The organism is Micromonospora sp. DT178 (genome assembly GCF_049841695.1).
GTDB lineage: Bacteria > Actinomycetota > Actinomycetes > Mycobacteriales > Micromonosporaceae > Micromonospora.
On sequence record NZ_JBNCKV010000012.1, the window covers coordinates 57,172 to 172,514 of the forward strand.

18 protein-coding genes and 1 pseudogene (2 of these 19 only partly in view) are annotated in these 115,343 nt (G+C 75.9%); 4 read left to right on the forward strand and 15 right to left on the reverse strand.

Features of this window, described 5'->3' with window-relative positions; translation table 11 throughout:
* Window positions 1–381, forward strand: the 3' portion of a protein-coding gene (locus ACLQ22_RS22185) for an AAA family ATPase (protein ID WP_425694022.1). Its footprint begins 2,466 nt before the window's first position; 381 of the gene's 2,847 nt are visible here — the last part of the coding sequence; its start codon lies beyond the left edge, outside the window; the stop codon is at window positions 379–381.
* Window positions 382–1,104: 723 nt separating this feature from the next.
* Window positions 1,105–3,921, forward strand: coding sequence for an AAA family ATPase (locus tag ACLQ22_RS22190; protein WP_425694003.1), 2,817 nt, complete (start codon window positions 1,105–1,107; stop codon window positions 3,919–3,921).
* A 67-nt stretch (window positions 3,922–3,988) separates the two neighbouring features.
* Here the strand turns inward: ACLQ22_RS22190 and ACLQ22_RS22195 are convergent, their stop codons facing one another.
* The 14 genes and pseudogenes from ACLQ22_RS22195 to ACLQ22_RS22260 form a co-directional block, all read right to left on the reverse strand.
* Window positions 3,989–5,395, reverse strand: a complete 1,407-nt coding sequence (locus ACLQ22_RS22195; protein WP_425694004.1) for a glycosyltransferase — start codon at window positions 5,393–5,395, stop codon at window positions 3,989–3,991.
* Between the two features lie 480 nt (window positions 5,396–5,875).
* Window positions 5,876–6,715 carry an ABC transporter permease gene (locus ACLQ22_RS22200; RefSeq protein WP_425694005.1) on the reverse strand — a complete coding sequence of 280 codons (840 nt, stop codon included), beginning with the start codon at window positions 6,713–6,715 and terminating at the stop codon, window positions 5,876–5,878.
* Window positions 6,712–7,764, reverse strand: coding sequence for an ABC transporter ATP-binding protein (locus ACLQ22_RS22205; RefSeq protein WP_121397807.1), 1,053 nt, complete (start codon window positions 7,762–7,764; stop codon window positions 6,712–6,714). The genes ACLQ22_RS22200 and ACLQ22_RS22205 overlap by 4 nt, the downstream gene beginning before the upstream one ends.
* A gap of 87 nt (window positions 7,765–7,851) precedes the next feature.
* Window positions 7,852–13,341, reverse strand: a pseudogene (locus ACLQ22_RS22210) (type I polyketide synthase); the annotation flags it as partial.
* Window positions 13,342–13,366: 25 nt separating this feature from the next.
* The gene (locus ACLQ22_RS22215; RefSeq protein WP_425694006.1) at window positions 13,367–23,011 is read right to left on the reverse strand and encodes a type I polyketide synthase; all 9,645 of its coding nucleotides are present in this window, start codon (window positions 23,009–23,011) and stop codon (window positions 13,367–13,369) included.
* Window positions 22,926–27,905 (reverse strand): type I polyketide synthase, encoded by a 4,980-nt coding sequence (locus ACLQ22_RS22220; protein ID WP_425694023.1) that lies wholly within the window; start codon window positions 27,903–27,905, stop codon window positions 22,926–22,928. The genes ACLQ22_RS22215 and ACLQ22_RS22220 overlap by 86 nt, the downstream gene beginning before the upstream one ends.
* Window positions 27,906–27,956: 51 nt before the next feature.
* Window positions 27,957–38,915 (reverse strand): SDR family NAD(P)-dependent oxidoreductase, encoded by a 10,959-nt coding sequence (locus ACLQ22_RS22225; protein ID WP_425694007.1) that lies wholly within the window; start codon window positions 38,913–38,915, stop codon window positions 27,957–27,959.
* A gap of 47 nt (window positions 38,916–38,962) precedes the next feature.
* Entirely contained in the window at window positions 38,963–53,098 is a 14,136-nt protein-coding gene (locus ACLQ22_RS22230; RefSeq protein WP_425694008.1) for a type I polyketide synthase, read from the reverse strand.
* A gap of 46 nt (window positions 53,099–53,144) precedes the next feature.
* Window positions 53,145–64,337 (reverse strand): type I polyketide synthase, encoded by an 11,193-nt coding sequence (locus ACLQ22_RS22235; RefSeq protein ID WP_425694009.1) that lies wholly within the window; start codon window positions 64,335–64,337, stop codon window positions 53,145–53,147.
* 41 nt (window positions 64,338–64,378) lie between these two features.
* A complete protein-coding gene (locus ACLQ22_RS22240; protein WP_425694010.1) occupies window positions 64,379–78,946 on the reverse strand; it encodes a type I polyketide synthase in 14,568 nt (4,855 codons plus the stop codon).
* A gap of 43 nt (window positions 78,947–78,989) precedes the next feature.
* Window positions 78,990–89,120: a type I polyketide synthase gene (locus tag ACLQ22_RS22245; RefSeq protein WP_425694011.1), complete on the reverse strand. Its 10,131-nt coding sequence runs from the start codon at window positions 89,118–89,120 to the stop codon at window positions 78,990–78,992.
* Window positions 89,121–90,097: 977 nt separating this feature from the next.
* Window positions 90,098–90,841 carry a hypothetical protein gene (locus ACLQ22_RS22250; protein WP_425694012.1) on the reverse strand — a complete coding sequence of 248 codons (744 nt, stop codon included), beginning with the start codon at window positions 90,839–90,841 and terminating at the stop codon, window positions 90,098–90,100.
* A 57-nt stretch (window positions 90,842–90,898) separates the two neighbouring features.
* Window positions 90,899–92,278, reverse strand: a complete 1,380-nt coding sequence (locus tag ACLQ22_RS22255) for a PrsW family intramembrane metalloprotease (protein ID WP_425694013.1) — start codon at window positions 92,276–92,278, stop codon at window positions 90,899–90,901.
* 74 nt (window positions 92,279–92,352) lie between these two features.
* Entirely contained in the window at window positions 92,353–92,796 is a 444-nt protein-coding gene (locus ACLQ22_RS22260; RefSeq protein ID WP_425694014.1) for a hypothetical protein, read from the reverse strand.
* A gap of 174 nt (window positions 92,797–92,970) precedes the next feature.
* Between ACLQ22_RS22260 and ACLQ22_RS22265 the strand changes: the two genes are divergently transcribed.
* Entirely contained in the window at window positions 92,971–93,729 is a 759-nt protein-coding gene (locus ACLQ22_RS22265; RefSeq protein ID WP_425694015.1) for a hypothetical protein, read from the forward strand.
* Window positions 93,722–94,123: a hypothetical protein gene (locus ACLQ22_RS22270; RefSeq protein WP_425694016.1), complete on the forward strand. Its 402-nt coding sequence runs from the start codon at window positions 93,722–93,724 to the stop codon at window positions 94,121–94,123. Before ACLQ22_RS22265 ends, ACLQ22_RS22270 begins: the two co-directional genes overlap by 8 nt.
* Window positions 94,124–94,276: 153 nt before the next feature.
* Here ACLQ22_RS22270 and ACLQ22_RS22275 read toward each other — a convergent pair whose 3' ends face one another.
* Window positions 94,277–115,343, reverse strand: partial view of a type I polyketide synthase gene (locus tag ACLQ22_RS22275; RefSeq protein WP_425694017.1) — the 3' portion only. Its footprint extends 8,717 nt past the window's final position; the window shows 21,067 of its 29,784 coding nt (coding positions 8,718–29,784); the start codon falls outside the window, past its right edge — the gene reads right to left on this strand; its stop codon occupies window positions 94,277–94,279.

Here is a 115,343-nt window from a genome sequence, read left to right on the forward strand (position 1 = left end):
GTCGCGGCGCGGTCGGCCCGGATGCTCGCCGAGGAGTGCGGGATCCCGATGCTGCGGCCCGGCCTCTCCACCGCCAGGAGCGGCGCCGCCGGGGGTGCCGGCGCGACGGTCGTCGTCCAGGGGCTGACCGACGCGGAGTGCAGTGTGGCCACCCTCGCCGCCCAGGGTCACACCAACCGCGAGATCGCCGAGAAGCTCTTCCTGACGGTCAGTGCGATCGAGCAGCGGCTGACCCGGATCTACCGGAAGCTGGACGTCAACTCGCGCAGCGAACTGGCCGCCCGACTGCGCATGAACCGACCCGGCGCGACGGTCCTGGACCCACCGCCGCGTGCTCTGGACGACCCGGGCCGCCGGCCTCCCAGGCCCCGGCAGCGCTGACCGCCGGACCCCGGCGGCGCTGACCGCCGCCGCTCGACCACCGCCCCCGGCCGGCACGGCCGCGGGTCACGCCGCGGTGCTCTGCGCTGTCCACCCTCGGCTCACGCCACCGCCGATCGTTGGCCGGCCGTTCATCCCGGCTTCCGCGGATCGTCGCCGGCAGTCGACTGCGGACTCCGCCGTCACCTCCGCCGACCGGCGCCGGCAGTTCACCCCGCCTTCCGCCGATCGTCGCCGGCCGTTCACTGGGGACTCCGCCCGCGCCGACCGTCGCCTGGTGTCCGCGCCCCGCCACGGTCCGTGCAAGCAGGCGTGCGTCGCGACGCCCGATGTGACACCATCAAGCCGCACACCCGACACCAGCCACTCATCGTGTGGCCATCTCCCCCGCCGGGTCGGGTTCGACACCCCTCACTGCGTTCCGCGCAACCCCTAAATGCGTTTCAGGGCCGCAGGTTTGTGCGCGAAACGATGGGGTCCCGCGCCCGTTGTCGCACGCCCGCACCGGTGCCAGACTCCCCTCAGCACGCGGACCGTACGGCGAGAACCCCCGGTCCGGCGAAAGATTTCCAGGTCCACCCGGCACGGCGGCCCGGTGCGCTCCACCCCTACCCGGAAGACGCGGGTGGAGGGGCGGCTGTCCGGCAAGGGGGAGGCGGCGTCGGCCACACCGGGGTTCCCGGTCCCGCGCCGCGTACGAGAGGGGCTGACACGCTGGTGTTGGTGCAGCAAGAGGAACAGACCACCCGTCTCCGGCGCGCATTCCGAGCTTGTGAGGACCAGCAGCGCGGCCACGTCGCGCTGGTCACCGGCGCCGTGGGCAGCGGCAAGACGAGCCTGCTGGAGTCGTTCAGCGAGTGGGCGGCCGGCGCCGGCGGGCAGGTGATGAGCGCCGCGGGCTCCCGGGCCGAGCGCGGGCTCCACCTGGGAGTGATCGGGCAGCTCTTCCACAGTGCACGGCTCACGCCGGAGGCGGCGGCCCGGGTCGAGAAGCTGATGCGGGACGGCACCTTCGCCGTACCGCTGCCCGAGCCCGGCGGTGAGGCGGCCGAGGGCGACCGCGCCTGGGCGCCGCTGCTGCACGGTCTCTTCGCCGCCCTGCTCGACCTGACCGCCGCAGGGCCCCTGGTCCTCGCCGTCGACGACGTGCACCACGCGGACCCGGCGTCGCTGCACTGCCTTCTCTACGTGACCCGCCGGCTGCGCCACGCCCGGATCATGGTCGTGCTCGCGGAGGCCTCGACGCTGCGTCCGCCGCACCCCCTGTTCCGGGCCGAGCTGCTCAGCCAGCCGCACTTCTCCCGGATCGGCCTGCCACCGCTGACCGTCGACGCCGTCGCCCGGCTGGTCGGCGGCGAGGCCGACAACGCCGACGCCCGCAGGACGGCGGAACGCTGCGTACGCATGACCGGTGGCAACCCGCTGCTCACCCGGGCGCTGCTCGAGGAGCGGGCCAGCGGGGAGACGAGCGACGAGTACGGCCCGTCGGTCGGCGACGCGTTCGACCAGGCCGTGCTCGGTTGCCTCTACCGGCACGAGCCGGGGGTGCGCCGGGTGGCCCAGGCGCTGGCGGTGCTCAACCGGCCCGCGACGACCGAACTGCTCGGCCACCTCCTCGACGTGGTGCCCGAGTCGACGGCCCCGGCGGTACGGGTGCTGCGTACCTCGGGTCTGATGGAGGCCGACCAGCTGCGCCACCCGCGCATCCTGCGTTCGATCCTGGGCGACATGTCGGCCGACGAACGGCGCAGCCTGCACCAGCGGGCCGCCGAGGTGCTGCACGACCACGGCGCCGAGCCGAGCGTGGTCGCCGAGCACCTGGTGGCCGCCGGCGCGGCGAGCGCACCCTGGATGGTGCCGGTGCTCCAGGACGCCGCCGGCCACGCGCTGGCGTCGGGCCGGCCCGACGTGGCCGCCGCCTGCCTGCGCCTGGTCTCCCGCGCCCCGGTGGACGCGCAGCAGCGGACCGCCACCACCGAGATGCTGGTGAACGCCCGCTGGCAGATCAACCCGCTGACCGTGAACGGGCAGCTGACCGAGCTGGTGGAGACGGCGCGGGCCGCCGGTTGGTCCACCGACGCGGGCCTGTCCGCCGTGCCCTACCTGCTCTGGCAGGGCCGGGTGGACGAGGCCACCGAGGCGGTCAGCGCCTTCGCGTCGGACGAGGAGCACGGCCCGGCCGGCGCGGCCGGTCGCCTGCGGATGATGCAGCTGCTGGTCTCCCTCTCCCACCCGGACCACCTGGCCACCGTGCGGGAGACCCCGAGCACCTGGAGCCGGGCGGCGAACGCGCCGACCACGATCAGCCCGCTGCTCCAGGCGGTGACGGTGCTCGGCACCGCGCTGACGCCGGCCGCGGACAACGACACCGTGGCCACCGCCGAGCAGCTTCTCCAGCGCCACCACACCGACGACGGCGCGCTGGGTCTGCTGACCGCTCCCCTGCTGGCGCTGCTCTGGGCGGGTCGGTCCGACCGGGCCGCGGTCTGGGGCGACGTGCTGCTCGGCCGGCCGGCCGCCCAGCACGCCCCGGTGTGGCGGGCCGTCATCCGGGCGGTCCGGGCGGAGGCGGCGTTGCGCGTCGGCGACCTGCCCGGCGCGGAGCACCACGCGCGGGCGGCCCTGGAGGACATGCCCGCCCCGGCCTGGGGGGTGGCGGTCGCCGGCCCGCTGGCCACGCTGGTCGCCTGCGCGACCGAGTCGGGCCGGTTCTCGGAGGCCGAACGGTGGCTCGCCCACCCCGTCCCGCCCGGCATGTTCCGCACGCCGCTGGGCCTGCACTACCTGGCCGCCCGGGCCCGGCACCACCTGGCCGTGCGCCGGCCGCACGCCGCCACCACCGACCTGCGACGCTGCGGCGAGCTGATGCGCACCTGGGGCATCGACGCGGCCGGGCTGGTGCCGTGGCGGTTGGAGCTGGCCCGGGTGCAGCTCAGCGTCGGCAACAAGACGCAGGCCACCCAGCTGCTCCAGGAGCAGCTGCGGGTGCCGCACGGGGTCGACGACCGCACCCGGGGTCGCACGCTCCGGCTGCTCGCCACCACCGCCGCCCAGGACCACCGGCGCAAGCTGCTCTCCGAGGCGGTCAACCTGCTGCAGTCCAGCGGCGACCGGCTGGAACTCGTCCGGGCCCTCGGCGACACCGGTCAGACGCTCCAACGCGCCGGGGACTCCGCCCGCGCCCGACTGCTCGTCCGCCGGGCCTACCAGCTCGCCCAGGACTGCGGGGCGTCGGTGCTGGCCCAGCGGCTGATCCGTCGGGAACCGGGCAGTGGGCTGCCGGCGTACCCGGCCGCCGCCGAGTTGCAGGAGCCGGACGACGGGCTGAGCGACGCCGAACGGCGGGTCGCCGCGCTGGCCGCCCAGGGGCACACCAACCGGCAGATCTCCAGCAAGCTCTTCATCACGGTGAGCACGGTGGAGCAGCACCTGACCCGGGTCTACCGCAAGCTGGACGTCAAGCGGCGCACGGACCTGCCGTCCCGGCTCGTCGCGTACGCGGAGGCGCTGGCCGACGAGACCCAGGGCGCCGCGTCCTGACGGACGCCGGAGGGGCGCGGTGGGTGAGGCCCACCGCGCCCCTTCGACGCGTACGACGACCGGAAGCTCAGCCGACGGCCAGCCCGACGCCACGACGGGCCGCCGCCTCGTCACGGTGCCGCAGCACGAGGTCGGCGGCGGCGGTGACCCCGCCGGCCTGCCGCATCCGCCGGCTCCACAGCTGCGCCCGCGCCCGGAACGTCTCCTCGCCCAGCAGCCGCTCCAGCTTGCCGAGGACGTCCTCGACGTCCAGCGAGTCAGCGCGCTCGACGGACAGCGCCACCCCGCTGTCGACCGCGCGCACCGCCCCGTCGGGGCAGTCCAGCCAGAAGGGCATCACCAGCTGCGGTACGGCGAAGTGGACGGCCTCGTGGATGGCGTTGGCGGCACCGTGGTTGAAGAAGACCCGCACGTGCGGGTGGGCCAGCACCCGGTGCTGCGACGGCACCCACGCCTCCACCCGCAGGTTGCCCGGCAGCCGCTCCGCCGGCGGCAGGAGATGCTGCTGGCGCGCGGGCACCTTCCACAGCACGGCGTGCTCGGGCCCGAGCCGGTCGGCGATCTCGACGATCGCGTCCACCTGCCGCCGCGTCAGTCGCATGATGGTGCCGAACCCGACGTAGACCACCGAGGGGTGCTCGTCGAGCCATCGTGTCAGCTCGTCGTCACCGTCTGCCGGCGGCAGCTCCCGGGGCACGACGGAACCCAGCATCCGCAGCTTCTCCGGGGCGGTCGCGAACGGGTACTCGAAGCCGAAGACCGTGTAGGCCATGAGCGCCTCGGCGGCCTCCACGTAGCCCGCCGGGCGCATCTCCGGGTTGCGGATGCCGGCCGCCTTCCGGGTGGCCACGGCGGCGAGGCTGCGCCGCAGCCGGTCCGGCTCCATCAGCGCCCGCACCAGCCGGTTCCGGAAGCCGACGTTGGCCGCCTGCTGCCGGGGCGTCATCCGCTCCGGCAGCCCCGAGAACGGGGCGGGATAGCGCGACGGCAGCTGCTCCTGGAGGAAGTTGGACGGCGGCAGCGAGATGCTGACCACGAAGGGCAGCTGCCGGGTCTGCGCCGCGTCCATCGCCCAGCTGGCCAGGCTGTCCACCACGGCCGCCACCGGCCGGATCTCGTCGATGACCTCGAGGCAGCGCCGGTAGAGCTGCTGCACGTGGTCGTAGTCGGTGCTGGCGTCGAGGTACCGGGCGAAGCTGATCGCCCGGTCGCCGGTGGTCAGCAGCCGGTACGTCGCGTCGTCCCAGGTGTCCGGTGACGACTGCGGCCGGGCCGGGCCGAGCGAGACGAACGAGACCTCGCCCGGCCCGCGCAGCCCCTCGACGTCCCCCCGGCGATCCTCGGTCGACGCGAACCAGACGTTCCCGACGCCCCGGGCCTTCAGCTCGCCGACGATGCTGAGCAGCGGGTTGAACATCCCCGCGCTGTTGTAGGCGACGACGAGTACCGCCCGGTCACCGTCGTTTCCGGTCATGTCCACCGTCCGTCACTCCTTCCCGCCTGTGCGGCGACCCGCGCCGTCCGACCCTGGAGTACGCCGCACCGGTGGCTGTTCGCGGAGCCGTTCGGTCTGCGGCCGGGCTGGCACCGACGTTCGTCGGTGCGGCGACGTTCGGCGGAGCCCGGATGGGATGGTTGCCACTCCAAGACAGCCGAAAGGGTGAACTACCGCCGTCCGTACAGCCTGCCACGGCTGACCTGGCGACGCCCAGCGGAGAGGTGAATTGTTTTCTCTATCCTCCCGGATGGAGTGACCCGATCTGCATTTGCGCTGGTAAATGACGTGTATTCGAGTGACTACGGGATGGGCGACCGGGACGCCCGTCCCGGCCGGCTGGGTTCGACTCGCGCGATCCGGCAGGCCGGACGGGCCGAGGTGTCACCGGCGACACCGACGCCGATGGCCCGGGCCGCAGGAGCGGCTCGGGCCATCGGCGGATCGGATCCTGTCGAGCTAGTCCATGGCGCGGCGCATGAAGCCACGCATGCCGATCATCGAGAACACCACGAAGACCCCGGCGAGGACGCACATGCACAGCCAGAGCGGCAGCGACTCGACCCCCGGCGGACCGACGAGCGACCGGGTCCCCTCGCTGATGTAGGTCAGCGGGTTCAGCGAGCAGATCACCTGGTACCAGCGCAGCGAGTCCAGGCCGAGCAGCGGGAACTGGGTCGCGCCGGTGAACATGATCGGGGTCATCACCACGGTGAACATGATCTGGATGTGCTGCGTCGGCACCAGCGTGCCGAAGGCGAGGCCGACGGCCGCGCCGACCAGCGCGCCGATCGCCAACACCCCGACCACCTTGAGCACGACCGCCCAGGGCCAGGTCACACCGAGCATGAGCATGCCGACCGGGATCAGCACCACGCCGGCGATCAGGCCGCGGATGCCGCCGAAGACGATCTTCTCCAGGGCCACCAGCGGGATCGCCATGGGCGACAGGAGGCGGTCCTCGATCTCCCGGGTGAAGGAGAAGTCCATCATCATCGGCAGCGCGGTGTTCTCCAGCCCGATCAGGAAGGCGTTCAGCGCGATGACGCCGGGCAGCAGCACGTTGGAGAAGTCGTCGCTGGCATAGCCCAGGTCGCTGAGCACCTTGCCGAAGATCAGCAGCATGAACAGCGGCTGGATGAAGACCTGGAGCAGGAAACCGACCAGCTCCCGGCCGGTGACGAACAGGTCCCGCGAGAGCACCGCGCGGAACGTGGCGAACTGGTCCAGCGCGCTCACCGGCGGCGGCGCCGCGGCCGTCGAGGGCGCGGACGGGGGGGCGGGGGCGGCGACGCTCACCGAAGTTCCCTTCCGGTCAGGTGGATGAAGACATCTTCCAGGCTGGGCTGGCCGATGTTGAGGTCACGAACCTCGCAGCCCAGGTCGGCGAGGATCTTCATCGCCATCGGGATGGCGTTGGCCGGCTGACCGCTGGTGTAGACCCGGAAGGAGAGCGGGGCGTCCGGATCGGCGGGCGCGTCGGGGGCCGGCGCGGGCATCGGCATCGCCGGCATGCCGGGGAACGCCGGCGCGGCGACGGGCGCCGGGGCGGCCACCTTGAAGTGTTCCACCTGCTCCACGTCCGGGATCGCGTCGAGCGCGGCCCGCACCTCCTCGGCGGGGGCGCCGGGGGTCACCACGAGGGTCAGGGTGCTGCTGCCCGGCAGCGTACGGGTCAGCGCGGACGGGGTGTCCATGGTGAGCAGCTTGCCGTGGTCGACGATGCCGACGCGGTCGCAGAGCTTCTCCGCCTCGTCCATGTCGTGCGTGGTCACCACCACGGTCACCCCGGCCCGCTTCAGCTCGGCGATCCGGTCGTGCACGAAGAGCCGGGACTGCGGGTCGAGGCCCGCGGACGGCTCGTCGAGGAAGAGCACCCGGGGCGAGTGCATCAGCGCGCGGGCGATCATCGTGCGCTGGGCGAGGCCGCCGGACAGGAAGTCGGTACGGTGGTTCGCGAAGTCCTTGAGCCCCATCTGATCCAGCAGCTCGTCCGCCCGCCGGATGCGCTCCGCCCGGGGCACCCGGTGGTACGCCGCGTGGAACAGCAGGTTCTGCCGGACGGTCAGCGCCCGGTCCAGGTTCACCCGCTGCGGTACGACCGCCAGCAGCTGTCGCGCGACGGCGGGCGCGCCGATCACGTCGGCGCCGCACACCCGGGCCCGGCCCGAGGTGGCCCGCACCCGAGTGGTCAGCACCCCGATCGTCGTCGTCTTGCCCGCGCCGTTCGGCCCGAGCAGGCCGAAGACCTCACCGGCGGCGACGGAGAAACTCAGTCCGTCCACCGCCGGTGGCATGTTGGGCTGGTACCGCTTGACCAGCTCCGTGACCACCACTGCCTCGTCCACGTCGTCATGCTCCGTCCTGAAACGTCGGTCCGATAGATGTGTGTGCGCCGATAGGGGGCGCTAGGGGCACACCAGGGGCGGGAACGGTCACAGGCCCCGCGCGGTCAGCCACCGCTGTAGCGTGCCGGCGAGTTCCGGCCCCCGGTCGGCGACCATGCTGAAGTGGTCACCGGCGGCGTCGGCCACCTCGTGCGGGTAGGGCCAGCGGGACCGCCAGCCGTCCTGTTCGCCGTCCCACTCCCCCAGCGGCTCGCTGGCCCGGACCAGCAGGGTCGGCGCCGCCATCTCGGTCGGCTGCCAGTCCAGGAACAGGGGCAGGTAGCCGGCCCACGCGGTCGTCCGCCAGTCGTCCATCGGCGTGTACGCGCTGTCCCGGTCGATCATCCCGTCGAGCAGCTGCGGCACCCATCCGCCGAGCACCTCGCTGTTCGCCGGGTAGGTGTCCATCAGCACCACCGCGTCCGGCGACCGGCCCTGGCGTTCCAGCTCGCCGGCGAGCAGGTTGGCCACCATCGCGCCACCCGAGTGACCGGCCAGCACGAACGGGCCGGCGCCGACGGCGCGCAGCACCGTGTCGGCGTGCACCCGCAGCAGGGCGTCGAGGCCGGCGGGCAGTTCCTCGCCCACGCCGAACCCTGGGTTGGGCAGGGCCCAGACGTTGCGCACCCCCCGGAATCCGGAGGCGAGCCGGGCGTACTCGTGGGCGCCGGAGAGCAGGGACATGGTGCAGCAGCACACCAGATGCGCCCCCGCATTCCCCTCGGCCAGCCGCAGGATGCCGGCCGGGCGGGTGAGCTGCGCCGGTTCGCTGAAGCTGGGCCGGAACTGGGCGAGCTTGACCAGGAGTTCGGCGTACCCGGCGGGGTCCTCGCGTGCCTTCGGCTGGTTGAACAGCCCACCGAGCAGTCCACCGCCGGCGCTCTGCGGGGCGGCGGCTCCCCCGGCGGCGTCCGGGGTGGCCCCGGCCGCGTCGGCGCCGACGAGCTGGCCGAGCAGGTGGTGGGCCAGCGCCGTAGGGGTGGGGTGGTCGAAGAGCAGGGTGGCCGACAGCTCCGCCCCGGTCTCCTGGCGCAGCGCGTCGCGCAGTTCCAACGCGGTCAGCGAGTCGAAGCCGAGTTCCAGGAAGTCCCGGTCGGCCTCGACCGCCCCGGGCGAGGCGTGCCCGAGCACCGTGGCCACGCGCGCCCGGACCAGGTCCAGCAGGATCCCGTGCCGATCGCCGGCCGGGGTGCCGGCCAGCCGGTCCCGCAGCACGCGGGCCGGGTCGGTCGCCTCGCCACCGGGGCCGGCGTCCCGGTCCGCAGCGACCGCCGCCTCGGGCACGCCGCGCAGCAGCGGTGCGGGCCGTACGGCGGTGAAGGCCGGCACGAACGCCGGCCAGTCGAGGTCGGCGACCGCGAGCTGGTCGTCGCCGCGGCCCATGGCCTGCTGAAGCGCGGACACAGCCAGTTCGGCGGGGAGCGGGCGGACCCCCCGGCGGCGCAGCTGCGCCGGGTCGGTGACCTCGTCCGCCCAGGGCACCCACGCGACGACGGTGGCCGGGTGGCCGGCGGCGCGCCGGCCGGCGGCCAGCGCCTCCAGCCCGGCGCCGGCGGCGGCGGCGACCGCCGCTCCCCCGCTGCCCCAGACGGCGGCGGTGGAGGTGAAGACGACGAACTCGTCGATCGGCCGGCCGGCGCAGGCCCGGTCGAGCAGTTCCACGGCGGCGGTGCGGGCGGCCACGGCGTGGGCCAGGTCGCGCGGGTCCAGCGCCGCGACCGGGTCGCCGGCCCCGTCGGAGTCGGCGACGTGCAGGACGGTGCGGACGACGGTGCCGGCGGCGGCCAGCCGGTCCAGCGTCGCGGGCAGCCCGTCGAGGTCGTCGACGACGGTGACGGCGACGTCCCGGCCGATCGTGGCGGCGGGCGCCCCGGCGCCGGCGAGGACGAGGTGGGTCGCGCCGCGGTCGGCGAGCCACCGCAGCAGGTGCGGGGTGCGCACCGCCGCGGTCCCGTGCACCAGGACCGCGCCCCGGGGCCGCCAGTCCGCGTCGGCGGCGGCGCCGGCCGGGGCGCGCGACAGCCGCCGCGCGTACACCCCGCCGGAGCGCACCGCCAGCTGGTCCTCGTCGCCGCCGGCCGCGACGAGCCGGGCGAGCGCGGCGAGCGCGGCGTCGTCCGGCTCCGCCGGCAGGTCGACCAGCCCGCCCCACAGGCGCGGCTGTTCCAACGCCAGCACCCGACCCAGACCCCAGAGGTACGCGCCGGCGACGCCGGGCGCGGGATCGTCCGCGTCGACGGTCACGGCGCCCCGGGTCACGGTCCACACCGGCGCGTTGCTCCCGGCGCCGCCGAGGGCCCGCACGAGCGCGGCCGTCCCCGCCAGCGCGACCGTCCCGGTGGCCCCGGCCGGCTCCCCCGCCGCCAGCAGCGAGACCACGACCGACGGGGTGCCCCCGACGGGCAGGGCGCGGGCGACCTCGTCCGGGTCGTCGCCCACGCGCACGAGCACCGGGTCCAGGCCCTCGGCACGCAGGGCGGCCAGCACGGCCGTGGCGTTGGTCCGCGCCCCGGCCACCACCAGGCATTCGCCGGTCGCCGCGGCGGCGGCGGGCACGGCGACGCGCACCCAGTCGGCGCGGTACCGCAGCCCGTCCAGCGCGGAGCCGCGACGTCGCCGGTCCCGGTAGGACGCCAGGGCGGGCAACAGTTCGGCGAGCGCCTCCTGCCGGTCGGCGTCCAGGCCGAGCGCGGCGGCCAACGCGGCCGGCCGGTCCTCCGCCACGGCGGCCCAGAACTCCTCGTCGTCGCTCGGCGCGACCGGCTGACGCAGGTCGACGGCGGGCGGATCCGGCCAGTAGCGCTCGTGGTGGAAGGCGTAGGTGGGCAGCTCGACGCGCGCGGCGTCGCTGCCGGCGAAGAGGGCCGGCCAGTCCACCCCGGCCCCGCGCAGGTCGACGGCGGCGAGCGCGGCGAGCAGGGTGGCCGGCTCGGGCTGGTCCCGGCGGCCGAGCGGCACGAAGGCCGCCGGCTCGACGTCGGGCAGGCACTCGCGGGCCAGCGCGGTCAGGGCGCCGTCGGGGCCGAGCTCAAGGAAGGTCGCCACGCCGGCGGCGGCCAGGGTGGCGACGCCCTCGTGGAAGCGGACGGTGTCCCGGACGTGGTCGACCCAGTAGCCCGGGTCGGTGGCCTGGGCGGCGGTGAGCGCCTCGCCGGTGCGGTCGGAGACGACCGGCACGGTCGGCGGATGCCAGGTGACCTTCTCCGCGACGACCCGGAAGTCGGCCAGCATGCCGTCCATCCGGGCGGAGTGGAAGGCGTGGCTGACCCGCAGACGGCGGGACCGCCGCCCCTCGGCGGCGAGCCGCGCACCGGCCGCGAGCACGGCTTCCTCGTCGCCGGAGAGCACCACCGACCGGGGACCGTTCACGGCGGCCAGCGACACCCGCTCGTCGAGCAGCGGGGTCACCTCGGCCTCGGAGGCCCGCACCGCCAGCATCGCCCCGCCGGCCGGCAGTTGCTGCATCAGCCGGCCCCGGGCGGCCACCAGCGCCGCCGCGTCGGCCAGCGACAGCACGCCGGCGACGTGCGCCGCGGCCAGCTCGCCGACCGAGTGGCCGAGCAGGTGCTGCGGGCGCAGCCCCCACGCCGTGACCAGCCGGTAGGCGGCGACCTCGTAGGCGAACAGCGCCGGCTGGGTGAACTCGGTGCGGTCCAGCAGCGCCGCCTCGGGCGAGTCGGGTTCGGCGAAGACCACCTCCCGCAGCGGCCGGCTCAGGTGCCGGTCCAGCTCCCCGGCCACCTCGTCGAAGGCGGCCGCGAACACCGGGAAGCGGCGGCACAGCTCGGCGCCCATGCCGAGGCGCTGGGCGCCCTGGCCGGTGAAGAGGAACGCGACCCTGCCGGCCGGGCGGGCCACCCCGCGCACCACGCCGGGGGCGTTGCGCTCCTCGGCGACCGCGCGCAGGCCGGCCAGCAGCCCGTCGGGGTCGTCGCCGATCACGGCGGCGCGGTGCGGCAACGCCGCCCGGGTGGTGACCAGCGAGTACGCCACGTCGGCGGGGGCCAGCTCGGGGTGGGCCCCGAGGTGGTCCAGCAGTCGCCGGGCCTGCCCGGCCAGGGCCGGCGCCGACCGGGCGGAGACGATCCAGGGGGTCGGCGGGGCGGGCGTACCGGCCGGTCGGGCGCGGTGGGTGTCCGCCTCGTCGGCCTGCTCGACGATGACGTGCGCGTTGGTGCCGCTGATGCCGAACGCGGAGACCCCGGCCCGGCGCGGCTGCCCGGTCTCCGGCCAGGGCTGCGCCCCGGTCAGCAGGGACACCGCCCCGGCCGACCAGTCGACGTGCGGGGTGGGCTCATCCACGTGCAGGGTGGGCGGCAGCACCCCGTGCCGCATCGCCAGGACCATCTTCATCACCCCGGCCACACCGGCGGCGGCCTGGGTGTGCCCGATGTTCGACTTCACCGACCCCAGCCACAACGGCCGGTCGGCGCGGCGGTCCTTGCCGTACGTGGCCAGCAACGCCTGCGCCTCGATCGGGTCGCCGAGCGTGGTGCCCGTGCCGTGCGCCTCGACGACGTCCACCTGGTCGGCGGTCAGCCCCGCGTTGGTGAGCGCCTGCCGGATCACCCGGCGCTGGGACGGGCCGTTCGGGGCGGTCAGCCCGCTGCTCGCCCCGTCCTGGTTGACCGCGCTGCCGCGCACGACGGCGAGGATCGGGTGGCCGTTGCGGCGGGCGTCGGACAGCCGCTCGACCAGCAGCATGCCGGCCCCCTCGGACCAGCCGGTGCCGTCGGCGGCGGCGGCGAACGACTTGCACCGGCCGTCGGTGGACAGGCCGCGCTGCCGGGAGAACTCCACGAAGACGGTCGGGGTGGCCATCACCGACACCCCGCCGACCAGCGCCATGGTGCACTCCCCCAGCCGCAGCGCCTGGCAGGCGAGGTGCAACGCGACCAGGGACGAACTGCAGGCGGTGTCCACGGTGACCGCGGGCCCCTCCAGCCCCAGGGCGTACGAGATCCGGCCGCTGGCCACGGCGGCGGCGCTACCGGTGCCGAGGTAGCCCTCGACGCCGCCGCTGACCCCGGTGAGCAGCGCGGCGTAGTCGCCCTGGCTGCTGGTCGACGCGTACACGCCGGTGGGCGTGCCGCGCAGCGTGGCCGGGTCGATGCCGGCCCGCTCGAACGCCTCCCAGGCGGTCTCCAGCAGCAGCCGCTGCTGCGGGTCCATGGCGAGGGCCTCGCGGGGGCTGATGCCGAAGAAGGCGGGGTCGAAGTCCCCGGCGGAGTAGAGGAACCCGCCCTCGCGCACGTACGACGTGCCCCGGCTGTCCGGGTCGGGGTCGGGGTCGTAGAGCGCCCCCAGGTCCCAGCCCCGGTCGTCGGGGAACGCCGACATCGCGTCGGTGCCGGCGGCCACCAGGTCCCACAACTGCTCCGGCGACCCGACGCCGCCGGGGAACCGGCAACTCATTCCGATGATCGCCACCGGCTCGCTGAGCGCGGCGGTGAGCTGCTGGTTCTGCTGCTTGAGCTTCTGGTTGTCGAGCAGGGACGCGCGCAGCGCGCCGACGACCTCGTCCAGGGAAACACTCATTGGGGGCTCCTCAGGGCCGGCCGGGTCACGAGTCGGAGCCTTCCAGGGCCATCCGGACCAGGCCGGCGACGTCGAGTTCGTGGATCTGGGCCTCGGGCGCGGCCGGGGCGGCGGGCGCCACGGCCGGCGTACCGGCGCTCGTGCGGGCCAGCTGGAGCAGCTGGTCGAGCAGGCCCGTCCGCCGCAGTTCGTCCAGCGGGATCGCGGCGAGGGCCCGGCGGACCGACTCCTCGTCGCCGTCGTCACCGAACTCCCCGTCGCCGTCCTCGAAGAGCTCCTCGTACAGGTGGTCGGCCAGGCCGGCCGGGGTCGGGTAGTCGAAGACGACCGTGGTGGGCAGGTCGTGCCCGGTCGCCGCGGTGAGCAGGTTGCGCAGCTCCACGGCGGTGAGCGAGTCGAAGCCGAGGTCCAGGAAGCCCCGGTCCGTCTCGATCACGTCGCCGGAGGAGTGGCCGAGCACCTTCGCCGCGTCGACGCGCACCATCTCCAGCAGCGCGGCCCGACGCTCGTCACCGGGCAGCGCCCGCAACCCGGCGAGCAGGTCCCGGGCGACGGGCGCGGACGCGTCCGGCGCGTCGGCGGGGGCGACGGCCAGCTCGCGTACGGCCGGCAGGTCGGCCAGCAGCGGGCTGGGCCGCAGCGAGGTGAACAGCGGCGCGAAGGTGGCCCAGTCGACGTCGGCGACGGTGACGCAGGTGTCCCCGGCGGCCAGGGCGTGCCGCAGCCCGGCCATCGCCACGCCCGGCGGCATCACCCGCAGGCCACGGCGGCGCAGCTGCTCCGGCGCGCCCTCGGTGAACATGCCCGACTCGGTCCACGGCCCCCACGCCACGGACGTGGCCGGCAGTCCCCGGCCGCGCCGCCGCTCGGCGAGCGCGTCCAGGTAGGCGTTGCCGGCCGCGTACGCGCCCTGCCCACCGCTGCCCCACACCGCCGAGATCGACGAGAAGAGCACGAACGCGTCCAGCTCGGTGCCGTCGAGCAGCTCGTCGAGGTGCTCGGCGCCGGACAGCTTCGGGGCGATGACGTACGCCAGGTCCTCCAGGGTGGTGTCGGCCAGCGGCACCACCTCGCTGACCCCTGCGGCGTGCACCACCGCGCGCAGCGGCGGTCCCTCCCGCTCGAGGTCGGCCAGGAGTTCGGCCACCGCGCTCCGGTCGGCGGCGTCGCAGCGGGCGACCCGGCAGTCCACCCCGAGGCCGGTCAGCTCGGCGAGCAGCTCGGCGGCGCCGGGGGTGTCGGTGCCCCGCCGGCTGGTCAGCACCACCCGTTCCGCGCCGGCGCCGGCCACCCAGCGGGCCACGTGCCCGCCGAGCGCGCCGGTGCCGCCGGTGATCAGCACGGTGCCCCGGGGCTGCCACGGCGCGGGGTCCCCCGCGGTGACGGCCGGGACGAGCCGCCGCACCAGCACCCCGGACTCGCGGACGGCGAGTTGGTCCTCCAGGCCGCCGCCGGTGAGGATGCCGCCGAGCCGCATCGCCGTCCAGGGCTCGAGGTCGGTGGGCAGGTCCACCAGGCCGGCCCAGCGGGCGGGCTGTTCCAGCGCGGCCACCCGGCCCAGGCCCCACAGCATCGCCTGCCGCGGGTTGGCCGGGACGTCGTCGTCGCCGACGCCGACGGCGCCCTGGGTGACGCACCAGAGCCGGGCCGGGGCGTCGAGGTCGACGAGCTGCTGGAGCAGGTGCACGGTCGCGGCCAGGCCACGCGGCAGCGCCGGGTGCTCGGCGTGCGGGGCGTCGTCCAGGCCCAGGAAGGAGAGGATCGACAGCGGCCCCCCGCCCTCGCCGAGGGCCTCGGTGAGCACGTCGGCGAACCCTCCGCACAGCTCGTCGGAATCCGCGGCGGTGTCCACGGGCACGATGGTCACCTCGGTGCCCAGGGCCCAGGTGCAGGAGTTCAGGTCGGGGTCGTCGGCCCGGTCGGCGGGCAGCAGCACCAGCCAGCGGCCGGGATCCTGCTCCTCCGGGGCCTCCTCGATGGGCTCCCAGACGACCCGGTACCGGCTGCCGTCGACCAGGGCCCGCTCCCGGCCGCGCCGCCGCCACGCGGACAGGGCGGGCAGCACGGTCCCGAACGGCTGGTCGCGGTGCACGTCCAGGTCGCGGGCCAGCGACTCGAGGTCCTCGGCCTCGACGGCCGCCCAGAAGCGGCGCTCGACGTCGGTGCGGTCGTCCTCGGCCGCCAGGGCGGCCCAGGGCGGCGGCTCCGGCCAGTAGCGCTGCCGGTCGAACGTGTAGGTGGGCAGGTCGACCCGCTGCGCGCCGGTGCCGTCGTAGAGGGCGGACCAGTCCGGGGAGACGCCGTGGGTGTGCAGCGCGGCGACCGCCCGCAGCAGGGTGGTCGGCTCGGAGCGGTCGCGGCGCAGGGCGGGCACGACCAGCGGGGTCCGGCCGCCGGTCGGGGCGTCCTCGGCCAGGACGGCCTGGGCGAGGGCGGTGAGCACCCCGTCCGGGCCGATCTCGACGTAGCCGGTGACGTTGCGCTCCCGCAGCGCCGTGACGGCGTCGGCGAAGCGCACGGCGTCGCGGGCGTGCCGCGCCCAGTACTCCGGCGTGCCGATCTCCGCCGCGTCGACCGGCGTGCCGGTGACGGTGGAGATCATCGGGATGGTCGGCTCCTGGTACCGCAGCCGTCCGGCGACGGCGGCCAGGTCGTCGAGCACCGGTTCCATCAGCGGGCTGTGGAACGCGTGGCTGACCGTCAGCCGCCGGATCCGGACGCCCCGGGCGGTCCACTCCGCGGCCAGTTCCTCGACGGCGTCGCCGGCCCCGGACACCACGACGGCGGCGGGACCGTTGACGGCGGCGACGGAGACCCGGTCGGCGCGGTCGCCGAGCGCGGCGGTCACCTCGGCCTCGGTGGCGGCGATGGCGAGCATCGCCCCGCCGGCCGGCAGCGCCTGCATCAGCCGGCCCCGGGCGGCGACCAGCTCGGCGGCGTCGGCCAGGGAGAGCACCCCGGCGGCGTGGGCGGCGGCGAACTCGCCGATGGAGTGCCCGGCGACCGCGTCGGGGCGGACGCCCCACGCCTCGAACAGCCGGAACAGCGCCACCTCCACGGCGAAGAGCGCCGGCTGGGTGAACTCGGTCCGGTCCAGCGACTCGGCCTCGGGGGTGTCGGGCTCGGCGAAGAGCAGCGGCTTCAGCGGGCGGGGCAGGTGCGGGTCGAGGGCGGCGCAGGCCTCGTCGAGCGCGGCGGCGAAGACCGGGAACGCCTCGGCCAGCTCGCGCCCCATCCCGGCCCGCTGCGCCCCCTGCCCGGAGAACAGGTACGCCACCTTCGGCCGGGACGCGGCCACGCCGGTGACCACCAGCGGCGAGTCCTCGCCGGCGCCGAGGGCGCGCAGCCCGGCGCCCAGCGCGATCCGGTCGGTGGCGAGGACGACGGCCCGGTGCTCCAGGGTGGCCCGGGAGACCGCCGACGACCAGCCGACGTCGACCGTCCGGGGGGCCTCCAGGCCGGTGAGCTGCTCGGCCCAGCGGTCCGCCTGGGCGGCCAGCGCGACCGCCGTACGTCCCGACAGCAGCACCGGCACCACCGGCAGCCGGGCCGGGTCCCCCGTCGGCGGCTCCACGAAGGACGGCTCCGGGGCCTGCTCCAGGATGGTGTGCGCGTTGGTGCCGCTGATGCCGAACGAGGAGACGGCGGCCCGGCGCGGGTGGCCGGTGGCCGGCCACGGGCGGCCCTCGCCGAGCAGCTCGACCGCGCCGACGGTCCAGTCCACCTGGTCGGTCGGCTCGTCGACGTGCAGGGTCTGCGGGAGGTAGCCGTGCCGCAGCGCCAGCACCATCTTGATAATCCCGGCGACGCCGGCGGCGGCCTGGGTGTGCCCGATGTTGGACTTGATCGAGCCGAGCCAGAGCGGCTGGTCGGCGGGCCGTTCCCGGCCGTACGTGGCGAGCAGGGCCTGCGCCTCGATGGGGTCGCCGAGCTTGGTGCCGGTGCCGTGCGCCTCGACGGCGTCCACGTCGGCCGGGGTGAGGCCGGCGTTGGCGAGCGCCTGCCGGATCACCCGCTGCTGCGACGGCCCGTTCGGGGCGGTCAGGCCGTTCGAGGCGCCGTCCTGGTTGACGGCGCTGCCCCGGATCACCGCGAGCACCGGGTGGCCGTTGCGGCGGGCGTCGGAGAGCCGCTCGACGAGCAGCAGGCCGAGGCCCTCGCCCCAGCTGGTGCCGTCGGCGGCGGAGGCGAATGCCTTGACCCGGCTGTCCGGGGCGAGCCCCCGCTGCCGGCTGAAGCCGACGAACACGCCGGGGGTGGACATGACGGTGACGCCGCCGACGAGGGCGAGGGAGCACTCCGAGCGGCGCAGCGCCTGGCAGGCCCAGTGCAGCGCGACCAGCGACGACGAGCAGGCGGTGTCCACCGAGACGGCGGGCCCCTCCAGCCCGAGGGTGTACGACACCCGGCCGGAGAGCACGCTGCCGGCGTTGCCGGTCATCAGGTGCCCCTCGGCGCCCTCGGCGCTGAACATCAGGTTCCGGTAGTCCTGGTAGTTGGTGCCGACGAAGACGCCGGTGGGGCTGCCGCGCAGCGCGTGCGGGTCGATCCCGGCCCGCTCGATCGCCTCCCAGGACGCCTCCAGCAGGAGCCGCTGCTGCGGGTCCATCGCCAGGGCCTCGCGGGGGCTGATGCCGAAGAACCCGGCGTCGAAGTCGGCGGCCCCGGTGACGAAGCCGCCCTCGCGGGCGTAGCTGGTGCCCTCCTTCTCCGGGTCGGAGTCGAAGAGCCGGTCGAGGTCCCAGCCCCGGTCGGTGGGGAACTCGCCGATCGCGTCGCCGCCGGCGGCGAGGAGCTGCCAGAGCTGCTCCGGGGTGTCCGCCCCGCCGGGCAGGCGGCAGCTCATCGCCACGATGGCGATCGGGTCGTCGTCGTCCTCGGCCAGCGCGGCCGGGGCGGGGGTGGCCTCCGGGGCGGTCCCGGTGAGCAGCTCGTCGAGGTGCGCGGCGAGCACGGTCGGGTTCGGGTAGTCGAAGGCGAGCGTCGCGGGCAGCCGCAGGTCGGTGGCGGTGGCCAGGAAGTTGCGCATGTCCACGGCGGTCAGCGAGTCCAGGCCGAGGTCGCGGAAGGGCAGGGTGGCCGGGATGTCGTCGGCCGCGCCGTAGCCGAGCGCGGTCGCCGCGCACTGGCGGACCAGCTCCAGCAGCGTCGCGGCGCGCTCCGCCGCAGCGAGCCCGGCGAGCCGCCGCGCCAGGGCCGACGGTACGTCCGGCTCCTCCTCGGCGGCCTCCTGCGGGTCCGGCCGCGTCGCCTCGCGCACCTCGGCGAGGTCGCCGATCAGCGGGCTGGGCCGGACCAGGGTGAACGCGGGGGCGAACCGGGTCCAGTCGATGTCGGCGATCAGGGTCGTGGTCTCGCCGCGCCGCAGCGCCCGGGCGAGGGCCTCGACGGCCAGGTCCGGGTCCATGCCGACCATGCCGCCCCGGCGCAGCCGCTGCTGGGCGCGTTCGTTGTCGGCGGGCAGGCCGGCCCCGCTCCACGCGCCCCAGGCCACCGAGAGGGCGGGCAGGCCCTCGGCCCGGCGCCGCTCGGCGAGGGCGTCGAGGAACGCGTTCGCCGCCCCGTACGCGCCCTGCCCGGCGTTGCCGGTGGTGCCGGCGACCGAGGAGAACAGCACGAAGGCGTCCAGGTCGAGGTCCCGGGTCAGCTCGTCCAGGTGGACGGCGGCGGCGCACTTGGGCGCGGCGACGGTGTGCAGGCGCTGCGGGGTGACGGTGTCCACGATCCCGTCGTCGAGGACGGCGGCGGTGTGCAGCACGGCGGTCACCGGGGCCTCGGCGGGGACGGCGGCCAGCAGGTCGGCCACCTGCGCCCGGTCGGCGACGTCGCAGCGGGCCACGGTGACCCGTACGCCGAGGTCGGTCAGCTCCGCCTCCAGCTCGGCGGCGCCCGGGGCGTCCGGGCCGCGCCGGCTGGCCAGCAGGACGTGCGCCGCGCCGGAGCGGGCCGCCCAGCGGGCCAGGTGCCCGCCCAGCCCGCCGGTGCCGCCGGTGATCAGCACGGTGCCGCGCATCCGCCAGGTGTCGTCCGCGGCGTCGCCGGACGCGGTCGGCTCGGGTTCGGTGATCCGGGCGAGCCGGCGGACGAAGACGCCGGACTCGCGCACGGCGAGCTGGTCCTCGCCGGCGCCGAACTGCTCCGCGCCGTCGCCGTCGCCGAACTGGTCCGCGCCACCGCCGAACTGGTCCTCGCCGCCGGCGCCGAGCGCCGCGCAGAGCAGGGCGCCCGCCTGTGGGCCGAGGGTGTCCGGCAGGTCGAGCAGGCCGCCCCAGCGGGCGGGGTGTTCGAGGGCGACCGCGCGGCCGAGCCCCCAGACGGCGGCGGCGACGGGGCTCGGCGCCGGGTCGTCGGCGCAGGCCGCGACGGCTCCTCGGGTCGCGCACCACAGCGGCGCCTCGACGCCGAGCGCCCCGAGCGCCTGCACCAGCAGGGCGGTGCCCGAGACGGCCAGCGAGGTCGCCGGGTGCTCTGGGTGCGCCCGCTCGTCCAGGCCCAGCAGCGAGAGCACGGCGACGGGTCCGTCCGGGCCGGCGAGCGCGGCGCCCAGCAGTTCGACCAGCGCCGCCGGGTCGTCGGTGGCGTCCAGCTCCACGGGTACGACGTCCGCGCCGAAGTTGCCGAGCGCCGACAGCACGTCGGCGACCAGGGGGTCCCCGCCCAGCGCCGCGGGTACCGGGACGAGCCAGGTGCCGGCGAGCCAGGTCAGCGGCAGGTCAGGCACGGCCTGCCAGGTGACCCGGTAGCGCCACCCGTCGATGTCCGGCGCGCCGTCGGGCGCGGCGAGGAAGGCCGGCGGCGCGGGCCAGTACCGATGGTGGTCGAAGGCGTACGTGGGCAGGTCGACGGTGGGCGTGGTGGGCAGGATCCTCGTCAGGTCGACGGGCAGGCCGATGGCGTGCGCGGTGGCGAGGTTGGTCAGCAGGCGGGTCGCGTCGTCGTCGTCCCGCCGCAGGCTGCCCAGGGTGTGGCCGGCGACGCCGGTGTCGTCGAGGATGGCCGTCACCGGCATCGTCAGCACGGGGTGCGGGCTGATCTCCACGAACGTGGTGTGCCCGGCGGCGACGGCCACCCGCACCGCCGCGTCGAAGAGCACCGTCCGGCGCAGGTTGTCGTACCAGTAGTCGGCGCCCATGGAGATCGGGTCGGCCCAGTCCCCGGTCAGGGTGGAGACCAGCCGGGTGTGGCCGACCTGCGGCGTCACGTCGGCCAGGTCGGCGCGCAGCTGCTCGGCGACCTCCTGCACGGCGGGCGAGTGCGACGCGTAGTCCACGGGGATCAACCGGGCCCGGATCCCCTCGGCCTGGCACGCCGCCACGAGGTCGGCGACGTGCTGCGGCGGGCCGGAGACCACGACGGTGGACGGTCCGTTGACCGCCGCCACCCCGACGCCCGGGAAGGCCGGCAGCCGCTCGGCGACCGCGTCGGCGGACAGGTCCACCGACGCCATCGTGCCGGTGCCCCGCAGCACCGCCAGGGCGCGGGAGCGCAGCGCGACGGTACGGGCGGCGTCCTCCAGGCTGAGGATGCCGGCCACGCACGCGGCGCCGATCTCGCCCTGCGAGTGGCCGATCACCGCCTGCGGGGTCACCCCCGCGTGCTGCCACACCGCCGCGAGGGCGATGCCGACGGCCCACAGCACCGGCTGCACGACCTCGACCCGCTCCAGCCACGACTCGTCGTCGCCGGTCAGCACCGACACCAGGTCCGCGCCCAGGTATGGGTCGAGCGCCCGCTGGCACTCGGCCAGCTTCGCGTCGAACACCGGCGTACGACCGACAAGACCGGCGGCCATCCGCGCCGACTGCGCGCCCTGACCCGGGAACACGAAGACCGGGCCCGCGCCGGGGCCCGACGCCACACCGCCGACCACGTTTCCGGCCGGCAGGCCGGCCGCGACCGCGTCCAGCCCCGCGAGCAGCTCGTCGGCGGTCGACCCGACCACGGCGGCCCGGTGGTCGAACGTCGACCGGGTGGCCGCCAGGGACCAGCCCACCGCGGCCGGGTCCAGCCCGTCCCGCTGGCGCAGGTACGACGCGAGCCGCGCGGCCTGCCCGGCCAGGGCGGCCTTCGACCGGGCCGACACCGACCAGAGGAGCGCGTCGGCGGCGACCAGGCCGGGGGTCGAGCCGGACGGGCGTTCCTCGGCCGGCTCGTCCGGCTGCTCGATGATCACGTGGGCGTTGGTGCCGGAGATGCCGAACGAGGAGACGGCGCCCCGCCGCACCCGGCCCGTCTCGGGCCACGGCCGGGCCTCGGTGGCCAGTTCCACCGCGCCGGCCGTCCAGTCGATGTGCGGGGACGGCGCGTCGACGTGCAGCGTCGCCGGGACGACGCCGTGCCGGATGGCGAGCACCAACTTGATCACCCCGGCCACGCCTGCGGCGGCCTGGGCGTGGCCGATGTTCGACTTCACCGAGCCGAGCAGCAGCGGCGGGGCCTCCCCCCGGTCCTGCCCGTAGGTGGCGATGAGCGCCTGTGCCTCGATCGGGTCGCCCAGCTTGGTGCCGGTGCCGTGCGCCTCCACGACGTCGACGTCCGCGGTGGACAGTCGGGCGGAGGCGAGGGCCTGGCTGATCACCCGCTGCTGGGCCGGCCCGTTCGGGGCGGTCAGCCCGTTCGACGCGCCGTCCTGGTTGACGGCGGAGCCGCGTACCACCGCGAGGACGCGGTGGCCGTTGCGGCGGGCGTCCGACAGCCGCTCGACCAGCAGCCAGCCGACGCCCTCGGAGAACCCGGCGCCGTCGGCGGCGGCGGCGAACGACCTGCACCGCCCGTCCGGGGAGAGGGCGCGCTGCCGGCTGGATCCGATGTAGAGGCCCGGGGTGGCCATCACGGTCACCCCGCCGGCCAGCGCCAGGTCGCACTCCCCCGCCCGCAGCGCCTGCACCGCGAGGTGCAGCGCCACCAGCGACGACGAGCAGGCCGTGTCGATGGAGACGGCCGGCCCCTCCAGGCCGAGGGTGTACGACACCCGGCCCGACGCGACGGCCGCCGCGCCCCCGGTCATCGAGTGCCCCTCGTCGCCGTCCGGCGACATCATCAGCAGGGTGCCGTAGTCCTGCCCGTTGGTGCCGACGAACACCCCGGTCCGGCTGCCCCGCAGCGAGGCCGGGTCGATGCCGGCGGCCTCGACCGCCTCCCAGGACGTCTCCAGCAGCAACCGCTGCTGGGGGTCCATGGTCAACGCCTCGCGCGGCGAGATGCCGAAGAAGGCGGAGTCGAAGTCCCCGGCCCCGTCGACGAACCCGCCCTCCCGGGCGTACGAGGTGCCCGGGTGGTCGGGGTCGGGGTGGTAGAGGCGCTCCAGGTCCCAGCCCCGGTCATCGGGGAAGGGGGTGACCGCGTCCCGGCCGTCCCGCACCAGCTCCCACAGGTCGTCGGGGTTGCGCACCCCGCCCGGCAACCGGCAGCTCATCGCCACGATCGCCACCGGCTCCAGTTCCTGGGACTGTGCCTCACTGAGCCGGCGACGGGTGTCGTGGAGATCAGCCATGACCCGCTTGAGGTAGTCGCGGAGCTTGTCTTCGTTGGCCATCGGAGTGCCGCTTCCTCGAAAGGGACGGGAGAGAGCTGGAGCTGGAAGGTCAGGAGATGCCGAGGTCCTTGTCGACCATCGCGAACAACTCGTCGTCGGTGGCGTCGTCGAGGTGCCGGCCGATGTCGGCGCCACCGCTGTCCTGGGCGAGCCGGGAGAGCATCGCCTGGAGACGTACGGTGGCCCGCACCCGGGCCGCCTCGTCCCGCGCCACCACGTCGAGGCTGTCGGCGATCCGGTCCAGATCGTCGAGGAGGGCGGTCGGGGTGACCACGTCGTCGTGGGCGACCTCGGCGAAGAGGTACTCCGCCAGGGTCGTCGGGGTCGGGTAGTCGAAGACCAGGGTGACCGGCAGGGCCACGCCGGTGGCCGAGCCGAGCCGGTTGCGCAGCTCGACGGCGGTGACGGAGTCGAAGCCCAGCTCCCGGAACGCCCGGTGCTCGTCCACCGACTCGGCGGACGGGTAGTTGAGCACGGCGGCGACCTGGCTGCGGACCAGGCCGAGCAGCACGGCCTGCCGGTCGGCGGCGGGCAGCCCGGCGAGGCGGTCCTGCAACGACTCCGGGCCGTCGCCGGCCTCCACGCTGGCCACCTTCTCGGCCGTCGCGAGGCGGCGCACGTCCGGCAGGTCGCTGATCAGCGGGCCGGGCCGGGTGGCGGTGAAGGCCACGGAGAACCGTTCCCAGGCGATGTCGGCGATGGTGAGGAACGCCTCGCCGTGGTCCACGGCCTGGTGCAGCGCGGCGATCGCCGCCTCAGGGGTCATCTCCGGTACGCCGTGGCGGTGCAGCAGCTCGCCGAGCGGCCCGTCGGCCATGCCGCCGCCGGCCCACGCCCCCCAGGCGATGGAGGTGGCGGTCAGGCCGAGGCCCCGCCGGTGCTGGGCGAGCGCGTCGAGGAACGCGTTGCTCGGGGCGTAGTTGCCGACGCCGGAGCTGGCCACGCTGCCCGCGAAGGACGAGAACATGATGAACGCCGACAGGTCGAGGTCGAGGGTCAGCTCGTGCAGGTTGTACGCGACGTCGACCTTGGCCTGGAGCACCCGCTCGATCTGCTCCGGCCGGATGTCGTTGATCATGGCGTCGTCGAGCACGGCGGAGGCGTGCACGACCGTGGTGAGCGGGTACTCGGCGGGGATCGCGTCGATCAGGTCGGCCAGCGCGTCGCGGTCGGAGGCGTCGCACTCGACCACGGTGGCCTGGGCGCCCAGCGCGGTGAGGTCGTCGACGAGCTGCTGCGCGCCCGGCGCAGCCATCCCCCGCCGGCTGACGACGACGACGTTCTCCACACCGCTGCGGGCCAGCCAGCGGGCGGCATGCCCACCGAGCGCGCCGGTGCCGCCGGTGACCAGCGCCGTGCCGTACGGCTGCCACGGGTTCGCGGGCTGGCTGTCGCCGAGCGGGACCCGGGTGAGCCGGCGGGCGAGCAGGCCGCTGGGGCGTACCGCGATCTGGTCCTCCTCCCCGGCGGTGGTGAGGGCCGCGACCAGCAGGTCGGCGCAGCGCTCCTCGACGGCCTCGGGCAGGTCCACGAGACCGCCCCAGCGCTGCGGGTGCTCCAGCGCGGCGACCCGGCCGAAGCCCCAGACCAGCGACTGCACCGGGGAGCGCAGCAGGTCGGCCATGCCGACGGAGGCGGCACCGGAGGTGACGCTCCACATCGGGGCGCGCAGGCCGATGTCGCCGAGGGCCTGGAAGAGCGCGACGGTGGCGGCGAAGCCGCCGGGCACGGACGGGTGCAGCGGGTGGGCCAGCTCGTCGAAGGCGAGCAGCGAGACCACGCCGGTCACCTCGGCGGCGGCGTCGCCGCCCGGTGCGGCGGCGAGCGCCTCCTGCAGCAGCTTGCCGAACTGGTCACGGTCGACGTCGGGGGTGGAGACGGGAACCTCGACGAGGGTCGCGCCGGCCGCCGTGAACGCCTCCACGCAGGCGTCCTGCCAGGGCTCGATGATGTCGCCGGTCGGCATGACGACGACCCAGGTGCCGCTCATGCCCCGGTTGGCGACGCCGGTCAGCGGCTTCCAGGTGTCCTGGTAGCGCCAGCTGTCGATGTCGGACTGCCGGCGCCGCTGCCGGCGCCAGGAGGTGAGCATCGGCAGGGCCGGCAGCAGCGCGTCGAGGACCTCGTGGGCCGGGGTGTCCTCGGTGGCGATGGTCTCGGCGAGGGCGGTGACGTCCCCGCGTTCCACGGCGGCCCAGAAGCTCGCGTCGCTCGGGTCGGCCGCCGCGCCCTGGAGCAGGCTCTCCAGGTCGGGGCCACCGCTGCCGTCGAGCCAGAACCGCTGGTGGTCGAAGGCGTACGTGGGCAGCGGCGCGACCTCGGTCTCGGCGAGGACGTTCGCCAGGTCGACGGGCAGGCCGATGGCGTGCGCGGTGGCGAGGTTGGTCAGCAGGCGGGTCGCGTCGTCGTCGCCGCGGCGCAGGCTGCCCAGGGTGTGGCCGGTGACGCCGGTGTCGTCGAGGATGGCCGTCACCGGCATCGTCAGCACGGGGTGCGGGCTGATCTCCACGAACGTGGTGTGCCCGGCGGCGACGGCGACGCGGACGGCGGCGTCGAACCGGACGGTGCGGCGCAGGTTGTCGTACCAGTAGTCCGCGGTCATCGAGGCCGGGTCGACCCAGTCCCCGGTCAGCGTCGAGACCAGGCGGGTGTGGCCGGCCTGCGGGGTGACGTCGGCCAGGTCCGCGCGGAGCTGCTCGGCGACCTGCTGCACGGCCTCGGAGTGGGAGGCGTAGTCGACCGGGATGAGCCGGGCGCGCAGGCCCTCGGCCTCGCACGCCGCCACCAGGTCGGCGACGGGCTGCGGCGGGCCGGAGACCACGACGGTGGACGGGCCGTTGACCGCCGCCACCCCGACGCCCGGGAAGGCCGGCAGCCGCTCGGCGACCGCGTCGGCGGACAGATCCACCGACGCCATCGTGCCGGTGCCCCGCAGCACCGCCAGGGCGCGGGAGCGCAGCGCCACGGTCCGGGCGGCGTCCTCCAGGGTGAGGATGCCGGCCACGCAGGCGGCGCCGATCTCGCCCTGCGAGTGGCCGACGACCGCGTCCGGGACGACGCCCGCCGCGCGCCACACGGCCGCGAGGGCGATGCCGACGGCCCACAGCACGGGCTGCACGACCTCGACCCGCTCCAGCCACGACTCGTCGTCGCCGGTCAGCACCGAGACGAGGTCCACGTCCAGGTACGGCGCCAGGGCCCGCTGGCACTCGGCCAGCTTCGCGTCGAACACCGGCGTACGACCGACAAGACCGGCGGCCATCCGCGCCGACTGCGCGCCCTGACCCGGGAAGACGAAGACCGGGCCCGCGCCGGCGCTGGTGACCGTACCGGTGACGAGGTTGCCGGCCGGGTGGCCGGCGGCGAGGGCGTCCAGCCCGGCGAGCAGCTCGTCGGCGGTCGACCCGACGACGGCGGCGCGGTGGTCGAACGTCGAGCGGGTGGTGGCCAGCGACCAGCCGATCGCCGCCGGGGCGAGGTCGCCGTGCTCGCGCACGTGCTGGGCGAGCCGGGCGGCCTGGCCGGCGAGGGCGGACCTCGACCGGGCCGACACCGGCCAGACGGTGACGTCCGAGGCGACCAGGCCGGGCCGTCGCGCGGGCTCGACGGCGGTGGCCTCGACGGCCTCCTCGCCGTCGACGGCGACCGGGTCGGCGACGCGCGGCCGGTACTCCTCCAGGATCACGTGGGCGTTGGTGCCGCTCACGCCGAACGAGGAGACGCCGCCGCGGCGGGGGCGGTCCAGCTCCGGCCACGGCTTGGACTCGGTGAGCAGGGAGACCGCCCCGGCGGTCCAGTCCACGTGCGGGGAGGGCTCGTCGACGTGCAGGGTCTCCGGCATGACGCCGTTGCGCAGCGCCATCACCATCTTGACCAGCCCGGCGACGCCGGCGGCGCTCTGGGTGTGGCCGATGTTCGACTTGACCGAGCCCAGCCACAGCGGCCGGTCGGCGGGCCGGTCCTGCCCGTACGTGGCGATGAGCGCCTGCGCCTCGATGGGGTCGCCGAGGGTGGTGCCGGTGCCGTGCGCCTCGACCATGTCGACGTCGGCGGTGCCGAGCCGGGCGTTGGCGAGGGCCTGCCGGATGACCCGCTGCTGGGAGGGGCCGTTCGGGGCGGTGAGCCCGTTGGACGCGCCGTCCTGGTTGAGGGCGCTGCCCCGGATCACGGCGAGGATCGGGTGGCCGTTGCGCTCGGCGTCGGCCAGCCGCTCCACGACGAGCACGCCGCCGCCCTCGCCCCAGCCGGTGCCGTCCGCGCCGGCGGCGAACGCCCTGCACCGGCCGTCGACGGACATGCCGCGCTGCCGGGAGAAGACGACGAACACGCCGGGGGTGACCATCACGGTGACGCCACCGGCGATGGCCAGGTCGCACTCGCCGCGGCGCAGCGCGTTCACGGCGAGGTGCAGGGCCACCAGCGAGGAGGAGCAGGCGGTGTCCACGGTCACGGCCGGGCCGTTGAGGCCGAGCGTGAACGAGATCCGGCCGGACGCGACACTGGTGGTGTTCCCGGTGCCGATGTACATGTCGACGCCCTCGGGCACGTTGGGCAGACCCATGCCGTAGTTCGAGGTGCTCAGCCCGACGAAGACGCCGGTGGAACTGCCGCGCAGCGACAGCGGGTCGATGCCGGCCCGCTCGACGGCCTCCCAGGACGTCTCCAGCAGCAGCCGCTGCTGCGGGTCCATGGCGAGGGCCTCACGCGGCGAGATGCCGAACAGGGACGGGTCGAAGTCACCGGCGCCGTCGAGGAACCCGCCGATGCGGGTGTAGCTCTTGCCCGGCTTGTTGGGGTCGGGGTCGTAGAGCGCCTCCAGGTCCCAACCCCGGTCGTCGGGGAACTCGGTGAGGGCGTCCCGGCCGTCGGCGACAAGCTCCCACAGGTCCTCCGGCGTCCGGACGCCACCGGGGAAGCGGCAGCTCATCGAGACGATGGCCAGCGGCTCCTGGTCGCGTGCCTCGACGGTCTGCAGCTTGCGCTTGGTCTCGTGCAGGTCGGCGGTGACCCGCTTGAGGAAGTACCGCAGCTTGTCATCGCTCATCGGGGGGCACCTGCCTCGATTGGAAGGTTGGTCATCTCAGGAGATTCCAAACTCTTTGCTGATAAAGTCGAAGATCTCGTCGTCGCTGGCCGAGTCGAGGTCGGGCCGGTCCGGCTCGGCGGCGGGCCCCGCCGCCAGGTCGGACGCCTTGGCGAGCAGGTCCTGCATCCGGGCGGTGAACCGGGCCCGGGCCGCCGGGTCGAGCGGGATGGCGTTGAGCAGGCTCTCGACCGTGTCGATGCCCTGGAAGAGGGGTTGCGTGGAGGGCGCCGCGTCGGCGGCGATCTCGCTGGTCAGCTTCTCGGCGAGCGCGGTCGGCGTCGGGTAGTCGAAGACCAGCGTCGCCGGCAGCCGCAGCCCGGACAGGCCGTTGAGCCGGTTGCGCAGGTCGACGGCGGTGAGCGAGTCGAAGCCCAGGTCGGTGAAGAGCCGGTTCGGGTCGACGGCGTCGGCGCCGGCGTGGCCGAGGACGGCGGCGATGTTCGCCCGTACCACGTCGAGCACCACCTTGTGCCGCTCCGGACCGGCCAGGCCGGCGAGTCGCTGGCTGAGCTGCACCCCGCCGGAGCGGGCCCCGGCGGCGTCGGCCGAGCGCCGCAGCGGCACCCGGACCAGGGCCCGGAGCATCGGCGCGAGGGTGCCGGCCTCCGCCTGCCCTCGCAGCGTCCCGACGTCCAGGCGCATCGGCACGACGGCCGCCGCGTCGAGCCGCCACGCGGCGTCGAAGAGGTTCAACGCCTGCTCGGTGGCCAGCCCGGCGGCGCCCTGCTCGGCCATCCGCCGCACGTCGTCGTCGCCGAGGTGCCCGGTCATGCCGCTGGCCTGCTCCCAGAGGCCCCACGCGAGCGAGACGCCGGCGAGCCCGCGGGCCCGGCGGTGCGCTGCGAGAGCGTCGAGGAAGGCGTTCGACGCCGCGTAGTTGGACTGGCCGGCGCTGCCCAGCGTGGCCGCCGCCGAGGAGAAGAGGACGAAGGCCGCGAGGTTCGCCCCGGCCGTGAGGCGGTGCAGGTGCCACGCCGCGTCGATCTTCGGCACGGCGACCGCGTCCACCCGGTCGGGGGTCATCGACTCCAGCACGCCGTCGTCGAGGACGCCGGCGGCGTGCACCACGGCGGTGAGCGGGTGCGCGGCGGGCACCCCCGCCAGCAGCGCCGACAGGGCGTCGGGGTCGGCGGCGTCGCAGGCCGCGACGGTCACCTCCGTGCCGGCGCCGGCGAGTTCGGTGACGAGGTCGTCGATCCCCTCGGCCGCCGCGCCGCGCCGCCCGGCCAGCAGCAGGTGCCGCACGCCGTGGGTGGTGGCGAGGTGGCGGGCCAGGATGCGGCCCAGCACGCCCGTCCCGCCGGTGATCAGCACGGTGCCGTCCGGGTCGATCCCGCCGGGCAGCGGCTCCACGCCGGCCGGGACCCGCCCGAGCCGCGGCGTGCGCACCTGACCGGCCCGCACGGCGAGCTGCGGCTCGCCGGAGGCGATCGCGGCGGCCAGCGCGGTGGCGCTGTCCGGGGTGTCGTCGAGGTCGACGAGCTGGCACCGGCCCGGGTGTTCGAGCTGCGCGGTGCGCAGCAGGCCCCAGACCGGGGCCTGGCGCAGGTTGACGACCTGCTGCTCGCCTGCCGCGACCGCGTCGCGGGTGACCAGCACCAGCCGGGACTCGGCGAACCGGTCGTCGGCGAGCCAGGTCCGCAACGCAGCGAGGGTACGGTGCGTGGTGGCCCGCGCCTGCCCGGCCAGCGCCGGGTCCGTCGGGTCCCCGGCGTCGCCGATCGGCACGATCACCGCCTCGGGCGCCGGCTCACCCCCGGCGAGCAGGTCGCCCAGCGAGTCGAGGTCGACGTCGGTACGCACCCGGGCACCGGCCGCCTCGCAGGCGGCGCTGAGGGCCAGGTCGTCGCCGAGCGCCACCCAGCGGGTGGCCGCCGGCACGGGGCCGGTGGGCACCGGCAGCACCGGCCAGTCCACCTGGAACAGCGACTCGTGCCGGCCGGAGCGGGCCGCGCCGAGCGAGTCGCCGGAGACCCGCCGCATGATCAGCGAGTCGACGTGCAGCACCGGGGCGCCGGTGGCGTCGGCCACCTGGAAGGAGACGCCGACCTCGCCGGCGGCGGCGACGCGTACGCGCAGGGCGGTGGCCCCGGCGGCGAGCAGGGAGACCCCGGTCCAGGCGAACGGGAGGCGGGGCACGGTGGCGTCGGCGCCGTCGCCCATCCGGCCGAGGAAGCCGCCGATCGACATGGCCTGCAACGCGCCGTCCAGCAGCGCCGGGTGCACGCCGAAGCGGCCGGCCTCGGCGTGGTGGTCGGCGGGCAGTTCGACCTCGGCGAAGACCTCGTCGTCGCGGGTCCACGCGGCGCGCAGGCCACGGAAGGCCGGGCCGTACCCGAAGACGGTCGCCTCGATGCCGGAGTAGAAGTCGTCGGCCTCGACGCGCGTCGCGCCGGGCGGCGGCCACACTCCCAGGTCGAAGGCGGGCGCCGCGTCGGCCGGCTGCGGGGCGAGCAGACCGGTGGCGTGGCAGGTCCAGGCGACGTCGGCCAGGATCTCGTCGGAGCCGTCCCGGTAGGGCCGGGAGTAGAGCTGGACGGTACGCCGCCCGTCGTCGTCCCGGTCGCCGACCATCAGCTGCACCTGGAGCGCGCCGAGCTCGGGCAGGACGAGCGGGGCGAGCAGGGTCAGCTCCTCCACCGTCGGGCAGCCGGCCTGCTCACCGGCGTACGTGGCGAGCTCCACGAAGGCGGTGCCGGGCAGCAGGATGTTGTCCATCACCCGGTGCTCGCCGAGCCACGGGTGGGTACGCACCGACAGCCGCCCGGTGAAGACCATCCGCTCGCTGTCGGGGAAGGTCAGCGTGGCGCTGAGCAGCGGGTGCCCGGCGTCCTGGAGGCCGGCGGAGCTGACGTCCTGCGCCCGGTGGACCGGAGGCTCGACCCAGTACCGCTGGTGGTCGAAGGCGTACGTGGGCAGCGCGACGAGGTCGGTCTCGGCGAGGACCGTGCTCAGGTCGACGGGCAGGCCGATCGCGTGCGCGGTGGCGAGGTTGGTCAGCAGCCGCGTCGCGTCGTCGTCACCACGGCGCAGGCTGCCCAGGGTGTGCCCCGTGGCGCCGGCGTCGTCGAGGATCGCCGTCACCGGCATCGTCAGCACCGGGTGCGGGCTGATCTCCACGAACGTGGTGTGCCCGGCGGCCACGGCAACCCGCACGGCGGCGTCGAACTGCACCGTCTGCCGCAGGTTGTCGTACCAGTACCCCGCGTCCATCGAGGACGGGTCGACCCAGTCCCCGGTCAACGTCGAGACGAGCCGGGTGTGCCCCGGCTGCGGGGTCACGTCGGCCAGGTCGGCGCGGAGCTGCTCGGCGACCTCCTGCACGGCGGCGGAATGGGACGCGTAGTCCACCGGGATCAGCCGCGCCCGCACACCCTCGGCCTGGCAGGACTCGACGAGGTCCGCGACCGGCTGCGGCGGCCCGGACACCACGACGGTCGACGGGCCGTTGACGGCCGCCACCCCGACGCCCGGGAACGCGGACAGCCGCGCGGCCACCGCGTCGGCCGACAGGTCGATCGACGCCATCGTGCCAGTGCCCCGCAGGACCGTCAGCGCCCGCGAGCGCAGGGCCACGGCCTTCGCCGCGTCCTCGATGCTGAGGATGCCGGCGACGCAGGCCGCGCCGATCTCACCCTGCGAGTGACCGATGACCGCACCCGGGGTGACCCCGGCGTGCTGCCACACCGCGGCGAGGGCCATGCCCACGGCCCACAGCACCGGCTGCACGACCTCGACCCGCGCCAGCCACGACTCGTCCTCGCCCGTCAACACCGAGACCAGGTCCACGTCCAGGTACGGCGCCAGCGCCCGCTGGCACTCCGCAAGGCGTGCGTCGAACACCGGCGTACGACCCACCAGGCCGGCGGCCATCCGCGCCGACTGCGCACCCTGACCCGGGAAGACGAACACCGGGCCCGCGCCGTGGGGCGAGGCCGTGCCGGCGACCACGTTGCCGGCCGGCGACCCCGACGCCAGGGCGTCGAGCCCTGCCAGCAGGTCCTCGACGGTCGACCCGACCACGGCGGCCCGCTGGTCGAACGTCGACCGGGTGGCGGCGAGGGACCAGCCCACCGCCGCCGGATCGACCTCGCCGCGCCCGCGCACGAACTCCGCCAGGCGGGCCGCCTGGCCGGTCAGGGCGCCCTTCGACCGCCCCGACAGCGGCCACAGCACCGCGTCGGAGGTCACGAGCCCGGGGCCGGGCTCGGCCGGAGCCGCGACCTCGAACGGCTCGTCGGCCTGCTCGATGATCACGTGGGCGTTGGTGCCGGAGATGCCGAACGACGACACGGCCGCCCGACGCGGCCGGTCCACCGCCGGCCACGGCCGCGACTCCGTCGCCAGCTCCACGGCGCCGGAGGTCCAGTCGATGTGCGGGGACGGCTCGTCCACGTGCAGCGTCGCCGGCACCATGCCGTGCCGGATGGCCTGCACCATCTTGATCACACCGGCGACACCGGCGGCGGCCTGCGCGTGGCCGATGTTCGACTTGATCGAGCCGAGCAGCAGCGGCCGGTCGGCGGGCCGCTCCCGCCCGTACGTGGCGAGCAGGGCCTGCGCCTCGATCGGGTCGCCGAGGGTGGTGCCCGTGCCGTGCGCCTCGACCACGTCCACGTCGGCGGCGGTCAGGCGCGCGGACGCGAGGGCCTGCCGGATCACCCGCTGCTGCGACGGGCCGTTCGGCGCCGTCAGGCCGTTGGAGGCGCCGTCCTGGTTGATCGCCGAGCCGCGCACCACCGCGTACACCGTGCGGCCCTGCCGGCGGGCGTCGGAGAGCCGCTGCACGAGCAGCATGCCGACGCCCTCGGACCAGCCGGTGCCGTCGGCGGACGCGGCGAACGACTTGCACCGCCCGTCGGCGGCGAGGCCGCGCTGCCGGGAGAACTCGACGAACGCGGTCGGGGTGGCCATCACCATGACGCCGCCGGCGAGGGCCATGTCGCACTCGCCGCGCCGCAGCGCCTGGCCGGCCCAGTGCAGGGCGACGAGGGACGACGAGCAGGCCGTGTCCAGCGACACCGCCGGCCCCTCCAGCCCGAACGTGTACGCCACCCGTCCTGAGATGACGCTGCTGGTCATCCCGGTCAGCATGTATCCCTCGGCGGCCTCCGGCGAGTACGCGAGCAGCGAGCCGTAGTCCTGGCCGCTGGTGCCGACGAAGACGCCGGTGCTGCTGCCCCGTACGTCGGCCGGGTCGATGCCGGCGGACTCGAAGGACTCCCAGGTGGTCTCCAGCAGCAGCCGCTGCTGCGGGTCCATGGCCAGGGCCTCGCGGGGCGAGATGCCGAAGAAGCCGGGGTCGAACTTGTCCACGCCGCTGAGGAAGCCGCCGCCGCGGGCGTAGAAGGTGCCGGGGGCGTCCGGGTCGGGGCTGTAGAGGCTGTCGAGGTCCCAGCCGCGGTCGGTCGGCAGGTCGCTGATCGCGTCGACGCCGTCGACCACCAGCCGCCACAGGTCGTCGGGCGACCACACCCCGCCGGGCAGCCGGCAGGCCATGCCGATGATGGCGAGGGGCTCGTCGTCGCCGACCGACACGGCGGTGGTGGCGGGTCGCACGGGGACGGGGGTGCCGGCGATCTCCGTACCCAGGAAGACCGCCAGGTCGTGCGGGGTCGGGTAGTCGAAGACGAGGGTGGCCGGCAGCCGCATCCCGAAGGCGTTGTTGAGCCGGTTGCGCATCTCGACGGCGGTGAGCGAGTCGAAGCCGAACTCGCTGAACGCGCGGCGCGGCTCGATGGCCGCCGGGTCGGGGTAGCCGAGCACGGCGGCGGCCTGGCCCCGGACGATCTCGACGAGCGCGGCGGCCCGTTCGGTGTCGCCGAGCCCGGCGAGCTGCTGCACGAGCGAGGCGCCGGTGGCAGCCGCGGCGGCGCGGGCGGGCGTGCGGATCAGCGCCCGGTACAGCGGCGGGATGCTCCCGCCAGCGAACTGCACCTTCATCGCGGCGAGGTCCAGCCGGGCCGGGACGAGCGCGGCGTCGGTGGTGCGGCAGGCCGCGTCGAAGAGGGCGAGCCCCTCCTCGGCCTCCATGGCGGCGACGCCGGAGCGGGAGATCCGGTTGAGGTGGACGTCGTCCAGCTCGGTGGTCATGCCGCTGCGGTCGGCCCAGAGGCCCCAGGCGAGGGTGAGGGCGGCGAGGCCGCGCGCCTTGCGGTGCTGGGCCAGCCCGTCGAGGAACGCGTTGGCGGCGGCGTAGTTGCCCTGGCCCGGGCCGCCGGCGGTGGCGGCGAGCGAGGAGTACGAGACGAACGCCTTCAGGTCGAGGTCGGCGGTCAGCTCGTGCAGGTGCCAGGCGGCGTCGACCTTGGGCCGCAGCACGCCGTCCATCCGCTCGGGGGTGAGCGAGGAGATGACCCCGTCGTCGCGGACGCCGGCGGCGTGGATGACGGCGGTGAGCGGGTGCTCCGCCGGGATGCCGGCGAGCAGCTCGGCCACGGCGTCACGGTCGGCGACGTCGCAGGCGGCGACGGTGACGCTCACGCCGAGCGCCTCCAGTTCGGTGCAGAGCTCCGCGACGCCCCCGGCGGCGCGGCCGCGCCGGCTGGTGAGGATCAGGTGCCGGACGCCGTACGTGTCCACCAGGTGCCGGCTCATCAGCTGGCCGAGGGTGCCGGTGGCGCCGGTGATCAGGACGGTGCCGTCCCCGTCGAACGGGGCGGCCGGCGGCTCGCTCGGGGCGGGGACCCGGGTGAGCCGGGCGCCGGCGGCGACGCCCGCGCGGATCACGACCTGCGGCTCGTCGGTCGCGACGGCCGGGACGAGCGCGGCGGCGCAGCCGGCCACGTCGTCGACGTCGACCAGCACGAACCGCTCGGGGTTCTCCGACTGGGCGGAGCGGAGCAGGCCGATGACGGCGGCGCCGGCCAGGTCGGTCAGGTCGGTGTCCCACTCGGTGGCGACCGCGCCCGAGGTCAGCACCACCAGCCGGGAGGCGGTGTAGCGGTCGTCGGCGAGGAACTGCTGGAGCACGGCGAGCGCCCGGTGGGTCACCTCGGCGACGGCCCGGGGCACGTCCGCCGACGCGGGCGGGTCGAGGAACGGCACGACCAGCACGCCCGGTGCGTCCGCCCCCTCGTCCATCGCCGTGGCCAGGGCGGTCAGGTCGGGGTACGCCGCCACGGCCGTACCGGTGGCGGCGACCGCGTCGGTGAGCGCCGCCGCGTCGCCGACCACCGCCCAGTCGACGGTGGACGGGCCGGCGGGCAGCGCGAGCGGGGCCCACTCGACCCGGAACAGCGAGTCGGTGCCGCCGCCCCCGGCGGTGCGGAGCTGGTCGGCGGAGACCGGCCGCAGGACGAGGGAGCCGACGGAGATGACGGGCGCGCCGGTGACGTCGGTGAGCAGCAGCGAGATGCTGTCGGGGCCGGTGTGCGAGACCCGGACCCGGGCCGCCGCGGCCCCGGCGCCGTGCAGGGCGACGTCGTTCCAGGAGAACGGCAGCCGACCGTACCCGGGGGGCATGTCCGCCCCCGACGGCTCGCCGGCCGGCGTGGTCAGGCCGAGGGTGTGCAGCGCCGCGTCGAGCAGCGCCGGGTGCAGGCCGTACCCGCCGGCCTCGGCGGCGGGGGCCTCCGGCAGCGCCAGCTCGGCGAAGAGGTCGTCGCCGCGCCGCCAGGCGGAGCGCAGGGCGATGAACGACGGGCCGTAGTCGTAGCCCTGGGCGGCGAGGTTCAGGTAGAGGTCGTCGGTGCCGACCTCGGTCGCGCCCGGCGGGGGCCAGGTGGTCAGGTCGGACCAGCCGACGGGGCCGCTCGGCGCGGCCGGGCCGCTGGCCAGCACGCCGCTGGCGTTGCGGGTCCAGGCCCGCTCGCCCGCGCCCTCGGCCGGCTCGCCGTCCTGGGCGGAGTGCAGCGACACGGACCGGCAGCCGGTCTCGTCCGCCGGGCCGATCCAGAGCTGGATATCCACGCCCCCGGTCTCCGGCAGGATCAGCGGCGACTCCAGGGTGAGTTCGCGGACGTGGTCCGCGCCGACGTGCGCGCCCGCCTGGAGGGCGAGTTCGACGAAGCCCGTGCCGGGCAGCAGCACGGTGTCGAAGACGACGTGGTCGGAGATCCACGGGTGGGTACGCCGGGCCAGCCGGCCGGTGAACAGGAAGCCCTCGGCGTGCGCGACGCCGACGGCGGCCCCGAGCAGGGGGTGTTGCGCGGGCCGCAGGCCGACCGCGGTGACGTCGCCGGTCCACCCGGCCCCCGCCTCGGGCCAGTAACGCTGGTGCTGGAAGGCGTACGTGGGCAGGTCCACCCGTCGGGCGCCGGTGTCGGCGAACCACGGCCGCCAGTCGACGGCCACCCCGTGCACGTGCAGCTCGGCCAGCCCGGCCAGCAGCCCGTGCGCCTCGGGCCGGTCCTTGCGCTGCACGGCGACGGCCAGCACACCGTCGTCGCCGGGCAGGATGTCCGCCGCCATCGCGGTCAGTACGCTCTGCGGGCCGATCTCCAGGAACGTGTCCGCCCCTGCGTTCCGCAGCGCGGTGACCCCGTCGGCGTACCGGACGGCCTGCCGGACGTGGCGCACCCAGTAGTCGGCGGTGCGGATCTCGTCGGCGTCGGCGAGCGCGCCGGTCAGGTTCGACACGAGCGGCAGGGTCGGCGCGGCGAAGGTCAGCCCGGCCAGGACGGCCCGGAACTCGTCGAGCATCGGCTCCATCAGCGGGCTGTGGAACGCGTGGCTGACGGTGAGCCGGCGCGTGCGCGCGCCCCGCTCCCGCCAGGTCCGCTCGACCTCGTCGAGGGCCGCCACGTCGCCGGAGACGACCACCGAGGTGGGCCCGTTGACGGCCGCGACGCCCACCCGGCCGGCGAGCCCGTCCAGGGTGGCGAGGACGTCGGCCTCGGCCGCCGCGACGGCGAGCATCCCGCCGCCGGCCGGCAGGGCCTGCATCAGCCGACCCCGCGCCGCGACCAGCGCCGCCGCGTCGGCCAGCGACAGCACCCCCGCCACGTGCGCGGCGGCGACCTCGCCGATCGAGTGCCCGCCCACGAACTCCGGCGTGATCCCGAACGACTCCACCAGGCGGAACAGCGCCACCTCGACGGCGAACAGCCCCGCCTGGGTGAACGCGGTCTGGTCCAACAGCCCCGCCTCGGCGGAACCCTCGGCAGCGAACAGCACCTCCCGCAGCGGACGCGGCAGCAGCGGGTCGAGCCGCGCGCACACCTCGTCCAACGCGGCGGCGAAGACCGGGAACTCCGCGTACAGCTGCCGGCCCATGCCGGCGCGCTGCGCGCCCTGGCCCGAGAAGAGCACCGCCAGCGTTCCCCGGCCGCCGGCCTGGCCCGTGACGACCGCGCCCGACGGCTCCCCGGCGGCGAGGGCGCGCAGCCCGGCCAGCAGGTCGTCGCGGCCGGTCGCGGCGACCACGGCCCGGTGGTCCAGGGTGGACCGGGAGGTGACCGACGAGAACGCCACGTCCAGGGGCCGCAGGGTCTCGTCGGCGGCCAGCCGGGCCGCCCAGCGGCCCGCCTGCGCGGCGAGACCGGCCGCGTCCCGGGCCGACACCGACACCGGTACGACCGGCCGCTCGACCACCGGCGCGGCGGCGTCCGACGGGGGCTGCTGGGGCACCGGGGCCTGCTCCAGGATGGTGTGCGCGTTGGTGCCGGACACCCCGAACGAGGAGACCGCCGAGCGGCGCGGCCGGCCCACCGCCGGCCACGGCGTCGCCTCGGTCACCAGCGACACCTCGCCGGCCGACCAGTCGACCTCGGGGGTCGGCTCGTCCACGTGCAGGGTGGGCGGCACGACGCCGTGCCGCATCGCCATCACCATCTTGATCACACCGGCGACACCCGCGGCGGCCTGGGCGTGACCGATGTTCGACTTGACCGATCCGAGCAGCAGCGGCCCCGAGTCCCCCCGGTCCTGCCCGTACGTGGCGAGCAGGGCCTGCGCCTCGATCGGGTCGCCGAGCCGGGTGCCGGTGCCGTGCGCCTCCACCACATCCACGCCGCCGGCGGCGAGACCGGCGTTGGCCAGGGCCTGCTGGATCACCCGCTGCTGCGACGGCCCGTTCGGGGCGCTCAGGCCGTTGGAGGCGCCGTCCTGGTTCACCGCACTGCCCCGCACCACGGCGAGGATCGGGTGGCCGTTGCGCTGCGCGTCCGAGAGCCGCTCCAGCAGCAGGACGCCGACGCCCTCGGACCAGCCGGTCCCGTCGGCGGCGGCGGCGAACGCCTTGCACCGGCCGTCGGCGGCGAGGCCGCGCTGCCGGGAGAACTCGACGAAGGCGGCCGGGGTGCACATGGCGGTGACCCCGGCGACGATGGCCAGGGTGCACTCCCGCTGCCGCAGCGCCTGCCCCGCGAGGTGCAGGGCGACCAGGGACGACGAGCAGGCGGTGTCGATGGTGACCGCCGGTCCCTCCAGCCCGAAGGTGTAGGCGATCCGGCCGGAGACCACGCTGCCGGCGTTGCCGGTCATCAGGTGCCCTTCCAGGCCCTGCGCGGCACCCATGAGCACGGTGCCGTAGTCCTGGCCGGTGCTGCCGGCGAAGACGCCGGTGCGGCTGCCGCGCAGCGAGTGCGGGTCGATGCCGGCCCGCTCCAGGGCCTCCCACGAGGCCTCCAGCAGCCAGCGCTGCTGCGGGTCCATCGCCAGCGCCTCGCGGGGGGAGATCGCGAAGAAGCCCGGGTCGAAGTCGGCCAGGTCGTGGACGAAGCCACCCTGCCGCGTGTACGACGTGCCGGCCTGCTCGGGGTCGCTGTCGTAGAGCGACCCGAGGTCCCAGCCGCGGTCCTCCGGGAAGTCGGAGACCACGTCCCGGCCGGACGCGACGACCTCCCACAGGTCCTCGGGCGACCGCACCCCGCCGGGGAAGCGGCAGCTCATGGAGACGATGGCGACCGGTTCCTGTTCGCCGGCCTCCACCTCGCGCAGGCGCTGACGCACCTGGTGCAGGTCAGCGGTGACCCGCTTGAGGTAGTCGAGAAGCTTCGCCTCGTCAGCCATGGACCGCGCACTCCTTGTGTTGACCCGTCGTCGCAGCAGCGATCACGTCAGGACATCCCCAGCTCGCGGTCGATGAAGTCGAAGACCTCGTCCGGCGTCGCGTCCTGGAGCTTCTCGGCGACGGTGTCGCCGTCCGCCGGCGCGTCGGCCTCGTTGAGGGAGGCCAGCAGCGCCCGCAGCCGCTCGGTGATCCGAATCCGGGCGCTCCGGTCCGGCGCCGAGCCGGAGAGCGCCGCTTCCAACCTGTCCAGCTCGCCGAAGACCGGTGCGACCCCGACCACGCCGCCGTCGACGATCGCGGCCCGCACGTACTCGGCCAGCCCGGCGGCGGTCGGGTAGTCGAAGACGACCGTGGCGGGCAGCCGGACGCCGGTCGCCGCGGTGAGCCGGTTGCGCAGCTCCACGGCGGTCAGCGAGTCGAAGCCGAGTTCGCGGAACGCCCGGTCCGGCTCCACGGCGTCCATCGAGGCGTGTCCGAGCACCGCGGCGGCCTGCCCGCGGACCAGCTCCAGCAGGGTCTTGCGTCGTTCGGCGTCGGTCTGCCCGGCAAGCAGGGCGGCCAGGGACTCCGCGGACACGCCGGTGTCCTCGGCCCGCTCGGCGACCGCCCGCCGCGCCTCGGCCACGCCTGCGATGAGAGGGCTGGGCCGGACGGCGACGAACCCGGGCACGTACCGGGCCCAGTCGATGCCGGCCACCATCGTCGCCGGCTCGCCCCGCGCGACGCACTGCGCGAGCGCCGTGAGCGCCGGTCCGGTGTCGAGGCGGGCCACGCCGGTGCGCCGGCGGCGCTCCTCCACGGCCTGGTCGGTGGCGGCCATCCCGCCGGCCGTCCAGGGGCCCCAGGCGACCGAGGTGGCCGGCAGACCCTGCCGGTGCCGCTGCTCGGCGAGGGCGTCGAGGTAGGCGTTGGCGGCGGCGTAGCTGCCCTGACCGGCGGCGCCGAGCTGACCGGCCATCGCGGAGAACAGCACGAACGCGCGCAGTTCCCGCCCGACGGTCAGCTCGTGCAGGTGCAGGGCGCCGAGCACCTTGGGTCGCAGGACGGTGGCGAGGCGGTCGGCGGTGAGCCCGTCGAGCACCCCGTCCTCCAGGACGCCGGCCGCGTGCACCACGCTGGTCAACGGCGCGTCGGCGGGTACCTCGTCGAGCAGCTTCGCCAGCGCCGCCCGGTCGGCCACGTCGCAGGCCGCGAGGGTCACCCGGGTGCCCGTTTCGGTCAGCTCCCGGGCCAGTTCGGTGGCGCCGGGGGCGTCCGCGCCGCGACGGCTGACCAGCATCAGGTGCTCGGCGCCCCGGGCGGCCAGCCAGCGGGCCGCCTCCGCGCCGAGCGCGCCGGTGCCGCCGGTGACCAGGGTCGTGCCCGGGTAGCCGGCCTCGTCGGTGGCCGCCTCACCGCCGGGCGCCCGCACCAGCCGGCGTACGAGGATGGTGGCGCCGTCGACCGCGAGCTGGTCCTCGCCGTCGAGGCCGGCGAGCGCGGCGCAGAGCAGGTCCCAGCCGTGGTCGTCGAGGGTGGCCGGGACGTCGACCAGGCCGCCCCACCGCTCGGGGTGTTCCAGGGCCACGACCCGGCCGAGGCCCCAGAGCAGCGACTGCTCCGGTCGGCCGGGCGTTCCGCTCCGGGTGGTGCCGGCGGCGCCCCGGGTGACGCACCACAGCGGCGCGGCGACGTCGAGGTCCCCGAGCGCCTGGATCAGCGCCAGGGAGCGGGCGAGGAAGGGCGGCACCGGCTGGGTGTCGTCGACCGCGCCGTCGGCGAGGGCGAGCAGCGACAGCACCCCGTCGACCGGGGCCGGTTCGCCGTCGGCGGTGCGGGTGGCGCCGGTCAGGTGCGCGGTGAGGGCGGCCCGGTCGGTCAGGTTCTCCGGCACCAGCACCAGTCGGACGTCGGCGCCCCGGCGGGTCAGCTCGACCACCGCGGCCTCGCCCTCCTCCGGGTGCCGCTCGTCGGCGACGACCCACCAGGCGCCGGGGAGGAAGCTGACCGGTGTCCCGGTGTACGGCTGCCAGACGCTGCGGTACCTCAGGTCGTCCAGGGTGGACCGGTTGCGCTGCTGGCGCCGCCAGGAGGCGAGCACCGGCAGGGCGGCGCCCAGCCGCTCCAGGGACTCCGCCGCCTCCTGCTCGGTGAGTTCCGCGAGCGCGGCCAGGTCCTCCCGATCGACGGCCGCCCAGAACGCGGAGTCGACGCCGCTCGGGGTCTCCTCGGCGCCGTCCTGCCCGGTCGTCGCGGTCGGCCAGAAGCGGCTCCGGTCGAAGGCGTACGTGGGCAGCGCCACCGGGTCCGTCTCGGCCAGGACGGCCGTCAGGTCGACGGGCAGGCCGATGGTGTGCGCGGTGGCGAGGTTGGTCAGCAGCCGGGTCGCGTCGTCGTCACCCCGCCGCAGGCTGCCCAGCGTGTGGCCGGTGACGCCGGTGTCGTCGAGGATGGCCGTCACCGGCATCGTCAGCACCGGGTGCGGGCTGATCTCCACGAACGTGGTGTGCCCGGCGGTCACGGCAACCCGCACGGCGGCGTCGAACTGCACGGTCTGGCGCAGGTTGTCGTACCAGTAGTCCGCCGTCATCGACGCCGGGTCCACCCAGTCTCCGGTGAGCGTGGAGACGAGTCGGATGTGGCCCTGTCGCGGGGTCACGTCGGCCAGGTCGGCGCGCAACCGCTCCGCGACCTCCTGCACCGCCGCCGAGTGCGACGCGTAGTCCACCGGAATCAACCGCGCCCGTACCCCGTCGGCCTGGCAGGACTCCACCAGGTCCGCTACCGGCTGCGGCGGACCCGACACCACCACGGTGGAGGGACCGTTGACGGCCGCCACCCCGACACCCGGGAACTCCGGCAGACGCTCGGCGACGGCGTCGGCCGACAGGTCCACCGAGGCCATCGTGCCGGTGCCGCGCAGCACCGTCAGCGCCCGCGACCGCAGGGCGACGGCCTTCGCCGCGTCCTCCAAGCTGAGGATGCCGGCCACACAAGCCGCACCGATCTCGCCCTGCGAGTGGCCGACCACCGCAGCCGGAACAACTCCCGCGTGCTGCCACACCGCCGCCAGCGCCATGCCGACGGCCCACAGCACCGGCTGCACGACCTCGACCCGCGCCAACCACGACTCCTCATCCCCGGTCAGCACCGAGACGAGGTCCACGTCCAGGTACGGCGCCAGAGCCCGCTGGCACTCCGCCAGCTTCGCGTCGAACACCGGCGTACGACCGACAAGACCGGCGGCCATCCGCGCCGACTGCGCACCCTGACCCGGGAACACGAACACCGCACCGGTCCCGGAGGCCGTACCCGTGACGAGGTTCCCGGCCGGCGCGCCGGCGGACAGGGCGTCGAGCCCCGCCAGCAGGTCCGTCAGGTTGGCCCCGACCACGGCGGCCCGCTGGTCGAACACCGACCGGGTCGTCGCGAGGGACCAGCCCACCGCCGCCGGGTCCACCTCGCCGTGCTCGCGGACGTGCCGGGCCAGGCGGGCGGCCTGACCGGCCAGGGCGCCCTTGGACCGCCCCGACACCGTCCACACGACGACGTCGGAGGCCACGAGTCCCGGGCCACGGTCCGCGACGGCCTCGCCGTCGGGCTCCGCGCTCTCGGCGGGCAGGTCCTCGGGCAGCTCGATGATGACGTGGGCGTTGGTGCCGGAGATGCCGAACGACGACACCGCCGACCGACGCGGCCGGTCCACCGCCGGCCACGGCTGCGACTCCGTCGCCAGCTCCACCGCGCCGGAGGTCCAGTCGATGTGCGGGGACGGCTCGTCCACGTGCAGCGTCGCGGGGACCACGCCCTCCCGCATCGCCAGCACCATCTTGATCACGCCGGCGACGCCGGCGGCGGCCTGGGTGTGGCCGATGTTCGACTTCACGGATCCCAGCAGCAGCGGCTCGTCGCGCTCCTGCCCGTACGTGGCCAGCAGTGCCTGCGCCTCGATCGGGTCGCCCAGGGTGGTACCCGTGCCGTGCGCCTCGACCACGTCCACGTCCGCCGTCGACAACCGTGCCGACGCCAGCGCCTGCCGGATCACCCGCTGCTGCGACGGCCCGTTCGGGGCGGTCAGGCCGTTGGACGCGCCGTCCTGGTTGACCGCGCTCCCCCGCACGATCGCCAGGACCTCGTGGCCGTTGCGCCGCGCGTCCGACAGCCGCTCCACGAGCAGCATGCCCACGCCCTCGCCCCAACCGGTGCCGTCGGCGCCCGCCGCGAACGCCTTGCAGCGGCCGTCGGCGGCCAGGCCGCGCTGCCGGGAGAACTCCACGAACAACCCGGGCGTCGACATCACGGTCACGCCACCGGCGAGGGCGAGGTCGCACTCGCCGCGCCGCAGCGACTGCACCGCCAGGTGCAACGCCACCAACGACGACGAACACGCCGTGTCCACCGACACCGCCGGCCCCTCCAACCCCAACGCGTACGCCACCCGACCCGACACCACACTCGCGGCGTTGCCCGTCCCCGCGAAGCCCTCCACCTCGTCCCCCGCCACCATCAGCAGGGCCCCATAGTCCTGACCATTGGTGCCCACGAACACCCCTGTTCGCGAACCCCGAAGAACCCCAGGCTCAACCCCTGCCCGCTCGACCGCCTCCCACGAAACCTCGAGCAGCAACCGCTGCTGCGGGTCCATGGCCAACGCCTCGCGGGGCGAAATACCGAAGAAACCGGCATCAAACTCCGCCGCCTCGTAGAGGAAGGCGCCGCTGCGGACGTAGGAGGTGCCGGTGGAATAGGGGTCGGGGTCGTAGAGCCGCTCGACGTCCCAACCCCGATCGCCGGGCAGGTCGGACACGGCGTCACGGCCGGCGTGCAGCATCTGCCAGAACCGCTCGGGGTCGTTCGCCCCGCCGGGGAAGCGGCAGGACATGGCGACGATGGCCACCGGCTCGTCGTCGCCGAGCGTCACCGGGGCGGTCTCCGCCGCCACGGCGGCCTCCCCGCCCAGTTCCTCGTGCAGGTGCCGGGCGAGCGCGGTCGGCGACGGGTAGTCGAAGACGAGGGTCACCGGCAGCCGCAGCGAGGTGGCGGTGGCGAGCCGGTTGCGCAGCTCCACCGCCGTCACCGAGTCGAACCCGAGGTCCCGGAACGCGTGGTGCGGGTCGACGGCCTGGCCGTCGGCGTACTTGAGGACCGTGGCCGCCTGGTCGCGGACCAGGTCGAGCAGCGCCTGCTGGCGCTCGGCGGCGCTCATCCGGGTGAACGCGCCGGCCGGGCCGGCCTCGTCGGTCTCCTTCGTCTCGGCCAGGCCCTTGGTGGCCTGCAACCGCTGCGCCTCGGGGATCTCCGAGATCAGCGGGCCGGGCCGGGTGGCGGTGAAGGCGACGAAGAACCGGTCCCAGGCGATGTTCGAGATGGTCAGGAACGTCTCGTCGTGCTCGACGGCCTGGTGCAGGGCCGCGACGGCGAGCCGCGGCGGCATCTCGGGCGCGCCGTGGCGGTGCAGCATCCGGCCGAACTCGCCGTCGGCCATGCCGCCGCCTCCCCAGGCGCCCCAGCCGATGGAGGTGGCGGGCAGGCCGAGGGCACGCCGGTGCTCGGCGAGGGCGTTGAGGAACGCGTTGCCGGGGGCGTAGTTGCCCACGCCGGAGCTGCCGACGGTGCCGGCCATCGAGGAGAACAGGATGAACGCGTCGAGGTTCAGCTCGCGGGTCAGCTCGTGCAGGTTCAGCGCGGCGGTGACCTTCGCGCTGAGCGCGTAGTCGACCTGCTCCAGGGTCAGCGAGTTGATCACCGAGTCGTCGAGGACGGCGGCGGTGTGCACGACGGTGGTCAGCGGGTGCTCGGGCGGCAGGTCGGCGAGGACGGCGGCCAGCGCCGACCGGTCGGCGGCGTCGCAGGCGGCGACGGTGACCCGGGCGCCCAGCGCGACCAGCTCGGCCTCGAGGTCGGCGATGCCCTCGGCCTGCCGGCCGCGCCGGCTGACCAGCACCAGGTGCGCGGCGCCGTTGGCGGCGAGCCAGCGGGCCATGTGGCCGCCGAGCGCGCCGGTGCCGCCGGTGACCAGGGCGGTGCCGGAGGGCCGCCAGGCGCGCGGGGCGGGGGCGTCGCCGAGCGGGGCGTGCAGCAGCCGCCGGCCGAACGCGCCGGCCCACCGCAGCGCGACCTGGTCCTCCCCGTCGGCGCCGGCGAGGACGCGCACCAGCCGGCGGCCGGCCGTGTCGTCGAGCTCGTCGGGGAGGTCCACGAGGCCGCCCCAGCGGTCCGGGTGCTCCAGCGCGGCGACCCGGCCGAAGCCCCAGGTGAGCTGCTGGAGCGGGTGCGGCAGCGGGTCGGCCGGGCCGGTGGCGACGGCGCCCCGGGTGAGGCACCACAGCGGTGCGCGGACGCCGGCGTCACCGAGCGCCTGCACGAGGGTCACGGTGCCGGCGAAGCCGACCGGCACCGACGGGTGCGCCGGGGCGGGCGTCTCGTCGAGCGGCAGCAGCGACACGATCCCGGCGGGCGCGCCGCCGGCGGCGAGGTCGCGCAGCCGGGCGGCGAGTGCCTCGCGGTCCGTGCGGTCGGTGTCCAGCGCCAGCGGTACGACGGTGCCGCCGTGGCGCCGCAGCGCCTCGGCGCAGAAGGCGGCCTCGGCCGCGCCGGTGTCGTCAGGGCCGGTGAGCAGCCACCAGGAGCCGGTGACGGCGGGCTCCCCGGCGGCGTCGGGTGCGACGGGTGTCCAGCTGTCCCGGTACCGCCAGGAGTCCACGGTGGCCTGGTCGCGGTGCCGGCGACGCCAGGCGGCGAGGACCGGCAGCACGTCGGCGAACGCGGCGTCCGGCACGGGCTCCGACTCGGTCGCGTTCGCGAGTTCGGCGGTGAGCGCGGTCAGGTCCTCCGCCTCGACGGCCGCCCAGAACCGGGCGTCGACCTCGTCGTCGGGCACCGGGCCGGCGACGCCGGCGGCCGGGGCGGGGGTGGCGGACGGCTGCGGCCAGTAGAGCTGCCGCTGGAACGGGTACGTGGGCAGGTCGCGGCGGCGTCCGGCGAGGCCGGTGAACGCGGGCCGCCAGTCCACCGGCGTACCCCCGGTCCAGACCTCGGCCAGGGCGCGCAGGAAGCGGCCGAGGCCACCCTCGCCCCGGCGGAGGCTGCCGGTGACGGTGACCGCCTGCGGGTCGGCGGCGGCCAGCTCGACGCTCTCCTGCACGGCCATGGTCAGCACCGGGTGGGCGCTGACCTCGACGAAGGTCTGGTAGCCGGCAGCGACGAGGCTGCGCACCGCGTCGTCGAAGCGGACGGTCTGCCGCAGGTTGCGGTACCAGTAGTCGGCGTCGAGGGCGGCGGTGTCGAGCCAGTCCCCCTCGACGGTGGAGCGGAACCGGACCTCGCCGGTGCGGGGCCGCAGCCCGGCGAGCAGTTCCAGGAGCTGCTCGCGCAGCTGCTCGACGTGGGCGGAGTGGGAGGCGTAGTCCACCGGGACGCGGCGCACCCGCACTTCGCGGGACTCGTAGTGGGCGACCAGCTCGTCGAGGGCGGCGCTGTCGCCGGAGACCACGACCGAGGTGGGCCCGTTGACGGCTGCCAGGGCGACCCGGCCGGCCCAGCGGGTGATCGTCGCGGTGGCCTCGTCGGCGGTGGTGGCGACCGAGACCATGCCGCCGTCCCCGGCGATGCCGGCGATGATCCGGCTGCGCAGCGCGACCACGGCGGCCGCGTCGTCCAGGGTGAGGCCGCCGGCGACGTACGCGGCGGCGATCTCGCCCTGCGAGTGGCCGACGACGGCGGAGGGGCGCACCCCGTACGACTCCCAGAGCGCGGCGAGCGAGACGCTGACCGCGAACAGGGTGGGCTGCACGACGTCGACGCGCTCCAGCGACGGGGCGTCGGGCGCGCCGCGCACCACGTCGGTCGGCGACCAGTCGACGTACGGGCGCAGCGCCTCGGCGCAGGCGGCGAACTTCTCCGCGAAGACCGGGGCGGTGTCGAGCAGTTCGGCGGCCATGCCGACCCACTGGGAGCCCTGGCCGGGGAAGACGAAGGCGACCTCGCCCGGCGTGCCGGGGGCACGGGTGACGGTCTGCGCGGTGGGCCGGCCGGCGGCGAGCGCGTCGAGGGCCGCGGTCAGGTCGTCCCGGTCGGCGGCGAAGACGACGGCGCGGTGGTCGTGGGACGCGCGGGTGGCGGCCAACGACCAGCCGACGTCGGCGAGTTCGTCGTCGTCGACCGTCTCGAGGTGGTCGAGCAGGTCCCGGGTGCGGGCGGTGAGGGCGTCGACGGTGCGCCCGGAGAGCACCCAGGGCAGCTCCCCGGTCGGCCCGTCGGCCGCCGGCTCGGGCCCGGGTTCGTCGGCGGGGGCCTGTTCGAGGATGGTGTGCACGTTGGTGCCGCTGATGCCGAACGAGGACACGGCGGCGCGGCGTACGCCGTCGACCGGCTCCCACGGCCGGGCCGAGGTGAGCAGCTCGACGCTGCCGGCGCTCCAGTCGACGTGCGGGGTGGGCTCGTCCACGTGCAGGGTGGGCGGCAGCACCCCGTGCCGCATCGCGAGGACCATCTTCATCACCCCGGCCACACCGGCGGCGGCCTGGGTGTGCCCGATGTTCGACTTGACCGACCCGAGCCAGAGTGGCCGGTCGGCGGGACGGTCCTGGCCGTAGGTGGCGATGAGCGCCTGCGCCTCGATCGGGTCGCCGAGCGTGGTGCCCGTGCCGTGCGCCTCGACGGCGTCCACCTGGTCGGCGGTCAGGCCCGCGTTGGCCAGGGCCTGCCGGATGACCCGCTGCTGGGCGGGGCCGTTGGGGGCGGTGAGGCCGTTGGAGGCGCCGTCCTGGTTGACGGCGCTGCCGCGCAGCACGGCGAGGATCGGGTTGCCGTCGCGGCGCGCGTCGGAGAGGCGCTGGAGCACCAGCAGGCCGATGCCCTCGCCCCAGCCGGTGCCGTCGGCGGCCCCGGCGAACGGCTTGCACCGGCCGTCCGCGGCGAGGCCGCGCTGGCGGGAGAAGCCGACGAAGATGCCGGGGGTGGCCATCACGGTGGCGCCGCCGGCCAGGGCGAGGTCGCACTCGCCCGTCTGGAGGGCCTGCGCGGCCAGGTGCATCGCGACCAGCGACGACGAGCAGGCGGTGTCGACGGTGACCGCCGGGCCGTGCAGCCCGAAGGTGTACGCCAGCCGACCGGAGATGACGCTGGCGGAGGTGCCGGTGGCGAGGTAGTTCTCGTCGACGTCCCCGGCGGCCATCAGCAGCGAGCCGTAGTCCTGGCCGTTGGTGCCGACGTACACGCCGGTGCGGCTGCCGCGCAGGGCGGTCGGGTCGATGCGGGCCCGCTCGAACGCCTCCCAGGTGGCCTCCAGCAGCAGCCGCTGCTGCGGGTCCATGGCGAGGGCCTCGCGGGGGCTGATGCCGAAGAAGGCCGGGTCGAACTCGCCGGCCCCGGCGACGAAGCCGCCCTCGCGGACGTAGCTGGTGCCGAGGTGCTCGGGGTCGGGGTGGTACAGCTCGGCGAGGTTCCAGCCGCGCTCGCCGGGCATCAGGCTCATCGCGTCGGTGCCGGTGGCGACGAGGTCCCACAGCTGCTCGGGCGAGGTGACGCCGCCGGGGAAGCGGCAGCTCATCGCGACGATGGCGATGGGCTCGCGGTCGCGGCCGGTGCCGTCGGCGACCACCTCGCCGGTGGTGTGCCCGGCGGTGAGGCCGTGCAGGTGCGCGGCGAGTTCGGCGACCGTGGGGTGGTCGAAGACCAGCGTGGCGGGCAGGGCCATGCCGGTCTCGGCGGTCAGCCGGTTGCGCAGCTCGACGGCGGTGAGCGAGTCGAAGCCGAGGTCGCGGAAGGTGCGGTCGGGCAGCGGCTGGCCGGCCGGGTAGCCGAGCACCACGGCGGCCTGGGTGCGCACGAGATCGGCGAGCTGCGGCAGGGACCGGCCGACCACGACGGCGCGGGCGGGGCCGGTGGGCACGGCGGGCACGCCGGGCAGGGCGGCGATCAGTGGCGTCGGGCGGCCCCAGGAGGCGGCGAGGCGTCCCCAGTCGACGTCGGCGACGGTGACGGCCGGCTCGGCGGTGTTGACCAGCCGGCCGAGGGCGGTGACGGCCTCGGCGACGGGGAGCGCGTTGACGCCGCCCCGGGCGAGCCGGGCGGTCAGCGCGGCGGCCATGCCGTCCTCGGCCCAGGCGCCCCAGGCGATGGCGGTGCCCGGCAGGCCCTGTTCGCGTCGCCAGGCCGCGAACGCGTCGAGGTACGCGTTGGCCGCCGCGTAGTTGCCCTGTCCGGCGCTGCCGATGACCCCGGCGAGGGAGGAGAAGAGCACGAACGCGTCGAGGTCGCGGTCGGCGGTGGCCTCGTGCAGCACCCGGGCGGCGCGGACCTTGCCGTCGAGGACGGTCTGCATCCGGGTCAGGTCGAGCCCGTCGAGGACGCCGTCGTCGACCACGCCGGCGGTGTGCACGACGGCGGTCAGCTCCGGCAGGCCGGCCACGAGGGCGTCGACCGCGGCCCGGTCGGTGACGTCGCACGCCACCACCCGTACCGCACCCAACTCGTCGACCAGCTCCGCCGCGCCCGGCGCCGCCGGACCACGCCGCGAGGCGAGCACCACCTCGGCCGCCCCGTTGGCCAACAGCCAGCGGGCCACGTGCCGACCCAGCGCACCCGTACCGCCGGTCACCAGCACCGTCCCGGCGGGCCGCCAACCCGCACCCGCGGGCGGCGCGGCCGGCACCAGGCGCCGGCCGAGGACGCCCTGCGGGCGGATCGCCACCTGGTCGTGGCCGGCGTCGGCGAGGACGGCGAGCAGCGCGTCGGCGGCGGTCCGGTCGGCGCGGGCGGGCAGGTCGACCAGGCCGCCCCAGCGGTCCGGCTGTTCGAGGGCGACGACCCGGCCCAGGCCCCAGGCCAGGGCGGGCCACGGGTCGGCGAGCGTCTCGCCGCCGCCGACGCGGACGGCGCCCCGGGTGAGGCACCAGAGCCGGCCGGGCAGTCCGGCGTCGGCGAGCGCCTGGGTGAGGGTGAGCAGCAGGGCGGCGCCGACGGAGACGGCCGGGGCGTCCGGCAGCGCCCGGTCGTGCGCGGGCAGCACGCAGAGCACCCCGGTCCAGCCCTGGTCGCCGTGGTGGCGCAGCAGCTCGGTCAGCTCCGCGCGGGCGACGCCCGGGGCGACGGTGAGGGCGTCGACGTGGGCGCCCGCGCCGGTCAGCGTCCCGGTCACCCCGGCGTCGTCGGCGTCGGCGGTGACGACCAGCCAGCGGCCGGTCAGCGCCGGCGCGGCGGCGGGTCGGACCGGCTCCCAGTCGACCCGGTACGACCAGCCGTCCACCACGGCGTCGCGTTGCCGGGCCCGCCGCCACGACGACAGCACCGGTACGGCCGGGGCGAGGGCCTCGACCGCCGCGGGATCGTCCTGCACGGCCAGGTGGGCGGCGACCCCGGTCAGGTCGCCGCGCTCCACCGCCGCCCAGAAGTCCCCCTCGGCGGTGTCGGTCGGCGCGGCCGCTCCGGCGGTGCCGCCGACCTCGGGCCAGTAGCGCTGGTGCTGGAAGGCGTACGTGGGCAGGTCCACCCGCCGGGCGCCGGTGTCGGCGAACCACGGCCGCCAGTCCACGGCCACCCCGCGCACGTGCAGCTCGGCCAGCCCGGCCAGCAGCCCCTGCGCCTCGGGCCGGTCCCCGCGCTGGGCCGGCACGGCGAGCACGCCGTCCCCGCCCGGCAGGGCGTCGCCGACCATCGCGGTCAGCACGCTGCGCGGCCCGATCTCCAGGAACGTGTCCGCCCCGGCGGCGCGCAGCGCGGCGATCCCGTCGGCGAAGCGGACGGCCTCCCGGACGTGGCGCACCCAGTATTCGGCGGTGCGGATCTCGTCGGCGTCGGCGAGCGCCCCGGTCACGTTCGACACCACCGGCAGCGACGGCGCGGCGAACTCCAGCCTGTCGAGGACCGCGCGGAACCTCGCGAGCATCGGCTCCATCAGCGGGCTGTGGAACGCGTGGCTGACCGCGAGCCGGCGCGTGCGTACGCCCCGCTCCCGCCAGCCGCGCTCCACCTCGTCGAGCGCGTCGACGGCACCGGAGACCACGACCGACGACGGCCCGTTGACCGCCGCGATCCCCACGTCGGCCAGACCGTCCAGGGTGGCCAGCACCTCGGCCTCGGTCGCCGCGACGGCCAGCATCCCGCCGCCCGAGGGCAGCGCCTGCATCAGCCGGCCCCGCGCCGCCACCAGCGCACAGGCGTGCTCCAGCGACAGCACCCCGGCCACGTACGCGGCGGTGACCTCGCCGATCGAGTGGCCGGCGACCAGGTCGGGGGCGATGCCGAACGACTCGACGAGGCGGAACAGCGCCACCTCGACGGCGAACAGGCCGGCCTGGGTGAACACCGTCCGGTCCAGCAGCTCGGCGTCGGCCGAGCCCTCGGCGGCGAAGAGCACCTCGCGCAGGGGGCGCGGCAGGGCCCGGTCCAGGTACCCGCACACCTCGTCGAGGGCGGCGGCGAAGACGGGGAACTCGGCGTACAGCTCCCGGCCCATGCCGGCGCGCTGCGCGCCCTGGCCGGAGAAGAGCACCGCGAGCTGGCCGCGCGGCGACCCGGCGCCGGCGACGACGGTGCCGGCCGGTTCCCCGGCGGCGAGGGCGCGCAGCCCGGCGAGCAGGTCGTCGCGGTCGGTCGCCGCGACGACGGCGCGCCGGTCCAGGGTGGAGCGGGAGGTGACCGACGAGAAGGCCACGTCGAGCGGGCGCAGGGTGTCGTCGGCGGCGAACCGGGCGGCCCAGCGGCCGGCCTGGGCGGCGAGCGCGGCGTCGGAGCGGGCGGAGAGCAGCACGGGCGCCACCGTGCGGGCCGCCGGGACCCTCGGCTCGGTTTCAGTCTCGGTCTCGACCTCGGCAGGAGCCGGGGCCTGCTCGATGATGGTGTGCGCGTTGGTGCCGGACACCCCGAACGACGACACGGCGGCCCGGCGCGGCCGGTCCACGGCGGGCCAGGGCGTCGCGGCGGTGGCGAGGGTGACCGCCCCGGCGGTCCAGTCGATGTGCGGGGACGGCTCGTCGACGTGCAGGGTGGGCGGCACGACGCCGTGCCGCATCGCCATCACCATCTTGATCACGCCGGCCACGCCGGCGGCGGCCTGGGTGTGGCCGATGTTCGACTTCACCGACCCGAGCAGCAGCGGCGCGGCGTCATCGCGGTCCTGCCCGTACGTGGCCAGCAGCGCCTGCGCCTCGATCGGGTCGCCGAGCCGGGTGCCCGTGCCGTGCGCCTCCACCACGTCGACCTGCTCCGGCGTGAGCCGGGCGTTGCTCAGGGCCTGGCGGATGACGCGCACCTGGGAGGGGCCGTGCGGGGCGCTGAGCCCGTTGGACGCGCCGTCCTGGTTGACGGCGCTGCCCCGCACCACGGCGAGCACCGGGTACCCGTGCCGCTGCGCGTCGGAGAGCCGGGTGAGCAGCAGCATGCCGATGCCCTCGGACCAGGAGGTGCCGTCCGCGCCAGCGGCGAACGCCTTGCACCGGCCGTCGGCGGCGAGGCCGCGCTGGCGGCTGAAGCCGACGAAGACCGCCGGGGTGGGCATCACCGTCACGCCGCCCGCGAGCGCCAGCTCGCAGTCGCCGTTGCGCAGGGCCTGGGCGGCCAGGTGGACGGCGACCAGCGAGGACGAGCAGGCGGTGTCGACGGTGACCGCCGGCCCCTCCAGCCCGAGGGTGTACGCGACGCGGCCGGAGATGACGCTGGTGGCGTTGCCGGTGAGCAGGTGCCCCTCGCCGTTCTCGGCCTGCGCCATCATGCCGTCGTAGCCGTGCGAGGACGCCCCGACGAAGACGCCGGTGCGGCTGCCCCGTACCGCCGGCAGCGGCAGCCCGGCCCGCTCGAACGCCTCCCAGGAGGTCTCCAGCAGCAGCCGCTGCTGCGGGTCCATGGCGACGGCCTCGCGCGGCGAGATGCCGAACAGGTCGGCGTCGAAGTCGGCGGCGGAGTAGACGAAGCCGCCCTCGGTCACGTAGCTGGTGCCCGGGTGGTCGGGGTCGGGGTGGAAGAGGCGGTCCAGGTCCCAGCCCCGGTCGGCGGGGAACGGCCCGATCCCGTCCCCGCCGTCGCGGACGAGCTGCCACAGCGCCTCAGGGCTGTCGACCCCGCCGGGGTAGCGGCAGCTCATCGCCACGATGGCGATGGGCTCGGAGTCCCGGGTCTCCAGCTCGCGCAGCCGCCGCCGGGTACGCCGCAGCTCCGAGGTCGTACGCTTCAGGTACTCGACGTACTTCTCGTCCTCGTTGCTCACCGTGGACCTACCTCACTCGGCATGCCGATGTCGTTGCGGCTGGTGGTCACGACGTCTCCAGCTCGCGGTCGATCAGGTCGAAGATGTTCTCGGCGGTGGCCGACTCCAGGTCGTCGTCGCCGTCCGCGTCCGCCTGCCGCTCGGTCAGCCGGTCCAGCAGGCCGTGCAGCCGGTCGGTGATGCGGCGGAACTCGTCGTCGGTCGGGTCGAGCCCGACGAGCGCCGCCTCCAGCCGGTCGAGTTCCCGGCCCGCCGTCGACGGCTCGCCCGCCGGGCTCGCCGGGGCGAACTGCCCGGCCAGGTGGGCGGCGAGCGCCTCGGGCGTCGGGTTGTCGAAGACCAGCGTCGCCGGCAGCCGCAGCCCGGTGGTCGCGCCGAGCCGGTTGCGCAGCTCGACGGCGGTGAGCGAGTCGAAGCCGAGTTCCCGGAACGCGCGGGTCGGCTCGATGCCGCCCGGGTCGCCGTGGCCGAGGACGACCGCCACGTGCGACAGCACCAGGTCGCGCAGGGCGCGTACCCGCTTGTCGTCGGGCAGGGCGCGCAGCGTCTCGGCGTACGCCTGCCCGTCGGCGGCCTCGCCGGCCGCGGCCCGGCGGCCGGCGGCGCGGACCAGGTTCGCCAGCAGCGGGTGGACGGGCGCCTCGGGCGCCGCCACCCCGGTCATGATCTTGGCGGGCATCAGCGTCGCCCGCTCGGAGCGCCAGGCCGCGTCGAACAGGGCGAGGCCCTCGTCGTTGGACAGCGCCGCCATGCCGCCCCGGTCGAGCCGGCGGATGTCGGCCGAGTCGAGGTGCCCCGTCATGCCGCTGGCCTGGGCCCAGCGGCCCCAGGCCAGCGCGACCGCCGGCAGGCCGAGGGCCCGCCGGTGCTCGGCGAGGGCGTCGAGGAACGCGTTGCCGGCGGCGTAGTTGCCCTGGCCGGGGCCGCCGAACACGCCGGCGGCGGCGGAGAAGAGCACGAACGCGGTCAGCTCGTGGCCGAGGGTCGCCCGGTGCAGGTTCCAGGCCACGTCGACCTTGGGCCGCAGCACCGCGTCGAGGCGGTCCGGGGTGAGCGACTCGACGGTGGCGTCGTCGAGGACGCCGGCGGCGTGCACGACGGCGCGCAGCGGGTGCCGCCGGTCCACCATGGACAGCACGTCCGCCACGGCGTCCGGGTCGGCCAGGTCGGCGGCGACGATCGACACGTCCGCGCCGAGCGCCTTGAGGTCGGCGAGCAGCTCGTCGGCGCCCTCGGCGTCCGGGCCGCGCCGGCTGACCAGGAGCAGCTGCCGGGCGTGGTGCGCGGTGACCAGGTGGCGGCAGAGCAGCGCCCCGAGGGTGCCGGTCGCCCCGGAGACCAGGACCGTGCCGTCGAGCCGGGGCACCTGCGGGACGCTCAGGGCGAGCTTGCCGACGTGCCGGGCCTGGCTGAGGAAGCGGAACGCCTCGGGGGCGCGCCGGACGTCCCAGGTGCGCCGGGGCAGCGGCCGCAGCGCCCCGCCGGCGAAGAGGGCCATCAGCTCGCCCAGCATCGCGCCGATCTTCTCCGGGCCGGCCTCGATGAGGTCGAAGACCTGGTAGCTCACGCCGGGGTGCGCGGCGGCGACCCGCTCCGGGTCCCGCTTGTCGGTCTTGCCCATCTCGACGAACCGGCCGCCGTCGGCGAGCAGCCGCAGCGACGCGTCGACGTACTCGCCGCTGAGCGCGTTGAGCACCACGTCGACGCCCCGCCCGCCGGTGCGGTGGGAGAACTCCCCGGCGAAGTCGAGGCTGCGGGAGGAGGCGAGGTGCGCGTCGTCGAAGCCGGTGGCGCGCAGCGCCGGCCACTTGCCGGGGCTGGCCGTGCCGTAGACCTCCGCGCCGAGGTGGCGGGCGATCTGCACGGCGGCCATGCCGACGCCGCCGGCCGCCGCGTGGACGAGCACGGACTCCCCGGCGCGCAGCCGGGCCAGCTCGACCAGGCCGTACCAGGCGGTCAGGAAGACCACGGGCACGGCGGCGGCGTCGGTGTACGACCAGCCGTCGGGGATGCGGGTGAGCAGCCGGCGGTCGGTGACCGCGGCCGAGGAGAACGAGCCGGAGAAGATGCCCATCACCCGGTCGCCGGGGGCGAGGTCGGTGACCCCCGGCCCGACGCCGAGCACCACGCCGGCGCCCTCGTTGCCCAGCACCTCCTGGTCGGGCACCATGCCGAGGGCCAGCACCACGTCCCGGAAGTTCAGCCCGGAGGCGCGCATCCCGACCAGGACGTGGCCCGCCGGCAGTTCCCCGCTGGCTCCGGGGGCGGGCAGCAGGGCCAGGTTCTCCAGCGTGCCCTTCTCGGTGACGTCGAGGCGCCACGGCACCTCGTCGGCGGGCAGCGGCAGCACCCCGGCGTCGCGCGCCCGGGCCAGCCGGGGCACCAGCGGCGCGCCGTCGCGGACCGCGAGCTGCGGCTCGCCGGAGGCGACGGCCGACGGGACCGCCGCCAGGGAGGCGGCGGAGTCGTCGGTGTCGAGCAGCGTGAACCGGCCGGGGTGCTCGGACTGCGCCGAGCGCACCAGGCCCCACAGGCTCGCCCGGGCCAGGTCGCGGGGGGCCTCGCCCGGGGCGGCGCCGACCGCCCCCCGGGTGTGCAGGACCAGCCGGGACCGCTCCAGCCGGGGCTCGCCCAACCACTGCTGCACCAGCGCGAGCGCGTCGCGGGCCGCGTCGTGTGCGGCCTCGCCGGCCCGCTCCGGGTCCGCCTCCGCGCCGGAGCGCAGGTCCAGCACCACATCGGGTACGTCCCCGGCCTCCCCTGCCTCGGCGACCAGCGCGGACAGGTCGGCGTGGGCCCGCACCTGGTGCCCGGCGGCGGTGAGCGCTCCGGTGAGGCCGAGGGTGTCGTCGCCGAGCAGCGCCCAGCGGACCGGCTCCCCCGCCGGCGCGTCGGTGCTCGGCAGCGGCGTCCAGTCCAGGTGGAACACGGAGGTGCGGCGCAGGGCGGCGGCCTCGTCGGCCCGGCCCGCGGCGACCGGGCGGAAGGTCAGCGACTCGACGGTGGCGACCGGCTGGCCGGCGGTGTCGGCGAGCGTGACCGCGACCGTGTCCGGGCCGAGTGACCGCAGTCGCGCCCGCAGCCGGGTGGCGCCGTGGGCGTGCAGGGCGACCGCGCGGAAGGCGAACGGCATCCAGCCCGTCCCGGAGGCGTCCGCCGGGTCGCCGAGCAGGGCGGTGAGCCCGCTGGCCTGGAGGGCCGCGTCGAACAGGGCCGGGTGCAGCCCGAACCGGGACGCGTCGGCGGCCGCCTCCTCGGGGAGGGCCACCTCGGCGTAGACCTCGTCGTCGCCGCGCCACACCCGGCGCAGGCCGCGGAAGGCGGGGCCGTAGCCGATGCCGCCCTCGGCCATCTCGGCGTACCAGGCGTCCAGGTCGGCGTCGACCTCGACGGCGTCGGCCGGCGGCCACTGCCCCGGTACGACCGTCGGGGCGGGCAGCTGCGGCAGCAGCAGGCCCTCGGCGTGCCGGGTCCACTCGGCGTCGGCGTCCTCCTCGGGGCGGGAGTGCACGGTGACGCTCCGCTCGCCGGTGTCACCGGGCGGGCCCACCCGCACCTGCACCTGCACCGCGCCGGCCGCCGGGAGCACCAGCGGGTTGATCAGCGTCAGGTCGCCCACCTGTCCGGCGTCGACCTCGTCACCGGCCCGGACCACCATGTCGACGAGGCCGGTGCCGGGGACGATCACCGTCCCGCCGACGGCGTGGTCGGCCAGCCACGGGTGGGTACGCACCGACAGCCGCCCGGTCAGCACCACCGTCTGGTCGTCGGCGACGGGCACGGCCGCGCTGAGCAGCGGGTGGTCGGTGTCCTGGAGGCCGGCGGAACCGACGTCGCGTACCCGGTGCGCGGGCGCCTCCAGCCAGAAGCGTCCCCGCTCGAAGGCGTACGTGGGCAGCGCGACGGTGCCGGTCCGGGCCAGGACGGCCGTCAGGTCGACGGGCAGGCCGATCGCGTGCGCGGTGGCGAGGTTGGTCAGCAGCCGCGTCGCGTCGTCGTCACCCCGCCGCAGGCTGCCCAGGGTGTGCCCGGTCGCGCCGGTGTCGTCGAGGATCGCCGTGACCGGCATCGTCAGCACCGGATGCGGGCTGATCTCCACGAACGTGGTGTGACCCGCCTCGATGGCGACGCGGACGGCCGGGTCGAACCGCACGGTCTGGCGCAGGTTGTCGTACCAGTAGTCCGCCGTCATCGACGCCGGGTCGACCCAGTCACCGGTGAGCGTGGAGACGAGCCGGACGTGCCCCTGTCGGGGGGTGATGTCGGCCAGGTCGGCGCGCAACCGCTCCGCGACCTCCTGCACCGCCGCCGAGTGCGACGCGTAGTCCACCGGGATCAGCCGCGCCCGCACCCCGTCGGCCTGGCAGGACTCCACCAGGGCGGCGACCGGCTGCGGCGGACCCGACACCACCACGGTGGAGGGGCCATTGACTGCCGCGACACCCACGCCCGGGAACTCCCCCAGACGCTCGGTGACGGCGTCGGCGGAGAGGTCGATCGACGCCATGGTGCCGGTGCCGCGCAGCACCGTCAGCGCCCGCGACCGCAACGCCACGGCCTTCGCCGCGTCCTCCAGGGACAGGATGCCGGCCACGCACGCGGCACCGATCTCGCCCTGCGAGTGGCCGACCACCGCAGCCGGAACAACTCCCGCGTGCTGCCACACCGCGGCGAGGGCCATGCCCACGGCCCACAGCACCGGCTGCACGACCTCGACCCGCGCCAACCACGACTCGTCCTCGCCCGTCAACACCGAGACCAGGTCCACGTCCAGGTACGGCGCCAGCGCCCGCTGGCACTCCGCAAGGCGTGCGTCGAACACCGGCGTACGACCCACCAGGCCGGCCGCCATCCGCGCCGACTGCGCACCCTGACCCGGGAACACGAACACCGGGCCCGCGCCGTGCGACAAGGCCGCGCCGGCGACCACGTTGCCGGCCGGCGACCCCGACGCCAGGGCGTCGAGCCCCGCCAGCAGGTCCTCGACGGTCGACCCGACCACCGCGGCCCGCTGGTCGAACACCGACCGGGTCGTGGCCAGGGACCAGCCCACCGCCGCCGGATCCACCTCGCCGCGCCCGCGCACGTACTCCGCCAGCCGGGCCGCCTGACCCGCGAGGGCGCGCTTCGAGCGCGCCGACACCGGCCACACCACGACGTCCGACGCGACCAGGCCCGGCCCGGACACCGTCGGGGCCACCGCCTCCGGCTCGTCGGGCAGCTCGATGATGACGTGGGCGTTCGTGCCGGACATGCCGAACGACGACACCGCCGCCCGACGCGGCCGGTCCACCGCCGGCCACGGCCGCGACTCGATCGCCAGTTCGACGGCGCCGGAGGTCCAGTCGATGTGCGGGGACGGCTCGTCCACGTGCAGCGTCGCCGGCACCATGCCGTGCCGCATCGCCAGCACCATCTTGATCACACCCGCCACGCCGGAGGCGGCCTGCGTGTGCCCGATGTTCGACTTGATCGAGCCGAGCAGCAGCGGCTCGTGCCCGTCGCGGCCCTGCCCGTAGGTGGCGAGCAGCGCCTGCGCCTCGATCGGGTCGCCCAGCGTCGTGCCCGTGCCGTGCGCCTCGACCACGTCCACGTCCGCCGTGCCCAGTCGGGCACCCGCGAGGGCGTGCCGGATCACCCGCTGCTGGGAGGGGCCGTTCGGCGCGGTCAGGCCGTTGGACGCGCCGTCCTGGTTGACCGCGCTGCCCCGCACGATCGCGAGGACCTTGTGGCCGTTGCGCCGGGCGTCCGACAGCCGCTCCACGAGCAGCACGCCGACGCCCTCGCCCCAGCCCGTGCCGTCGGCGGCCGCCGCGAACGCCTTGCAGCGGCCGTCGGCGGCCAGGCCGCGCTGCCGGGAGAACTCGAAGAAGGTGCCGGGGGTGGCCATGACCGTGACGCCGCCGGCGAGGGCGAGGTCGCACTCGCCGCGCCGCAGCGACTGCACCGCCAGGTGCAACGCCACGAGCGACGACGAACACGCCGTGTCCACCGACACCGCCGGCCCCTCCAACCCCAACGCGTACGCCACCCGACCCGACACCACACTGGCGGCGTTGCCCGTGGCCCCGAACCCTTCGGCCTGCTCCCCCGCAGCCATGAGCAGGGCCCCATAGTCCTGACCATTCGTGCCCACGAACACCCCTGTTCGCGAACCCCGAAGAACCCCAGGCTCAACCCCTGCCCGCTCGACCGCCTCCCACGAGACCTCCAGCAGCAACCGCTGCTGCGGGTCCATGGCCGCCGCCTCGCGGGGCGAGATCCCGAAGAAGCCCGGGTCGAACTCCGCCGCCCCGTGCAGGAAGCCGCCCTTGTCGGCGTAGGTGGTGCCGGGGTTGGCCGGGTCGGGGTCGTAGAGCCGGTCGAGGTCCCAGCCCCGGTCGGTCGGGAAGTCGCCGATGGCGTCCGCACCGTCGGCGACGAGGCGCCACAGCCGCTCGGGGTCGTCGACGCCGCCGGGGTAGCGGCAGGCCATGGCGACGATGGCCACCGGCTCGTCGTCGTCGACGGCGGCCGGGGCGGCGACGTGGGCCGGCCCGGCGTCGGCGTCGGCGTCGAAGAGGCCGGCGAGCAGGAGCCGGGCCAGCACGATCGGGGTGGGGTGGTCGAAGACCAGGGTGGTGGGCAGCGCCTGCCCGGTGGCGGCGACGAGCCGGTTACGCAGCTCCACGGCGGTCAGCGAGTCGAAGCCGAGGTCACGGAACGCGGTGGTCGCCGGGATGGCCGCGGCCCCGCCGTCGTGGCCGAGCACGTCGGCGGCGAGTTCCCGGACCAGGTCGGCGACGGCCTCCTCACGCCGCGCCGGGGCCAGCCCGGCGAGGCGCCGGCGCAGGGTCGCCGCCGGGCCCTCGTCGCCGTCGTCGACCGCGACGCCGCCGTCGAGGGCGGCCCGCGCCTCCGGTACGCCCTCCAGCAGCGGCCGGCGGCGGGCGGAGGCGTACGCGGGGGCGAACCGGGACCAGTCCACGTCGGCCACCGTCACGGTGACGTCGTCGTGGTCGAGGGCCTGCTGCAACGCGCCCATGGCCACGGTCGGGTCCATCGCGGGCAGGCCCCGGCGGCGCAGGTTCCGCTCGGCGTCGGCCGCGTGCATGCCGCCGTCGGACCAGGGTCCCCAGGCGATGGCGGTGCCGGCCCGGCCCTCGGCCCGCCGCCGCTGCACCAGCGCGTCGAGGTAGGCGTTGCCGGCCGCGTACCCGGCCTGCCCGCCGCTGCCCCAGGTGGCGGCGATGGACGAGTAGACGACGAAGGCGTCCAGTTCCCGGTCGGCGAGGAGGTCGGCGAGGTGGGCGGCGCCGGCGGTCTTGCCGACGGTCACCTCGGCCAGCTCGGCGGGGGTGACCTCCGCCAGCGGGGTGGCCTGCGCGATGCCGGCGGTGTGCAGGACGGTACGCACCGGCGGGCCGTCGGCCTCGATCCGGTCGAGCAGCTCGGCGAGGGCGGCCCGGTCGGCGATGTCGCAGGCGGCGACGGTGACCCGGGCCCCGAGGCCGGTCAGCTCGGCCTCCAGCTCGGCGGCGCCGGGGGCGTCGGGTCCACGCCGGCTGACCAGCACGACGTGTTCGGCTCCGGCGGCGGCGAGCCAGCGGGCGGCACGGGCACCGAGTCCGCCGGTGCCGCCGGTGATCAGGGCGGTGCCGGTGGGCGTGAACCGGCGCGCCGGCGGGCGGTCGCCGAGGGCGGCACGGACGAGGCGGCGGGCGAAGACGCCGGGGCCGCGTACCGCGAGCTGGTCCTCGCCCGTCGATCCGGTGAGGATCGCGGCGAGCCGGGTGGCGGCCCGGTCGTCGGGCTCCGGCGGCAGGTCGACCAGGCCGCCCCAGCGGTGCGGTGCCTCGACGCCGACCACCCGGCCGAGGCCCCAGATCGCGGCCTGCGCCGGATCGGTGAGCCGGTCGTACGAGGCGGCGGCGACCGCGCCCCGGGTGACCAGCCACAGCGGCGCGTCCAGGCTGGCGTCGCCGAGCGCCTGCACGAGCGCGAGGGTGGCGGTCAGGCCGGGCAGGACGGCGCCGTCGGCGGCGGGCGGCTCCGCGGCGAGCAGGGAGACGACGCCGGCGGGGTCGGTGCCGGCGAGGGACGCCGCGAGGCCGGCCCGGTCGGCGTCCGGCTCGACGGTCAGCGGCAGCACGTCGGCGCCGGCGCCGGTCAGCGCGGCCCGGACGGTCCGCGCCGTCGGGTCGTCGGCGGCGTCGGCGGGCAGGGCCAGCAGCCAGGTGCCGGCCAGCCGGGCGGGGGTGGGTTCGCCGGTCACCTGCCAGTCGGCCCGGTAGCGCCAGCCGTCGAGCACCGAGTGTTCCTGCCGCTGCCGCCGCCAGTCGGCGAGGACGGGCAGCAGGGTACGCAGCGACTCGGCGGCGGCGGAGTCGGTGACGGCGAGGGTGTCCCGCAGCGCGTCGAGGTCGGCGCGTTCGACGGCCGCCCAGAACCGCCGGTCGAGCGCGCCGGTCCCGCCGGCGGTGGTCTCGTCGGCGGGCGCCTCGGCCGGCACCCAGTAGTGCTGCCGCTCGAACGGGTAGGTGGGCAGGCCGACGAGCCGGCCGGGCCGGTCGGCGAAAAGGTCCGCCCAGCGCACCGGGGTGCCGGCGACGTGGAGCTGGGCGAGGGCGGCGAGCAGGGCGCGGCGGTCCGGGCGGTCCCGGCGCAGCACCGGCACCACCACGGCGGGGGCGGCGTCGCCGGCCTCGGCCCCGGCGAGGGTCTGCTCGATGCTGGCGGTGAGGACGGCGTCGGGGCCGACCTCCACGAAGGTGCCGACGCCGTGGGCGCGCAGGGTGCGTACGCCGTCGGCGAAGCGGACCGCCTCCCGGACATGGCGCACCCAGTAACCGGGGTCGGTGAGCTGCGCCGCGTCGGCCAGCTCGCCGGTCAGGTTGGACACCACCGGCAGGGTGGGGGCGCGCAGGTCGAGGCCGGCGGCGACGGCGGCGAACTCGGCGAGCATCGGCTCCATCAGCGGGCTGTGGAAGGCGTGGCTGACCCGCAGCCGCCGCACCTTCACCCCCCGGCCGGTCCAGAGTTCGGCCAGCTCGTCGATGGAAGCGCCGTCGCCGGAGACGACGACGGCGCCGGGGCCGTTGACGGCGGCGACAGCGACGCGGTCGGTCAGCGCGGCGATCGACTCGGCGACGCGGGCCTCGTCGGCGGCGACGGCGAGCATCGCGCCGCCGGCGGGCAGCGCCTGCATGAGCCGGCCCCGGGCGGCGACGAGGGCGCAGGCGTCGTCGAGGGTGAGCACGCCGGCGACGTGGGCGGCGGTCAGCTCGCCGACGGAGTGCCCGGCGACCATGTCGGGGGCCAGTCCCCAGGAGCCGAGCAGCCGGTGCAGCGCCACCTCGACGGCGAACAGGGCGGCCTGGGTGAAGACGGTCTGGTCGAGCAGCGCGGCCTCGTCGGTGCCGGGCTCGGCGTGCAGCAGCGGCTTCAGCGGGCGGGGCAGCCGGTGGTCGAGGTGGGCGCAGACCTCGTCGAGGGCCTCGGCGAAGACCGGGTACGTCTCGGACAGTTCCCGGCCGGCGCCGGCGCGCTGGGCGCCCTGGCCGGAGAAGAGGAACGCGACCCCGCCGCGTTCGGCGGCGGCGCCGGTGACCAGGCCGGGGGCGGGCCGGTCCTCGGCGAGGGCGTGCAGGGCGGCGAGCAGCCCGTCACGATCGTCGGCGAGGACGACCGCCCGGTGTTCCAGGGGCGAGCGGGAGACCACCGAGGTCCAGGCGACGTCGGCCGGGCGCAGGTCCGCGTCGTCGGCGACGTACCGCGACCAGCGCTCGGCCTGGCGGCGCAGCGCGGTGCGGGTGCGGCCGGTGAGCAGCACCGGCGCGGGCGCGGGCGCCTCCGGCCGGTCGGCCTCGGCGCGGGCCGGCTCGGGCTGTTCGAGGATGAGGTGGGTGTTGGTGCCGCTCATGCCGAAGGAGGACACGGCGGCGCGGCGCGGCCGGTCCACGGCCGGCCACGGCGTGGCCTCGGTGAGCAGGGTGACCGCGCCGGCGGCCCAGTCCACGTGCGGGGTGGGCTCGTCGACGTGCAGGGTGGCCGGCACGATCCCGTGCCGCATCGCCTCCACCATCTTGATCACCCCGGCGATGCCGGCGGCGGCCTGGGTGTGGCCGATGTTGGACTTGATGGAGCCGAGCAGCAGCGGCGCGGCGTCGCCGCGCTCCCGGCCGTACGTGGCGAGCAGGGCCTGGGCCTCGATCGGGTCGCCGAGGGTGGTGCCGGTGCCGTGCGCCTCCACGACGTCGACCAGGTCGGGGGTGAGCTTCGCGCCGGCCAGGGCCTGCCGGATGACCCGCTGCTGGGACGGGCCGTTGGGGGCGGTGAGCCCGTTGGACGCGCCGTCCTGGTTCACCGCGGAGCTGCGGATGATCCCGACCACGGGGTGGCCGTTGCGGCGGGCGTCGCTGAGCCGTTCCAGCAGCAGCATGCCGACGCCCTCGGACCAGCCGGTGCCGTCGGCGGACGCGGCGAACGACTTGCACCGGCCGTCGGCGGCGAGGCCGCGCTGCCGGGAGAACTCGACGAACGGGCCGGGGGTGGCCAGCACGGTCGCCCCGCCGGCCAGGGCGAGCCCGCACTCGCGCTGGCGCAGCGCCTGGCAGGCGAGGTGGATGGCGACCGACGCCGACGAGCAGGCGGTGTCCACGGTGACCGTGGGGCCCTCCAGCCCGAACGTGTACGCCAGCCGGCCGGAGACCACGCTGGCGGCGGTGCCGGTCAGCACGTAGCCCTCGACGCCGGGAGCCCGGTGCAGCACGGCGGCGTAGTCCTGGCCGGAGGTGCCGACGAAGACGCCGGAGCGGCTGCCGCGCAGCGACAGCGGGGCGATGCCGGCCCGCTCGAACAGCTCCCAGGTGACCTCCAGCAGCAGCCGCTGCTGCGGGTCCATGGCGACCGCCTCGCGCGGCGAGATGCCGAACAGCGCGGCGTCGAACTGCCCCGCGTCGTGCAGGAACCCGCCGGAGGTGGTGTACGAGGTGCCGGCGTTGTCCGGGTCGGCGTGGTAGAGCCGCTCCAGGTCCCAGCCCCGGTCGGTGGGGAAGTCGCCGATGGCGTCCCCGCCGGACGAGACGAACTCCCACAGCTGTTCGGGCGAGGTGATGCCGCCCGGGTAGCGGCAGCTCATCGCCACGATCGCCACCGGCTCAGACTCCTCGGCGGTGACCTCGCGCAGCCGTTGGCGGGTCTGCTGAAGTTCGGCGACGACCCGCGTCAGGTACTCGCGCAGCCGCTCTTCGTCCGCCATGACATCTCGCTTTCTCGTGACACCACAGGTCCCCGGGCGGCTCAGGAGAGCCCGAGGTCCTGGTCGATGAGGTCGAACAGCTCCTGGTTGCTGGCCACCCGCAGCCGGTCCGCCACCTCGGCGGTCTCCTCCCGGCGTTCCTCGTCGGTGCCGAGCCGCTCGAGCAGGCTGTGCAGCCGCATCGTGATGCGCACCCGACCGATGTCGTCCGGGTCGCGCAGCGCGAGGGCGCTCTCCAACTGGTCCAGCTCCGCGAGCGTCGGCAGCGCCTCCACCGACGCCTCGCTGAGCAGTTCGGCCCGCAGGTGTTCGGCCAGCGCCTGCGGGGTCGGGTAGTCGAACACCACCGAGCTGGGCAGGCTCAGCCCGGTCGACCGGGCCAGCCGGCCCCGCAGCTCCACGGCGGTGAGCGAGTCGAAGCCGAGGTCCCGGAAGGGCCGGCCGGCCTCCACCGCGTACGGGCTGTCGTGGCCGATGACCTCGCCCGCGGCGGTGCGGATGAGGTCCACCAGCAGCCGCGCCTGTTCGGCCTGCGACAGCTCGCCGAGCCGCTTGCGCAGTTCGCCGGCGACCTGGTCGCCGTCCTCGGCGTCGGCCCGCGCCGCCGCGGCCTGGGCGGCCACCTCGGCGATCTCGCTGATCAGCGGCCGGGGCCGGGCGGAGGCGAACACCGGCGCGAAGCGGTCCCAGTCGATGTCGGCGACGGTGAGGGCGGTGTCGTCGCCGTCGAGGCCGGCGCGCAGGGCGGCCATCGCCGGTTCCCGGTCCAGCAGGGACACCCCGCGCCGGCTCATCGCCGCCGCGTGCGCGTCGGTCACCATGCCGCCGCCGGCCCACGGTCCCCAGTTCACCGAGAGGTGCCGGGGACCCCCGGCCGGCCGGGACTGCGCCCAGGCGTCCAGGAAGGCGTTGCCGGCGGCGTACGCCCCGTGGTCGCCGACGCCCCAGACGGCGGCGATGGAGGAGAAGTGCACGACGAGGTCGAGCGGCTCCGGGTCGAGGAACTCGTCCAGGTGGCGGGCGCCGGCGATCTTGCCGGAGACGACGTCGGCGAGTTCCTCCCCGGTCACCGCGGCGACCGGGTTGAGCCGGCCCACCCCGGCGGCGTGCACCACCGCGTGCACGGTCTCGCCGTCGGCGCGCAGGGAGCGCACCAGGTCCGCGACCGCGTCCCGGTCGGCCAGGTCGCAGGCCAGCACCCGCGCCTGGGCGCCGAGGGCGGCCAGGTCCGCCACCGCCTCGTCGGCCCCGGGGGCCGCCGCGCCGCGCCGGCTGACCAGCAGCAGTCGCCGCGCGCCGTGCCGGGCGAACCAGCCGGCGGCGTACCGGCCGACGGCGCCGGTGCCGCCGGTGACCAGGACGGTCTCCGGCGCCTGCCAGTCGGCCGGCGCCTCGGCGCGGGGCGCGCGGGCCAGCCGGCGCAGGTACGTCCCGGAGTCGCGCACCGCGAGCTGGTCCTCGTGCCCGGCGGCGGTGAGCGCCGCCAGGACGTGCTCGGCGGCGGCCGGGGTCAGGGTCGCGGGCAGGTCCAGCAGGCCACCGAAGTGCCGGGGGTGTTCCAGCGCGGTCACCAGGCCGAGGCCCCACGTGGTGGCCTGGGCGGGGCGGGCGACGGGGTCGCCGTCGCCGGTGGCGACGGCCTGCCGGGTGAGCAGCCACAGCGGCACCGGGGGCAGGGCGTCCGTGACCGCCTGCACCAGGGCGAGGTTCGCGGTCAGGCCCAGGGGCACGGCGGGCCGGTCGGGCTGCGGTCGCTCGTCGAGGGCGAGCAGCGACACGATCCGGGTCGGCGCGGCGCCGGCCAGCTGCGCGGCGAGCGCCGTGCGGTCGGTCGTGGCCGGGTCGACGACGAGCTGCCACACGGTGCCGCCCCGGGCGGTGACGAGCTCGGCGAGCCGGTCGACGACCGGCTGGTCCGTGCCGCTGTGGACCAGGGTCCACGTGCCGTCGACGGCGCCTGCGGCGAGCGTCTGCGGACGCCAGGTGATCCGGTACCGCCAGCCGCCGGCGAGGGAGTCCTCCTGCTGCTGGTGCCGCCACCGGGCCAGGTCCGGCAGCAGCTCCCGCAGCGGCCGGTCCGCGTCGAGGCCGAGCCGGCCGGCGAGCGCGTCGCCGTCGCCCGACGCCACGGCCCGCCAGAACGCCGAGTCGACGTCGTCGTGGGTGGTGGCGGTGGTGTCCGCCGTCGCCGCCGCCGCGAGGGTCGGCCAGAACCGCTGGTGGTCGAACGCGTACGTGGGCAGGTCCACGGGGCCGGCGCCGGGCAGCAGCCGCGACCAGCGTACGGCCACGCCCTGGCAGTGCAGTCGGGCCACCGCGCCGAGCAGGGTGGCCACCTCGTCCTGGCCGGGCCGCTGCACGCCGGTCACGGTGACCGGGGCGTCCGCCGGCAGCGCGTCGGCGGTCAGGGCGGTCAGCACGGTGTCCGGCCCGATCTCCAGGAACCGGGTCACCCCGTTGGCGTGCAGGTGGGTGACGGTGTCGGCGAAGCGGACCGCCTCGCGGACGTGCCGGACCCAGTAGTCGGGGGTGCAGAGCTGGCCGGCGTCGATCACCGCGCCGGTCAGGTTCGACACCAGCGGCACCGTCGGCGGGGCGTACGACAGGGTCGCCGCCACGGCCTCGAAGTCGGCGAGCATCGGCTCCATCAGCGGGCTGTGGAAGGCGTGGCTGACCCGCAGCCGCTTGGTGCGCACCCCGAGGCCGGCGAAGTGGGCCGCCAGCCCGGTCAGCGCGTCCTCCGCGCCGGCGACGACGACGGCGGCCGGCCCGTTCACGGCGGCGACGGCGACCCGGCCCTGCGTGTCGGTCAGCGCCCGCAGCACGTCGACCTCGGGCGCGGCGACGGCGAGCATCCCGCCACCGGAGGGCAGGGCCTGCATCAGCCGGCCCCGGTTGCCGACGAGCGCGCAGGCGTCGGCCAGGTCGAGCACCCCGGCCACGTGGGCCGCGCTGATCTCCCCGACGGAGTGCCCGGCCACGAAGTCGGGCCGGATCCCCCAGTGCTCCAGCAGCCGGAACAGCGCCACCTCGACGGCGAAGAGCCCGGCCTGGGTGAAGGCCGTCTGGTCGAGCAGATCGGCCTCGGCGGTGCCCGGCTCGGCGAACAGCACCGGCCGCAGCGGCCGCGGCAGGTACGCGTCCAGGTGCTGGCACGCCTCGTCGACCGCGGCGGCGAAGAGCGGGAACGTCTCGTACAGGCGACGGCCCATCCCGGCGTGCTGGGCGCCCTGGCCGGAGAAGAGCGCCGCCAGCGCGCCGCCCGGCTCGGCGACGCCCCGGGTGAGTACGGAGTGGTCCTGCCCGGCGGCGAGGGCCCGCAGGCCGGCGAGGGCCGCGTCGGCGTCCGCAGCGAGCAGCACCGCGCGGTGCCGCAGCGGGGACCGTCCGGTGGCCAGTCCCCGGGCCACGTCGGCGGCGGGCGTCGCGGTGTGCGGCAGCCAGTCGGCCAGCCGTGCCGCCTGCGCCCGCAGGCTGTCGGCGGTGTCGGCCGAGACGACCCAGGGCAGCACCGGCGGCCCGTCGGCCGGCCGGGGCGTGCCGGTGTCGGCCGGCGCGGCGGCGGGGGCCTGTTCGAGGATGACGTGCACGTTGGTGCCGCTGACCCCGAACGACGACACGCCGGCCCGGCGGGGCCGGTCCACCTCCGGCCACGGCTGTGCCTCGGTCAGCAGCGCGACCGCGCCCGCCGACCAATCCACGTGCGGCGAGGGCTCGTCCACGTGCAGGGTGGGCGGCAGCAGGTCGTGCTGGAGCGCCAGCACCATCTTGATCACGCCGGAGACGCCGGCGGCGGCCTGGGTGTGGCCGATGTTCGACTTGACCGAGCCGAGCCAGAGCGGCCGGTCGGCGGGCCGGTCCCGCCCGTACGTGGCCAGCAGCGCCTGCGCCTCGATGGGGTCGCCGAGCCGGGTGCCGGTGCCGTGCCCGTCGACGGCGTCCACGTCGGTGGCGGTCAGCCGCGCGTTGGCCAGCGCCTGGCTGATCACCCGCTCCTGCGCGGGTCCGTTGGGCGCGGTCAGTCCGTTGCTGGCGCCGTCCTGGTTCATCGCCGAGCCGCGCACGACGGCCAGGATCCGCCGGCCGTCGCGCTGGGCGTCGGAGAGCCGCTGCAACATCAGCAGGCCCACGCCCTCGCCCCAGCCGGTGCCGTCGGCGGCCCCGGCGAACGACTTGCACCGGCCGTCGAGGGCCAGCCCCCGCTGCCGGGCGAACTCCAGGAACGGCCCGGGGGTGGCCATCACCGTCACGCCGCCGGCGACCGCGACGTCGCACTCGCCCTGCCGCAGGGACTGGCAGGCCAGGTGCAGCGCCACCAGCGACGACGAGCAGGCGGTGTCGACGCTGACGGCGGGGCCCTGCAACCCGAAGTGGTACGCGAGCCGACCGCTGATGACGGCGGCGACGTTGCCGGTGGCCTGGTAGCCCTCGGTCTCGACCCGGGCGGCCATCAGCAGCGTCGCGTAGTCCTGGCCGTTGGTGCCGACGAAGACGCCGGTGTTGGTCTCCCGCATGTCGGCCGGCGCGGTGCCGGACCGCTCGAACAGCTCCCAGGCGCTCTCCAGCAGCACCCGCTGCTGCGGGTCCATCACCATCGCCTCGCGCGGGGAGATGCCGAACAGGGCGGCGTCGAAGCCGGCGGCGTCGGTGAGGAAGCCGCCCTCCCGGACGTACGAGGTGCCGGGCCGGTCGGGATCGGGGTGGTAGATCGCCTCCAGGTCCCAGCCCCGGTCGGTCGGGAACTCCGCGATCCCGTCCCGGCCCTCGGCGACCAGCCGCCACAGGTCCTCGGGACCGGCGACGCCGCCGGGGTAGCGGCAGCTCATCGAGACGATGGCGATCGGCTCGTCCAGCGCGGTGGCGGCCCGCACGGGCGCGGTCGCCGGGGTGTCGTCGCCGGTGAGCCGGGTCGCCAGGTGCTCGGCGAGGGCTTCGGGCGTCGGGCGGTCGAAGACCAGGGTCGCCGGCAGGTTCAGCCCCACCGCCTCGGCGAGCCGGTTGCGCATCTCGACGGCGCTGAGCGAGTCGAAGCCGATCTCCCGGAACGACCGGTCCGCCGCCAACGCCTGCGGCGAGGACAGGCGCAGCACCGCCGCCGCGTGGACCCGTACGAGGTCGAGCAGGACGCGGCGCCGTTCCGGTGCGGCGAGTCCGGCCAGCCGGCCGCGCAGGGGCGAGGCCGCGTCGGTCGGGTCGTCGTCGCGCTGCCCGGCGGCGAGCAGCCGGGCCACCTCCGGGACGTCGGCGATCAGCGGCCGGGGACGGGCCAGCGTGTAGGTCTGGAGGAACCGGTCCCAGGCGATGTCCGCCACGGTGAGCGTGGTGTCGCCGTGGTCGAGGGCCTCGGCCAGGACGGAGATCGCGAGGTCGGGACGCATGGCCCGTACGCCCGAGCGGAACATCTGGTCGGCGGCGCCCTCGGCGTCGACCATGCCGCCGCCGTCCCAGGCGCCCCAGGCGATGGCGGTCGCGGCCCGGCCGCGCCGTCGCCGGTCCTCGGCGAGCGCGTCGAGGAAGGCGTTGGCCGCGGCGTAGCCGCCCTGGTGCCCGCCACCCCAGACGCCGGCCCCGGAGGAGAAGAGCACGAACGCCGACAGGTCGTCGCCGCACACCTCGTCGAGGTTGACCGCGCCGGCCACCTTGGCCCGCAGGGCGTCCGCGAGTTCGGCCACGTCGGTGGCCGCGACCGGCCCGGCGTGGGCGACCCCAGCGGTGTGGAACACGGCCCCGACGCGGGTGCCCTGCCCGGCGAGCCGCTCGACGAGGGCCCGCATGGCATCGCGGTCGGCGACGTCGCAGGCGGCCACGGCGACGGTGGCGCCGGCGGCGCGCAGTTCGTCCGCCAGCTCGTCCGCGCCGGGCGTGGCAGGGCCCTGGCGACCGGTCAGCACCAGCTCGCCGACGCCCTCGCGGGCCAGCCAGCGCGCCACCTGGGCCCCGATCGACCCGAGGCCGCCGGTGACCAGGACGGCGCCGCTCGCGGGACGCCAGTCGCCGGTCGCCGTCCGGTCGGTGCGGGCCCGGACCAGTCGCCGGGCGAACACCCCGGAGGGGCGCAGCGCCAGCTGGTCCTCGGCGTCGACGCCGGCCAGCACCGCCACGAGCCGGGCCCGGTCCCGCGGGTCCGGCTCGGTGGGCAGGTCCACGAGGCCGCCCCAGCGGTCCGGGTGCTCCAGGGCGACCACCCGGCCGAGCCCCCAGAGCATCGCCTGGCGGGGCCGGTCGAGCGGGTCGGCCCGGCCGGTGGAGACCGCGCCGGCGGTGGCGCACCACAGCGGGGCGGTGACACCGGCGTCGCCGAGGGCCTGGACCAGGGCGTACGTGCCGGCGAGACCCGCCGGCACCACCGGGTGGGTCGGGTGCGGCGCGTCGTCCAGGCCGAGCAGGGAGAGCACGCCGGCGACGGCTGCGGGGGCGACGCCGGTACGGGCCAGCCGGTCGGCCAGCGCCTGCCGGTCCGGGTCCGTCACGTCGATCCGGACGACCTCGGCCCCGCCCTCGGTGAGGGCCCGGGCGGCGGCGTCGACCAGGGGATGCTCGGCGCCGGCCGCCGGCACCAGCAGCAGCCAGGCGCCGGAGAGGGTGGCCTCCGGCGCGACGGTGACCGGCTTCCAGGTCACCCGGTACCGCCACGAGTCCACCGTGGACTCGTCGCGGCGGCGGCGGCGCCACGAGGAGAGCAGCGGCAGCGCGGGGTCGAGGGACCGGGCCGCCGTCTCGTCGATCCGCATCGCGGCGGCCAACGCCTGCGGGTCGGCGCGCTCCACGGCCTCCCAGAAGTGCCGGTCCGTCTCGTCGGAACCGGCGAGGGCGGGGCCGGTCGCCACCGGTGCCTGCGGCCAGTAGCGCTGACGCTGGAAGGCGTACGTCGGCAGCTGCACCGGCGGGCCGGTGCGGGCGCCCAGGATCGCCGTCCAGTCCACGGGCACGCCGTGGACGTGCAGCCCGGCGAGGACGGTCAGCATCCGGAGCCAACCGCCGGCGTCGGTGTCGGCGGCGGCCACCACGACGGCGTCGGCGGCGGCGTGCGCGATCGCCCGCATCCCGGCGGCGAGCACGGGCTCGGGGGCGGCCTCGACGAGGATCTGGTGGCCCTCGTCGAGCAGGGCGCGTACGACCGGGTCGGCGTCGAGGCCGTCGGCCAGTCCCCGGTACCAGCGGGCGACGTCGAGGCCGTCGGTGTCGACCCGCCCGCCGGTCGCCGCCGAGTACAGCGGCAGCTCGGCTGCCCGGAGGGTGATCCCGGCCAGCACGTCCGGGTCGGCCTCGGCCGGGCTGGCGAGGGCGATCGTCCTCGCCGCGTCCGCCAGCGACAGCGCGCCGGCCACGCAGGCGGCCGCGACCTCGCCGTGGGCGTGTCCGACCACGGCGGCGGGCCGGACGCCGAGCGAACGCCACCAGCGGGCCAGCGAGACCGCCACGGCCCACCGGACGGGGTGCGTCACGCCAGGGTCGGCCGGGGTCGGGGCGCCGTCCGCGCCGCGCAGCACGGCGGTGAGCGACCAGTCCACGTGGGGTGCGAGGGCCGCCTCGCACTCGGCGATCGCGGCGGCGAACTCCGGCGAGCGGTCCAGCAGCTCGACCGCCGTGGCGGGCCACGGGTCGCCGTGGCCGGGGAAGACGAGGACCGGGTCGCCGCCGCGCAGCGCGGTGCCGGTGACCGTGGCGGGGGTGTCCTCGCCGAGGTGGAACGACTCCAGTGCCCGCGTCAGGCCGACGGTGTCGCGGCCGAGGACGACGGCGCGGTGTCCGAAGGCGGCCCGGGTGGTGACCAGGGCGTGCGCGACGTCGGCCGGTTCCAGCTCCGGGTGCGCCGCCAGGTGCGCGCCCAGCCGGGCCGCCTGGTCGCGCAGCGCCGGGGCGTCCACGGCGGAGAGCACCAGGGGTACGACGCCGGCGCGCGGACGGTCGGCGGCGCGTCCGTCGACCGCCTCGGCGGGCGGCTGCTCGATGATCACGTGCGCGTTCGTGCCGGAGATCCCGAACGACGACACCGCCGCCCGACGCGGCCGGCCCACCTGCGGCCACGGGGTCGCCTCGGTCGCGAGGGCCACCGCCCCGGCCGACCAGTCCACGTGCGGGGACGCCTCGTCCACGTGCAGCGTCGGCGGCACCAGGCCGTGCCGCATCGCCAGCACCATCTTGATCACGCCGGCCACACCGGCGGCGGCCTGGGTGTGCCCGATGTTCGACTTCACCGACCCCAACAGCAGCGGCCGGTCCTGCGGACGCTCCTGCCCGTACGTCGCCAGCAGCGCCTGCGCCTCGATCGGGTCGCCGAGGGTGGTGCCGGTGCCGTGCGCTTCGACGGCGTCCACGTCGGCCGGGGTCAGGCGGGCGTTCGCGAGCGCCTGCCGGATCACCCGCTGCTGCGAGGGGCCGTTCGGGGCGGTCAGGCCGTTCGACGCGCCGTCCTGGTTCACGGCCGTACCGCGCAGGACGGCGTGGATCCGCCGACCCTCCCGCTGGGCGTCGGAGAGCCGCTGCACGAGCAGCACGCCGACGCCCTCGGACCAGCCCGTCCCGTCGGCCGAGGCGGCGAACGACTTGCAGCGGCCGTCGGCCGACAGGCCCCGCTGCCGCGAGAACTCGATGAACGTCCCCGGCGTCGCCATCACCGTCACACCGCCGGCCAACGCCAGATCACACTCGCCGCTGCGCAACGCCTGCGCGGCGAGGTGCAGCGCCACCAGCGACGACGAGCAGGCGGTGTCGACGGTGACCGCCGGCCCCTCCAGGCCGAACGTGTACGCGACCCGACCGGACAGCACGCTGCCCGAGTTGCCGGTGCCGACGTAGCCCTCGACCTCGTCGGCCAGCTCCATCAGCTGCGAGGCGTAGTCGTGGTACATGACCCCGGCGAAGACGCCGGTCCGGCTGCCCCGCAGCCGCTGCGGATCGAGACCGGCCGACTCGAACGTCTCCCACGACGCCTCCAGCAGCAGCCGCTGCTGCGGATCCATCGCCAGGGCCTCACGCGGCGAGATCCCGAAGAACCCGGGGTCGAACTCGGCGGCACCGTAGAGGAAACCACCGTGCCGGGTGTACGACGTGCCGGGGTGGTCGGGGTCGGGGTCGAACAGGCTCTCCAGGTCCCAGCCGCGGTCGGTGGGGAACTCCCCGATGCCCTCGCCGCCGGCGGCCAGCAGCGCCCAGAGCTGATCGGGCGTCTCGACGCCTCCCGGGTAGCGGCAGGCCATGCCCACGATGGCGAGCGGCTCGTCGGCCCGGGTCGTGGTCCGCGCGCCCGGCGCGGCGGGGCCGCTGGCGGCGCCGGCCAGTTCGGCGTGCACGTGTGCGGCGAGCGCCTGCGGCGTCGGGTAGTCGAAGACCAGCGTCGAGGGCAGCCGCAGGCCGGTGGCCGCGTTGACGCGGTTGCGCAGGTCCACGGCGGTCAGCGAGTCGAAGCCCAGCTCGCGGAAGGCCCGGTCGGCCGGCACGGCCTCGGCGCCGCCGTGCCCGAGCACCTGCGCGACGAGGCCGCGCACCAGCACGTCGATCTGGGCGCGCGCCTCGTCGGCGGCGAGGCCGCTGATGCGGGTCGCCCAGGTGGTGCCCTGTCCCGCCTGGCGGCGGGTCGCGGTCGTGCCGACCAGGGCGCGGAGCATCGGCGGCACCAGGCCGGCGCCGGCCGCGGCCCGGAGGGCGGCCAGGTCGATCACGGCCGGCACCAGGGCGGGGCGGTCGGCGGTCAGCGCCGCGTCGAACAGCCGCAGTCCGGTCTCGGCGCTCATCGCGGTGACGCCGCCCCGGGTCGATCGCGCCCGGTCCGCCTCGTCGAGGGACGCCGCCATGCCGGGGGTGTCCCACATGCCCCACGCCAGGCTGACGGCCGGCAGGCCGAGCTGCCGCCGGTACATCGCAAGCCCGTCGAGGAAGGCGTTGCCCGCCGCGTACGCCGACTGACCCGGCGAACCGAGCACACCCGCCACCGACGAGAACGCCACGAACAGATCCAGATCCAGCGACGCCGTCGCCTCGTGCAACAGCCAACCCGCCGACACCTTCGGCGCCAACACCGCACCGAGCCGCTCAGCGGTCAGCCCCTCCACCACACCGTCGTCCAGGACACCGGCGGTGTGCACCACACCCGCCAGCCGGCCCTCGGCTGCGATCTCGGCAACCAGCGCGCCGACCTGGTCCCGGTCGGTCACGTCACACGCGACCACCCGCACCGACGCACCCAACGCCGACAGCCGCTGCGACAGCTCGCCCGCACCGGCGGCCTCCGGGCCACGCCGAGAGACGAGCGCCAGCGACCGCACCCCGTGCACCGACACCAGATGCTCCGCCACCAGCGCACCCAGCGCACCCGTGCCACCGGTGACCAGCACCGTGCCGTCGCCCACGGCGGGCGTCTCTGCCGCCGAGGGGGCGAGCGCGCGCACCAGACGCGGCACGAACACCCCGCCGGAGCGCACCGCGACCTGACCGCCGAACGCCACCGGCTCGTCCGCCACCGCAGCCAGCACACCCAACATACGGGCGTCCACGTCACCGTCGACGTCCGCCAGGACGATGCGACCCGGGTGCTCCGACTGCGCCGAGCGCAGCAGACCCCACACCGCCGCACCGGCCAGGTCGGAAACCCGGTCCCCGGCGCCCACCGACACCGCGCCCCGCGTCAGCACCACCAACCGTGACTCCGCCAGCGCGTCCGCCGCCAGCCAGGACTGGACGACTGCCAGCACGTGCGACGTCGCCGCGCGTACCGCCTCGGGGTCGTTGTCGTGGCCGGCGTCCGCCGCGCCCGCGTTGTCGAGCCGCTGCGCGCCGCCCGCCGGCACCAGCAGCAGGCGCGGCGGCACGTCCGACGCCGCGGTCACCGCCTCGACGTCGGCGTACGCCGGCAGGTCGACGGCGGCCGGCGAGCCCACCAGCGCCCACCCGGAGGCCTCGCCGGTCGGGGTGACCTCCTGGGCCTGCCACGAGACCTCGAACAACGACCGGGCCGCCTCGCCCGGGGACGACACCCCGGTCAGCTCCCGCAGCGCCAGCGAGTCCACCGACACCACGGCCGCGCCCGACTCGTCGCACGCGACCAGCCGCACCGCCGAACCCGCGCGCGTCAGCCGCACCCGCAGCACCCGCGCGCCCGCGGCGTGCACCTGCACGCCCTCGAACGCGAACGGCACCCGCGGTCCGCCCGACTCCTCCGAGCCGGGCAGCAGCCCGATCGGGTGCAGGGCCGCGTCCAGCAACGCCGGGTGCACGCCGAACCCCGCCGCGTCGCCCGCCACCTCGTCTGGCAACGCGACCTCGGCGAACACCTCGTCGCCGCCGGCCCACACCCGGCGCAGCCCCCGGAACACCGGCCCGTACGCCAGGCCGCGCTCCGCCAGCGCCGGATACCAACCCGCCAGGTCCACCTCGGACGCGCCGGCCGGCGGCCACTCCCCCACGCCCGGCTCGTCGGCCGACGCCGGCTCCAGCACGCCCTCCGCGTGCCGGACCCACTCCGGGTCGACGGCCTCCTCCGGCTGGGAGTGCACGGTCACCGACCGGGTGCCGGACTCGTCGGCCGCGCCGACGCGCACCTGCACCCGCACCGCGCCGCCCTCCGGCAGCACCAGCGGCGCGGCCACGGTCAACTCCCGCACCCGCGACGCGCCCACCTCGTCGCCCGCCCGCACCGCCAGCTCGACCAGGGCGGCGCCCGGCACGATCACCACGCCGGAGACCGAGTGGTCGGCGAGCCACACGTGCGTCGACGTGGACAGGCGGCCGGTCAGCACCACTATGTCCTCGCCGGCCACGGAGACGGCCGCGCCGAGCAGCGGGTGCCCGGCCGCCCCGAGGCCCGCCCCGGAGACGTCCGTCCACCGGCCCGCCGGCTCCAGCCAGAAGCGCTGGTGCTGGAACGCGTACGTCGGCAGGTCCAGGTGCCGGCCGCCGGCCCGGTCGAGCAGGTCCGCCCAGCCGACGGTCAGGCCGTGCACGTGCAGCAGCGCGAGGGCCTCCAGGAGGGCCTGCGGCTCGGACCGGTCGTGGCGCGACACCGGGGCCAGCAGGGGCTCGGTCTCGTCCTCCGCCCGCTCGGCGAGGCAGTTCTGCGCCATGGCGGTCAGGACGCCGTTCGGCCCCACCTCCAGGTAGGTGTCGACCTCCTCGGCGCGCAGGCAGTCGACGGCGTCGGCGAAGCGCACCGTGCCGCGTACGTGCCGCACCCAGTAGCCCGGGTCGCAGAGCTGGTCGGCGTCGGCGATCCGGCCGGTCAGGTTCGACACCACCGGGATCGTCGGCGGCCGGTACGTCAGCCCTTCGGCGACGGCCGCGAACTCGGCGAGCATCGGGTCCATCCGCGCGCTGTGGAAGGCGTGGCTGACCCGCAGCCGGCGGGTCTGCACACCCCGCTCGGACCACACCCGCTGCACCTCGTCGAGGGCCTCGACGTCGCCCGCCACCACCACGGCGGCGGGACCGTTCACGGCGGCCACGTCGAGCCGGCCGGTCAGCCCCGCCAGTGAGGCGGCCACCGCGGCCTCGTCGGCAGCCACGGCGAGCATGCCGCCGCCCGCCGGCAGGGCCTGCATGAGCCGGCCGCGCGCCGCGACCAGCGCGCACGCGTCGGCCAGGGACAGCACCCCCGCCACGTGCGCCGCCGCGATCTCGCCGATGGAGTGCCCGGCCACCAGGTCCGGCGCGACCCCGAGCGACTCGACGAGGCGGAACAGCGCCACCTCGACGGCGAAGAGCCCCGCCTGGGTGAAGACCGTCTGGTCCAGCAGCTCCGCCTCGGGCGTGCCCGCCGCGGCGAACAGCACCTCGCGCAGCGCGCGCGGCAGCAGCGGGTCGAGGTGCCCGCACACCTCGTCGAGGGCGGCGGCGAAGACCGGGAAGGTCACGTACAGCTCGCGGCCCATGCCGGCGCGCTGCGCGCCCTGACCGGAGAAGAGGAAAGCCACCCGGCCGCGCGGGGCGGAGGCCCCGGTGGTCACGGTGCCGGTCGGCTCGCCGGCGGCGAGGGCCCGCAGCCCGGCGAGCAGGTCGTCCGCGTCGCCGGCCAGCACGACCGCGCGGTGCTCGAGCCCGGCGCGGCTGACCGAGGAGAGCGCGACGTCCACCGGGCGGACGGCGTCGACGCGGGCGAGGTGGTCGGCCCAGCGCCCGGCCTGCCCGGCGAGCGCCTCGGGCGTACGGGCGGAGAGGAACACCGGGGCGAGCGGGAGCGTCAGCGGGGCGTCGGCGACGGGCGCGGCCCCGTCCGTGGACGGGGCGTCGTCGACGGGCGCCTCCTCCAGGATGACGTGCGCGTTCGTACCGCTGATGCCGAACGACGACACGGCGGCCCGGCGCGGCCGGTCGGTGGCCGACCACGGGCGTGCCTCGGTCAGCAGCGAGACCTGCCCGGCGGACCAGTCGATGTGCGGGGACGGCTCGTCGACGTGCAGGGTGGCGGGCATGGTGCGGTGCCGGATCGCCTCGATCATCTTGATCAGGCCGGCGGCGCCCGCGGCGGCCTGGGTGTGCCCCAGGTTCGACTTGACCGAGCCCAGCCAGAGCGGCCCGCCGTCGCCCCGGTCCTGCCCGTACGTGGCCAGCAGCGCCTGCGCCTCGATCGGGTCGCCCAGCGTGGTGCCGGTGCCGTGCGCCTCCACCACGTCGACGTCGGCCGGCGAGAGCCGGGCGTTCGCGAGGGCCTGCCGGATCACCCGCTCCTGCGACGGGCCGTTGGGCGCGGTGAGCCCGCTGCTGGCGCCGTCCTGGTTGACGGCGCTGCCCCGGACCACGGCGAGCACGCGCCGGCCGTCGCGGCGGGCGTCGGAGAGCCGCTGCAGCAGCAGCACGCCGACGCCCTCGGACCAGCCGGTGCCGTCGGCGGCGGCGGCGAACGACTTGCACCGGCCGTCCGAGGCGAGGCCCCGCTGGCGGGAGAAGTCGGCAAAGGTGCCCGGGGTGGACATCACCGTCACGCCGCCGGCGAGCGCGAAGTCGCAGTCGCGCTGGCGCAGCGCCTGTGTGGCCAGGTGCACGGCGACCAGCGACGACGAGCACGCCGTGTCCACCGTGACCGCCGGGCCCTCCAGCCCGAAGGTGTACGCCACCCGCCCCGACACGACGCTGCCGGAGTTGCCGGTGCCGATGTAGCCCTCGACGCCCTCGGGCAGGTCCAGCACCCGCGACGCGTAGTCGTGGTACATCACCCCGGCGAAGACGCCGGTCCGGCTGCCGCGCAGCCGCTGCGGGTCGATGCCGGCGTGTTCGAACGCCTCCCAGGAGGTCTCCAGCAGCAGCCGCTGGTGGGGGTCCATCGCCAGGGCCTCGCGGGGGCTGATGCCGAAGAAGCCCGGGTCGAACTGCGGCGCGTCGTAGAGGAAGCCGCCCTGGTTGCTGGTCGACGTGCCCGGGTTGTCCGGGTCGACGTGGAAGAGCCGCTCCAGGTCCCAGCCCCGGTCGGTCGGGAAGTCGCCCACCCCGTCGCCGCCCCGGTCGACGAGGTCCCACAGCTCCGCCGGGCTGGAGACGCCGCCCGGGAACCGGCACGCCATCCCGATGACGGCCATCGGCTCGCGGTCCTTGGCCTCCACCTCGCGCACCCGCCGGCGCGCGTCGCGCAGGTCGGCAGTCGCACGCCGGAGGTAGTCGAGGAACTCTGCCTCAGTGGGCATCGGGCCACTCCGTATCGGGGTTCGAGGTGTGCGACATGCCGGATCAGGCCGAGCCGAACTCTTCGTCCAGCAGGCTGAAGATCTCTTCGGCGGAGGCCGACTCGAGGCTGGCGTCGTCGTCGGCGGCGGAGTCCGCACCGGACTCGGTGTAGGTCCACAGGGAGAGCAGTTCGCGCAGCCGGGCGCCGACGGCGGCCCGGTCGGTGTCACCGGTGGCCACCGCCCGCATGGCGTGCTCCAGCTTGTTCAGCTCGCCCAGCACCGTCAGCGCGGACGTGCTCCGCTCCGCCAGCAGCGCGCCCCGCAGGTACTCGACCAGCGCGGCCGTGGTCGGCCGGTCGTAGATCAGCGTGGACGGCAGCCGCAGCCCGGTGGCCGCGTTGAGCCGGTTGCGGAACTCGACGGCGGTCAGCGAGTCGAAGCCCAGCTCGACGAAGCCGCGCTCGGCGTCGATCGAGCGGATCGACGCGTAGCCGAGGACCGCGGCGGCGTGGGTGCGGACCAGGTCGGAGAGCACCTGGTCGCGGTCGGCCTCCGCCGTGGCGGCGAGGGTCTCCCGCAGCGCCTCGGCCGGGTCGCGCTCGGCGGCCCGCACCGCGCCGGTCGGCGCCGGCCGGACCAGCGACCGCAGCACCGGCGGCACCGCCGCCGGCCCGTGCCGGCCGATCAGCGCCAGGTCCAGGTTGACCGGTACGACCACCGGCTCGGCGAAGCGCAGCGCCTCGCTGAACAGGTCCATGCCCTCGTCGGCACCGAGCGGGACGAAGCCGCCCCGGTTCATCCGGGCCTCGTCGACGTGCCCGGTCTGGCCGTCGCCGGTGTCGTTGACCCACGGGCCCCAGGCCAGCGAGAGCGCCGGGAGTCCCCGGTCGCGCCGGTGCTGGGCGAGGGCGTCGAGGAAGCAGTTCGCCGCCGCGTGGTTGGCCTGCCCGGGGCCGCCGAAGAGGCCGGCCGCCGAGGAGAAGAGCACGAACGCGGCCAGGTCCAGCTTCTCGGTCAGCTCGTGCAGGTGCCAGGCCGCGTCGACCTTGGGGCGCAGCACGGTGTCGAAGCGGTCCGGGGTGAGCGCGGGCAGGACGCCGTCGTCGAGCACCCCGGCCGCGTGCACCACGCCGGTCAGCGGCAGGTCGGCGGGGATCTGGTCGACCAGCAGGGCGAGCGCGTCGCGGTCGGTGACGTCGCAGGCGACCACCCGGGCGGTGGCGCCCAGCTCGGCCAGCTCGTCGACCAGCGCGGCGACGCCCGGGGCGTCCGCCCCGCTGCGGCTGACCAGCAGCAGGTGCCGTACGTCGTGCCGGGTCACCAGCCGTCGCGCCACGAGCCGCCCGAGCAGGCCGGTCGCCCCGGTCACGAGGACGGTGCCGGCGGCCAGGTCGGGGCCGGGCGCCTCGGCCGGGGGCGGGCCGAGCCGGGTCAGCCGGGGCACCCGGAGCTGGCCGGCGCGTACGGCGAGCTGGGGTTCGCCCGTGGCCAGGGCGGCCGGCAGCAGCGCGGCGGCCGAGGCGTCGTCGTCGACGTCGAGCAGCACGATCCGGTCGGGGTTCTCCGACTGTGCGGAGCGCAGCAGGCCCCAGGCGGTGGCGGCCGGCACGTCGGCGATCCACTCGTCCGGGTCGACCCGGACCGCGCCGCGGGTGACCACCACCAGCCGGGCGGCGGCGAGGGACTCCTCGGCGAGCCACTGCTGGGCCAGCGCGAGCGTGCGGTGGGCGACCCGGTGCGCCTGGCGGGCCGGGTGCGGCTCGTCGGCGGTCGGTCCGGCGCAGCTCACCAGCACCGCGTCGGGCACCGGACCGCCCGCGCGCACCTCGGCGACCAGCGCGGAGAGGTCCGGGTGCCGGTCGGCGCCGGGCCAGTCGTCGCCGAGGGCGACGAGCCGGGACGTGCCGTCGGCGCGGCCGGTGGCGGGGGCGACCCAGTCGAGACGGTGCAGGGACCGGCTGGCCGAGCGGCGGGCGGCGCTGAGCTGCTCGCCGGAGATGGGCCGCAGCACCAGAGCGTCGACGGAGGCGACCGGCGTCGCGCCGGTGTCGGTGACGGTCAGGGCCACGGATCCGGCGTCGGTGGCGCGCAGCCGGATCCGCAGCTCGCGGGCGCGGGTGGGCCGGATGGTCACGCCCGACCAGGTGAACGGCAGGCCCGGACGGATGTCGGGGCCGCCGTCGGGGGTCGGCGTCGCGCCGCCGGCCGGGTCGGTGGCGCCAGCCGTGGCGCTGGCGCCGATGGCGTGCAGTGCCGCGTCCATCAGGGCCGGATGCACCGAGAAGGCCGTGGTGTCGGTGGACGCGTCGGCGTCCAGGGCGACCTCGGCGAGGATGTCCTGGCCCGACCGCCAGGCGGCGCGCAGCGCGCGGAAGACCGGGCCGTAGTGGTAGCCCTGGGCGGCGAGCCGGGCGTAGAGCCCGTCGAGGGCGATCGGCTCGGCGTCGGCGGGCGGCCACACGGCCGCCGGCGCGGGGTCCGGGTCGACGGTGTCGGCGAGCTGGCCGGAGGCGTGCCGCTGCCAGGCCCGGGAACCGTCGGGCGCGGTGTCGTCGTCGCGCCGGGTGTGGATGGCGACGGGCCGGTGCCCGGTCTCGTCCGGCGGGCCGACGCGGACCCGCAGGTCGATTCCGCCCTCGCTGGGGATCGCCAGCGGCGTCTCCAGGTTCAGCTCGGCGACGGTCGCCGCGCCGGCCTGCCGGCCGGTCCAGGACGCCAGCTCCACCAGGGCCGTCCCGGGCAGCAGCACCGTGCCGAGCACGGCGTGGTCGGCCAGCCACGGGTGGGTGGTGAGGGTGATCCGGCCGGTGAACAGCAGGCCCTCGTCGCCGGGCAGGTCGGCCACCGCGCTGAGCAGCGGGTGGTCGACCACGTCGAGGCCCACGGCGGGCAGGACCGAGCGGTGGGCGCCGGTGCGCTCCAGCCAGTAGCGGTGCCGGTCGAAGGCGTACGTGGGCAGGTCGACCGGCTCGGCCTCGGGCAGCAGCCGGCGGTGCTCCACCGCCAGGCCGAGGGTGTGCGCGGTGGCGAGGCCGGTCAGCAGCCGGGTGGCGGCGTCGCCCGACCCGCCGAGGGTGGCCAGGACGTGGCCGGTGGCGCCGGTCGCGTCGAGGACGGCGGCGACCCGGGCGGTCAGCGCCGGCTCCGGCGAGACCTCCACGAAGGTCACGTGTCCCGCGTCGACGGCGGCGCGCAGGGCGGCGTCCAGCCGCTCCGGGCCCCCGGTCTCGCCGCTCGGGCGGTCGGCTCCGGAGACGGCCGGGGCCGCTCCGGGGCCGGCCGGGTCGGCTCCCAGGGTGGTCGGGTCGGCCCAGTGGTCGGCGCCGAGGCCGGCCGCGTCCGCCCAGTCGCCGGTGACGGTGGAGGCCAGCCGGGCGGCACCGGGCTGCGGCACGATCCCCGCCAGGGCGGCGCGGAGGCCGTCGGGGTCCAGCTCGCCGGCGGCGGCCCGGGCCCGCAGCGCCACCGTCCGGGCGGCGTCGGGCAGGGACAGCAGGCCCGCCACATGGGCGGCCACGACCTCGCCGTCGCCGTCGCCGACGACCGCGGCCGGGGTGAGCCCGGCGTGCCGCCAGACGGCGGCGAGCGCCACCCCGACGGCGAACAGCACGGGCCGGGCCAGCTCCGGCCGCTCGGCCCAGGAGGCGTCGGCGCCGGTCAGCAGGGCGGCCGGGTCGACGTCGACCCACGGCGCGAGGGCCTGCCGGCACTCGGCGAGGGTGTCGTCGAAGACCGGGCAGCGGCCCACCAGGCCGGCCGCCGTGCCCGCCGGGGCGGCGGCCGGGAAGACGAACACCGGTCCCGCGCCGTGGTTGGCGACGGTGCCGGTCACCACGTTGCCGGCCGGGGTGCCGGCGGCGAGCGCGTCCAGGCCGGCCAGCAGCTCGCCGGGGGTCGCGCCGAGCACCGCGGCGCGCCGGTCGAACGCCGAGCGGGTCGCGGCGAGGGACCAGCCGACCGCCGCCGGGGCGAGGCCGGGGTGGGCCCGCAGGTGCCGGGCCAGCCGGGACGCCTGCGCGGCCAGGGCCGAGGTCGAGCGGGCCGAGACGGGCCAGGCCACCACGTCGGAGGCGAGCAGCCCGGCGGCGCGTTCCCCCTGCGCACCGTCGGCCGGCGGCACCGGGGCGTCGGCCGCCTCGGCGTCGGCGGGCGCGTCGGTGGGCAGCTCGACGACCACGTGGGCGTTGGTGCCGGAGATGCCGAACGAGGAGACCGCCGCCCGGCGGGGCCGGTCGACCGCCGGCCACGGCCGGGACCGGGTCACCAGCTCCACGTCGCCGGCGGACCAGTCGATGTGCGGCGACGGCGTGTCCGCGTGCAGCGACGCCGGGACGGTGCCCTCCCGCATCGCCAGCACCATCTTGATCACACCGGCCACGCCGGCGGCCGCCTGCGCGTGGCCCATGTTCGACTTGACCGAGCCCAGCAGCAGCGGGCCCGCGTCGCCCCGGTCCTGCCCGTACGTCGCCAGCAGGGCCTGGGCCTCGATCGGGTCGCCGAGGACGGTGCCGGTGCCGTGCGCCTCGACGACGTCCACGTCCGTGGTCGTCAGCCGGGCGCTGGCGAGCGCCTGCCGGATCACCCGCTGCTGGGAGGGGCCGTTGGGGGCGGTCAGGCCGTTGGACGCGCCGTCGGAGTTGACGGCGGAGCCGCGTACCACGGCGAGGATGCGGCGGCCCTGCCGCCGGGCGTCGGAGAGGCGCTGCACGAGCAGCATGCCGACGCCCTCGGACCAGCCGGTGCCGTCCGCCGTGGCGGCGAAGGACTTGCACCGCCCGTCGGAGGCCAGGCCGCCCTGGCGGGAGAACTCCTGGAACGCCGTGGGGGTCGCCATCACCGCCACGCCGCCGGCCAGCGCGAGGTCGCACTCGCCGCGCCGCAGCGCCGCCCCGGCGAGGTGCAGCGCCACCAGCGACGAGGAGCAGGCGGTGTCGACCGTGACGGCCGGTCCCTCCAGCCCCAGCGCGTACGCGACCCGGCCGGAGATCACGCTGTGCGCGGCGCCGGTCATCAGGTAGCCCTCGACCCCCTCGGGGACCTCGGTCAGCCCGGTGCCGTAGCCGGAGGTGGAGGCGCCCACGAAGACGCCGGTACGGGTGCCGCGCAGCGTCGCGGGGTCGACCCCGGCCCGTTCCAGCGCCTCCCAGGACGTCTCGAGGGTGAGCCGCTGCTGCGGGTCCATGGCGAGGGCCTCGCGGGGCGAGATCTCGAAGAAGGCGGGGTCGAAGTCCGCCACGTCGTAGAGGAAGCCGCCCGCCGGGGGGTGGGTCCCCTCCGCCGGCTCGGGGATCTCCCAACCCCGGTCGGTGGGGAACGGCGAGATGGCGTCCACACCGTCGGCGACCAGCCGCCAGAACGCCTCCGGCCCGTCGACGCCGCCGGGGTAGCGGCAGGCCATCCCGACGATCGCGACGGGCTCGTCGGCGTCGACGACGACGGTCTGCGGGGCGTCGGCCGGGGCGGCGCCGGAGACCAGCTCGCGCAGGTGCGCGACCAGCTCGGCGGGGGTGGGGTAGTCGAAGACCAGCGTGGTGGGCAGCCGCAGGCCGGTGGCGGTGTTCAGCCGGCCCCGGAAGTCCACGGCGGTCAGCGAGTCGAAGCCGAGGTCCTTGAACGGGCGTCCGCGCAGCTCGTCGGGCGTGGCGTGGCCCAGGACCGCCGCGGTCTGCTCGTTGACCAGCTTCAGCAGCTCCCGCTCCTGCTCCGCCGCCGGCAGCACCGCGAGGTGACGCAGCGGCGCGGCGACCGCGCCCGCGGCCGGCGCGGCGGCCTCCTCCTGCGCGACGAGCGCCCGCACCTGCGGCAGGTCGCCGAGCAGCGGGCTGGGCCGGGCCACGGTGAACGCGGGATGGAACCGGGTCCAGTCGACGTCGGCGACGGTCACGCAGGGCGTCGGGCGGCGCAGCGCCCGGTCGAGCGCGACGAGCGCCTTCTCCGGGTCGATCGGCGGCAGGCCCATCCGGTTGAGCTGCTCGGTGGCCACGTTCTCGGCGGCCATGCCGTGTTCGCCGCCCCAGGCCGTCCAGGAGACGGCGGTGGCCGGCAGGCCCCGGTCGCGCCGGTTGACGGCCAGGGCGTCCAGCAGGGAGTTGCCGGCGCCGTAGGCGCACTGACCGGCGCTGCCCCACACGCCGGAGATGGAGGAGAAGAGGACGAACGCGCCGAGTTCGCGCTCGGCGAGGCAGGCGTCGAGGTGCAGGGCGCCGAGCACCTTGCCCGCGACGACGTGGGAGAACTCGCCGAGGGTGGTGTCGGTCAGCGGGGTGAGCTGGTCGGTGCCGGCGGCGTGCACGACCGCGGTCAGGTCGGGCAGCGCGTCCACCAGGTCCGCCACGGACCGTCGGTCGGTGACGTCGCAGGTGGCGACGGTGACCCGCCCGTCGGCGCCGTACGCGTCGAGCAGGTCCGCCACGGCGGGGGCGGCGGTGCCCCGGCGGCTGGCCAGGACCACCCGCCCGGCGCCGCGGCCGAGCAGCCAGCGGGTGACGTGGCCGCCGAGGGCCCCGGTGCCACCGGTGACGAGGACGGTGCCGGACCACCAGTCGCCGGCGGGGGGCTCGTCCGCCGCCGGCGGGGCCGGGGTCAGCCGGCGGGCCCAGGTCCCGCCGGGCCGCACGGCCACCTGGTCCTCGCCGAGGTGCCCGGCCAGCACGGCGGCGAGCCGCCGGGCGGTGGCGTCGTCGACGATGGCCGGCAGGTCGACCAGGCCGCCCCAGCGGTGCGGTTGTTCGACCGCCGCCGCCCGGCCGAGTCCCCAGACCTCGGTCTGGAGCGGGTGCGCGACCCGGTCGCCCGGGGCCGCCGCCACGGCGCCGCTGGTGACGCACCACAGCGGCGCCACCAGGTCCAGGTCGGTCATCGCCTGGACCAGGGCGAGGGTGTTGGCCGCGGCGAGGGTCACGCCGGGGTGCTCGGGCAGCAGCCGGTCCTGGCCGGCGACCACAGCGAGCACGCCGTCGACGGGCCGGCCGTCGATCTCCTCCCGCAGCCGGGCGGCGAGCGCCGCGCGGTCGAGGTCCGCCGCGCCGACGCGCAGCACCAGCGGCTCGGCGTCGCCGAAGAGCCCGGCCAGGCCGTCGGCCCACGCCGGCGCGTCGTCGGCCGGCAGCACGACCAGCCAGCGGCCCGCCGGGCCGTCGGTGTCCTCGACCGGCACGGGCTGCCAGGTCACGTGGTACGACCAACCGTCCACCAGGGAGCGTTCCCGCCGGGACCGGCGCCAGGACGTGAGCACGGGCAGGGCCGGCAGCAGCGCCCGCACCTGCTCGTCGTCGTCGCCCAGCTCGCTGCGGAGGGTGTCGACGTCCGCCTGCTCCAGTGCGGTCCAGAACTCGTCGTCGCCGTCGTGCGCGGCGCCGTCGGGGGCGGCGGGCGGCGGCTCGGGCCAGAACCGCTGCCGCCGGAAGGCGTACGCGGGCAGGGGCACCCGCGCGGCGCCGGCGCCGGCGAACAGCTCCGCCCAGCCGACCTCGACCCCGCCGACGTGCAGCTCGGCGAGGGCGGTGAGCGCGGACGCGGGCTCGGGGCGGTCGCGGCGCAGCAGCGCCACGGCGGCGGTGTCGTCGTCCGCGCCGGCCGCGGTCAGGACGTCGCGGGCCAGCGCGGTGAGCACCCCGCTGGGGCCGACCTCCAGGAACGTACGCACGCCCAGGGCGCGCAGCTGGTCGACGCCGTCGGCGAACCGGACGGCCTCCCGCACGTGCCGGACCCAGTAGTCGGCGGTGCGGATCTCGTCGGGGTCGGCGACCTCGCCGGTCAGGTTCGACACGATCGGCAGCGCCGGCGGGTGCAGCTCCAGCCCGCGCACCACGGCGGCGAACTCGGCGAGCATGGGTTCCATCAGCGGGCTGTGGAAGGCGTGGCTGACCCGCAGCGGCCTGGTGCGTACGCCCTGGTCGGCCCAGCGGCGTTCGAGTTCCTCGACGGCGTCGGCCGCGCCGGAGACGACCACGGCGGTGGGCCCGTTGACGGCGGCCACGGCGACCCGGTCCTCGACGCCGTGCAGGGCGGCCCGGACGGCGTCGGCGGGGAGCTGGACGGCCAGCATCGCGCCGCCGGCCGGCAGGGCCTGCATCAGCCGGCCTCGGGCCGCGACGAGCGCGGCGGCGTCGGGCAGCGACAGCACGCCGGCCGCGTGCGCGGCGGAGAGCTCGCCGATCGAGTGGCCGAGCAGGACGTCCGGGACGATCCCCCAGCTCTCCAGGAGCCGGAACAGCGCGACCTCGACGGCGAACAGGCCGGCCTGGGTGTAGAGGGTCTGGTTGAGCAGCGCGGCGGCCTCGTCGCCCTCGGGGGCGAAGAGCACCGGGGTGAGCGGGCGGGGCAGGTGCCGGTCCAGCTCGGCGCAGGCCTCGGCGAGCGCCCGGCCGAAGACGGGGAACGCGGCGGCCAGCTCGCGGCCCATGCCGCTGCGCTGGGCGCCCTGGCCGGAGAAGAGGAACGCGAGCTTGCCGCCGCGCGGGCCGGCGCCGGCGACCAGGCCGGGGGCGTCGCCGCCGGCGGCGAGCGCGCGCAGGCCGGCGGTCAGGTCGGCGCGGTCGGCGGCGAGCAGCACGGCCCGGTGCTCCAGGCTGGCCCGGGTACGCGCCGACGACCAGCCGACGTCGGTCAGCCGCAGCTCGGGGCGGTCGTCGAGCCAGTCGGCCCAGCGGGTCGCCTGCGCGGCCAGGGAGTCGGCGTCGCGGGCGGAGACCAGCACCGGCACGAGGCCGGCCCCGGTGACCGGGGCGGGATCGGTGACGGCAGCTTCGTCCGTCGCGGTGCCCGCGTCGGTCGCGGCGGCGGGGCCGTCCGGGGCCGGATCGGCGGCGGGCGCCTCCTCGATGATCACGTGGGCGTTGGTGCCGCTCATGCCGAAGGAGGAGATGCCCGCGCGGCGGGGCTGCTCCCCGGCGGGCCACGGCTGCGGCTCGGTCACCAGCGACACCGCGCCGGCCGTCCAGTCCACGTTGGGGGTGGGCTCGTCGACGTGCAGCGTCGCCGGCACGGTGTCGTGCCGCAGCGCCATCACCATCTTGATCACGCCTGCCACGCCGGCGGCGGCCTGGGTGTGCCCGATGTTCGACTTGACCGAGCCGAGCCAGAGCGGCCGGTCCGCCGGCCGGCCCTGCCCGTACGTCGACAGCAGCGCCTGGGCCTCGATCGGGTCGCCGAGGGTGGTGCCGGTGCCGTGCGCCTCCACGACGTCGACCTGCTCGGGCGCGAGCCGGGCGCTGGCCAGGGCCTGGAGCACGACCCGCTGCTGGGACGGGCCGTTGGGGGCGGTCAGCCCGTTGCTCGCGCCGTCCTGGTTGACCGCGCTGCCGCGCACCACGGCCAGGACGGGGTGACCGTTGCGCCGGGCGTCGGAGAGCCGCTCGACGAGCAGCAGGCCGACCCCCTCGCCCCAGGCGGTGCCGTCGGCGGCGGCGGCGAACGACTTGACCCGGCCGTCGGACGCCAGGCCGCGCTGGCGGCTGAAGCCGATGAAGGCGGACGGCGTGGACATGACGGTGGCACCGCCGGCGAGCGCCAGGGTGCACTCGCCCTGCCGGAGCGCCTGGCAGGCCAGGTGCAGGGCGACCAGCGACGACGAGCAGGCGGTGTCGACGGTGACGGCGGGGCCCTCGATGCCGAGCGCGTACGAGATCCGGCCGGACACGACGCTCGCCGCGGTGCCGGTGAGGATGTAGCCCTCGGTGCCGGGCGGCGGCTGCTGGAGCAGCCCCACGTAGTCCTGGCCGGTGGTGCTGGCGAACACCCCCACCTGGTGGCCGCGCAGCGCCGAGGGGTCGAGCCCGGCGTGCTCGAACGCCTCCCAGGCGGCCTCCAGCAGCAGCCGCTGCTGCGGGTCCATGGCGAGCGCCTCGCGCGGCGAGATGCCGAAGAACGCGGCGTCGAAGTCGGTGGCCGAGTCGACGAAGCCGCCCTCGGCGACGTACGACGTGCCGGGGTGGTCGGGGTCCGGGTGGAACAGCCGCGCCAGGTCCCAGCCGCGGTCGGCGGGGAACGGGGAGACGGCGTCCCGGCCGGAGTCGACGAGTTCCCACAGCTCCTCGGGCGAGCCCACCCCGCCCGGGAACCGGCAGGCCATGCCGACGATGGCGATCGGCTCCCGGTTGGCCGCCTCAAGCTCGCCGAGCTTCCTCCGGGTCTGGTGAAGGTCCGCCGTCACCCATTTCAGGTACTCCCGGAGCGTATCTTCAGTCGCCATTGACGCCACCTCTTCGGGCCGGAAAGAAACAGGCGACCCAATACCGTCCACAGACGCCACAAGCCGCGAAGATCTAAGCCCATTCAGCCGACCACGAATTGCCAGACAAAAAGCGTTTCAGCCCCCACCAGGTCTTACGCGCCGGACGAAAGGTAATTGTCGCCGGACGGCGGTCACAACCCCTAGCGTGCCCCTACGGGTGCCCCTAGCCCGTGTTTCGTAAGGGACCCCCGGGCGGGGAGGTAGGCCCAGCGTGGCGGTGATCGATAAGAGTGACGCTCCGGCAGATCGGTTAGCGACCAAGCGAATCGACCGACCGGAGACCTGGCGCCAGGGTAGCGGCTGGAGGCGGCATGACGTGAACGACGCCCGGTGGGCGAGGCTGCGGCTCGTCCAGCCTGCGGGTGTCGGGCCGAGGGCGTCCGCCATATCGGACGAAACGGAAGATCATCGACGGGGCCCGGTGGGCCGCCTCGCCGTCGTCCGGCTCGCCGGCCACCTCGACGCCGGCCATGCGACGGGTCCGGACCGGGCCCCAAGCGGGATGCGCCCGAGGTGTAGGTGCCGTGGCAGACCTCGTACCGCTGGTTCGGCCGCTGGCGTGGCGTTGCCACCAAGGCACGGTCTGGCCCGCGCCCCGGACGGTTGAGGAGCGGATCGAGGTGTACCGGGTTGGCAGCGGCCACCGAACTCGCCCGACCGGGTCCTGGCCGACGTGGCGTGAACATCGGCCGCGGCAACCGTGGGGTACGCCCGCCGAGGAAGGAGTCGGACGGGCATCCCGCGCAAGGCGGCTAGGACGCCGGAAGGCCAAGAAATCCAGAGGTGGGCGGGCGCCCCGCCTTGAACCGCCGTCGACTGGCGCCTGCGGCATGCCGCGGAACAGGCCATCACGTGTGGTTCGAAGCCACCGTCACTGTCGTCATCACCAGACCGATGGCTGCGAGCCCTGGCAACGGGATCACCACGGACACCCTCTAATACTGCATCACGCAATAGACGACAGTCGGGTGCGTGAATCGGTACCAGCGGTTCCACCGGTAGTCCCGTGTGCACCTTTTGTCGTTGGCGGCCCCTGGGACGATGTCGACGATGTGCACGGTGCCCTTTGCCTTGCACTTCGACGCACCGACGATCCAGCCATTGCCCTTTGGGAATTTGTAACAGTAGTTGCGCACCAGATGGCGCTCAAGACACAGGCGGTAGCCGTCTTCCGAGATGTACGCGGACTTGGGATCAGCGCACGCGCCCTGATCGTAATCCACCGACACCACCCGATAGGTGCCCCGCGTGCCGTTGCAGTTGCCGATATCCAGGAAGTCGCCGTCCTCGCTGACGACGATGCACTGCCCGATCTTCGCGGGCGGCGGTGGCGGGGCCGCCTCGGTCGTGGGGGGCACCTCAGGCGGAGAGGACGTCTCCTGCGTGGACGGTGGTGGGGGCGTCGTCGGCGACGGCACGGGAGAGGTTCCGTCCGCGACGGCCACCGGCCGGCCGTCGTCGCCCCTGTTGGCGACGACCAGCGCACCGGCCGCGACCACGCAGGTCCCGAGCAGGCACAGTGCCAGCACCCCGGCGATGACACCGATGATGAGAGGTCCGTTGTTCTTCGGCGGCACCGGCGGTGGTGGCGATGGCGGTGACGGTGGCGCGGCATCGCCGGGATCCGGTGGAGTAACACCCTGGTCGTCAGGGACATCGGACGTCGGGGGCAGCGTCACCCGGGAAGTGTGGCACAGCTCCACTGGGGACGGCCAGACTCCCGATCCGGGCCGAAGCTACCGCTGGCCGGCAGCCGGCGGGACCGAAGGGGAATCCGTCCTGAGATCGTGAATCCGCTGCCGCAGCGTATCTTCGGCCCCCGGCGGCGGCGGGTCACCCCGGTCGCGGCGCCATCTGGCGAATGCCAGGTCCAGTTGCGCGGAGTGCAGACGTTTCATCCGGGTGTAGGCCGCACGGTCGCCCCGCAGGAGTGCCTGTAACCGCATCCGGAGGCGCAGCGGTGGATTCACCAGTACGGGCACCTCGGCCGGGGTGATCGCGCCGCGCGGGTCGCACGCCTCACCCCGGAGGTGCTGGTGCAGTGACCTGGTTTCCTGACGCAGAGCGATGATGACGAGAAACAGCAGGATGGCGAAGGCCGGCCCCTTGAGGACGATGAGGTTCAGCGGCTGCACAACGAACAACTGGAGCAGGGAATTGCCGGACTCCCAGTACAGGCGGCCCATTGCAAAGATGTCCCAGATCAGGTGGGCCGCGATGGCGACGGCGAAGCCGCTACCAACGCAGACTGCCCGCCGCCGCCAGTCGTTGAACTGCATGGCGAGTCCGATGCCGGCGCCGATGATGCCCGTGTAGGTGGCATGGCTGACCAGGAGCCCGGTGACCTGCCGGTACCAGTGCTGGTAGAGCACGGCGCCGAAGTCCCCGGTCATGTATGACATCGACTCGGCGAACTGGAAGCCGATTCCGACGCAGGCGCCGATGACGATGCCACCGAGCATGCCGTCGACGCGCCGCCAGGCGAGCAGGACGATCACGAGGACCCCCGCGCCCTTGCCCAGTTCTTCGGGGACCGCGGCGGCGGCAGCGTGACTGAGGATCGCCGCGGTGCCCGGCATGAGCTCTGCCGTGATGATGACGTGCAGGATGCCCTCGACCATCTGGGCGAAGTAGGCGGCGACGAACAGGCCCCAGGCGAAGGCGGCCACGACCAGTCGCCTCGGTGGCTTGCGGTTGCGCTGCATCCGGCGGAACGTCCACAGCGCGAAGAGGGTCGTCGGGATGCTCAGCAGCGCGCCCCGCCAGGCGATTCCCACCTGCAGGAGGGTGAGAAGCACCGCCAGGAGGGCCGGCGCGGCGAACGCCAGGCCACCACCGATGGCCCAGGTCATGAAGCGGCTACGCGGCGAGCCACCCGTGGCAGAGGTCATGGCGACGACGACGGTGGCGATGCAGGCGATGAACAGCGAGACGCCGGCGGCCCCGAGACTGACCATGCCAAGGACGCGTACCCCGGTGCCGTCGTCCCGGATGACGGCGACCAACGACGCCACGGCGATCATCACCAGCAACGCCTCACCGGTGGTGAGCGCGGCGCCGAGCCGGTCGAGCCGGTACGCAGCCGCCACCGGGTCCGGTACCACCAGCCGGTTCACCGACCGGGGCGGCGGTGCGGGGCCGGGCCCGGATCCCTCCCGCGGGGCGCCACTCGGTTGCGTGGTCGTCTCCGTCACCGCTCGATCTCCACGTGCACCCAGACGAGTACCTCCTCCGCCCGGTTCCCCCGGACGGTGGCCAGCACGAACTGGTAGGTTCCGGCGGGTACGGCGGAGGTGGCGCTCAGCGGCACCGGACTGGCCCGTAGGTCGTCGAGATCCGGCAGGTCCACGCTGTTGGTCCGGTGGCCGAAGGCGTCGTACCAACTCGCCCGCGCGGGTCGCGTGGCTGCTGACCCGGCCACACCCTCGTCGATCGTGGCGGCCGGAATCTGCCCCTGTCGGAATCGCTTCTGCGGTCGATCGACGATGCTCGCGGTTGCCAGGTCGTACGCGTGCAGCCGGATCGGTAAGGCGGGGGAACGTCGTGGGGTGGTCGGCCAGGACACGGCCAGGACGACAGCCGAGGCGAGAACGACGAGCACCGCGATCAGGCCGAGGACTGTCATCACGCGCACCGGAAGGTCAGCTTCCGTGGGCTCGGCCCCGTCTTCCGTGGGCTCGGCCCCGTCTGACACGGCTTCCTCCGTCCACGGTGGTGGGTTAACCTAGCCTAACCCGAAGCGGCGTCACCCAAGTGCACGCGCTCGCGCCTTCACGTGGCTCAGTTCCGACGCTCGGATTGGGAGGCCATGTCTGCGGCGGTGTCTGTCAAGGTGCTGGCCGAGGGCGTACCCATCGACTGTGGCGGGATGGCCGACAGCCTCGCCGGCTGCTACGGAGCGGTCCCCGCCGTCGGCATCGCCGCGGCTGCGGTGCTCGGTGGTGCCGCCCTCGCCGGTTACACGGCGTTCGCCGTGTTCTTCCCACAGGTGCTCAATGCCCTCATGGGAATACCGGCGACGACGGATTCGATGGGCCGCAGGTCGGACTGGGCCGATGCCCGCGCACATCCGCAATCGCCGACCCGGCCGCCGGACTCGCAACTCGCCGGCGGCGACCCGGTCTACCACCGCCCCGGCGCCACGGCGATCGGCTACGACGAGTCGACCCTACGGAACTTCGATGCTGTCGCACCCGAGCCGGGCTACCACGACGTCGTGGTGCATGGTGAGCGCAACGGGTTGTTCCGGCCGGGCGTCATCGGGGCAGACGGTGCCGGCCATCCGTCGAACTACACCCACCCGGCGCAGATCGCCGAGGCGATCCACGGCAATCCGCACTACGGCGGCGGCCCGGTGCGCCTGGTGTCCTGCCACTCGGGCACCGTGGCGCCCGACGCGGGTGTCGCACCGCCGGCCCAGCAGGTCGCGGACGCGCTGGGGGTGACGGTCATGGCACCTACCGACGCGGTCGGTGTGAACCGGTATGGTCCAGCGGGGCAGGTTCCTCGGATCAGGAACGGCGGCCAGTGGGTGACCTTTTATCCCGGCGGGGGGACCGATGGGTAAGCCGGCATTGCGGTTCGCCGGGATGTTCCGCGAGCTGGGGCCCGTCGGCTTGGACCTGGTCCAGGAAAGCATCTTCGACAACGTCTCCGCCGAGGAGATGCCGGATGTCGACGAGGTCGTCCGTTACCTCAAGGCAGGATACGTCCTCATCGACATGATGGACCTGGCCGACGACCCGTTCGACTCGGCGCGACAGGTCATGAACGGGTCGACGATCCGCACCGACGGTGACTGGCTGTGGCGCGACGATCTGGCGTACTACGTCCACCGGCACCGGGTGGCCCTCCCCGACGAGTTCCTGGCGCTGATCCGCGAACGCCGCTACACCGTGCCGCACCGGGACGAGGAGCTGCTCCGCGAGAGGTCACTGGTGGCCGAAGAACTCGTGTTCTGACCACGACACCCTGGTCGAGGTCCGAAACGTCGGCGCTGGTGGGACTGCTGAACGGTCCTGCGCACCATCCTCGCGGGCCGTGGCCGGACGGGTGCGGCACCCCGCCCGACCACCGGCGGCGCGACCGCCGACAACGGTCGCGCCGGCCCATTCCTACAGCCCCGGCAGGCTGCCTCCGGGGCCACCCAGCTCGCGGTGGATGAAATCGAAGATCTCGGCGTCAGTGGCGTCGTCGAGGGTGTGCGTGGCCGGTTTCTCCTCGACGGGTCCGCGCTCGTCGCCCCACCGGGCGACGAACGCCTGCAACTGCACCAGCAGCTTCTGCCGGGTCAGCCGGTCCGGCGCGTCGGCCGCGAAGACCCCGTCGAGCCGCTCCAGCTCGGCGAGCAGCGGCGCGGCCGCGGCGGCGCCGTCCTCGACGAGCTGGTCGCGCAGGTGCCGGGCGAGCGCCGCGGGCGTGGGGTAGTCGAACACCACGGCGGCGGGCAGCTGGACGCCGGTGGCGGCGCGGAGCCGGTTGCGCAGCTCCACGGCCGTCATCGAGTCGAAGCCGACCTCGCGGAACGCGCGGTCGGGCTCCAGCCCTCCGCCCCCGGTGTGGCCGAGCACGGCCGCCGCCAGGTTGCCCACGAGCTCGACGAGGACGCCCTCCCGTTCGCCGGGGCCCAGCGGGCGCAGCCGCTCCCGCAGCGCGGTCGCCGCCTCGTCGTCCGCCGGCTGGCGGTCGTCGTCGGCGGGCATCGCCGCGCCCGCCTCGGGGACCCCGGTCAGCAGCGGGCACGGCCGCATCGACGCGAACGTCGGCACGAACCGGTCCCAGCGCACGTCGGCGAGCACCAGGGCCGCCTCCTCCCGCAGCGCCTGACCGAAGGCCTCGACGGCCAGCTCCGGGGGCAGGCCCGGCAGGCCCCGCCGGCGCAGCTGCGCCAGCTCGACCGACTCGGGGTCGTCGTCCCACGGGCCCCACGCCACGGCGGTGGCGGCCAGCCCGCCGTGCCGCCGGTTCGCCGCGAGCGCGTGCAGCAGCGCGTCGCCGGCGGACTGGCCGGCCCGGCCGCCCGCGCCCCACACCCCCGTGGTGGAGGTGCACAGCACGAACGCGTCGAGCGGCCGGTGCGCCAGCTCGTCGGCGTACCTCGGCACGTCGCCGACGGTGGCGGCCAGGTCGGCGGCCAGGCCGGCGAGGGTCAGCTCGGCCAGCGGCACCGAGCCGGTCTCCGCCGGTACGTGCACGAGCGCGGTCACCGGCCGGCTCTCGGCGTCGAGCTGCTCCATCAGGTCACCGAGCTTGCCCGTCGCCGGCTCGGCCAGCGGGAGCACCTCGGCGCCGTTGCGGCCGAGCCAGTCGGTCGCGTGCCGGGCGAGCGCCCCGGTCCGACCGGTGAGCAGGACGGTGCCGTTCGGCCGGTACCCGCCGCCAGCCGCCGGCCGTGCGGTGTCGCGGACCAGGCGCCGGGCGTGCACGCCGGCCTCCCGTACGGCGAGCTGGTCCTCCCCGTCGACGTTGACCAGGGCTGCGGCCAGGGCCGCGTACGCCGCCTCGTCCGGGCCCGCCGGCAGGTCGACGACTCCGCCGACGTGCCGGGGGTGCTCCAGGGCGGCGACGAGGCCGAGGCCCCACGTGGTGGCCTGCGTCGGGTGCACGACCGGTTCGTCGTCCACGGCGACGGCGCCGGTGGTGGCCAGCCACAGCGGCACGGCCGGGCCGGAGCGGCCGGTGTGCGCCTGCACGAGCAGCAGGTTCGCCGCCAGGCCGGTCGGCAACGCGGTCTGCTCCGGGTGCGGCGCCTCGTCCAGCGCCAGCAGGGAGAGCAGTGCCGTCGGCTGGTGCGCGGCGGCGAGCCGGTCGAGGTCGGCGGCCAGGCCGTCGCGGGTGGCCGTGGCCGGGTCGACGGTCAGCAGGTGCACCGTGGCGGCGCCGGCCGTGAGGGCGGCGAGCACCCGGTCGGTGACCTGGTGCGGCGGGGCCACCACCAGCCACGTGCCGGGGTCGGCGCCGGTCAGCGCCCGACGTTCCCAGGTGACCCGGTACCGCCAGCCGGCGAGGGTGCCGTCGAGCTGCTGGCGGCGCCGCCACGACTCCAGTTCCGGCAGCAGCTCACGCATCGGCTGGTCCGGGTCGAGGCCGAGGCGGCCCAGGTCGCCGTCGGTGACGGCCCGCCAGAACGCGTCGTCGACCGGGTCCGCGGCCCGGGTCGGGACCGCGTCGAGGGTCGGCCAGTAGCGCTGCGGCCGGAACGCGTACGTCGGCAGCTCGGGCAGCCGGCGGGGATCCGGACGGGGGCCGGCCAGCACGGCGAGCACCGCCGCCCAGTCGACGTCGCGCCCGGTGCCGTCCAGGACGGCCAGCGCGGAGAGCAGGGCGGTCGGCTCGTCGGTGCCGACGCGCAGCGCCGCCACGGCCGTCCCGTCGTCGTCGCCGGGCAGCAGGCCCGCGGTCATCGCGGTCAGCACCGCCTGCGGGCCAAGCTCCAGGAAGGTGTCCACGCCCGCGTCACGCAGCGCGGCGATCCCGTCGGCGTACCGGACGGCCTCCCGGACGTGCCGCACCCAGTAGTCGGGCGTACGGATCTCGTCGGGCCCGGCGAGCCGCCCGGTCAGGTTCGACACGATCGGCAGCAGCGGCGCGGCGAACGTCAGCCCGTCGAGCACGGCCCGGAACTCGGCCAGCATCGGCTCCATCAGCGGGCTGTGGAACGCGTGGCTGACCCGCAGCCGCCGGGTGCGTACCCCGCGCTCCCGCCAGAGCCGCTCCAGCCCGTCGAGGGCGTCGAGGGCCCCGGCGAGGACCACGGCGGTGGGACCGTTGACGGCGGCGACGCCGACCCGGTCGCCCAGCCCGGCCAGGGAGTCGACCACGGCCGCCTCGTCGGCGGCGACGGCGAGCATCCCGCCCCCGGCGGGCAGGGCCTGCATGAGCCGGCCCCGGGCGGCCACCAGCGTGGCGGCGTCCGCGAGGGACAGCACCCCGGCGACGTGCGCGGCGGTGATCTCGCCGATCGAGTGCCCGGCGACGTGCCCGGGCACCACGCCGAACGACTCGACCAGCCGGAACAGGGCCACCTCCAGCGCGAAGAGCCCGGCCTGGGTGAACACCGTCTCGTCGAGCAACGCCGCCTCGACGCTGCCGTCGGCCGCGAACAGCACCGGCTTCAGCGACTGCGGCAGCTGGTGGTCCAGCGCCGCGCAGACCTCGTCGAGGGCCGCCGCGAAGACGGGGAACGTGTCGTACAGCTGCCGGCCGGCGCCGGGGCGCTGGGCGCCCTGGCCGGAGAACTGGACCGCGAGGCCGCCTCCGCGCCGCCGGGCGGTGACCAGCGCGGGGTGTGCCTCGCCGCCGGCCAGCGCCCGCAGCGCGGCCAGCCGGGTCTCCCGGTCGGCGGCGACCACGGCGGCCCGCTGGCCGAGGTGGGCGCGGCCGTCGGCGAGCGCCCAGGCGACCAGGTCGGCGGGGTCGTCGCCCGTCGCGACCCGGTCGGCCAGCCGGCCGGCCTGCTCGCGCAGCGCGGGCAGGTCGGCGGCGGAGACCGGCCACGGCAGGGCCGTCCCGGGCCGTTCCCCGTCGGGGGCGACCGGTTCCGGCCGCTGCGGGGCCTGCTCCAGGATCACGTGGGCGTTGGTGCCGCTGATCCCGAACGAGGAGACGCCGGCCCGGCGGGGCCGGTCCTCGGCGGTCCACGGCCGTGCCTCGGTGAGCAGCGCCAGCGCGCCGGACGTCCAGTCGACGTGCGGGGTCGGCGCGTCGACGTGCAGGGTCGCCGGCAGCACCTCGTGTTGCAGGGCCAGCACCATCTTCATCAGGCTGGCGGCGCCCGCCGCGGCCTGGGTGTGGCCGATGTTCGACTTCACCGACCCGAGCCACAGCGGCCGGTCGGCGGAGCGGTCCCTGCCGTACGTCGCCAGCAGCGCCTGCGCCTCGATCGGGTCGCCCAGCGTGGTGCCGGTGCCGTGCGCCTCGACGACGTCCACGTCGCCGGGGGTCAGGCCGGCGTTGTCCAGCGCCTGCCGGATGACCCGCTGCTGCGCGGGCCCGTTCGGCGCGGTGAGGCCGTTGCTCGCGCCGTCCTGGTTGACGGCGCTGCCCCGTACGACGGCGAGGATCCGGTTGCCGTCGCGCTGGGCGTCGGAGAGCCGCTGGAGCAGCAGGACGCCGACGCCCTCGCCCCAGCCGGTGCCGTCGGCGGCCTCGGCGAACGCCTTGACCCGCCCGTCGGCGGCTAGGCCGCGCTGCCGGGAGAACTCCAGGAACGCGCCCGGGGTCGACATCACCGTCACGCCGCCGGCCAGGGCGAGGTCGCACTCGCCGCTGCGCAGCGCCTGCGCGGCGAGGTGCAGCGCCACCAGCGACGACGAGCAGGCCGTGTCGACGGTGACCGCCGGGCCGTGCAGCCCGAACGAGTACGCCAGGCGGCCGGAGACCACCGACGCGCCGTTGCCGGTCGCCTGGTAGCCCTCCACCTGGGACCGGGCGCCCAGCAGCAGGGTGGCGTAGTCCTGCCCGTTGGTGCCCATGAAGACGCCGGTGGCGGAGCCGCGCACCCGGTGCGGGTCGATGCCGGCGCGTTCGAAGACCTCCCAGGTGGTGTGCAGCAGCAGCCGCTGCTGCGGGTCCATCGCGAGGGCCTCGCGCGGGTTGATGCCGAAGAACGCGGCGTCGAAGCCGGCCACGTCGTGCAGGAACCCGCCGCTGCGGGTGTAGCTGGTGCCGACCCGCTCCGGGTCGCTGTCGAACAGGGCGTCGAGGTCCCAGCCCCGGTCGGCGGGCATCGGCGTGACGGCGTCCACGCCGTCGGCCAGCAGCCGCCACAGTTCCTGCGGCGAGGACACCCCGCCGGGGAAGCGGCAGGCCATGGAGACGATCGCGATCGGCTCGTCCGCCGGCGGCCGGGCCGAGACCACGCCGCCGGTGGCGGGGCCGCCGTCCGCGCCGACCACGATTTCGGTACGCAGGAAGCGGGCCAGTTCCGCCGCCGACGGATGGTCGAAGACCACGGTCGACGGCAGGGCCAGGCCGGTGACCCGGCCCAGCCGGTCGCGCAGCTGCACGGCGGCGAGGGAGTCGAAGCCCAGCTCGCGGAACGCCCGGCCGGCCGGCACCTGGTCGGTGGTGGGGTGGCCGAGGACGGCCGCCGCCTCCGCGCGGACGAGGTCGACCAGCAGCGCCTCCTGACCGGTCGCCGGCAGGGCCGCGAGCCTGGCCCGCAGCCCGTCGGTGGCGGCGGCGCTCTCCGGCCGCTCCGGCTCCTCGGCGACGGCGGGGGCGACCCGGTCGAAGAGGTGGCTCGGCCGCGCGGCGGTGAACGCCGTGACGAACCGGGACCAGTCGACGTCGACGATCACCGGCGCGGTCTCCGGGGCGTTCACCCAGCGGCCGAGCGCCGCGACGGCGGCGTCGGGCGCGAGCGGGGTGAACCCGCGGCGGCGCAGGCCGTCCGCCGTCTCGCCGGCGGCCATGCCGTCCTCCGCCCACGGGCCGTAGGCCAGGGCGGTGGCGGGCAGGCCGGCCGCCCTGCGGGCGGCGACGAGCGCGTCGAGCAGGGCGTTGCCGGCCGCGTAGCCGGCCTGGCCGCCGCCGCCCCAGACACCGGCGACCGAGGAGAAGACCACGAACGCGTCGAGGTCCCGGCCCCGGCAGGCGGCGTCGAGGTGGACGGCGCCGAGCACCTTGCCGGCCAGGGTCTCCGCAAGCTCGCCGTCGGTCACCTCGTACGCCGGGGTGGTGCCGCCGGACGCACCGGCGGTGTGCACGACGGCGGTCAGCTCCGGCAGCCCGGCCACCAACGCGTCGACCGCCGCCCGGTCGGTGACGTCACACGCCACCACCCGCACCGCACCCAACTCGTCGACCAGCTCCGCCGCGCCCGGCGCCGCCGGACCACGCCGCGAGGCGAGCACCACCTCGGCCGCCCCGTTGGCCAACAGCCAGCGGGCCACGTGCCGACCCAACGCACCCGTACCGCCGGTCACCAGCACCGTCCCGGCGGGCCGCCAACCCGCACCCGCGGGCGGCGCGGCCGGCACCAGCCGCCGGCCGAAGAGGCCGTTGCGGCGGACGGCCACCTGGTCCAGGGTGCCGTCGGCCAGGACCGTGACGAGCCCGGCGCGGGTGCTCCGGTCGGCGCGGTCGGGCAGGTCGACCAGGCCGCCCCAGCGGTCCGGTTGTTCGAGGGCGACGACCCGGCCCAGGCCCCAGGCCAGGGCCGCCCAGACGTCGCCGACCCGTTCCCCGGCCGTGGCCGGCATCGCGGTCCGGCTGAGCGCCCACACCCGGCCCGGCAGGCCGGTGTCGGTCAGCGCCCGGGTGAGGGTGAGCAGCACCGCCGTGCCGGCGGGCACCGCCGGGGTGTGCGTCAGCGGCCGGTCCTGGCGGGGCAGCACGCAGAGCACCCCGGCCCAGCCCTCCCCGCTGATCCGGCGCAGCCGTTCGCCCAGGTCGGCGCGGGCGAGGGTGGACGACACGGTGAGCGTGTCCACCCGGGCGCCCGCCTGGATGAGCGTCTTCGCCACGCCCGCGTCGGCACCGCTGTCGACGGTGACGACCAGCCACCGCCCGGACAACCGGGTTGCCGGGGCCGGCCGCACCGGCTCCCACCCGACCCGGTACGACCACCCGTCCAGGGCGGTGTCCCGGGACCGGTGCTGACGCCAGCGCGCCAGGAGCGGCAGGGCCGGGCCGAGCGCGTCCAGGTCCTCGGTGCCGTCGCCGAGTTCGGCGGCGAGGGCGGCCAGGTCGCCGCGCTCGACGGCGGCCCAGAACTCGGCGTCGCCGCCGTCCGGGGCAGCCTGCTTCGTCGGCGTGCCCTCCGGCCAGTACCGCTGGTGCTGGAAGGCGTACGTGGGCAGGTCCACCCGCCGCGCCCCGCTGTCGGCGAACCACGGCTGCCAGGTCACGGCAACGCCGTGCACGTGCAGCTCGGCCAGGGCGTGCAGCAGCGCCTGTGCCTCCGGCCGGTCCCGGCGCTGCGCGGCGACGGCCAGCACGCCGTCGTCGCCGGGCAGCACGTCGGCCGCCATCGCGGTCAGGACGCTCTGCGGGCCGACCTCCAGGAACGTGTCCACCCCGGCGGCCCGCAGCGCGGTGATCCCGTCGGCGAAGCGCACGGCCTCGCGCACGTGCCGCACCCAGTACCCGGCCGTGCGGATCTCGTCGCCGGCCAGCGCACCGGTCACGTTCGACACGATCGGCAGCAACGGCGCCGCAAAGGTGAGCCCGGACAGGACCGCACGGAACTCGTCGAGCATCGGCTCCATCAGCGGACTGTGGAACGCGTGACTCACCGTCAGCCGGCGCGTGCGGACACCCCGGTCCCGCCAGAGCCGCTCCACCTCGTCGAGGGCGTCGACGGCGCCGGAGACCACCACGGCGGCCGGCCCGTTGACCGCCGCGATACCGACGCGGTCGGTCATCCCGGCGATGGACTCGACCACCGCGGCCTCGTCGGCGGCCACGGCCAGCATGCCGCCGCCGGCGGGCAGCGCCTGCATCAACCGACCCCGCGCCGCCACGAGCGCGCACGCGTCGGGCAGCGACAACACCCCGGCCGCGTACGCGGCCGTGACCTCACCGATCGAGTGACCGGCCAGCAGGTCCGGCACGACCCCGAACGACTCCACGAGACGGAACAGCGCCACCTCGACCGCGAACAGGCCCGCCTGCGTGAAGACGGTCTGATCCAGCAGACCGGCCTCGGCGGAACCCGCCTCGGCGAACAGCACCTCCCGCAACGGACGCGGCAGCAACGCATCCAGGTGCGCGCACACCTCGTCCAACGCGGCGGCGAACACCGGGAACTCGCCGTACAGCTTCCGACCCATCCCGGCGCGCTGCGCACCCTGGCCGGAGAACAACAGCGCGAGCTGGCCGCGTACGGCGGCGGAACCGGTCACGAGGGCCCCGGAGGGCTCGCCCGTGTCGAGGGCCCGCAGCGCGGCGAACAGGTCGTCCCGGTCGGCCACCACGGCGACGGCGCGCTGCTCCAGCGCGGGCCGGGTGGTGACGGAGGACCAGGCCACGTCCAGCGGACGCGGGGCCTCGTCGGCGGCGAGCCAGCGCGCCCACCGGCCCGCCTGACCGGCCAGGGCCGCGTCGGAGCGCGCGGACAGCAGCACCGGCACGACCGGCGGCACGTTGTGGGCGACGATCTCGCCCTCGATCGCCTCGGCCGGCGGCTGCTCGATGATCACGTGCGCGTTGGTGCCGGAGATGCCGAACGATGACACCGCCGCCCGGCGCGGCCGGTCCACCGCCGGCCACGGGGTGGGCTCGGTCGCGAGGGCCACCGCGCCGGCGGTCCAGTCGATGTGCGGGGACGGCTCGTCGACGTGCAGGGTCGGTGGGACGAGGCCGTGCCGCATCGCCAGGACCATCTTGATCACGCCGGCAACGCCGGCGGCGGCCTGGGTGTGCCCGATGTTCGACTTCACCGACCCCAACAGCAGCGGACGGTCCTGCGGACGCTCCTGCCCGTACGTCGCCAGCAGCGCCTGCGCCTCGATCGGGTCGCCGAGGGTGGTGCCCGTGCCGTGCGCTTCGACGGCGTCCACGTCGGCCGGGGTCAGGCGGGCGTTCGCGAGGGCCTGCCGGATCACGCGCTGCTGCGAGGGGCCGTTCGGGGCGGTCAGGCCGTTCGACGCGCCGTCCTGGTTCACGGCCGTGCCGCGTACCACGGCGTAGATCTTCCGGCCCTCACGCTGGGCGTCGGAGAGGCGCTGCACCAGCAGGACACCCACGCCCTCGGACCAGCCTGTCCCGTCGGCGGAGGCGGCGAACGACTTGCACCGGCCGTCCTGCGACAGGCCCCGCTGCCGCGAGAACTCGATGAACGTGCCGGGTGTGGCCATCACCGTCACGCCGCCGGCCAGGGCGAGATCGCACTCGCCGCTGCGCAGCGCCTGCGCGGCGAGGTGCAGCGCGACGAGGCTGGACGAGCACGCCGTGTCCACGGTGACCGCCGGGCCCTCCAGGCCGAAGGTGTACGCGACCCGGCCGGACAGCACGCTGCCGGAGGTACCGGTCCCGACGTAGCCCTCCACCTCGGTCGGCAGGTCCATCAGTCGGGAGGCGTAGTCGTGGTACATGACGCCGGCGAAGACGCCGGTCCGGCTGCCCCGCAGCCGCTGCGGATCGAGACCGGCCGACTCGAACGACTCCCACGACGCCTCCAGCAGCAGCCGCTGCTGCGGATCCATGGCGAGGGCCTCACGCGGCGAGATCCCGAAGAACCCGGGGTCGAACTCGGCGGCACCGTAGAGGAAACCGCCGTGCCGCGTGTACGACGTACCGCTGCGGTCCGGGTCCGGATCGAACAGCGACTCCAGGTCCCAGCCCCGGTCCGCCGGGAACTCCGAGATCCCGTCGCCGCCGCCGGCCAGCAACTCCCACAGCTCGTCGGGAGACTCCACGCCGCCCGGGTAGCGGCAGGCCATGCCCACGATCGCGATCGGCTCGTCGGTGCCGACGACCGTACCCGCGACCATGTCTCCGGTGGACTGACGCACCCCGGCCAACTCCGACCACAGGTGGTCGGCGAGCACCGCCGGGGTCGGGTAGTCGAAGACCAGCGTCGAGGCCAACCGCAGCCCGGTGGCCGCGTTCAACCGGTTACGCAGGTCCACCGCCGTCAGCGAGTCGAAGCCCAGCTCCCGGAACGCCCGGTCCGCCGGCACCGCCTCCGCCCCACCGTGCCCGAGCACCTGCGCGACCAGGCCCCGCACCAGCAGGTCGACCTGGGCCCGGCCCTCGTCCTCGGTCAGCCCGGCGAGCCGGTCGGCCCAGCCGCCACCGCCCTGCCCCGCCTGGCGGCGGGTGCTGGTCACGCCGATCAGGGTGCGCAGCACGGCCGGCACGGGGCCGGCGGAGGTCGCCGCCCGCAGCGCGGGCACGTCGATCACGGCCGGCACCAGGGCCGCCCGATCGGCGGCCAGGGCGGCGTCGAACAGCTCCAACCCGACCTCGGCGCTCATCGGCGTCAGACCCGCCCGCGCCGAACGCGCCCGATCCGCCTCGTCGATGGAGGCGGCCATGCCGGGGGTGTCCCACATGCCCCAGGCGAGGCTGACGGCCGGCAGACCCAGCTGCCGCCGGTACACCGCCAACCCGTCCAGGAACGCGTTACCCGCCGCATACGCCGACTGACCCGGCGAACCGAGCACACCCGCCACCGACGAGAACACCACGAACAGATCAAGATCCAGCGACGCCGTCGCCTCGTGCAGCAGCCAACCCGCCGACGCCTTCGGCGCCAACACCCCGGCAAGACGCTCGGCGGTCAGCCCCTCGACCACCCCGTCGTCCAGAACGCCGGCGGTGTGCACCACACCCGCCAGCCGGCCCTCGGCTGCGATCTCGGCAACCAGCGCGCCGACCTGGTCCCGGTCGGTCACGTCACACGCGACCACCCGCACCGACGCGCCCAGCGCGGACAGCCGCTCCGACAGCTCGCCCGCACCCGCGGCCTCCGGGCCACGCCGCGACACCAGCACCAGCGACCGTGCGCCCCACGACGACACCAGGTGCTCCGCCACCAGCGCGCCCAGCGCGCCCGTACCGCCGGTCACCAGCACCGCACCGTCACCCACGGTCGGCGTCTCCGCCACCGTGACGCCGGCCCGGACCAGGCGCGGCGAGTACACCGCGCCGTTACGGACGGCCAACTGGCCGCCGGTCGCGGCGGGTTCGCGCAGCGCGCCCTCCAGGAGGGCCACCAGCGCGGCATCCAGCTCGCCGTCGACGTCCGCGAGGACGATGCGACCCGGGTGCTCCGACTGCGCCGAGCGCAGCAGGCCCCACACGGCCGCAGCGGCCAGGTCGGTCACCCGGTCCTCGTCACCGACCGACACGGCACCCCGGGTCGCCACCACGAGCCGCGACTCCGACAGGGCGTCCGCCGCCAGCCAGGACTGCACCGTCGCCAGCATCTCCGAGGTCGCCGCCCGGACGGACTCCGGCGTCTCCGCCGCCGATCCGGGGAACAGCGGAAGCAGCACCGCGCGGGGGACGGACTCCTCCCCCGCGATCGTCGCCACGTCGGGGTACGCGGGCATTCCGACCGGTGCCGCCAGCTCCCGGCCGCCGGTCACCAGCGCCCATCCGGAGATCTCCCCGGCAGGCGTGACCTCCACGGCCGGCCACCGCAGCTCGAACAGCGACCGCGACGCCGTGCCCGGCGCGGGCACGCCGGTCAGCTCCCGCAGGACGAGGGAGTCCACCGACACGACCGGCGCGCCCGCCTCGTCGTACGCGGCCAGCCGCAGGCCGGAGCCGTCGCGGGTCAGGCGCACCCGCAGTGCCCCCGCGCCCGAGGCGTGCACCTGCACGCCCTCGAACGCGAACGGCACCCGCGGCCCGCCCGACTGCTCCGCACCCGACAGCAGCCCGATCGGGTGCAGGGCCGCGTCCAGCAGCGCCGGATGCACCCCGAACCCGACGGCCTCCGTCGCGGCGTCGTCCGGCAGGACCACCTCGGCGTACACCTCGGCGCCGCTGGTCCAGGCACGCCGGAGCCCCTGGAAGACCGGCCCGTACGTCAGGCCGTGCTCCGCCAGCGTCGGGTACCAGCCCGCCAGGTCCACCTCCGCCGCGCCGACCGGGGGCCAGGTGACCGGGTCGGGCTCGTCGGCGGTGGACGGCTCCAGCACGCCCTCCGCGTGCCGGGTCCAGCCCGCCTCGGGGTCGTCGTCGGGGCGGGAGTAGACGGCGACGGGACGCTGCGGCGACTCCGACGTGGAAACCCGCACCTGGATCCGCACGCCTCCCGTTCCGGGGACGACCAGCGGGGCGGCCACGGTCAGCTCCCGCAGCCGGGAGAGGCCCACCTCGTCGCCGGCCCGCACGGCCAGCTCGACCAGGGCGGTACCCGGTACCAGCGTCAGCCCGGAGACCGTGTGGTCGGCCAGCCAGGGGTGCGTGGCCAGGGAGAGCCGGCCGGTCAGCACCATCTCGTCGTCGCCGGCCAGGTCCACCGCCGCGCCGAGCAGCGGGTGCTCGGTGCGGCCGAGCCCGGCCCCGGACACGTCGCCCGTACGCGCCCGGTTGGCGGCGGGCCAGTAGCGCTGGTGCTGGAAGGCGTACGTGGGCAGGTCCACCCGCCGCGCGCCCGTCTCGGCGAACCACTGCGTCCAGGACACGGGAACCCCGTGCACGTGCAGCTCCGCCAGGGCGTGCAGCAGCGCCTGCGCCTCCGGCCGGTCGCGGCGCTGCACGGCGACGGCCAGCACGGCATCGTCGTCGGGCAGCACGTCGGCCGCCATCGCCGTCAGGACGCTCTGCGGCCCGACCTCCAGGAACGTGTCGACACCGGCGGCCCGCAACGCCGTGACCCCGTCGGCGTAGCGCACGGCCTCGCGGACGTGCCGCACCCAGTACTCCGGGGTGCGGATCTCGTCGGCATCGGCCAGCGCACCGGTCACGTTCGACACGATCGGCAGCAACGGCGCGGTGAAGGTGAGCCCGGACAGGACGGTGCGGAACTCGTCGAGCATCGGCTCCATCAGCGGACTGTGGAACGCGTGGCTGACGGTCAGCCGGCGAGTGCGGACACCCCGGTCCCGCCAGAGCCGCTCCACCTCGTCCAGGGCCTCGACAGCACCGGAGACAACCACGGCCGTCGGACCGTTGACGGCAGCGATGCCCACCCGGTCGGCGAGCCCGGCGAGAGACTCCGCCACCGCCGCCTCGTCGGCAGCCACCGCCAACATCCCGCCACCCGCGGGCAGCGCCTGCATCAGCCGGCCCCGCGCGGCGACGAGGGCGCACGCGTCCGCCAGGGACAACACCCCGGCCACGTGCGCGGCCGTGACCTCGCCGATGGAGTGGCCGGCCAGCAGGTCCGGCACGACGCCGAACGACTCCACCAGACGGAACAGGGCCACCTCGACCGCGAACAGGCCGGCCTGGGTGAAGACGGTCTGGTCCAGCAGTTCCGCCTCGGGGCTGCCCGCCGCGGCGAACAGCACCTCCCGCAACGGACGCGGCAGCAGCGGATCGAGCTGCGCGCACACCTCGTCCAGCGCGGCGGCGAACACCGGGAACTGGGCCGACAACTCCCGGCCCATGCCGGCACGCTGCGCGCCCTGACCGGAGAACAGCAGGGCGAGTTGGCCGCGCTGGCCGGCGGCGCCGGAGACGACCGTACCGGTGGGGTCGCCGTCGGCGAGGGCGGTCAACGCCGCGATCAGGCCGTCCCGGTCGGCGGCGGTCACCACCGCCCGGTGCTCCAGCGCGGGCCGCGTGGTCACCGAGGACCAGGCGACGTCCAACGGACGCGGCGCCTCGTCGGCGACGAGCCAACGCGCCCACCGGCCCGCCTGCGCCGACAACGCCGCATCGGAGCGGGCCGACAGCAGCACCGGCACCACCGGACGCACCTCGCGGGCGACGATCTCACCCTCGATCGCCTCGGCGGGCGGCTGCTCGATGATCACGTGCGCGTTCGTGCCGGAGATCCCGAACGACGACACCGCCGCCCGACGCGGCCGGCCCACCTGCGGCCACGGCGTCGACTCGGTCGCCAGGGCCACCGCACCGGCCGTCCAGTCGACGTGCGGCGACGCCTCGTCCACGTGCAGCGTCGGCGGCACCAGGCCGTGCCGAATGGCCATGACCATCTTGATCACGCCGGCCACACCGGCGGCGGCCTGGGTGTGCCCGATGTTCGACTTCACCGACCCCAACAGCAGCGGCCGGTCCTGCGGACGCTCCTGCCCGTACGTCGCCAGCAGCGCCTGCGCCTCGATCGGGTCACCGAGCGTGGTGCCGGTGCCGTGCGCCTCGACCGCGTCCACGTCGGCGGCGGTCAGGCGGGCGTTCGCGAGGGCCTGCCGGATCACCCGCTGCTGCGACGGGCCGTTCGGCGCGGTCAGGCCGTTCGACGCGCCGTCCTGGTTCACGGCCGTGCCGCGTACCACCGCCAGCACGCGGTGCCCGTTGCGCCGCGCGTCCGACAGCCGCTCCACGAGCAGCACGCCCACGCCCTCGGACCAGCCTGTGCCGTCGGCCGACGCGGCGAACGACTTGCACCGGCCGTCCTGGGACAGACCACGCTGCCGGGAGAACTCGATGAACGTGCCCGGCGTCGCCATCACCGTCACACCGCCGGCCAAGGCCAGATCGCACTCACCCGATCGCAACGCCTGCGCCGCGAGGTGCAGCGCCACCAGCGACGACGAGCAGGCGGTGTCGACGGTGACCGCCGGCCCCTCCAGCCCGAACGTGTACGCGACCCGGCCCGACAGCACGCTGCCCGACGTGCCGGTGCCGACGAAGCCCTCGGCGTCCGGCGGCAGGTCCATCAGGCGCGAGGCGTAGTCGTGGTACATCACGCCGGCGAAGACACCCGTCCGGCTGCCCCGCAGCCGCTGCGGGTCCAGACCGGCCGACTCGAAGCTCTCCCACGACGCCTCCAGCAGCAACCGCTGCTGCGGGTCCATCGCCAGGGCCTCACGCGGCGAGATCCCGAAGAACCCGGGGTCGAAGTCCGCCGCACCGTACAGGAAACCACCGTGCCGCGTGTACGACGTGCCGCTGTGCTCCGGGTCCGGATCGAACAGGCTCTCCAGGTCCCAACCGCGGTCGGTGGGGAACTCCGAGATCCCGTCGCCGCCGCCGGCCAGCAACGCCCACAGCTGGTCGGGGCTCTCGACGCCGCCTGGATAGCGGCAGGCCATGCCCACGATCGCGATCGGCTCGTCGGTGCTGGCGGCGTGCACCGCCGTCTGGCGGGCGGTGATCTGCCCGGAGACCTGCTCGTGAAGGTGGTCGACGAGCACGGCCGGGGTCGGGTAGTCGAAGACCAGCGTCGAGGCCAACCGCAGCCCGGTGGCCGCGTTCAACCGGTTACGCAGGTCCACCGCCGTCAGCGAGTCGAAGCCCAGCTCCCGGAACGCCCGGTCCGCCGGCACCGCCTCCGCGCCACCGTGCCCGAGCACCTGCGCGACCAGGCCCCGCACCAGCACGTCGATCTGGGCGCGCGCCTCGTCGGGCGCCAGGCCCGCCAGCTGGTTGGCCCAGTCGCCGCCCCGCGCGGCCCGTCGCCGGGCCGCCGTCGACCCGATCAGGGTACGCAGCACGGCCGGCACCGGGCCGGCGCCGAGCGCTGCCCGCATCGCCGGTACGTCGATCACGGCCGGCACCAGGGCCGCCCGGTCGGCGCCCAGGGCGGCGTCGAACAGCTCCAACCCGACCTCGGCGCTCATCAGCGTCAGACCCGCCCGCGCCGAACGCGCCCGATCCGCCTCGTCGATCGAGGCCGCCATGCCCGCGGTGTCCCACATCCCCCACGCCAGGCTGACGGCCGGCAACCCGAGCTGCCGCCGCCACACCGCAAGCCCGTCGAGGAACGCGTTACCCGCCGCATACGCCGACTGACCCGGCGAGCCCAACACACCCGCCACCGACGAGAACACCACGAACAGATCCAGATCCAGCGACGCCGTCGCCTCGTGCAACAGCCAACCCGCCGACACCTTCGGCGCCAACACCGCACCGAGCCGCTCAGCAGTCAGCCCCTCCACGACACCGTCGTCCAGGACACCGGCGGTGTGCACCACACCCGCCAGCCGGCCCTCGGCTGCGATCTCGGCAACCAGCGCGCCGACCTGGTCCCGGTCGGTCACGTCACACGCGACCACCCGCACCGACGCACCCAACGCCGACAGCCGCTGCGACAGCTCGCCCGCACCGGCGGCCTCCGGGCCACGCCGAGAGACGAGCGCCAGCGACCGCACCCCGTGCACCGACACCAGATGCTCCGCCACCAGCGCACCCAGCGCACCCGTGCCACCGGTGACCAGCACCGTGCCGTCGCCCACGGCGGGCGTCTCTGCCGCCGAGGGGGCGAGCGCGCGCACCAGACGCGGCACGAACACCCCGCCGGAGCGCACCGCGACCTGACCGCCGAACGCCACCGGCTCGTCCGCCACCGCAGCCAGCACACCCAGCAAGCCGGCGTCCACGTCACCGTCGACGTCCGCCAGGACGATGCGACCCGGATGCTCCGACTGCGCCGACCGCAACAGACCCCACACCGCCGCAGCGCCCAGGTCGGTCACCCGGTCGTCAGCAGCAACCGAGACCGCGCCCCGGGTCACCACCACGAGCCGCGAATCCGCCAACGCGTCCGCCGCCAGCCAGGACTGGACGACTGCCAGCACGTGCGACGTCGCCGCGCGAACGGCGTCGGGGACGGCGGCCTGCGACGCGTCGAGCGTCAGCAGCAGACCCTTCGGCGCGACCGCCCGACCGGCGTGGACCTCGGCGACGAGCGTCTCGACGTCGCCGAACACCGGCAGGTCGACGGCGGCCGGCGAGCCGACCAGCGCCCACCCGGAGAGGTCCCCGGCGGCGGCGATCTCCTCGGCCTGCCAGGTGAGTTCGAACATCGAGCGGGACGCGGCGCTCGCCGCGGCCACTCCGGTCAGCTCGCGCAGAACGAGGGAGTCGACCGACACCACGGCCGCGCCCGACTCGTCGCACGCGACCAGCCGCACCGCCGAACCCGTGCGCGTCAGCCGCACCCGCAGCACCCGCGCGCCCGCGGCGTGCACCTGCACGCCCTCGAACGCGAACGGCACGCGCGGCCCGCCCGACTCCTCCGAGCCGGACAGCAGCCCGATCGGGTGCAGGGCGGCGTCCAGCAGCGCCGGGTGCACGCCGAAGCGCGCCGCCTCCGCCGCCGCCTCCTCCGGCAGCACCACCTCGGCGTACACGTCGTCGCCGCCGGTCCACACCCGACGCAGCCCCTGGAACACCGGCCCGTACGCCAGGCCGTGCTCCGCCAGCGTCGGATACCAGCCCGCCAGGTCCACCTCGGACGCGCCGACGGGGGGCCACTCCCCCACGCCCGGCTCGTCGGCCGCCGCGGGCTCCAGTACGCCCTCCGCGTGGTGGATCCACTCGGCCTCCGGGTCGCCCTCGGACTGCGAGTGCACCGCCACGACCCGGGTGCCGGACTCGTCGGCCGCGCCGACGCGCACCTGCACCCGCACCGCGCCGCCCTCCGGCAGCACCAGCGGCGCGGCCATGGTCAGCTCCCGCACCCGCGACGCGCCCGCCTCGTCGCCCGCCCGGACGGCCAGTTCGACGAGGGCGGTGCCGGGCACGATCGCCACGCCGGAGACGACGTGGTCGGCGAGCCACGCGTGGGTGGCGAGCGACAGCCGGCCGGTCAGCACCACCATGTCCGCGCCGGCGACGGTGACCGCCGCGCCGAGCAGCGGGTGCCCGGCCACGCCGAGGCCCGCGCCGGACACGTCTGCGGTACGCGCCTGACCCGCGCCGAGCCAGTACCGCTGGTGCTGGAAGGCGTACGTCGGCAGGTCGACCCGGGCGGCGCCGGCGTCGGTGAACCACTGCGTCCAGGTCACGGGGACGCCGTGGACGTGCAGCGCGGCGAGCGCGTGCAGCAGCGCCTGCGGGGCGGGCCGGTCCCGGCGCTGGACGGCCACCGCGAGCGCGTCCTCGGCGAGCAGGTCGGCGTTCATCGCGGTCAGGACGCTCTGCGGGCCGATCTCCAGGAAGGTGTCGACCCCGGTGGCACGCAGGGCGGCGATGCCGTCGGCGTAGCGGACGGCCTCCCGCACGTGCCGGACCCAGTAGTCGGCGCGGGTGATCTCCTGCGGTTCGGCGAGCGCCCCGGTCAGGTTCGACGCCACCGGCAGCAGCGGCGCCCGGAACGTCAACCCCGCCACAACCGCGCGGAACTCGTCGAGCATCGGCTCCATCAGCGGGCTGTGGAACGCGTGGCTGACGATGAGCCGGCGGGTGCGCGCACCCCGGTCCTGCCAGAGCCGCTCCACCTCGTCGAGGGCGTCGACGGCGCCGGAGACCACCACGGCGGCGGGCCCGTTGACGGCGGCGATGCCCACCCGGTCGGTCAGGCCGGAGATGGACTCCGCCACCGCCGCCTCGTCGGCGGCCACGGCCAGCATGCCGCCGCCGGTAGGCAGCGCCTGCATCAGCCGGCCCCGCGCCGCCACGAGCGCGCACGCGTCCGCCAGGGACAGCACCCCGGCGACGTACGCGGCGGTCACCTCGCCGATCGAGTGACCGGCGACCACGTCTGGCACGATCCCGAACGACTCCACCAGCCGGAACAGCGCCACCTCGACCGCGAACAACCCGGCCTGCGTGAACACGGTCTGATCCAGCAGCTCCGCCTCGGCGGAGCCCGCCTCGGCGAACAGCACCTCCCGCAGCGGGCGCGGCAGCAGCGGGTCGAGCTGCGCGCACACCTCGTCCAGGGCGGTCGCGAAGACCGGGAACAGGGCGGACAGCTCCCGGCCCATGCCGGCGCGCTGCGCACCCTGGCCGGAGAAGAGCACGGCCAGCCGCGTACGCGTCGTGCCGGTGCCGGTGACCACGGTGGCGGCCGACTCGCCGGCGGCGAGGGCACGCAGCCCGGCCAGCAGTTCGTCCCGGTCCGTCGCGGTGACCACCGCGCGGTGCTCCAGCACGGCCCGGCTGACCGTCGACGACCAGGCGACGTCGACGGGGCGCAGCTCCTCGTCTCCGGCGAGCCAGCGGGCCCAGCGGTCCGCCTGCGCCGCGACGGCGGCCTCGGACCGGGCCGACAGCAGCACCGGGGCCGGCAGCCCGCCGGACGTCGGGGCGCCCTCGCCCCGGGTCGGCTCCGCCTCGGCGGGCGGCTGCTCGATGATCACGTGCGCGTTGGTGCCGCTGACTCCGAACGACGAGATTGCCGCGCGGCGGGGCCGGCCCGCCGCGGGCCAGTCGCGCGCCTCGGTGAGCAGGGAGACCGACCCGGCGCTCCACTCGATGTGCGGGGACGGCTCGTCGACGTGCAGCGTCGACGGCAGCAGCCCGTGCCGCATCGCCATGATCATCTTGATGATGCCGGCCACCCCCGCGGCGGCCTGGGTGTGCCCGATGTTCGACTTGATCGACCCCAGCCACAGCGGCCGGTCCTCCGGGCGGTCCTGCCCGTACGTCGCCAGCAGGGCCTGCGCCTCGATCGGGTCGCCGAGCGTCGTGCCGGTGCCGTGCGCCTCGACGGCGTCCACGTCGGCCGTGGTGAGCCGCGCGTTCGCCAGCGCCTGCCGGATCACCCGCTGCTGCGACGGACCGTTCGGCGCCGTCAACCCGTTCGACGCGCCGTCCTGGTTGATCGCCGAGCCGCGTACCACCGCCAGGATCCGCCGGCCATCGCGCTGGGCGTCGGAGAGGCGCTGCACCAGCAGCACGCCGACGCCCTCGGACCAGCCCGTCCCGTCGGCGGAGGCGGCGAACGACTTGCACCGGCCGTCGGCCGACAGACCACGCTGCCGCGAGAACTCGATGAACGTCCCCGGCGTCGCCATCACCGTCACACCACCGGCCAACGCCAGGTCGCACTCGCCGCTGCGCAACGCCTGCACCGCCAGGTGCAGCGCCACCAGCGACGACGAGCACGCCGTGTCCACGGTGACCGCCGGCCCCTCCAGGCCGAACGTGTACGCCACCCGACCGGACAGCACGCTGCCCGAGGTGCCGGTGCCGAGGTAACCGCCCACGCCCTCGGGCAGATCCTGCACACCCGAGGCGTAGTCGTGGTACATCAGGCCGGCGAAGACGCCGGTCCGGCTGCCGCGCAGCCGCTGCGGGTCGAGACCGGCGGACTCGAACGTCTCCCACGAGGTCTCCAGCAGCAGCCGCTGCTGCGGGTCCATGGCGAGGGCCTCGCGCGGCGAGATGCCGAAGAAGTCCGGGTCGAACTCGGCGGCCCCGTACAGGAAGCCACCGTGCCGGGTGTACGACGTGCCGGGGTTGTCCGGGTCGGGATGGAAGATCCGGTCGAGTTCCCAGCCCCGGTCGGTGGGGAACTCGCCGATGCCGTCGGCCCCGGCGGCGACCAGGTCCCACAGTTGCTGCGGGTTCGTCACGCCGCCCGGGTAGCGGCAGGCCATGCCCACGATGGCGATCGGCTCGTCGACGGTGGTCGCCCGCACGGCGTGCTGCTGGTCGGCGACCTGGCCGGAGAGCTGCTCGTACAGGTGCTCCGACAGGGCGCCGGGGGTCGGGTAGTCGAAGACGAGCGTCGACGTGAGCCGCAGCCCGGTCGCGCTGTTGATCCGGTTGCGCAGCTCGACAGCGGTCAGCGAGTCGAAGCCCAGTTCCCGGAACGCCCGGTCCGCCGGCACCTGGTCGGCGCCGCCGTGACCGAGGACCTGCGCGACCATGCCGCGGACGAGCAGGGCCACCTGCGTCCGCGCCTCCTGCGGGTCGAGCCCGGCCAGCCGGTCGACCCAGGCTCCGGAGCCGGAGCGGCGACGCTTCGTGGCCGGCCCCACCAGGGCCCGCAGCATCACCGGCACCCGGCCCGCAGCGGTCTGCGCCCGCATGGCGGGCAGGTCGACCACGGCCGGCACCAGCGCCGCGCCGCCGTGGGCCAGGGCGGCGTCCCACAGCCCGAGCCCGACCGGGGCCGTCATCGGGACCAGACCGGCCCGGGTCACCCGGGCCCGGTCGGCGTCGTTGATCGACGCGGCCATGCCGTCCGTGTCCCACATGCCCCACGCGAGGCTCACGGCGGGCAGCCCTCGCTGCGCCCGCAGCACGGCGAGGGCGTCCAGGAATGCGTTGCCGGCCGCGTAGGCGGCCTGACCGGGAGAGCCGAGCACCCCGGCGACCGAGGAGAAGAGCACGAACAGGTCGAGGTCCAGCTCGGCGGTCGCCTCGTGCAGCCACCAGCCCGCCGTGACCTTCGGGGCCAGCACGTCCGCCAGCCGCTCGGCGGTGATCCCGCTGACCACGCCGTCGTCCAGGACGCCGGCCGTGTGGACCACCCCGGCCAGGCGATCCTCGTCGGTGATCGACCGGACCAGCTCGCCGACCCGGGCGCGGTCGGTCACGTCCGTGGCGACCACCCGGACGGCCGCGCCCAGCGCGGTCAGCCGCTCCACCAACTGGTCGGCGCCGGGGGCCGCCGGGCCCTGGCGGGACGCCAGCACCAGCGAACGCACGCCGTACGCGGTGACGAGGTGTTCGGACACCAGGGCGCCGAGCGATCCGGTGCCACCGGTGACCAGGACGGTCCCCCGGCCGAGGGTCGTCGGGGTGCGCGTGTCGCCGGTGGCGCGGACCAGCCGCGGCAGGTACGCCGTGCCCGCCCGCACCGCGAGCTGCCCGCCGACACCCGGGTCGTCGGCGGCTGCGGCGAGCAGGGCCAGCAGGTCGGGGTCCAGGTCGACGCCGGGTTCGAGGTCGGCCAGCACGATCCGGCCGGGG

Excerpts from the sequence above, each read along its gene's own strand:
- ACLQ22_RS22245 (WP_425694011.1), bottom strand. The coding sequence starts at position 89,120 with ATGGCGACTGAAGATACGCTCCGGGAGTACCTGAAATGGGTGACGGCG.
- ACLQ22_RS22235 (WP_425694009.1), bottom strand. The coding sequence starts at position 64,337 with ATGGCGGACGAAGAGCGGCTGCGCGAGTACCTGACGCGGGTCGTCGCC.
- ACLQ22_RS22195 (WP_425694004.1), bottom strand. The coding sequence starts at position 5,395 with ATGACCGGAAACGACGGTGACCGGGCGGTACTCGTCGTCGCCTACAAC.
- ACLQ22_RS22265 (WP_425694015.1), top strand. The coding sequence starts at position 92,971 with ATGTCTGCGGCGGTGTCTGTCAAGGTGCTGGCCGAGGGCGTACCCATC.
- ACLQ22_RS22270 (WP_425694016.1), top strand. The coding sequence starts at position 93,722 with ATGGGTAAGCCGGCATTGCGGTTCGCCGGGATGTTCCGCGAGCTGGGG.
- ACLQ22_RS22225 (WP_425694007.1), bottom strand. The coding sequence starts at position 38,915 with ATGGCTGACGAGGCGAAGCTTCTCGACTACCTCAAGCGGGTCACCGCT.
- ACLQ22_RS22240 (WP_425694010.1), bottom strand. The coding sequence starts at position 78,946 with ATGCCCACTGAGGCAGAGTTCCTCGACTACCTCCGGCGTGCGACTGCC.